Annotated in this window: 63 protein-coding genes (1 of these 63 cut by a window edge); 29 read left to right on the top strand and 34 right to left on the bottom strand. The window is 60.2% G+C overall.

Annotation, left to right across the window (positions count from 1 at the left end):
• Positions 1 to 4 precede the first annotated feature (4 nt).
• The 3 genes from AC3WJW_RS01885 to AC3WJW_RS01875 all read right to left on the bottom strand — a co-directional run bounded on the left by AC3WJW_RS01885 (position 5) and on the right by AC3WJW_RS01875 (position 3,297).
• Complete coding sequence (locus AC3WJW_RS01885) at positions 5 to 1,183, bottom strand: vWA domain-containing protein (RefSeq protein ID WP_007972429.1); 1,179 nt, start codon at positions 1,181 to 1,183, stop codon at positions 5 to 7.
• A gap of 12 nt (positions 1,184 to 1,195) precedes the next feature.
• Positions 1,196 to 2,041 (bottom strand): AAA family ATPase, encoded by an 846-nt coding sequence (locus AC3WJW_RS01880; RefSeq protein WP_007972431.1) that lies wholly within the window; start codon positions 2,039 to 2,041, stop codon positions 1,196 to 1,198.
• Between the two features lie 149 nt (positions 2,042 to 2,190).
• Positions 2,191 to 3,297, bottom strand: a complete 1,107-nt coding sequence (locus AC3WJW_RS01875; protein WP_493724928.1) for a DUF748 domain-containing protein — start codon at positions 3,295 to 3,297, stop codon at positions 2,191 to 2,193.
• Positions 3,298 to 3,397: 100 nt separating this feature from the next.
• On the opposite strand from AC3WJW_RS01875, the gene cysK reads away from it, so the two are divergent.
• From cysK to AC3WJW_RS01860, 3 genes are all read left to right on the top strand, one after another.
• A complete protein-coding gene (cysK, locus tag AC3WJW_RS01870; RefSeq protein WP_493724927.1) occupies positions 3,398 to 4,372 on the top strand; it encodes a cysteine synthase A in 975 nt (324 codons plus the stop codon).
• Positions 4,373 to 4,592: 220 nt separating this feature from the next.
• The gene (locus AC3WJW_RS01865) at positions 4,593 to 5,531 is read left to right on the top strand and encodes an aspartyl/asparaginyl beta-hydroxylase domain-containing protein (protein WP_493724926.1); all 939 of its coding nucleotides are present in this window, start codon (positions 4,593 to 4,595) and stop codon (positions 5,529 to 5,531) included.
• Between the two features lie 374 nt (positions 5,532 to 5,905).
• Positions 5,906 to 6,769: a DMT family transporter gene (locus AC3WJW_RS01860; protein WP_493724925.1), complete on the top strand. Its 864-nt coding sequence runs from the start codon at positions 5,906 to 5,908 to the stop codon at positions 6,767 to 6,769.
• Between the two features lie 69 nt (positions 6,770 to 6,838).
• Here the strand turns inward: AC3WJW_RS01860 and AC3WJW_RS01855 are convergent, their stop codons facing one another.
• The 4 genes from AC3WJW_RS01855 to AC3WJW_RS01840 form a co-directional block, all read right to left on the bottom strand.
• Entirely contained in the window at positions 6,839 to 7,780 is a 942-nt protein-coding gene (locus AC3WJW_RS01855) for a LysR family transcriptional regulator (RefSeq protein WP_007972445.1), read from the bottom strand.
• Between the two features lie 70 nt (positions 7,781 to 7,850).
• A complete protein-coding gene (locus AC3WJW_RS01850) occupies positions 7,851 to 9,380 on the bottom strand; it encodes a tripartite tricarboxylate transporter permease (protein WP_493724924.1) in 1,530 nt (509 codons plus the stop codon).
• A complete protein-coding gene (locus AC3WJW_RS01845) occupies positions 9,377 to 9,910 on the bottom strand; it encodes a tripartite tricarboxylate transporter TctB family protein (protein ID WP_493724923.1) in 534 nt (177 codons plus the stop codon). Before AC3WJW_RS01845 ends, AC3WJW_RS01850 begins: the two co-directional genes overlap by 4 nt.
• 53 nt (positions 9,911 to 9,963) lie before the next feature.
• On the bottom strand, positions 9,964 to 10,980 hold the full coding sequence (locus AC3WJW_RS01840; protein ID WP_007972451.1) for a Bug family tripartite tricarboxylate transporter substrate binding protein: 1,017 nt from the start codon (positions 10,978 to 10,980) through the stop codon (positions 9,964 to 9,966).
• 452 nt (positions 10,981 to 11,432) lie between these two features.
• On the opposite strand from AC3WJW_RS01840, the gene AC3WJW_RS01835 reads away from it, so the two are divergent.
• The 7 genes from AC3WJW_RS01835 (at position 11,433) to AC3WJW_RS01805 (ending at position 20,244) form a co-directional block, all read left to right on the top strand.
• Positions 11,433 to 12,773 carry an MFS transporter gene (locus AC3WJW_RS01835; RefSeq protein ID WP_493724922.1) on the top strand — a complete coding sequence of 447 codons (1,341 nt, stop codon included), beginning with the start codon at positions 11,433 to 11,435 and terminating at the stop codon, positions 12,771 to 12,773.
• Positions 12,766 to 13,725: an amidohydrolase family protein gene (locus AC3WJW_RS01830; protein ID WP_493724921.1), complete on the top strand. Its 960-nt coding sequence runs from the start codon at positions 12,766 to 12,768 to the stop codon at positions 13,723 to 13,725. The genes AC3WJW_RS01835 and AC3WJW_RS01830 overlap by 8 nt, the downstream gene beginning before the upstream one ends.
• Positions 13,722 to 14,726 (top strand): 4-hydroxythreonine-4-phosphate dehydrogenase PdxA, encoded by a 1,005-nt coding sequence (locus AC3WJW_RS01825; protein WP_218477146.1) that lies wholly within the window; start codon positions 13,722 to 13,724, stop codon positions 14,724 to 14,726. Before AC3WJW_RS01830 ends, AC3WJW_RS01825 begins: the two co-directional genes overlap by 4 nt.
• A 319-nt stretch (positions 14,727 to 15,045) precedes the next feature.
• Positions 15,046 to 16,371 (top strand): MFS transporter, encoded by a 1,326-nt coding sequence (locus AC3WJW_RS01820; RefSeq protein ID WP_493724920.1) that lies wholly within the window; start codon positions 15,046 to 15,048, stop codon positions 16,369 to 16,371.
• Positions 16,372 to 16,404: 33 nt separating this feature from the next.
• On the top strand, positions 16,405 to 17,580 hold the full coding sequence (locus AC3WJW_RS01815; protein ID WP_015096352.1) for an L-rhamnonate dehydratase: 1,176 nt from the start codon (positions 16,405 to 16,407) through the stop codon (positions 17,578 to 17,580).
• A gap of 53 nt (positions 17,581 to 17,633) precedes the next feature.
• The gene (araD1, locus tag AC3WJW_RS01810) at positions 17,634 to 18,629 is read left to right on the top strand and encodes an AraD1 family protein (protein ID WP_493724919.1); all 996 of its coding nucleotides are present in this window, start codon (positions 17,634 to 17,636) and stop codon (positions 18,627 to 18,629) included.
• A gap of 34 nt (positions 18,630 to 18,663) precedes the next feature.
• Positions 18,664 to 20,244: an aldehyde dehydrogenase (NADP(+)) gene (locus tag AC3WJW_RS01805; protein ID WP_493724918.1), complete on the top strand. Its 1,581-nt coding sequence runs from the start codon at positions 18,664 to 18,666 to the stop codon at positions 20,242 to 20,244.
• A gap of 132 nt (positions 20,245 to 20,376) precedes the next feature.
• On the opposite strand, the gene AC3WJW_RS01800 is transcribed toward AC3WJW_RS01805, so the two are convergent.
• A complete protein-coding gene (locus AC3WJW_RS01800; protein ID WP_126046903.1) occupies positions 20,377 to 21,285 on the bottom strand; it encodes a DMT family transporter in 909 nt (302 codons plus the stop codon).
• Between the two features lie 181 nt (positions 21,286 to 21,466).
• Between AC3WJW_RS01800 and aceK the strand changes: the two genes are divergently transcribed.
• The 3 genes from aceK to AC3WJW_RS01785 all read left to right on the top strand — a co-directional run bounded on the left by aceK (position 21,467) and on the right by AC3WJW_RS01785 (position 28,751).
• A complete protein-coding gene (gene aceK / locus AC3WJW_RS01795) occupies positions 21,467 to 23,185 on the top strand; it encodes a bifunctional isocitrate dehydrogenase kinase/phosphatase (RefSeq protein ID WP_102698952.1) in 1,719 nt (572 codons plus the stop codon).
• Positions 23,186 to 23,373: 188 nt separating this feature from the next.
• A complete protein-coding gene (hrpA, locus tag AC3WJW_RS01790; RefSeq protein WP_493724917.1) occupies positions 23,374 to 27,285 on the top strand; it encodes an ATP-dependent RNA helicase HrpA in 3,912 nt (1,303 codons plus the stop codon).
• 344 nt (positions 27,286 to 27,629) lie between these two features.
• Positions 27,630 to 28,751, top strand: coding sequence for a beta-ketoacyl-ACP synthase III (locus AC3WJW_RS01785; protein WP_102698950.1), 1,122 nt, complete (start codon positions 27,630 to 27,632; stop codon positions 28,749 to 28,751).
• 230 nt (positions 28,752 to 28,981) lie between these two features.
• Here AC3WJW_RS01785 and AC3WJW_RS01780 read toward each other — a convergent pair whose 3' ends face one another.
• Positions 28,982 to 30,313, bottom strand: a complete 1,332-nt coding sequence (locus tag AC3WJW_RS01780; RefSeq protein ID WP_102698949.1) for a putative porin — start codon at positions 30,311 to 30,313, stop codon at positions 28,982 to 28,984.
• 280 nt (positions 30,314 to 30,593) lie between these two features.
• Here AC3WJW_RS01780 and AC3WJW_RS01775 point away from each other — a divergent pair, with 280 nt between their 5' ends.
• On the top strand, positions 30,594 to 31,718 hold the full coding sequence (locus AC3WJW_RS01775) for a GNAT family N-acetyltransferase (protein ID WP_493724916.1): 1,125 nt from the start codon (positions 30,594 to 30,596) through the stop codon (positions 31,716 to 31,718).
• A gap of 18 nt (positions 31,719 to 31,736) precedes the next feature.
• Here the strand turns inward: AC3WJW_RS01775 and aqpZ are convergent, their stop codons facing one another.
• The 5 genes from aqpZ to AC3WJW_RS01750 all read right to left on the bottom strand — a co-directional run bounded on the left by aqpZ (position 31,737) and on the right by AC3WJW_RS01750 (position 36,961).
• Positions 31,737 to 32,435: an aquaporin Z gene (gene aqpZ, locus AC3WJW_RS01770; RefSeq protein ID WP_218477163.1), complete on the bottom strand. Its 699-nt coding sequence runs from the start codon at positions 32,433 to 32,435 to the stop codon at positions 31,737 to 31,739.
• 296 nt (positions 32,436 to 32,731) lie between these two features.
• Positions 32,732 to 34,564, bottom strand: a complete 1,833-nt coding sequence (locus AC3WJW_RS01765; RefSeq protein ID WP_429395637.1) for an ABC transporter ATP-binding protein — start codon at positions 34,562 to 34,564, stop codon at positions 32,732 to 32,734.
• Positions 34,565 to 34,658: 94 nt separating this feature from the next.
• Positions 34,659 to 35,216, bottom strand: coding sequence for a peptidylprolyl isomerase A (locus AC3WJW_RS01760; RefSeq protein ID WP_007972474.1), 558 nt, complete (start codon positions 35,214 to 35,216; stop codon positions 34,659 to 34,661).
• Positions 35,217 to 35,219: 3 nt separating this feature from the next.
• Positions 35,220 to 36,023: an alpha/beta fold hydrolase gene (locus AC3WJW_RS01755; RefSeq protein WP_493724915.1), complete on the bottom strand. Its 804-nt coding sequence runs from the start codon at positions 36,021 to 36,023 to the stop codon at positions 35,220 to 35,222.
• A 14-nt stretch (positions 36,024 to 36,037) separates the two neighbouring features.
• Complete coding sequence (locus AC3WJW_RS01750) at positions 36,038 to 36,961, bottom strand: PA3225 family LysR-type transcriptional regulator (protein WP_007972479.1); 924 nt, start codon at positions 36,959 to 36,961, stop codon at positions 36,038 to 36,040.
• A gap of 49 nt (positions 36,962 to 37,010) precedes the next feature.
• On the opposite strand from AC3WJW_RS01750, the gene AC3WJW_RS01745 reads away from it, so the two are divergent.
• The 3 genes from AC3WJW_RS01745 (at position 37,011) to AC3WJW_RS01735 (ending at position 39,364) form a co-directional block, all read left to right on the top strand.
• Positions 37,011 to 37,325 carry a hypothetical protein gene (locus AC3WJW_RS01745; RefSeq protein WP_007972481.1) on the top strand — a complete coding sequence of 105 codons (315 nt, stop codon included), beginning with the start codon at positions 37,011 to 37,013 and terminating at the stop codon, positions 37,323 to 37,325.
• 229 nt (positions 37,326 to 37,554) lie between these two features.
• A complete protein-coding gene (locus AC3WJW_RS01740; RefSeq protein WP_116580292.1) occupies positions 37,555 to 38,154 on the top strand; it encodes an FMN-dependent NADH-azoreductase in 600 nt (199 codons plus the stop codon).
• Positions 38,155 to 38,497: 343 nt separating this feature from the next.
• A complete protein-coding gene (locus AC3WJW_RS01735; protein WP_493724914.1) occupies positions 38,498 to 39,364 on the top strand; it encodes a carboxylate/amino acid/amine transporter in 867 nt (288 codons plus the stop codon).
• An 81-nt stretch (positions 39,365 to 39,445) separates the two neighbouring features.
• Here AC3WJW_RS01735 and AC3WJW_RS01730 read toward each other — a convergent pair whose 3' ends face one another.
• Positions 39,446 to 40,744, bottom strand: a complete 1,299-nt coding sequence (locus AC3WJW_RS01730) for a mechanosensitive ion channel family protein (protein ID WP_493724913.1) — start codon at positions 40,742 to 40,744, stop codon at positions 39,446 to 39,448.
• Between the two features lie 191 nt (positions 40,745 to 40,935).
• Between AC3WJW_RS01730 and AC3WJW_RS01725 the strand changes: the two genes are divergently transcribed.
• Entirely contained in the window at positions 40,936 to 42,276 is a 1,341-nt protein-coding gene (locus AC3WJW_RS01725; protein ID WP_007972492.1) for a DEAD/DEAH box helicase, read from the top strand.
• A gap of 63 nt (positions 42,277 to 42,339) precedes the next feature.
• Here the strand turns inward: AC3WJW_RS01725 and AC3WJW_RS01720 are convergent, their stop codons facing one another.
• The gene (locus AC3WJW_RS01720) at positions 42,340 to 42,618 is read right to left on the bottom strand and encodes a hypothetical protein (protein ID WP_493724912.1); all 279 of its coding nucleotides are present in this window, start codon (positions 42,616 to 42,618) and stop codon (positions 42,340 to 42,342) included.
• A 194-nt stretch (positions 42,619 to 42,812) separates the two neighbouring features.
• A complete protein-coding gene (locus tag AC3WJW_RS01715) occupies positions 42,813 to 43,547 on the bottom strand; it encodes a DUF899 domain-containing protein (protein ID WP_493724911.1) in 735 nt (244 codons plus the stop codon).
• A gap of 194 nt (positions 43,548 to 43,741) precedes the next feature.
• Between AC3WJW_RS01715 and AC3WJW_RS01710 the strand changes: the two genes are divergently transcribed.
• Complete coding sequence (locus tag AC3WJW_RS01710; protein WP_493724910.1) at positions 43,742 to 44,134, top strand: transcriptional regulator; 393 nt, start codon at positions 43,742 to 43,744, stop codon at positions 44,132 to 44,134.
• 122 nt (positions 44,135 to 44,256) lie between these two features.
• Here the strand turns inward: AC3WJW_RS01710 and AC3WJW_RS01705 are convergent, their stop codons facing one another.
• The 3 genes from AC3WJW_RS01705 to AC3WJW_RS01695 all read right to left on the bottom strand — a co-directional run bounded on the left by AC3WJW_RS01705 (position 44,257) and on the right by AC3WJW_RS01695 (position 46,322).
• Positions 44,257 to 45,126, bottom strand: coding sequence for a DUF6279 family lipoprotein (locus tag AC3WJW_RS01705; protein WP_493724909.1), 870 nt, complete (start codon positions 45,124 to 45,126; stop codon positions 44,257 to 44,259).
• 78 nt (positions 45,127 to 45,204) lie between these two features.
• A complete protein-coding gene (locus AC3WJW_RS01700) occupies positions 45,205 to 45,927 on the bottom strand; it encodes a TorF family putative porin (protein ID WP_493724908.1) in 723 nt (240 codons plus the stop codon).
• A gap of 206 nt (positions 45,928 to 46,133) precedes the next feature.
• Positions 46,134 to 46,322 carry a PFL_1563 family small protein gene (locus tag AC3WJW_RS01695; protein ID WP_015096330.1) on the bottom strand — a complete coding sequence of 63 codons (189 nt, stop codon included), beginning with the start codon at positions 46,320 to 46,322 and terminating at the stop codon, positions 46,134 to 46,136.
• Positions 46,323 to 46,672: 350 nt separating this feature from the next.
• On the opposite strand from AC3WJW_RS01695, the gene AC3WJW_RS01690 reads away from it, so the two are divergent.
• The gene (locus AC3WJW_RS01690) at positions 46,673 to 47,509 is read left to right on the top strand and encodes a CvfB family protein (protein WP_007972500.1); all 837 of its coding nucleotides are present in this window, start codon (positions 46,673 to 46,675) and stop codon (positions 47,507 to 47,509) included.
• A 180-nt stretch (positions 47,510 to 47,689) separates the two neighbouring features.
• Positions 47,690 to 48,622 (top strand): DMT family transporter, encoded by a 933-nt coding sequence (locus AC3WJW_RS01685; protein WP_493724907.1) that lies wholly within the window; start codon positions 47,690 to 47,692, stop codon positions 48,620 to 48,622.
• Here AC3WJW_RS01685 and AC3WJW_RS01680 read toward each other — a convergent pair.
• Positions 48,567 to 49,748 (bottom strand): MFS transporter, encoded by a 1,182-nt coding sequence (locus AC3WJW_RS01680; protein ID WP_493724906.1) that lies wholly within the window; start codon positions 49,746 to 49,748, stop codon positions 48,567 to 48,569. The two genes, AC3WJW_RS01685 and AC3WJW_RS01680, sit on opposite strands and share 56 nt — an antisense overlap.
• 104 nt (positions 49,749 to 49,852) lie before the next feature.
• On the opposite strand from AC3WJW_RS01680, the gene ptrR reads away from it, so the two are divergent.
• Both ptrR and AC3WJW_RS01670 read left to right on the top strand, forming a co-directional pair.
• Positions 49,853 to 50,746: a putrescine utilization regulator PtrR gene (ptrR, locus tag AC3WJW_RS01675; RefSeq protein ID WP_493724905.1), complete on the top strand. Its 894-nt coding sequence runs from the start codon at positions 49,853 to 49,855 to the stop codon at positions 50,744 to 50,746.
• A gap of 135 nt (positions 50,747 to 50,881) precedes the next feature.
• Positions 50,882 to 51,010, top strand: a complete 129-nt coding sequence (locus AC3WJW_RS01670; protein ID WP_007972508.1) for a PA1414 family protein — start codon at positions 50,882 to 50,884, stop codon at positions 51,008 to 51,010.
• Between the two features lie 178 nt (positions 51,011 to 51,188).
• On the opposite strand, the gene AC3WJW_RS01665 is transcribed toward AC3WJW_RS01670, so the two are convergent.
• From AC3WJW_RS01665 to speB, 6 genes are all read right to left on the bottom strand, one after another.
• A complete protein-coding gene (locus tag AC3WJW_RS01665) occupies positions 51,189 to 51,446 on the bottom strand; it encodes a phosphopantetheine-binding protein (protein ID WP_493724904.1) in 258 nt (85 codons plus the stop codon).
• A 70-nt stretch (positions 51,447 to 51,516) separates the two neighbouring features.
• Positions 51,517 to 52,242: an MBL fold metallo-hydrolase gene (locus tag AC3WJW_RS01660; RefSeq protein WP_493724903.1), complete on the bottom strand. Its 726-nt coding sequence runs from the start codon at positions 52,240 to 52,242 to the stop codon at positions 51,517 to 51,519.
• Between the two features lie 85 nt (positions 52,243 to 52,327).
• Complete coding sequence (locus AC3WJW_RS01655; protein WP_493724902.1) at positions 52,328 to 53,707, bottom strand: sodium:solute symporter family protein; 1,380 nt, start codon at positions 53,705 to 53,707, stop codon at positions 52,328 to 52,330.
• A gap of 163 nt (positions 53,708 to 53,870) precedes the next feature.
• Positions 53,871 to 55,382, bottom strand: coding sequence for a purine-cytosine permease family protein (locus AC3WJW_RS01650; RefSeq protein ID WP_493724901.1), 1,512 nt, complete (start codon positions 55,380 to 55,382; stop codon positions 53,871 to 53,873).
• Between the two features lie 55 nt (positions 55,383 to 55,437).
• Positions 55,438 to 55,860 (bottom strand): YybH family protein, encoded by a 423-nt coding sequence (locus AC3WJW_RS01645; RefSeq protein WP_102698930.1) that lies wholly within the window; start codon positions 55,858 to 55,860, stop codon positions 55,438 to 55,440.
• 9 nt (positions 55,861 to 55,869) lie between these two features.
• Positions 55,870 to 56,820 carry an agmatinase gene (speB, locus tag AC3WJW_RS01640; RefSeq protein WP_007972517.1) on the bottom strand — a complete coding sequence of 317 codons (951 nt, stop codon included), beginning with the start codon at positions 56,818 to 56,820 and terminating at the stop codon, positions 55,870 to 55,872.
• A 334-nt stretch (positions 56,821 to 57,154) separates the two neighbouring features.
• Here speB and AC3WJW_RS01635 point away from each other — a divergent pair, with 334 nt between their 5' ends.
• On the top strand, positions 57,155 to 58,048 hold the full coding sequence (locus AC3WJW_RS01635) for a LysR family transcriptional regulator (protein WP_007972518.1): 894 nt from the start codon (positions 57,155 to 57,157) through the stop codon (positions 58,046 to 58,048).
• Between the two features lie 5 nt (positions 58,049 to 58,053).
• A complete protein-coding gene (locus AC3WJW_RS01630; protein ID WP_493724900.1) occupies positions 58,054 to 58,647 on the top strand; it encodes a tRNA-uridine aminocarboxypropyltransferase in 594 nt (197 codons plus the stop codon).
• Positions 58,648 to 58,730: 83 nt separating this feature from the next.
• On the opposite strand, the gene AC3WJW_RS01625 is transcribed toward AC3WJW_RS01630, so the two are convergent.
• The 3 genes from AC3WJW_RS01625 to AC3WJW_RS01615 form a co-directional block, all read right to left on the bottom strand.
• Complete coding sequence (locus tag AC3WJW_RS01625) at positions 58,731 to 60,095, bottom strand: HlyD family type I secretion periplasmic adaptor subunit (protein ID WP_493724899.1); 1,365 nt, start codon at positions 60,093 to 60,095, stop codon at positions 58,731 to 58,733.
• Between the two features lie 181 nt (positions 60,096 to 60,276).
• The gene (locus AC3WJW_RS01620) at positions 60,277 to 62,436 is read right to left on the bottom strand and encodes a type I secretion system permease/ATPase (protein WP_493724898.1); all 2,160 of its coding nucleotides are present in this window, start codon (positions 62,434 to 62,436) and stop codon (positions 60,277 to 60,279) included.
• Positions 62,437 to 62,585: 149 nt separating this feature from the next.
• Positions 62,586 to 63,944, bottom strand: coding sequence for a TolC family outer membrane protein (locus AC3WJW_RS01615; RefSeq protein ID WP_493724897.1), 1,359 nt, complete (start codon positions 63,942 to 63,944; stop codon positions 62,586 to 62,588).
• Between the two features lie 587 nt (positions 63,945 to 64,531).
• On the opposite strand from AC3WJW_RS01615, the gene AC3WJW_RS01610 reads away from it, so the two are divergent.
• The 3 genes from AC3WJW_RS01610 to AC3WJW_RS01600 all read left to right on the top strand — a co-directional run bounded on the left by AC3WJW_RS01610 (position 64,532) and on the right by AC3WJW_RS01600 (position 80,193).
• Positions 64,532 to 75,439 carry a retention module-containing protein gene (locus AC3WJW_RS01610; protein WP_493724896.1) on the top strand — a complete coding sequence of 3,636 codons (10,908 nt, stop codon included), beginning with the start codon at positions 64,532 to 64,534 and terminating at the stop codon, positions 75,437 to 75,439.
• A gap of 276 nt (positions 75,440 to 75,715) precedes the next feature.
• A complete protein-coding gene (locus AC3WJW_RS01605; RefSeq protein ID WP_493724895.1) occupies positions 75,716 to 77,710 on the top strand; it encodes a hypothetical protein in 1,995 nt (664 codons plus the stop codon).
• A 293-nt stretch (positions 77,711 to 78,003) separates the two neighbouring features.
• A complete protein-coding gene (locus tag AC3WJW_RS01600; protein ID WP_493724894.1) occupies positions 78,004 to 80,193 on the top strand; it encodes an autotransporter outer membrane beta-barrel domain-containing protein in 2,190 nt (729 codons plus the stop codon).
• 88 nt (positions 80,194 to 80,281) lie between these two features.
• Here AC3WJW_RS01600 and AC3WJW_RS01595 read toward each other — a convergent pair whose 3' ends face one another.
• Entirely contained in the window at positions 80,282 to 82,645 is a 2,364-nt protein-coding gene (locus tag AC3WJW_RS01595) for a carboxypeptidase-like regulatory domain-containing protein (RefSeq protein WP_493724893.1), read from the bottom strand.
• A 338-nt stretch (positions 82,646 to 82,983) separates the two neighbouring features.
• Between AC3WJW_RS01595 and AC3WJW_RS01590 the strand changes: the two genes are divergently transcribed.
• Entirely contained in the window at positions 82,984 to 84,036 is a 1,053-nt protein-coding gene (locus AC3WJW_RS01590; RefSeq protein WP_493724892.1) for a hypothetical protein, read from the top strand.
• A 57-nt stretch (positions 84,037 to 84,093) separates the two neighbouring features.
• On the opposite strand, the gene lapD is transcribed toward AC3WJW_RS01590, so the two are convergent.
• From lapD to AC3WJW_RS01575, 3 genes are all read right to left on the bottom strand, one after another.
• Complete coding sequence (gene lapD, locus AC3WJW_RS01585) at positions 84,094 to 86,034, bottom strand: cyclic di-GMP receptor LapD (protein ID WP_493724891.1); 1,941 nt, start codon at positions 86,032 to 86,034, stop codon at positions 84,094 to 84,096.
• A 22-nt stretch (positions 86,035 to 86,056) separates the two neighbouring features.
• A complete protein-coding gene (gene lapG / locus AC3WJW_RS01580; protein WP_493724890.1) occupies positions 86,057 to 86,764 on the bottom strand; it encodes a cysteine protease LapG in 708 nt (235 codons plus the stop codon).
• 223 nt (positions 86,765 to 86,987) lie between these two features.
• Positions 86,988 to 87,125: the 3' portion of a YbaN family protein gene (locus tag AC3WJW_RS01575; protein ID WP_493724889.1), read on the bottom strand. The gene runs 258 nt beyond the window's last position; 138 of the gene's 396 nt are visible here — the last part of the coding sequence; the start codon falls outside the window, past its right edge; its stop codon occupies positions 86,988 to 86,990.

Below are 87,125 nucleotides of genomic sequence, written 5' to 3'. Positions count from 1 at the left end.
AGCTTTATTTGGACAAAAACCGCATCCCTTCCTCCAACCCGCGAAGGGTCAGCGGATACATCTGGTCATCGATCAAGTCCCGCACAATATTGGTCGACGAGGTATAGCTCCAGGTGTCCTTCGGATACGGGTTGATCCAGATGAGCTTCTTGTACTTCTCCTTGAACCGCTGCATCCACACGTAACCGGCTTCTTCGTTCCAGTGCTCGACACTGCCGCCCGGCTGGGTGATTTCATAGGGTGCCATGGCGGCGTCACCGATGAAGATCACTTTGTAGTCGGCACCGTACTTGTGCAGCAGGTCCATGGTCGAGGTGCGCTCGGAGGTGCGGCGCATGTTGTTCTTCCAAACCGACTCATAAATGAAGTTGTGGAAGTAGAAGTACTCCAGGTGCTTGAACTCGGTCTTGCAGGCCGAGAACAATTCCTCGCAAATCTTCACATGGGCGTCCATCGAGCCGCCGATGTCGAACAGCAGCAACAGCTTGACGGTGTTGCGCCGCTCCGGCCGCATCTGGATGTTCAGCAACCCGGCATCCTTGGCGGTGTGGTCGATGGTGCCATCGATGTCCAGCTCTTCCGCCGCGCCCTGACGGGCGAACTTGCGCAAGCGGCGCAGGGCGACCTTGATATTGCGCGTGCCCAATTCCACCGAATCGTCGAGGTTCTTGTATTCGCGCTGGTCCCAGACCTTGGCCGCCTTGCCCTGGCGCTTGCCAGCGTCGCCGACCCGAATGCCTTCCGGGTTGAAACCGCCGGAACCGAACGGGCTGGTGCCGCCGGTACCGATCCATTTATTACCGCCGGCGTGACGTTCCTTCTGCTCCTCGAGGCGTTTCTTGAACTCTTCGATCAGTTTGTCCAGGCCACCGAGGGACTGGATCGCCGCCCGTTCTTCGTCGGTCAGCGAGCGTTCGAATTCCTTGCGCAGCCAGTCTTCGGGGATCAGCGCCTGAAGATGGTCGTCGAGCTTTTCCAGGCCATTGAAGTAGGCACCGAACGCCCGGTCGAACTTGTCGAAATGCTTTTCGTCCTTCACCAGGATCGCCCGGGACAGGTAGTAGAACTCGTCCATGTCGGCGAAGGTCACGCGCTGTTTCAGCGCGTTGATCAGGTCCAGCAGTTCACGCACCGAAACCGGCACCTTGGCTGCGCGCATTTCATTGAACAGGTTGAGCAGCATGGCATCAGCCTCTTAGCGGGTGCCGCGACGGCTCATGAACGCCAGACGCTCAAGCAATTGCACGTCCTGTTCGTTCTTCACCAGGGCACCGGCGAGCGGCGGGATGGCCTTGGTCGGATCACGTTCGCGCAGCACCGCTTCGCCGATGTTGTCGGCCATCAGCAGCTTCAGCCAGTCCACCAGCTCGGAGGTCGAAGGCTTCTTCTTCAGGCCCGGCACCTTGCGCACGTCGAAGAACACGTCCAGCGCTTCGCTGACCAGGTCTTTCTTGATGTCCGGGTAGTGCACGTCAACGATCTTTTGCAGGGTGGTGCGGTCGGGGAAAGCGATGTAGTGGAAGAAGCAGCGGCGCAGGAAGGCGTCCGGCAGTTCCTTTTCGTTGTTGGAGGTAATGATGATGATCGGACGCTTTTTCGCCTTGATGGTCTCGTCGATCTCGTAAACGTAGAACTCCATCTTGTCGAGTTCTTGCAGCAGGTCGTTGGGGAATTCGATGTCGGCCTTGTCGATTTCGTCGATCAGCAGGATGACCCGCTCGTCGGATTCGAAGGCTTCCCAGAGCTTGCCCTTTTTCAGGTAGTTACGAACGTCGTGGACTTTTTCGTTGCCCAGTTGCGAGTCGCGCAGGCGGCTGACCGCATCATACTCGTACAGGCCCTGGTGAGCCTTGGTGGTGGACTTGATGTGCCAGGTGATCAGCTTGGCGCCAAAGGATTCGGCCAGTTGCTCGGCGAGCATGGTCTTGCCGGTGCCCGGTTCGCCCTTGACCAGCAACGGCCGCTCCAGGGTGATGGCGGCGTTGACCGCCAGCTTCAGGTCATCGGTGGCGACGTAGGCCTGGGTGCCTTCGAACTTCATCTGCTAATCCTCGAACGGTAACGCCGACCTGAACGAGGCAGGGCGGTGGGGGCGCAATAAAAGGGTCAGCCCCGACTATAACGCGCTGCCCGGTCGACTGTGAACGCAGACGGCTTATTCAGTCTCTGAATGGGGCGTCACTTAGTGACTTAGCCGGCATCCGGCTTGGGCCGTTCATACCGCGCATTGAACGCCTGGATGAAACCATTGCGTAAAATCTGCAAAAAAGCCTGGAACGCGCTGACATTCTTCTGATGAACGTTGCCGCTGAGTTCGACCTTTGTCGCAAACTGGTTTTTGCCCTGGTTTTTCAGGACCGTCTCGGTTCCACCGACGAGGGCTTCCCATATCGAGCGGAACAGCCCTTTGTCCTTGTTTTCCACGTCCTGCTGCCAGTTGAACACGTCAACATCGCGCATCAGCGGCTTGATATAGCCGGTCAGTCGGCCCTTGTTGGCCTGGGCTTCGATCACCACGTCGCCATGGCCGGCATTGAAGTCGAACTTGCCGTAGGCCGCGGCGAAGTCGTTCAGGCGCTTGAGTTCGATATCCGTGGTGCGCAAGCGAAACTCGAAGTCTTCGAAATCGCTCAAGGGATCGAAAGTGGCCGAGGTTTCCAGTGGCGCGTGCCCCAGCAGCAAGGCTTTGCCTTCAAAGCGTGCGTCGCGTTTGCCTTTGGTGTCGACCACGTTGGTCAGGTTGAAAATACTGGCATCCACCTTTGTGGCGTTCATGTTCACCGGTGGTTTGGAGTTGAAGTTGCGAAAACTGATCTTGCCGTCGCTGATCCGCACTTCGTTCAGGGTAATGGGCAGCAGCTTGCCCAATTGGGCACGCCAGTCGGTGCCCTGGCCGGTCTGGGAATTTCGCTTGTTGGCTCCGCCGTCGACGAAGTTGACCTCGGGCGTGATGAACTGCACTTGGGCCACCACCGCGTGGTCGTGCCACAGTGAGTGCCAACTCACCGAGAGGTCTATCAATGGCGCGTTGACGAAAGGCACTGGAACCTTGCCATCGACCTTGACGATTTTCAGTCCGTTGATCTTGTAGGCGCCGCGCCACAAGGCCAGGTCCACGTCGGTGATCTGGCCCCGGTAGTCGCCCATGTCCGCCAGCCTCTCATTAAGGTAGTCGCGCACCAGATAGGGCAAGGCGATGTGCAACGTTATCAGCAGTGCAACGAGGCCGATGAGGGTCCACAGGGGCCAGCTGTATCGACGTTTCATGGCGGCAAATCTCTGGCGATCTAAAGCCATTGACTGCACTGACAGGCGGACGTTCGACCCGACTGGACGCCTGCGGGCAAGAGGGCTTACCTTGATGCCCTATTTCAATGCTGTCGTTAAGGACCCAGCCATGAGCCGCATTTTCGTTGACAACGCCCACTCCATCGGCAACACGCCGCTGGTGCAGATCAATCGCATTGCGCCGCGTGGTGTGACCATTCTGGCCAAGATCGAAGGGCGCAACCCCGGTTACTCGGTCAAGTGCCGGATCGGCGCAAACATGATCTGGGATGCCGAGAGCACTGGCAAACTCAAACCGGGCATGACCATCGTCGAACCCACCTCCGGCAATACCGGTATCGGCCTGGCGTTCGTGGCCGCCGCCCGTGGCTACAAACTGATGCTGACCATGCCGGCGTCCATGAGCATCGAACGTCGCAAGGTACTCAAGGCACTGGGTGCCGAGCTGGTGTTGACCGAACCGGCCAAAGGCATGAAGGGCGCTATCGAAAAAGCCGGTGAAATTGTTGCCGGCGACCCGTCGAACTTCTTCATGCCGGCGCAATTCGACAACCCGGCCAACCCGGCCATTCACGAAAAAACCACCGGCCCGGAAATCTGGAACGATACCGATGGCGCGGTCGACGTGCTGGTGGCAGGCGTCGGAACCGGTGGAACCATCACCGGGGTTTCACGGTATATCAAGAATACCCAGGGCAAACCGATTCTCTCGGTGGCGGTGGAGCCGGTGGTGTCGCCGGTGATTACCCAGGCCCTGGCCGGTGAAGAAATCAAACCGAGCCCGCACAAGATCCAGGGCATTGGTGCCGGTTTTGTGCCGAAGAACCTCGATTTGTCGATCGTCGACCGGGTAGAACTGGTCAGTGACGAAGAGTCCAAGGCCATGGCCTTGCGCTTGATGCAGGAAGAAGGAATCTTGTGCGGGATCTCCTGCGGCGCTGCCATGGCAGTGGCCGTAAGATTGGCGGAGACCCCGGAGATGCAGGGCAAGACCATCGTCGTGATCCTGCCGGATTCCGGTGAACGTTATCTGTCGAGCATGTTGTTCAGTGATCTGTTTACCGAACAGGAGAATCAGCAGTAAGCGCTGAACATTGGCGGATCGTGGCTGTTGGCGGTTGATGATGGATTCGCATCAGCCGCCGTTCAGGTGCCACATGTTAAGAAATGCTTTGTTGCACATTCGTTAACATTGAATGTTGAAAAATGCAGGTTTTTCACCGGTTCGGTAGTGTTTATCATGCCGCAAACCACGTCGGGCAATGGGCGTGGCGCAAAGTCGCTTATCTTCAAAGGAGTTGTTGATGACCTTTTCGTTTGCCGCGAAAGCCTCGTTGTTGCTGCTGTTTCTCGGCAGCACCCTGTATGTGCACTTACGCGGTAAGGCGCGTCTGCCGGTTTTGCGCCAATTCGTTAACCATTCGGCACTGTTCGCACCCTATAACGCCTTGATGTACCTGTTTTCCGGTGTGCCTTCCAAACCGTATCTGGATCGCAGCAAGTTTCCCGAACTGGATGTGCTCAAGGACAACTGGGAAGTGATTCGCGACGAAGCGATGCATTTGTTCGACGAGGGGTATATCCGCGCGGCGGCAAAGAACAACGACGCCGGTTTTGGCTCGTTCTTCAAGAAGGGCTGGAAGCGTTTCTATCTCAAGTGGTATGACAAACCGCTGCCTTCTGCCGAAGTCCTGTGCCCGAGAACCGTGGCATTGGTCAGTAGCATTCCCAACGTCAAGGGCGCGATGTTTGCGCTGCTGCCGGGCGACAGCCATCTCAACCCGCATCGCGATCCGTTTGGCGGCTCCCTGCGTTATCACCTGGGGCTGTCCACCCCCAATTCCGATGATTGCCGCATCTTTGTCGACGGTCAGGTTTACGTCTGGCGCGATGGTGAAGACGTGATGTTCGACGAGACCTACGTGCACTGGGTCAAGAATGAAACGCAAAAGACCCGGGTCATCCTGTTCTGCGATATCGAACGACCGCTGAGCAATCGCTTCATGACCCGTATCAATCGCAGTATCAGCGCCTGGCTGGGGCGTGCCACCGCCCCTCAGAACCTGGATGACGAACGTGTGGGCGGGATCAACAAGGCCTACGCGTGGAGCAAGAACTCCAGCGATAGATTCAGTGGTGTGGTCAAGCAATGGAAGCGGCGCAATCCCAAGGCTTACCGTGTCCTGCGCCCGGTGCTGGCGTTGGTGGTGCTGGCGTTGCTGGGGTATTGGTTGTTTGGTTGAAGCCGGATACGGCCTTTTGACCAACTCGTTGCAATTCATGTCGAACGCTGGTTATAGTCGGCGCACGGTGAGTTTCTGACTCACTTCCTTATCCCTCGAGCAAAGATCAGCCCAATGCCTGCATCCCTCCTCAACGCGGTAGTCGATTCAGCGGTCAACGCTGGCGTCGTGCCGTGCGGGAATCAGCAGCCCGGGCAGATCAGTCATTACCCCCCACCTGTCAGTAGCACGCCGGTGTGCGCAGTCGTATCACCGCCAGGCGTTGGCATTTCGGGCTGATCAGCTGTCTTCTGCTGTTCCCGCGCCCGCCTGAAAAAACTACTGGATTTCAGCTTTTGCTGAGTTGGCTTTTTGCCTGACTACAGGTGGTATTCATGTTTGTCCTTTCGAAAAAATCCGCGCTCGCGGTGGCGTCCACGAGCCTGTTCGTGCTGTTGTGGAGCAGCGGGGCGATCTTCTCAAAATGGGGGCTGGCCCACGCCTCACCCTTCGCCTTCCTGATGTTTCGTTTCGTCATCGCGCTATGCGGGCTGGTGTTGCTGGTGCCGTTGTTCAAGCTGAAGTTGCCCAAGGGCGGCAAGCCGATGTTGTATGCGATGGCCACTGGCGTGGTGCTGTTGGGGGCCTATCAGATTTTCTATCTGCTGGCCCTCGACCTTAAAGTCACCCCCGGGGTGATGGCGACCATCATGGGCGTGCAGCCGATTCTCACGGTGGTGCTGATGGAGCGTCAGCGTTCCTGGAGCCGGATGTTCGGTCTGGTCCTGGGGCTGACCGGCTTGATCATGGTGGTCTATCAGGGCATCGGCCTGGCCGGAATGTCGCTGGCCGGAATGCTTTTCGGTCTGCTGGCGCTGGCGAGCATGACGTTCGGTTCGATCATGCAGAAGCGCATCACTGAAAATCCCCTCGGCACGCTGCCGGTGCAGTACCTCGCCGGACTGCTGTTGTGCGGGATTTTCGTGCCGTTCCAGCCGTTTCACTTCGAACACGGCAGCGGTTTCATCCTGCCGGTGCTATGGATGGGGCTGGTAGTGTCGGTGCTGGCGACGCTGTTGCTGTACCGCTTGATCGCCCGGGGCAACCTGGTGAACGTCACCAGTCTGTTTTACCTGGTGCCGGCGGTGACGGCGGTAATGGACTATCTGGTCTTCGGCAATCGCCTGGCGCTGTTGAGCCTGTTCGGCATGCTGTTGATCATCGTCGGGCTGGTGTTTGTGTTCCGTAAAACAGCGTAGGCCGCGCAAGAAAATCAAAAGATCGCAGCCGTACCTGTAGGAGCTGCCGCAGGCTGCGATCTTTGCCTGTCATTTGCTCAGCGCATGCTCGGCCCGTACCGAATTCATGAACGCCTGCATCGCCGACGATTGAATGCGATGACGCCGGGTGATCAACCCGTACGGTGGCAGCCGCGCCTCGAACTTGATCGGCAACACCGCCAGCAGATCCCGACCGGGGTAGTCCTCGACCACCGACACCGGCGTGACGCCGAGCATGTCGGTCTGCTGAATCAACGACAGCAAGGTCATGATCGACGTGGTTTCGACGATGCTGCTCGGGATGTCGACCCGCGCGTTGTGGAACACCTGATTGATGATCGCGCGCATCGGGCTGGGCTGCTGTTGCAGCACCCAGGTCATGTTCTGCAGTTCGGCCCAGCTCAACTGCGTGGCTTTGGCCAGTGGATTCTGTGCGCCGGAAATCACGCACAGTGCTTCCTCGCCAAGGCTGTCGAACAGCAACTCCTCTGCCCGGGCACCGGCGGGTATCCGCCCCAATACGATATCCAGCTGATCTTGCAGCAACGCCTGCACCAGCACGTCGCTGGTGTCGACCTGGATGCTCATCGACAAGCGTGGATGGCTTTGTTTCAAGGTGGCGATGGTGCGCGTCAGCAGCCCCGAAGCCAGTGCCGGAATGGCCCCGACCGCGACCCGGCCAAGGTTGCCGGATTCGAGGGCGACCAACTCTTCACGCATGCCGCTGAGTTCGGCGAACACCATGCGTGCGTAATAAATGACCGTTTCCCCGAACGGGGTAGAGCGCATGCCCCGGGGCAGGCGTTCGAACAGTTCGACGCCCAACAGGTCCTCGGCCTCATGCAGCATCTTGGTCGCGGCCGGTTGGGTCATGCCGATGTGATCGGCGGCGCGGCGCAACGAGCCGAATTCCTGCAACGCCAGCATCAGCCGCAGTTGGCGCAGACGCAGTCGGCTGTGGATTACGTTGGCAGCAGGAATTCGGGTCATGGGCCGTGCTCGCAAAAAAGTCCTGCGGCAAGCCTGACAACAAATGCCAGGCGTTGCCAGCTTTGGCGTGTCACAGCACCGATTTTGGCTTGGCGACGTGGGGTTTGCGCAGGCCGATCAGGGTTTGCAGCGCTTTGGAAATCAACGGCCAGAACAGCATCAGCAGCGCCGCCGTGGTCAGGCTGCCCACCAACGGGTTGGACCAGAAAATCCCCAGCTGCCCGTCGGAGAACAGCATCGACTGGCGGAACGCATCTTCTGCCTTGTCGCCCAGCACCGCCGCCAACACCAGCGGCGCAATCGGGTAGCCGAGTTTCTTGAACAGATAACCCAGCGCACCGAAGCCCAGCATCAGCACCACGTCGAAGAACGAGTTGTGCACCGAGTAGGCACCGATGGCGCAGACCATGATGATGATCGGAGCGATGATCGAGAACGGGATGCGCAGGATCGAAGCGAACAGCGGCACGGTGGCCAGCACCACGATCAGACTCACCACGTTGCCCAGGTACATGCTGGCGATCAGGCCCCAGACAAAATCGTGTTGCTCGACGAACAGCGTCGGCCCCGGGTGCAAACCCCAGATCATCAGGCCACCGAGCATCACCGCCGCAGTCGCCGAACCGGGAATGCCCAGGGTCAGCATCGGCAGCAGGGCACTGGTGCCAGCCGCGTGGTCAGCGGTTTCCGGGGCGATCACACCTTCGAGTTCGCCTTTACCGAAGTTGTCGCGGTTTTTCGAGAAACGCCGGGCCAGGCTGTAGCTCATGAACGACGCGGCAGTCGGTCCGCCAGGGGTGATGCCCATCCAGCAGCCGACCAGGGTGCTGCGCACAATCGTCCACCAGTAACGCGGCAATTTCGCCCAGGTGCGCAGGATCACCATCGGCGTGATCCGCGCATGCTCGCCGCGGAACACCAGTCCTTCTTCCACGGTGCAGAGGATTTCGCCGATGCCGAACAGGCCGATTACCGCCACTTCAAAGCTGATGCCGGTCATCAGGATCGGCTGGTCGAAGGTCAGGCGCAGGTTGCCGGACACGGTGTCCATGCCGACGGCGGCCATGGCGAAACCGATCATCATCGCCACCACGGTTTTCAGCGGCGGGTTCTTGCTCATGCCAATGAAGGTGCAGAACGCCAACAGGTACACCGCGAAGAACTCCGGCGAACTGAACGACATGGCGAACGCGGCAATTTTTGTCGAGAGGAAGGTCAGCAACAACACGCCGGCCAACGCACCCAGCAACGCCGAACTGAACGCGGCGGTCAGGGCTTCGGCGGCGCGGCCTTCGCGGGCCATGGGATAACCGTCGAAGGTAGTCGCCACCGATGAGGGCTCACCGGGGATGTTGAACAGGATCGAGGTGATCGAGCCGCCGAACAGCGCGCCCCAGTACATGCACGACAGCAGGATGATCGCCGACACCGGCGACATGGTGAACGTCAGCGGCAGCAGCAACGCCACGCCGTTGGGGGCACCGAGACCGGGCAGTACGCCGACCAGAATGCCCAGCAGCACGCCGATCACCATCAGGCCGATATGGCCCGGCGTGAGGATCAGGTTCATGCCTTGCAGCAGGGAATCGAACTCGCTCATTTGAAATGTCTCCCGGCCAGGGCAATCCAGTCGCCCATTGGGCCGGCATCCAGCGGCACTTTGAACCACAGCGCGAAAATCAGGTAACTGGCCAGCACCGCGCCCAGGGACACGCTGCCGATCATCCATTTGCCGTAAGGCTTGGCGCGGACCTTGTCACGCCACATGAACCAGGCAATGAAGCAGGCCGAAGCGATGTAGATGCCGGTGAACGGCATCGCACCGACGAATAGCGCGATGGGCACGAACACCGACAGCACTTGCCTGAACGCACTGCGGCTGACGAATGAAATGCCCAGGGCTTGCCAGCGCACCAGGGTCAACACCCCGTTGGCCACACTGGCGGCGCTCAACATCAGGCCGATGTAGAAGGGAAAGTAACCCGGCTCGGGGCCGGCATCACCCCAGCCGATACCCTGTTCAACGCTACCGAACATCACCACCGCGCCGATCAGCGTGGTGAAGAGTGCCAGGCCGAGCTCGACCCAGCGTGTACCGACCAGCGCTGGTGAATCCGAAGAATGGGACATGAAAGCACCTCCAGAGGTGACGGCCGTACGCAGGGCGGGCGGCCGTGAGCAACTCAGTTTTTCAGCCAGCCGGCCTCTTTGAACACCGGCGTGACGCGGGCGGTGTCTTTTTCGATGTAGGCGGTCAGCGGCTCGCCCTCGAGGAAGGTTGGCACCAGGGCGTTCTGCTTCACGTAAGCCTTGAACTCATCGGTCTGGGTGACTTTGCGCATCAACTCGACATAGAACGCGCGCTGCTCGGCGGTGACGTCGCCGGGCATGAACACGGTGCGCGGGAAGCGGTACTGATCGATGCCCAGACCTTGTTCGTGACAGGTCGGGACGTCGGCCCAGGATTTGTCGCCGGCGACTTTGTCGGTATAGCCCATGCGCTCCTTACTGAATACGCAGAGCGGCTCGACCTGATCGCCACGCCATTGGCTGATGCTCTCGCTTGGATTGTTGACGTTGGCGGCGATGTGCTTGCCGGCCAGTTGCGTCGCGGCTTCGCTGCCGCTCTTGAACGGGATGTACACCAGTTTGCTGTTGTTGGTCTGGTTCAGCAGCAGGGTCAGGGTCTGGTCGACGTCCTTGGACTGGCTGCCGCCCATGCGCAGGTTCGACGGGTCGGCCTTGACCGCTTCGTAGAAGCTTTTCGCGTCCTTCCACGGCGCGCCCTTGTAGCTCCAGAGAATGAAGTCATCCTCGGCCACGGCGGCAATCGGGGTCAGTTCCTGCCATTCGTAGCCGAGCTTGGACACCAGCGGCAACAGGTAGATGTTGTTGGTGCCGATCACCAGTTTGTCGGCATCGCCCTTGCTCATTTTCAGGTCGAGGAAGGCTTCGGCGCCGTTGCCACCGCCCTTGTTGAGGACGATGGTATTCACGTCGAGCAGCTTGTGCGTGGTGATGATCGACTGGATCAGGCGACCGAGCTGGTCGGTACCGCCACCGGGACCACCGGCGACAACGATTTCGACGTTCTTGTCCGGTTGCCAGGCGGCGTTGGCGAGAGCGGGAAGGGTACCGGCGGCGATCAGTGCGCAACCAAGAAACAGACGGGAAGTACGACGGACGAATGCATTTCGCATGATGGAAGAGCCTCGTATTCATGTTCTTGTAATTGTTATGAGCGGCTTTTTTGCGCGGTAAAGCCGCAAGCCTGGCCCGAGTGTGTGAAGGTGCGGGCACGGCGTCTAGTCAAAACAATACATACACCGATAGCCTGGGGTTATAGCTCGGCAAACGACTGACTACTGACTGCTGTAGGAGCGAGCTTGCTCGCGATGGACTCAAGGGCACCGCTTTAATTCAGGTAACACGCGTTTTCGTTGAAGACCATCGCGAGCAGGCTCGCTCCTACAGAAAAGAATGCGTGCCCACGCTGAAAGGTCGTTGAAAGCAGGGCATGACATAACCCGAGGCTATCGCCTGATTTCAAGTTTTGATTAGACGGTTATCAGCGAGCCTTCGATAGTGCTCACAAATGTCGCCAGGAAGCGGCGCTGCAGTCTCCACAAAAATAATAAAAGAGGTACGCACCATGGCTCGATCCAGTGCATCCCTGAACCTGGCCGGCGCGGATATCCAGCCACAGGCCGCGGCACCCGCGCAGAGCTCCGCCGCCAAAGCCAGCAACGTACGCTGGCGGATCTTCGCGATCATCTTCGCGCTGACCATGGTCAACCTGATCGACCGGGTGTCGCTGTCCATTGCGATGCCGACCATCGCCCATGAGTTTTCCCTGTCACCGAGCCTGCAAGGGCTGATCCTCAGCAGCTTTTTCTGGGCCTACGCACTGTTGCAGATTCCCGGCGGCTGGCTGATCGACCGCTTCGGCCCGCACCGGGTCATCAGTTGGTCCACCGGGTTGTGGGGCACGTTTCAGGTGCTGGCGGCGTTCGCCACCGGCGGCCTGTCGTTGTTGTTTGCCCGGGTTGCACTGGGCGCCGCCGAAGCACCGCTGTTCCCGTCGGGCGGCAAGCTGATTTCCCTGTGGCTGGCCCCGAGCGAGCGCAGTCGCGGCGCGGTATTGATGGACAGCGGCAGCCCGTTGGGCGTGGCCCTTGGCGGGTTGATCATTGCCTGGCTGATTGCCTCGCTGGACTCCTGGCGCCTGGCCTTCGTGATCGCCGGTATCGCCACTCTGGTGCTGGCCTGGCTGGCGCGGCGTTATCTGCGCGATGACCCGGCCGGTCACCCGCAAGTCAATGCGGCGGAGCTTGAGAAAATCAACGCCGGCCGCGCAACGCCCGCCGCCGAAGCGGCCCGAGCGCCGGTCAAGGGGTTGGGTATTGCGCCACGCTCGCTCAGCGGTTTGCTGATCGGCCGGGCGAGTTGGGCGATGGTGTATTTCGGTCTGCTGACCTGGGGCCCGAGTTACCTGGCCCAGGCCCGGGGTTTCGATATCAAGGGGATTGGTGCGGCGACCTTCGTGATTTTTGTCTGCGGTGCACTCGGTTCGTTGACCGGAGGTTTCCTCTGTGATGGCTTGATTCGCAAAGGCGTGAGTCGCGGGGTGGCGGTCAAGAGCCTGCTGGCGTTTTCCGGGCTGGTGGCCCTCGGCGCATTCCTGTTGCTGCCGACCTTGAGCAATCCTTTTGCGGCGGTGGCGCTGTTGGCCATGACCGCATTCTTCCTGATGTGGGGCAGCCTCTACTGGAGCTTTCCGGCGCTGCTGGCGGCGCCGGCGCGGGTCGGTTTGATCGGCGGCGTGATGAACATGGCCGGTAGCTCCGGCGGCATCGCGGTGCCGATCCTGGTGGGCGTGATCCTGCAGGCAACCGGTGGTTTCGCTCCGGTGCTCGGGTTCTTCGCGGCGTGCTCGGCAGTCTTCGTGCTGGCGACGTTGTTCATCAGCCTCGACGAGGTGCGTCATGACTAATGCGTTGTGGAACGGCTCGATCGTCGACGCCCATCATCACTTCTGGGACCCGACCGTCAACGACCACCCATGGCTTGCCCCCGAGGCCAACATACCCTTTCGCTACGGAGACTACAGCGCGATCAAGCGCCGCTATTTTCCCGAGGATTACTTCGCCGATGCAGGTTCCCATAACGTCGTGCAAACGGTGTACGTCGAGACCGAGTGGAACCCGCAGGACCCGATTGGCGAAACCCGTTTCATCGAGCAACTGGCCGCCCGCTACGGCGTGCCCAATGCGGTCGTGGCGCAAGCCTGGCTCGATCATCCGGACGCTATCGATGTGCTCACCGAGCAGGCGCGTTTCAAGCACGTGCGCAGCGTGCGCCACAAACCCGGTGGCCCGAGCGCGCCGGCGCAGGTGGGGCACCTGCGCAGCCTGATGAGTGACGAACACTGGCGCCGCAGTTATGCCGCGCTCGAAGGGCTGGGCCTGCATTTCGACTTGCAGACACCCTGGTGGAACCTGCACGAGGCCGAACGCCTGGCCCGGGATTTTCCCGGCATCACGCTGATTCTCAACCACGCCGGTTTGCCCAATGACCGCAGTGCCGAAGGCCTGGCGGGCTGGCGTCTGGCGATGGCGCGGCTGGCGCAGTGGCCGAACGTGCAGGTGAAGATTTCCGGCCTGGGGCAGGGCGGCCAGCGCTGGCGCGCCAAGGACAACGCCTGGATCGTGCGCGAGGTGATCGCGATGTTTGGCAGCCACCGGGCGATGTTCGCCAGCAACTTCCCCGTGGACAGCCTGTGCGGCTCGTTCGACGACATTTATAGCGGTTTCAAATCCATCGTCGCCGATCTGCCGACAGCCGATCAGGAACGACTTTTCTACAGCAACGCGCAGCGGGTCTATCGCTGCGAGCCTTGCGCCAACGAGCGGGCGCAGCCTGAACCCTTGAGGAGTGAAGCATGAGCAAATCCACCATCGCGATGGTCCTGGGGGACCCGGCGGGCATCGGCCCTGAGCTGATTGCGCGCCTGCTGGGCGAGCCTGAAGTGCGTGCCCAGGCCAATGTGATCCTGATCGCTGACGAAGCGGAGATGCGTCGCGGCATGCGCATTGCCGGGATGGAATTTCCCTATCGTCGCGTCGAGTCCCTGGAGCAGTTGGCATTCGTCGATGACACGCCGCTGTTCTATGACTTTCGCGGTGACACCCTCGGTGAGTTTGCGCGGAGCGAGGCCAGCGTCATCGGTGGTCGCTACAGCCTCGACACCCTGGAAAAAGCCCTGCGCCTGACCGAAGCGGGCATCACCGACGCCGTGTTGTTCGGGCCACTGAACAAGACCTCACTGCACATGGCCGGCATGGCCCACAGCGATGAGCTGCACTGGTTCGCCGAGTTGCTGGATTTCCATGGGCCGTTCTGCGAATTCAATGTACTCGACAATCTCTGGACTTCGCGGGTGACCTCCCATGTGGCCCTGGCCGATGTGCCGGGCCTGCTCAGCCAGCAACGGGTGGTGGAAGCGATTCAACTGATCGACACCGCGCTCAAGCGCAACGGGCTGGAAAAGCCGCGCATCGGCGTCTGCGGGCTGAATCCGCATAACGGTGATAACGGTTCGTTCGGTCGCGAGGAACTGGACATCATCGGCCCGGCGGTGCGTTCGGCGCAGGCACTGGGGATCGCGGCGGACGGGCCGTATCCGGCCGACACGATCTTCCTCAAGGTCCAGGGTGATGCCAGTGCCTTCGACGCGGTGGTGACCATGTACCACGACCAGGGGCAGATCGCGATCAAGTTGATGGGCTTCTCCCGTGGCGTCACGGTGCAGGGCGGACTGCCGATCCCGATCACCACCCCGGCCCATGGCACCGCGTTCGATATCGCCGGGCAGGGCAAGGCGAACGTCGGCGCGATTCGCCAGGCGTTCGAGATCGCGTGCCGGATGGGTGGCAATAGTTACTGATTGTTGAAAGGTCAAAAGATCGCAGCCTTCGGCAGCTCCTACAGGGGATCGCATTCTTCTGTAGGAGCTGCCGAAGGCTGCGATCTTTTTTGCGTCACCCGATAACCCGACATACCCACTAATCAGTTTTTGCTATCACTCCAGGTTATCGCCGGATACGCATAAGTGATTATCCGCAACCCTTTGCGCTGGCTAAAGTCGCTCCATCGAATGAACGCAACCGGGCACTCCCGACCACTGCGATCAAGCGAATGACAACTACAAAAAGCCCGCCTTGTCACTTCCGCAAGGCACGTACCGGCAGCAAAGGAACACTCTTATGACCCGTCCAGATTCTGTCTTGGCGCTGTCCAGCGCTATCTCCAAAAGCCGGCTTCGCCTGCTGCCGTTTCTGATTCTGATGTACATCCTGGCCTTCATCGATCGCTCCAACGTTGGCTTCGCCAAAGCGGCGTTGCAGGCCGATACCGGGTTGGGCGATGCCGCGTTCGCGTTCGGCGCGAGCATCTTCTTCATCGGTTATGCGTTCTTCGAAGTGCCGAGCAACTACATGCTGCACCGCCTCGGCGCCAAGGTCTGGCTGTGCCGGATCATGGTCACTTGGGGCCTGGTGTCGGCGGCGATGATGTTTGCCCACAACGCCCAGACTTTCTACGTACTGCGCTTCCTGCTGGGGGTGGCCGAAGCCGGGTTCTTCCCGGGAATCATCCTGTACCTCACCTATTGGTTCCCGGCGCAGAGCCGCGGTCAGGCGTTGGGCCTGTTCTACTTCGGCCTGCCTCTGGCGCTGGTGCTGGGCAGTCCGTTGTCCGGCTGGTTGCTGGAATTTCACGGTGTGTTCGGTCTGACCAACTGGCAATGGCTGTTCGTCGTCGAAGGCTTGATGGCTTCGGTGGTCGGCATCGCCGCGTACTTCTACCTGGTCAACCGTCCGACCGAGGCGACCTGGCTCAGCGTTGAAGAAAAACAGGCCCTGGAAAAAGCCCTGGCAGACGAAGACGCGCAGAAAAAGCACAGCAGTCCCCACGGCTTCCTCAGTGCCTTGCGCAACCCTCGAGTGCTGCAATTCTGCCTGGCGTATTTCACCATCCAGATGAGCGTATATGGCGTGGTGTTCTACCTGCCGACCCGCATAGCCGGCCTGCTTGATGGCCACGTCGGTTTGAACGTTGGCCTGATCACCGCGATCCCTTGGGTCTGCGCGTTGATCGTGACCCGCCTCGTGACTCGCTATGCCGACCGTACCGGCCAGCACCGTCGCCTCGCCGTGTGCATGCTGACCATGGCCGCCCTCGGTATCGCCGCTTCGGCGTTGGGTTCGAGCATGGCCCCGGTGGTGCTCGCGTTCTGCTTCGCCGCCGCCGGATTCGTCTCGGTGCAGCCGCTGTTCTGGACCATCCCCACCAGCTACCTGAGCGGCGCCGCCGCGGCGGGCGGGATCGCCCTGATCAACTCCATCGGCAACCTGGGTGGCTTCGTCGCGCCGAATCTGAAAACCGTGATGGAAAGCAGTTTTGCAGACCCGCGTGCCGGCATGTTCGCCCTGGCCTTGGTCGGCATTATCGGCGCCGTCCTGCTGTCCCGACTTCGCACCACCCACACCCCTAAATCCCCCTCGCAGCTCACACCGGCTCAGGTTGGCTGATCACTACCCAAGCGTTAGCAAGGAACTGTATTCATGAAAATCAAAGCGATCCGTACCCGCGTTTTCGAGTGGAAAGGCAAGGTCGTGCCACCCCAGGCGCACTTCTGCACCAACGCCAGCGACATCCTGTTCGAGCGCGGCGATGCCATGGGCTCGTTCCGTTTCCACGGCTGGCTTGTGGTGGAAGTCGAGACCGACACCGGCCTCGTCGGCATCGGTAACTGCGCCCTGGCGCCGCGAGTGGCCAAGGAAATCATCGACACCTACCTGGCGCCGATCGCCATTGGCGAAGACCCGTTCGACAACGAATACATCTGGCAGAAAATGTACCGCCAGAGCCACGCCTGGGGGCGCAAGGGCATCGGCATGGCGGCGATATCGGCCATCGACATTGCGATCTGGGACATCATGGGCAAAGCGGTGAACAAGCCGGTGTTCAAACTGCTGGGCGGGCGCACCAAGGAAAAGATCTGGACCTACGCGTCCAAGCTCTACGCCAACGACAACCTCGACCTGTTCCTCGAAGAAGCGCAGGGCTACCTGAGCCAGGGTTTCACCGCGCTGAAGATGCGTTTCGGCTACGGCCCGAAGGATGGTCCGGCGGGCATGCGCCGCAACATCGAACAAGTGCGCGCCCTGCGTGAGCTGGCCGGTCCCGACGTCGACATCATGCTCGAATGCTACATGGGCTGGACTCTCGAGTATGCCCGGCGCATGTTGCCGAAACTCGCCGAGTTCGAGCCGCGCTGGCTCGAAGAGCCGGTGATCGCCGACGACATCGAAGGCTACATCGAGCTGAAGAAGATGGGGATCATGCCGATCTCCGGCGGCGAGCATGAGTTCACCTCCTACGGCTTCAAGGACCTGCTGGAACGCCGCGCCGTCGACGTGATCCAGTACGACACCAACCGCGTCGGCGGCATCACCGCCGCGCGCAAGATCAACGCCATGGCCGAGGCTTGGTCGGTGCCGGTCATCCCCCATGCCGGGCAGATGCACAACTACCACCTGACCATGTCCACCACGGCTTCGCCGATGGCCGAGTTCTTCCCGGTGTTCGACGTCGAAGTCGGCAACGAACTCTTCTACTACGTGTTCAAGGGCGAGCCGCAACCGGTCAACGGCTATATCCAGCTGGATGACAACAAGCCGGGCCTGGGCCTGGAAATCTCCGATGAGTACCTGAGCGATTTCAACATCATCGAGTGACCGTCCGGCGCCGCTCTCTCGCGGCGCCCACCACGACTTTTCGGAGGGCCGACATGCGCCTGATTCAGTTTGAAAACAGCGACGGGCAACGCCAGGTTGGCGTGGTTGAGGGCGCTCGGGTCCAGGTGCTGCGCGATACCCGCAGTACCCGTGAACTGGCCCTGGCCGCCATCCGTGCCCAGCGCAGCCTGCAGGAAGAAATTGCCCGGCGCGGCACCGAACCCGGTCCGGATTACGCGCAGCTGTTGCAGCAACACAAGGTCCTGCCGCCGCTGGACCACGAAGACCCGGCCCATTGCCTGATCAGCGGTACCGGCCTGACCCATCTGGGCAGCGCCGCAACGCGGGACAAAATGCACCAGCACGACGGTGAAGTCGAAGCCGGCATGACCGACACCATGCGCATGTTCAAGTGGGGGTTGGAGGGCGGTAAACCGGCGGCGGAGCTGGTCGGTGCGCAACCGGAGTGGTTCTACAAGGGCGACGGCAGCATCGTCGTGCGTCCCGGTGCGGATTTCCCGGTGCCGCCGTTTGCCGAGGACGCCGGTGAGGAGCCGGAACTGACCGGCCTGTATGTGATTGGCGACGACGGCCAGCCGTACCGTGTCGGTTACGCGCTGGGTAACGAGTTCTCCGACCACGTCATGGAGCGGCGCAACTACCTGTATCTCGCTCATTCGAAACTGCGTTGCTGCTCCTTTGGCCCGGAGCTGCGCGTCGGTGAGTTGCCCAGACATCTGGTCGGCACCAGCCGCATCACGCGCAACGGCCAGACGATCTGGGAAAAAGAGTTTCTCAGCGGCGAAGACAACATGTGCCACAGCCTGGCCAATCTCGAATTTCATCACTTCAAGTACGCGCAGTTTTTGCGTCCCGGCGATGTTCACGTGCACTACTTCGGTACCGCCACGCTGTCGTTTGCCGACGGTGTGAAGACCCAGCCGGGGGATAGCTTCCAGATCAGTCTCGATGAGTTCGGTGCGCCTTTGGTCAACGGCATCGGCGAGAGCGCCCAGCCGCTGGCTATCGGTCAGGTACGCACACTCTGACCCCCGTAGGTCTGCAATCGATCAAGGAATCCACATGAGCCTGTTTCCTGGACACAACTACATCGGCGGTCGCCGCAGCGCCAACGGCACGTTGCAGTTGCAAAGCCTCGACGCTACCACCGGCGAACCCTTGCCCGGAACTTTCTTCCAGGCCAGCGAAGCCGAAGTGGATGCCGCTGCCAAGGCGGCGGCTGCGGCATACCCGACCTACCGCAACCTGAGTGCGGAAAAGCGCGCGCGGTTTCTCGACGCCATCGCCGATGAAATCGACGGGTTGGGCGATGAGTTTGTCGCCACCGTGTGTCGCGAGACAGCGTTGCCGGCCGGGCGTATCCAAGGTGAGCGTGGCCGCACCAGCGGCCAGTTGCGCCTGTTCGCCAAGGTGCTGCGTCGCGGCGACTTCTATGGTGCGCGCATCGACCGTGCCTTGCCGGATCGCCAGCCGCTGCCGCGTCCGGATCTGCGTCAGTACCGCATCGCCCTGGGGCCGGTAGCGGTGTTCGGTGCGAGCAACTTCCCGCTGGCCTTTTCCACCGCCGGTGGCGATACCGCCTCGGCACTGGCCGCCGGTTGCCCGGTGGTGTTCAAGGCCCACAGCGGGCACATGGCAACCGCACAGTGGGTGGCTGACGGGATCATCCGGGCCGCGGAAAAAACCGGTATGCCGGCCGGTGTGTTCAACATGATCTACGGCACCGGTGTCGGTGAAGCGCTGGTCAAGCATCCGGCGATTCAGGCGGTGGGCTTCACCGGTTCACTCAAGGGCGGCAATGCCCTGAGCCACATGGCTGCAAATCGGCCGCAGCCGATCCCGGTGTTCGCCGAGATGTCGAGCATCAATCCGGTGTTCCTGCTACCGCAAGCCCTCGAGGTGCGCGGTGAGCAGATCGCGGCGCAATTGGCAGGTTCCGTGACCCTGGGCTGTGGCCAGTTCTGCACCAATCCGGGATTGGTCATTGGTGTGCGCTCGCCGCAGTTCAGTGCTTTTCTTGAGGCGTTCTGCGCCCACATGAACCAGCAGCCGGCGCAAACCATGCTCAATGCCGGCACGCTGGCCAGCTACAACCGGGGCCTTGGCGAACTGCACGAACATCCGGGCCTGAGCCATCTGGCGGGCCGGCCGCAACAGGGCAATCAGGCGCAGCCGCAGGTGTTCAAGGCCGATGCCGGCCTGTTGCTCAAGGGCGATGAATTGCTGCAGGAGGAAGTGTTCGGGCCCACCACCATCGTCATCGAGGTCGAGGATCGGGCGCAGTTGGCGGCAGCATTGCAGGGTTTGCGCGGGCAATTGACCGCGACCTTGATTGGCGAAGCCGACGAACTGCTGGAGTACCGCTGGCTGGCGGAACTGTTGCAAGAGAAGGTCGGGCGGATCCTGCTCAACGGCTATCCGACCGGGGTCGAAGTCTGCGAGTCGATGGTGCATGGCGGGCCGTATCCGGCGACTTCCGACTCGCGGGGCACTTCGGTTGGCACCCTGGCGATCGATCGCTTCCTGCGGCCGGTGTGCTTCCAGAATTATCCGGACGCGCTGCTGCCGGAGGCGTTGCAGAACGGCAATCCGCTGGGGATTCGGCGGCTGGTGGATGGGGAGGTGAGTGATTCAGCCTTGTAGTGCCTGATCTGCCGCTTTCGCGAGCAGGCTCGCTCCCACAAGGGATCTTCGGTGAACACATGATTTGTGAACCCCCGGATCAAATGTGGGAGCGAGCCTGCTCGCGAAGGCGTCATCCGCAACGCAACCATTCTACCGTTCAGCCACCAAACCCGGCTTCACCGCAGCCGGTTTCAACACCAGCCATAACGCCAGCGCAATCAACACCCCGCCATAGATATGCGCCATCGACAGCGGCTCATCGAGAAACAGCGCTCCCCACAACACGCCAAACAGCGGGATCAGGAAGGTCGTGGTCATCGATTTCACCGGACCGATCGAGCTCAGCAGCCGGAAGTAAATAATGTAGGCAAACGCCGTGCAGCCCAGCCCCAAGCCCAGCAACGACAGCCACACGCTCCAGCCGCCCCAGCTCGCCGGTGGCTGGCTGATCACGCTGTAACCGAACAGCGGCAGCAGGAACAAAGTCGCGCCGAGCATGCTGCCCAGTGCCGACAAACGACTATCGAGACCGCCGGCCTGATCGAGCCAGCGGCGGGCCAGGAATCCGGCAAATCCGTAGCACGTGGTGGCGAGCAGGCAGGCGACGGCCCCCATCAGCAGTGCCATATCGAACGCCACCGGACCGGCACGGGTCAGCACGCCCACGCCGAACAACCCCAGGAACACGCCGCCGAGCTTGGCGCCAGTCAGCCTTTCATGGAAAAACAGGCCGCCGATCAGCACGCCCATCAAGGGGGTCGTGGCATTGAAAATCGACGAATAACCGGCAGGCAGCACCTGCGCGGCAACGGAGTACAGGGTCGCCGGGATGCCGGAGTTGATCACCCCGAGCAGCATCACGGTCTTGAGTTTGCCCTTGAAATCCCAGCTGATGCGCATCAGGCCAAGAATCACCAGCAACCCAACGGCGGCAATCGATACGCGGAAAAACGCGGTGGGCAGGGAGCCGATCACCGGGGCGATGATGCGCATGAACAGAAAACTCGCACCCCAAATGGCCGCCAGGGACAGTAAACGGAAAATATCGACGGGGTTCACAGCGCGGTCCTTCCTTAGGGGAGGGGCGAAAGTGTTGCTGAGTGTGTGATCGATGGCAACCGAAAACCGGGCGTTGAACTCTTCAGGGCGTCGATGACGCGGCGTCTGGAAAATTACGCTTCTCCTGCACCCGGTTCACTGGCTAAGCTCAAGCCTCCCGAATTCCCGCAGAGGTCTCACCATGCCGCAGCAATGGCCAGCCGCCGACATCGCCCGTTTGATCCTCGATGGCTTTGACGATTACCGCGAGCATTTCCGGCAGATCACCGACGGTGCCCGGGCCCGCTTCGAACAGGCCCGGTGGCAAGAGACGCAATCGGCGTCGGCGGCGCGGATCAATCTGTACGAAGATAAAGTCAGTGAAACGGTGGAGCGGCTGCGCACCGCGTTTGATGCCGACACCCTGGACGTCAGCTGCTGGCCACTGGTGAAAAGTGCCTACATCAGCCTGATCGACCTGCGCTTCGACGATGAATTGTCCGAGACCTGGTACAACTCGATCTTCTGCGGGCTGTTCAGCCATGACCTGATCAGCGACGGCTGCATGTTCATCCACACCACCCGGCCGAGCCTGCGCCGGGCAAGGGCCGCGCAAACCCGCACCTACAAGCCGCAAGGCCAACTGTCGGCGATGCTTGCCAGCATCTTCGCCGACTACCGCTTCAGCGAGGATTACGCCGACCTGTCCGGTGACCTGAAACGCCTCGAAGCGCAACTGCGCGAGAACCTGCCGGACTGGGTGTGCAAGGACCCGGAGTTGAGCGTCGAGCTGTTTTCCTCGGTGCTGTACCGCAATAAAGGTGCGTACCTGGTGGGGCGCATCTACACCGCCGACGAGCAATGGCCGCTGGCAATTCCGTTGCTGCACCTCGAAGGTCGCGGCATCCAGATCGATGCGCTGATCACCGACGAAGCGGACGTGTCGATCATTTTCTCCTTCACTCGCTCGTACTTCATGGTGGATGTGCCGGTGCCGGCGGAATTCATCGGCTTCCTGCGGCGCATCCTGCCGGGCAAGCACATCGCCGAGCTGTACACCTCGATCGGCTTCTACAAGCACGGCAAGTCGGAGTTCTACCGGGCGCTGATCAATCACCTGGCCAACACCGACGACCAGTTCATCATGGCCCCCGGCGTGCGCGGCATGGTCATGAGCGTGTTCACCCTGCCGGGGTTCAACACCGTGTTCAAAATCATCAAGGACCGTTTCTCGCCGTCGAAAAACGTCGACCGCGCCACGGTGATCGAAAAGTACCGCCTGGTGAAAAGCGTCGACCGCGTCGGGCGCATGGCCGATACCCAGGAATTCGCCGACTTCCGTTTTCCACTGAGCAAGTTCGACCCGGCGTGCCTGGAGGAATTGCTGGACGTCGCGCCGTCCACGGTGTCGGTGGAAGGCGACACGGTACTGATCCGTCACTGCTGGACCGAACGGCGCATGACCCCGCTTAACCTGTACCTGGAAAACGCCAACGAAGCGCAGGTGCGCGAAGCCCTGGAAGATTACGGCCTGGCGATCAAGCAACTGGCGGCGGCCAACATCTTTCCCGGTGACATGCTGCTCAAGAACTTTGGCGTCACCCGTCACGGTCGGGTGGTGTTCTACGACTACGACGAAATCTGCTTTCTCACCGAGGCCAACTTCCGCCACATCCCACAACCGCGCACGCCGGAAGACGAGATGGCGTCCGAACCCTGGTACTCGATCGGGCCGCTGGATGTGTTCCCGGAAGAATTTCCGCCGTTCCTGTTTGCCGACTCGGGGCAGCGCCGGTTGTTCGATCAGTTGCATGGCGAGCTGTACAACGCCGATTACTGGAAGAGCCTGCAGGAGGCGATTCGCGCGGGGAAGGTGATTGATGTGTTCCCGTATCGGCGCAAAGGCCTCGATAACGAGTAGTTCTCTGCGATTGCTTCGCAATCGATCGCGAGCAAGCTCGCTCCCACATTTGACCGTGGCGTGCCCCGATTTTGTGGTCGCTATAGATCCCATGTGGGAGCGAGCTTGCTCGCGATCGGCCGCGCAGCGGTCGTAAAATCTGCGACAATCGCCACCCTGCGCCACTAGACGACTGAATTGCGTACCCGATGACCGACGAATCGCCCTCCATCGACAAACTGCTGAAAAACCTCGATCACGCCATGCTCGCCGACCGCCACCGGCTGCGGCGGCAGTTGCTTGAGCTGCGCAAGAAACCCGACGAGGCCAAGCTCGGCCAGTGGGTGGCGCGCATGCAGGCGTCCTGTGAGCAGGTGCTGGCGCGTCGCGCCAGCCTGCCGGTGATTCGTTACGACGACAGTTTGCCGATTGCCGCCAAGCGCGACGAAATCAAGAAGGCGCTGGAAAAGCACCAGGTGCTGATCATCGCCGGCGAGACCGGTTCGGGTAAAACCACCCAGTTACCGAAGATCTGCCTGGAGATCGGTCGCGGCCAGCATGGCTTGATCGGTCACACCCAACCACGGCGGATCGCGGCGCGCAGCGTGGCCAGCCGGGTTGCCGAAGAACTCGGTACACCGCTGGGTGCACTGGTCGGCTATCAGGTGCGCTTCGAGGACCAGAGCGATTCCAATACCCTGATCAAACTGATGACCGACGGCATCCTGCTGGCGGAAACCCAGAACGACCGCTATTTGGAACGCTACGACACGATCATCGTCGACGAAGCCCACGAACGCAGCCTCAACATCGACTTCCTGCTCGGCTACCTGAAAACCCTGCTGCCGCGCCGCCCGGACCTGAAGGTCATCATCACCTCGGCGACCATCGACCTGGAGCGTTTCTCCAAACACTTCGACGACGCGCCGATTGTCGAGGTGTCCGGCCGTACTTTCCCGGTGGACACTTGGTATCGCCCGCTGACGCTTGAGCAGGACGAAGAGGGTAACCGCGTCGAGGACGACCTGACGGTGGATCAGGCGATCCTCGCCACCCTCGACGAAATCGCCGCTTATGAGCGCAGTGAGCGCCGCAGTCCCGGTGACGTGCTGGTGTTCCTGCCCGGAGAGCGCGAGATTCGCGACGCCGCCGACATGTTGCGCAAGGCCCAGCTCAAACACACTGAAATCCTGCCGTTGTACGCGCGCCTGTCGCCGGCCGAGCAGCAGCGGATTTTCCAGTCGCACCCAGGGCGACGCGTGGTACTGGCGACCAACGTCGCGGAAACCTCGCTGACCGTACCGGGCATCCGCTACGTGATCGACAGCGGCACCGCGCGCATCAGTCGTTACAGCTACCGGGCCAAAGTCCAGCGCCTGCCGATCGAAGCCGTTTCCCAGGCCAGCGCCAACCAGCGCAAGGGCCGTTGCGGACGGGTCGAGCCGGGCATCTGCGTGCGCTTGTACAGCGAAGAGGATTTCCTCGGTCGCCCGGAATTTACCGATCCGGAAATCCTGCGGACCAACCTCGCGGCGGTCATTTTGCAGATGTTGCACCTGCGCCTTGGCGAGGTCAGCGCATTCCCGTTCATCGAGCCGCCGGATGGCAAGGCCATCAGCGACGGTTACAACCTGCTGCAGGAACTCTCGGCGGTGGATCGCAACAGCCAGTTGACGCCCCTCGGTCGCCAATTGGCGCGGCTGCCGGTGGACCCGCGCATGGGGCGCATGTTGCTGGAAGCGGCGAAGCTCGGCAGCTTGCAGGAAGTGCTGATCGTCGCCAGCGCCATGTCGATCCAGGACCCGCGCGAACGGCCACCGGAGCGTCAGCAAGCGGCGGATCAGGCCCACGCCCAGTGGAAAGACGCAGACTCGGACTTCGCCGGTCTGGTCAACCTGTGGCGCGGATTCGAAGAGCAACGCCAGGCGCTGACCGCCAACCCGCTGCGCAACTGGTGCCGCAAGAATTTCCTGAATTACCTGCGCCTGCGCGAATGGCGCGACTCCCATCGCCAGCTGAGCCTGATCTGTCGCGACATGCAGTTGAGCCTCAATAAAGAGCCCGCGGATTACCCGAAACTGCACAAAGCGGTGCTGGTGGGGTTGCTCAGCCAGATCGGCCAGAAAACCGAAGAGGGCGATTACCTTGGCGCGCGTCAGCGGCGGTTCTGGATTCACCCGTCGTCGGGCATCGGCAAGAAGCGTCCGCAGTGGCTGATGACCGCCGAGCTGGTGGAAACCACCAAGCTCTACGCGCGCATGGTGGCGAAGATCGACGCCGACTGGATCGAACCGCTCGCCGGGCACCTGATCAAGAAAAACCACTTCGAACCGCACTGGGAGAAGAAGCGCGGCCAGGTGGTTGCGTTCGAGCAGATCACCCTGTTCGGGTTGATCGTGGTCGGCCGGCGACCGGTGCATTACGGTCCGGTGGACCCGGTGGTTTCGCGCGAATTGTTTATCCGCGAAGCGCTGGTGCGCGGCGAGATTCAGTCCAAGGCCAAGTGCCTGACGGCCAACAAACAGTTGCTGGAACAACTCGACGAACTGGAAGCCAAGGCCCGCCGTCGCGATATCCTGGCTGATGAAGAAACCCTGTACGCCTTCTACGATGCGCGGTTGCCGGCGGAGATCCATCAGACGGCGACTTTCGACAGCTGGTACCGGATCAACAGCCAGAAAGATCCGCAGCTGCTCATCATGCGCGAAGAAGACGTGCTGGCCCGTGAAGCCAGTGAGGTCACCGCGCAGCATTACCCGGATACGCTGCACATCGGCGATCTGGAGTTGGTCCTCAGCTACCACTTCGAGCCCAACCATCCACGGGACGGCGTGACCCTGCGCGTGCCGGCACCGCTGTTGCCGATGCTGCCGCCGGAACGCCTGGACTGGCTGGTGCCGGGTGTCATCGAAGCCAAGTGCATTGCCCTGGTGCGCAACCTGCCCAAGGCCCTGCGCAAGAATTTCGTGCCGGTGCCGGATTTCGTCAAGGCCGCCTTGCAGCGCATGACCTTTGCCGAGGGCTCGCTGCCCCAGGCCTTGGGTCGCGAGTTGCTGCGCATGACCGGTGCGCGGGTCAGCGATGAAGCCTGGGCCGAGGCGGCGCAGCAGGTCGAAAGCCATCTGCGGATGAACCTGGAAATCGTCGACGGCCAGGGCAAGTTCCTCGGTGAGGGGCGCGATCTGGCCGAACTGACGGCGCGTTTCGCCGAAGCCAGCCAGGCCGCATTGGCGGTGCCGCAAACCGCGAAGAGCCAGCAGCCGGTGGAGCCGAAAGTCTTCGCCGCCGTGGCCGAGAAAACCCAGCAGAAGATCGCCGGACTGTCGATGACGGTTTATCCGGCACTGGTGGAAGAAGCCGGCACGGTCAAGGAAGGGCGTTTCTCGACCCCGGCCGAAGCCGAGTTCCAGCATCGCCGTGCCCTGCAACGCCTGCTGATGCAGCAACTGGCCGAGTCGGCAAAATTCCTCCGTGGCAAGTTGCCGGGCCTGACCGAACTGGGCCTGTTGTACCGCGACATGGGGCGTGTCGATGCGCTGGTGGAAGACATTCTGCTGGCCAGCCTCGACAGCTGCATTCTTGAAGGCGAAGACCCGCTACCACGCGATGGCGCCGGATTGGCGTCCCTGGCCGAACGCAAGCGTGGCGCCTGGACCGAGCACGCCGAGCGTGTGGCGAAGCTGACCCTGGAAATCCTCAAGCTCTGGCATGGTCTGCAAAAACGCTTCAAGGGCAAGATCGACCTGGCGCAGGCCGTGGCCCTGAACGACATCAAGCAGCAGCTCAGTCACCTGGTCTATCCGGGGTTTGTCCGGGAAACACCGATGCAGTGGCTCAAGGAATTGCCGCGTTACCTCAAGGCCATTGAGCAGCGTTTCGAAAAAATCGCTGCCCAGGTGCAGCGCGACCGGGTCTGGAGCGGCGAATTGAGCGGCCTGTGGACGCAATACCAGACCCGCGCCAATAAACATGCCCAGGAAGGCAAGCGCGATCCGCAGCTGGAGTTGTATCGCTGGTGGCTGGAGGAGTACCGGGTTTCGCTGTTTGCGCAACAGCTGGGAACCAAGGTGCCGATTTCCGACAAGCGCCTGAACAAGCAGTGGTCGCAAGTCGAACCGTAGGCTCGAGGCTGGTGCAATACCCTGTGGGAGCGAGCTTGCTCGCGATGGGGGCATCACATTCAACATCTATGTTGCCTGTCAGGACGCAATCGCGAGCAAGCTCGCTCCCACAGTTTTGCATGGCCCGCAGGTAGGGTTCATCCAGCAAAAAGGCGCCAAAACCCAATGTTTATGGCAAACTTCGCGCCTATAAACACCGGCCCCGCGGTTTTGAGCCTTCACGGTTACGGGCAGGTCCGGAATAAAGCGATGCCAGGTTTGCGTCCCCTGGATAGGAATAGACCCTTTGTGTGTTGGTACGACGGTGCCAATGCTTTCTGCCTGAACAGATTAGAGACACGACCATGCATAACGTTGTCATCAGTGGCACCGGCCTGTACACCCCGGCCAACAGCATTTCCAATGAAGAGCTGGTCCAGTCTTTCAATACTTACGTCGCGCAATTCAACGCCGACAACGCCGACGCCATCGCACGCGGTGAAGTTCAGGCATTGACCGAGTCCAGCGCCGCATTCATCGAAAAAGCCTCCGGCATCAAGAGCCGCTTTGTCATGGACAAGGACGGCATTCTCGACCCGCAACGCATGGCCCCGCGCCTGCCGGAGCGTTCCAACGACGAGTGGTCGGTGCTGTGCCAGATGGCAATCGGCGCGGCCGAACAAGCCCTGCAGCGTGCCGGCAAGACTGCAGCGGATATCGACGGCGTGATCGTCGCCTGCTCCAACCTGCAACGTGCCTACCCGGCCATTGCCATCGAAGTCCAGGAAGCGCTGGGCATCCAGGGTTTCGGTTTCGACATGAACGTGGCGTGCTCCTCGGCGACCTTCGGTATCCAGACCGCTGCCAACAGCGTGCAACTGGGCCAGGCCCGCGCGGTCCTGATGGTCAACCCGGAAGTCTGCACCGGCCACCTGAACTTCCGTGACCGCGACAGCCACTTCATCTTCGGCGATGCCGCCACCGCGGTGATCATCGAGCGTGCCGACCTGGCGACGTCCAAGTATCAGTTCGACATCGTCAGCACCAAGCTGCTGACCAAGTTCTCCAACAACATCCGCAACAACTTCGGTTTCCTCAACCGCGCGGCGGAAGAGGGCATCGGCGCCAAGGACAAGCTGTTCGTGCAGGAAGGCCGCAAGGTGTTCAAGGAAGTCTGCCCGATGGTGGCCGAGCTGATCGCTGAGCATCTGCAAGAGAACCAGCTCAATATCAGCGACGTGAAACGCTTCTGGCTGCACCAGGCCAACCTCAGCATGAACCACCTGATCGTCAAGAAACTGCTGGGCCGCGATGCGACCGAACAGGAAGCCCCGGTGATTCTCGACACCTACGCCAACACCAGTTCCGCCGGCTCCGTGATTGCGTTCCACAAGAACCAGGACGATCTGGCCGCCGGTTCGCTGGCGGTGCTCAGCTCGTTCGGCGCCGGTTATTCGATCGGTAGCGTGTTGCTGCGCAAGCGCTGAGTCTGTGGCTTAAAAAGATCGCAGCCTGCGGCAGCTCCTACAGGATTGGGTTTCAACGTGATATTGCGGTGAATCCGGTCCTGTAGGAGCTGCCGCAGGCTGCGATCTTTTTTTGCGGGAGAGAAAACAGTCTCGCGTCGATGCATCGGAGGATGATGGGGACCGATACATCAACGCCAGGCTGTAAAAGGGGCCCGGGCTTCCTTGCCCGAGTCGTGTAGCGGGGTGAATCAGAACTTGGCTTCGGCATCCAGTTGCAGGGTGTTGATGTCCGAATCCTTCTTGTTGATGTTGGCGTTGGTCTGGTCCGAGGTCGCCATGTAGTAGGTCGCGCCCAGGGCAAAGTTCTTGTCCAGGTCGTAGCTCACTTTCAGCTTGCTGCCGCGCGAACCGGTGAAGCCGTTGGCGAAGTCGGAGTCGGTGAAGGCACCCACCACAGCGTTACGCTGCACATCGCGGTAGTTGTAGTCCACGTTGAAGCCGTAGAGCTTGGACTTCACACCGGCCAGCCAGCCAGTGTCCTGGTCGTTGCTGGCATCGGTGTTGTTGACGTACTGACCGTAGATCGACAGTGGAACTGGCAGGTTGCTGAAGTCCAGCTGACCAAAGCCTTCGTACAGTTTGAACTGTTCGCCCGGGCTGTTGCCGTTGACGGCCAGTGCGCATGGCGCAGTAACGGTACCCGAGGTCGGGCAGGCGCTGCTGTCATCGTTGTCGTAGGCGTAGAGACTACCGCCCAAGGTCATTTTCATGCTGTCGGTGATGGCGAAGCGCGCACCCAACTGGCCTGCGTACAGACGCAGGTCGTGCTTGAATTGCACGCCTTCGCCGTCGACGTTGTCCTTGAGGGTGTAGTGACCGGCGCTACCGAACAGCTCGGTGCTGCCGCTCAACGGGTATTTGTAGGTGACGGCCAGGCCTTCCGGGTTGATGTCGCTATCCCAGATGATGTCGCCCATGCTCACCCATTGTTGCGGCATCTTGCCGCCAACCAGGTGCAGGTTCTTGATCGCGTCCGGGTGGTAGTCGATGTAACCCTGGTCCAGCCAGATCTGCTTCTTGTCGAAGTAGTTGTTCAGGTCCTGGTTGGTCGAGCGCGCGTCGTCGTTGCTGCCGGTGGCGATACGGATGCCGGTGTCGACCTGCGGGTTGATTTCGCTGTAGGCACCCAGGCGGGCACGAATGCGCTGACGATCCTGGTCCTTGTTGTTTGGCACGCCATCGTTGTGGACGTTTTCCTGACGGAAGCGCACGTCGCCCTTGAACTGGGTCTTGGCAGCCCATGCAAGCTTCTGGTCGAAGGCGCTCAGTGTGTCGGTTTTCTTCGCGGTGGCCGCGATTTGCTCGTTGGTCTCTTGCTGAGCCTGACGGGCAATCTGCTGTTCTTTCTGATCCCTGGCCAGCTCGGCTTGCAGTTCGCTGTACTGCGCGTTGGTGATCGAGCCGTTAGCCTTGAGCATGTCGAGCAGTTTGGCGTCGACTGCGGCACTGGCCGGAACACTCATGGCCAGCAACAGGCCACCGCACAAGGCCGCCGCAGTTTTCGTGGAAGCAAGACGCATATCAATCTCCGAAGATGAGAGGGGATGACAGAGCCATCCGGGGCACAACCGACCGTAAGGGGCGGAAAACTGTGGCCGGGTATAACCCGGCGCTCTAAAAACAGGCGCCAGTATCGCGATGGTTTATTACAGGGCGGTGGCAATGTGATGTCATGTCCATGACGATACAAAGCTGCCGTGAACCATTGAGTTAGAGCGCTGTCGTCGCTTTGCCCGTGTGCAAAGTGGAGCGATAGGCGATACTCGCGGGGCTTTCACGCCATGAAGAGTGAGGACGGTGATGCCGTTGCAACGCCTGCAAAAACTGTCAGAAATCGCCCCGCAGACCTGGGATGCCATGGTGCCGGAGAGCCAGCCTTTTCTGTGTCACGCTTTTTTGAGCGCACTGGAAGACAGCGGCAGTGTCGGCCCCCATTCCGGCTGGCAGCCGGAGCATCTGCTGCACGTTGAAGGTGAGCGCCTGATTGCCGCGCTGCCTGGTTATCGCAAGTGGCATTCCTACGGCGAGTACGTGTTCGATCACGCCTGGGCCGATGCCTGCGAACGCGCCGGCATCGATTACTACCCCAAACTGTTGAGCGCGGTGCCGTTCAGTCCGGTCAGCGGGCCGCGGCTGTTGGCGGCCACGGTCGAAGACGGTTTCGAACTGTTGAAAAGCCTGCCGGGCTATCTTGAACTCGAAGGGCTTTCCAGCGCCCACATCAACTTCACCGATCCATTCACCGATGCGGCATTGAGCGAACAGCCCGGTTGGCTGCAGCGCGTTGGCTGTCAGTATCACTGGCAGAATCGCGGCTACCGGGATTTCCAGGACTTCCTCGACGTGCTCAGTTCGCGCAAGCGCAAACAGATGCGCAAGGAGCGTGAGCAGGTGGCCGGCCAGGGCTTCGAGTTTGAATGGCTGGAGGGGCGGGAGCTGAGTCAGGCGCAATGGGATTTCGTCTATGCCTGCTACGCCAATACGTACGCGGTGCGCCGGCAAAGGCCGTATCTGACGCGGGAGTTTTTCAGCCTGTTGGCCGAACGCATGCCGGAGTCGATTCGTGTGGTACTGGCCAGGCAGGGTTCACGGCCAGTGGCGATGGCGTTCAGTCTGGTGGGGGGCGACAGCTTTTATGGCCGTTACTGGGGATGCCTGGCGGAGTTCGATCGCCTGCATTTCGAGACCTGTTTCTACCAGGGGATGGACTACGCCATCGCCAACGGTTTCCAGCGTTTCGATGCCGGTGCGCAAGGCGAGCACAAACTGATTCGTGGATTCGAGCCCGTCATCACCCATTCCTGGCACTACCTGCGGCATCCGGGGTTGAAGGCGGCGGTGAAAGACTTTTTGGAGCAGGAGCGGCTGGGAGTGTTGGCTTATGCAGAGGATGCGAAGTCAGCCTTGCCTTATCGACAAGGCTGATCTTCACCGTATGGCGTGTCAGTTGTCTTCCTTGCCCAGCCAGCGATACAGCACGCCGCCGACCACTGCGCCGAGCAGGGGGGCGACCCAGAACATCCACAGTTGTTGAATCGCCCAGCCGCCGACGATCAGCGCCGGGCCGGTGCTGCGCGCGGGATTGACCGAGGTGTTGGTGACCGGGATCGAGATCAGGTGGATCAGCGTCAGCCCCAGGCCGATGGCGATCGGCGCCAGTCCTGCCGGTGCACGTTTATCGGTGGCGCCGAGGATGATCAGGATGAACATCGCGGTCATCACCAGTTCACAGACAAATCCTGCTGCCATCGAATAGCCGCCAGGCGAGTGTTCGCCGTAGCCGTTGGAAGCAAGACCTCCCGCCAGTTCGAAACCGGGTTTGCCGCTGGCAATGAAGTACAGCAGGGCGGCAGCAATCACGCCGCCAATGACCTGGGCAATGATGTAGGCCGGCAACTCCTTGGCCGGAAACCGCCCACCCACCACCAGGCCGAGGGATACCGCAGGATTGAGATGACAGCCGGAAATATGGCCGATGGCGAAGGCCATGGTCAGCACGGTCAGGCCAAACGCGAAGGACACCCCGAGCAAGCCGATCCCCACCTCTGGAAAAGCCGCCGCCAACACCGCACTGCCGCAACCACCCAATACCAGCCAGAACGTACCTACCAACTCAGTCGCCGAACGTTTTAACAGAGACATAAGAGAGTGCCCTTTCGAGATTATGCTGCCTTGAGCCTCCAGCCGATGGACTGCAGAACCACCTCCAGAACGTTGAAGTGAGTACAGCACGGTTTTTTCAGAATTCCAGCAGGCATAAAAAACCGCCAGGCCCCGTTGTTGACGGGGCCTGGCGGTTTTTTCAATCTTCGGTATGACGCTTATCCCTGTGGGAGCGAGCTTGCTCGCGATAGCGGTGGATCAGACGCCATTTCTGTCGACTGACACTCCGTCATCGCGAGCAAGCTCGCTCCCACAGGGGGGTGTTGTTCCGGGACTCAATCGATCCCGACAAACCCACCGGTCTGGTGTTGCCACAACCGCGCATACAAGCCGCCATGGGCGAGCAACTCGGCGTGGGTTCCGGTTTCGGCGATCTTGCCGTTTTCCAGCACCACCAGCCGGTCCATCCGGGCGATGGTCGAGAGCCGGTGAGCGATGGCGATCACGGTCTTGCCCTGCATCAGGGTTTCGAGACTTTCCTGGATCGCCGCTTCGACTTCCGAATCCAACGCCGAGGTGGCTTCGTCCATGATCAGGATCGGCGCGTCCTTGAGCAGCACACGGGCAATGGCGATGCGCTGGCGCTGGCCACCGGAAAGTTTCACCCCGCGCTCACCGACATGGGCATCGAAACCGCTACGGCCTTCGGCGTCCGACAGTGCAGGAATGAATCCGTCAGCCCGGGCCTTGTGCACCGCTTCCCAGAGCTGGGCGTCGGTGGCGTCGGGTTTGCCGTACAGCAGGTTGTCACGGATCGAGCGGTGCAGCAGGGAGGTGTCCTGGGTGATCATGCCGATGCGCTCGCGCAGGCTTTCCTGGCTGACGTCGGCGATGTTCTGGCCGTCGATCAGGATGCGTCCGCCTTCGACGTCGTACAGGCGCAACAGCAGGTTCACCAAGGTCGATTTGCCGGCGCCGGACGGGCCGATCAGGCCGATTTTTTCGCCAGCCTTGATGGTCAGGTTGAGGCCGCCGATGATCCCGCTCTGCTTGCCGTAGTGGAAGTCCACCTGCTCGAAACGCACTTCTCCACGGGCTACCGCCAGGGGTTTGGCCTGGTCGCGGTCGGTGACGCTGACCGGTTGCGAGATGGTCTGCAGGCCATCCTGCACCATGCCGATGTTTTCGAAGATGCCGGTCACCACCCACATGATCCAGCCGGACATGTTGACGATGCGGATCACCAGGCCGGTGGCCAGGGCGATTGCCCCCACGCTGATCAGCGACTGCGTCCACAGCCACAGGGCCAGACCGGTGGTGCAGACGATCAGCAGGCCGTTCATGCTGGTGATGACCACGTCCATGCTGGTGACCACGCGGCCGGCCAGTTGGGCTTTTTCGGTCTGTTCCTTGATCGCTTCGCGGGCGTATTGCTGCTCGAAGTTAGTGTGGGCGAACAGCTTCAGGGTGGTGATGTTGGTGTAGCCGTCGACAATCCGCCCCATGAGTTTGGAGCGCGCATCGGACGCCACCACCGAGCGATCCTTGACCCGTGGCACGAAGTACCAGAGGGCGCCGATGAAGGCGAAGATCCACGTCAGCAGCGGGATCATCAGGCGCCAGTCGGCTTCGGCGAACAGCACCAGCGAACTGATGGCGTAGATCAGCACATGCCACAACGCATCCACCGCTTGCACGGCGGAGTCACGCAGCGAGTTGCCGGTTTGCATGATGCGCTGGGCGATGCGCCCGGCGAAGTCGTTCTGGAAGAAATTCAGGCTCTGCTTGAGCACGTAGCTGTGGTTCTGCCAGCGGATCATGCTGGTCATGCTGGGGCTCAGGGTCTGGTGCACCAGCAGGTCATGCAGGCCCACGAATATGGGGCGCAGCACCAGCGCCACCACCACCATCCAGGTCAGTTCGAGGGCATGTTCCTGGAACAGATTGATGTTCGGCGTACCTTGGGCCAGGTCGATGATGCGGCTCAGGTAGCTGAACAGCGCTACCTCGATCAATGCACCAATCAGGCCGACGATCAGCAGGGCGGCGAAGCTCGGCCAGACCTGCTTGAGGTAATAGGTATAAAAAGGGAAAACCCGGTCCGGCGGAGACGCCGTCGGTGCTTCACGGAAAACATCGATCAGTTTTTCAAAACGGCGATAAAGCATGGGTTGTTCGCCCGCGAGCGGGCTCTCCTTTTAACGTTTTGAGCGTTGCCGGCAAACGCCGGCAACGGCTCGGACATCCTTGTCCAGCTTAGTCTCAGTCGATGCGCTTGGCCGACTTGATGAACACCGGGTCGGCCGGCACGTCCTTCATGCCGCTACGAACGGTGGTTGGCGAATTGACGATGATGTCGACCACGTCCATGCCTTTGACCACTTTGCCGAACACGGCGTAGCCGTCACCCTGGTCAAGGAAGTCGTTGTCCTTGACGTTGATGAAGAACTGGCTGGTGGCCGAGTCAGGCACCGAGGTACGGGCCATGGACAAGGTGCCGCGAACGTTGACCAGGCCGTTGTTGTGTTCGTTCTTGATCGGCGCCTTGGTGTCTTTTTGCTGCATGGCCTGGGTGAAACCACCGCCCTGAACCATGAAGCCGGGGATCACGCGGTGGAAAATCGTGTTGTTGTAGAAGCCGCTGTCGACGTACTCAAGGAAGTTCTTGGTACTGATCGGCGCCTTGACCGGGTCCAGTTCGATTTCGATCTGGCCGTTGGTGGTTTCCAGCAAAACGTGCGGCGCCTTGGCGGGCGTTGCGGCCATCAGGTTGGCGGCAAACAGGACGGTGCCAGCGGCGAGGGCGATTTTTTTCAGCATGGGTCAGTGATCCTGAGTGGTGGTGTCGACTGCAGTCAGAAAATCCAGCAGCGTTTGGTTGAAGTGTTCCGGCTGGTCCAGCGGCGTGGCGTGGCGTGAATCGGCGATCACCACCAGCCGCGCATCGGGCAGCAGTCTTACGTAGTTTTCCTTCAGCGCCACCGGTGTGTAGTCACGGTCGGCACTGACGATCAGGGTTGGACAGGTGACCTTGGAAAGTCGTTCCTGGACCCCCCAGCCAACAATGGCATTGAAGCTGGCGAGATAAGCATGTTTGTCGTTTTTTGCCCAGCGCTCGGCCATTTTTTGTCGCAAGTCGGCCTGCTCGGGCTTCGGGAACAACTTGCTGCCCAATGCCTTGCCGATGGTGCGCAGGCTGAGTGCATGCATCAGGCTCCAGCGCTTGAACCACTGCCAGTAATCGTCGCGGCTGCGCAGTTTGACCTCTGGCGCACTGTTGACGATGCACAGGCTCTTGAGCAGTGTCGGCTGGTCCACACCCAGCTGGAAGCCGATCATGCCGCCCATGGACAAACCGACATAGTGTGCCGGACCGAGATTGAGGTGCTCGATCAGCGCGATCAGGTCAGCGCTGAAACCGGCAATGCTGTAGCGCTCCCGGGGTTTGTCCGAACGGCCGTGACCGCGTACATCCGGGACGATCACCCGGTAGCGGGTGGCCAGTGCCGGGATCTGCTTTTCCCAGTCCAGGGTGCTGGAACCGAGGCCGTGGACCAGCAGCAGCGGCGTGCCGTGGCCATATTCCTCATAGTGCAGGTTGCAACCTTCGTGTTCGAAATAGGCCATGCATACACTCCGTGTCAGGCTTGTTCGGGGGCGGCGAACGGGGCGTCCAGTGGTGCGGTGTCAAAGGTGCGCAGCAGTTCGATGAGAATCTGCGTGGCCGGTCCCAGCGGTTTGTCCTTGTTCGAATACAGGTAGAAGCTCGGGTTGCGGCTACCGCCCTGATCCAACGGTAGCAGCTTGAGCGTACCTTCCTTGAGTTCCCGTTCGATCAGGTGCCGGGGCAACCAGGCAAAACCCAGGCCGCTGCTGACGAAGGTCGCGGCGGTGGCCAGGCTGCCGACGGTCCAGCGCTGTTCGGCTCCGAGCCAGCCGACGTCCCGTGGTTGCTGGCGGCCCGAGTCGCGGATCACCACTTGCATCTGGCTTTCCAGATCCTGGAAGCTCAGTTCGCGGTTGAGGCGGTGCAGGGGATGCTCCGGGTGGGCGACCGCAACGAACTCGACGTCGCTCAATTCCGCGCCCAGGTAACCGGGAATACTGAAGCCCGTGATGGCCAGGTCGGCGACGCCTTCGAGCAGGACTTCCTCCACGCCCGACAGCACTTCCTCACGCAGGCGCACCCGGCAGCCACGGCTTTGCGGCATGAACGCGGTCAAGGCGCGGACGAGGCGGGCGCTTGGGTAAGCGGCATCGACCACCAGGCGCACTTCGGCTTCCCAGCCCTGTTCCATATGATGGGCCAGGTCTTCGAGTTGGCTGGCCTGTTTCACCAGTTGCCGGGAGCGGCGCAACAGCACGCCGCCGGCTTCGGTCAGCACGGCCTTGCGTCCGTCGATGCGCAGCAGCGGCACGCCGAGCTGATCCTGCATGCGTGCCACGGTGTAGCTGACCGATGATTGCGAGCGATGCAGCGCCTCGGCGGCCTGGGCGAAACCACCGTGATCGACCACGGCTTGCAGCGTTCGCCATTGATCAAGGGTCACGCGGGGCGCTTTCATGTTGAGCTCCTCTTGTCCTAAGCTGGCAACCCTTACTGGAGGCTGCTGAATGAAAAAAATCTGTTGTGTGCTGCTGGCGCTGCTGCCGCTGACGGCGATGGCTTACCCGATCGATGTGAAGAAAGACCTGAACGGCATGAAGATCGATTACCAGACCTACGACACGGATAGCGACATCGGCTCCATCCAGGTGGCCAACTACGGCGACGTCGATGCAAGCTGCAAGGCCGTCTTCATCAATGGCCCGGAAGCCCCGCGTACCCGCAAGATCGACGTACCGGCCGGCAAGCACAAAAATGCCACCGCCAAATTCAGCCGCAACATCATCAAGCTGCGTATCGAGCTGAGCTGCACCCCGAAATGACGGCAATCTTCTGTGGGAGCGAGCCTGCTCGCGAAGGCGGTGTGTCATTCAACGTTGATGTCGACTGACGCGGCCTATTCGCGAGCAGGCTCGCTCCCACAGGGTATGTTGAGCTTATAAACGAATTTATTGATGGGTTATAGCAGTTATTTGCGCTTTTTCATCGATATGACTCTGTTTAACCTTCTCTCCATCGACCTACAGCATTCTCAGATGGAGGCTACATCCCATGTCCCGCGTTCTGATCATCGAAAGCAGTGCCCGTCAGCAAGACTCGGTTTCCCGTCAACTGACCCAGACCTTCATCAGCCAGTGGAAAGCCGCTCACCCGAATGACCAGATCACTGTCCGGGACCTGGCCGTCAAGCCGGTGCCGCACCTGGATATCAACCTGCTGGGTGGCTGGATGAAACCCGCCGAGCAGCGCAGCGACATCGAACAGGCGTCCCTGGAACGCTCCAACCAGTTGACCGACGAATTGCTCGCCGCCGATGTACTGGTCATGGCCGCACCCATGTACAACTTTGCGATCCCCAGCACCCTGAAAGCCTGGCTCGACCACGTGCTGCGTGCCGGCGTGACCTTCAAGTACACCGAAACCGGTCCGCAAGGCCTCCTCACAGGCAAGCGCGCCTATGTGTTGACGGCTCGGGGCGGCATCTATGCCGGCAGCACCGCCGATCACCAGGAACCGTACCTGCGTCAGGTCATGGGCTTCATCGGCATCCACGACGTGACGTTCATCCACGCCGAAGGCATGAACCTGGGCGGTGACTTCCAGGAGAAAGGCCTGAACCAGGCGAACGCCAGGCTTGCGCAAGTGGCCTGACCCGTTAATCGCCAGATAATCGCTGGATGGTCTAGTGACCTGGCGCAACCCTTCAAGCCTGTATGCGCATCGAACCTCCCTTCGCACTTTTTGCTCCTGAGTGCTCTGGCCCGATTGAACGCTTTAGCGAGATCGGGCTTTTTTTTGCCTGTGATTTAACAGACACCTGCACAGTCTTCTGTGGGAGCGAGCCTGCTCGCGAAAGCGCCGGCACATCCAACATCAATGTGTCTGACCCGCCTTCTTCGCGAGCAGGCTCGCTCCCACAGGTTTTGTATTAGCTGACTGTTCGCGATCAGTAACAAAACCCGCTATCGTCGCCGCCATTCAAAACGAGGCGAGCATGGGCTATCTACTTTTTGTCACGCTGATCCAGGCGTTTTCCTTCAGTTTGATCGGCGAGTACCTGGCCGGTCATGTCGACAGTTACTTCGCAGTGCTGGTGCGAGTGCTCCTGGCCGGGCTGGTGTTCATTCCACTGACCCGCTGGCGCTCGGTGGAGCCGGCGTTCATGCGCGGCATGCTGCTGATCGGCGCCTTGCAGTTCGGCGTGACCTACGTCTGCCTGTACCTGAGCTTTCGCGTACTGACGGTGCCGGAAGTGCTGCTGTTCACCATCCTCACGCCGCTGCACGTGACCCTGATCGAAGATGCGCTGAATCGTCGCTTCAATCCCTGGGCCCTGGTCGCGGCGCTGGTGGCGGTGGCGGGGGCGGCGGTGATTCGCTTTGACCGGATCAACCCGGACTTCTTCATGGGGTTCCTGTTGCTGCAACTGGCCAACTTCACCTATGCCGCCGGGCAGGTGCTGTACAAACACCTGGTTGCCCGCCACCCGAGCGATCTGCCGCATTACCGACGCTTCGGCTATTTCTATCTCGGCGCACTGGCGGTGGCGTTGCCGGCGTTCCTGCTGTTCGGCAAACAGAACTTCCTGCCCGAAGCGCCTTTGCAATGGGGCGTGCTGTTGTTCCTCGGTCTGATCTCCACTGCGCTGGGTTTGTATTGGTGGAACAAGGGCGCGTGCATGGTGAATGGCGGGACCCTGGCGGTGATGAACAACCTGCACGTGCCCGTGGGCTTGCTGATCAATCTGCTGATCTGGAATCAGCATGAAGAACTGGGGCGATTGTTGCTCGGCGGTTCGGTGATTTTGCTGGCGGTGTGGATCAGTCGGTTGGGCATTAGTAAGGGCGCACAACCTGCGTAGGAGCTGCCGCAGGCTGCGATCTTTTGATTTCAAGATCAAAAGATCGCAGCCTGCGGCAGCTCCTACAGAGGATTTTTGGTGTTACATGACGTGTTTTTCTGGCTCGGGGATGTGGCTGGCGCCCAGCACCGCCGGTAACAACCCGGCTCTCAAATCCGTCCCGCTCGGCTGCTGATACAGGCTCAACCCGAACTCCGGCAGCACCGCCAGCAGGTAGTCGAAAATATCCCCCTGGATCCGCTCGTAGTCGGCCCATGCCGTGGTGCGGGTAAAGCAGTAGATTTCCAGTGGAATACCCTGGGCGGTGGTCTGCATCTGGCGAACCATGCAGGTCATGTTCGGCTGGATCCCCGGATGACTCTTCAGGTAGGCCAGCGCATAGGCGCGCAAAGTACCGATGTTGGTCATCCGCCGGCGGTTGGCCGACATGGCTGCGACGTTGCCCTGGGCCTCGTTCCAGGCCTTGAGTTCGGCCTGCTTGCGGGTCATGTAGTCGGTGAGCAAGTGCACCTGGGACAGCTTCTGCTCCTCGTCGTCGCGCAGGAAGCGCACGCCGCTGGCATCGATGAACAAGCTGCGCTTGATCCGGCGGCCACCGGAAGCCTGCATGCCGCGCCAGTTCTTGAACGACTCGGACATCAGGCGCCAGGTCGGGATCGAGACGATGGTCTTGTCGAAGTTCTGCACCTTGACCGTGTGCAAGGTGATGTCCACCACATCGCCGTCGGCGCCCACCTGGGGCATTTCGATCCAGTCGCCGACCCGCAGCATGTCGTTGCTGGTCAATTGCACGCTGGCGACGAACGACAGCAGCGTGTCCTTGTAGACCAACAGAATCACTGCCGACATCGCACCCAGGCCCGAGAGCAGCAACAGCGGCGAGCGGTCGATCAAGGTCGCGACGATGACGATCGCGCCAAACACGTACAACACCATTTTCGCCAGTTGCACATAGCCCTTGATCGAGCGGGTACGGGCGTGTTCGGTGCGGGCGTAGATGTCCAGCAGGGCATTGAGCAGGGCGCTGACCGCCAGCAGCAGAAACAGGAAGGTGAAGGACAGCGCGACGTTGCCGAGGAAATTCAGACTGGTCTTGCTCAGGTTCGGCACCAGATTGAGACCGAACTGGATCACCAGCGAAGGCGTGATCTGCGCCAGGCGATGGAACACCTTGTTCTGCAGAAAATCATTGACCCAGTGCAAGGCCGGCTGGCGGCTGAGCATTTTGGCCGCGTGCAGGATGAGGTAGCGCGCCACCCGTCCGAGGAACAGCGCAAGGGCCAGCAACAGCAGCAGCGCCAGGCTGGAATGTACGAGCGGGTGCTGGTCGAGGCCCCCCCAAAGGTCCAGGACGTTGATCCAGAGCTGTTTGATATCCATGGTCAAAACGATTCTTCTGTAGGGCGCGAGAGGCGATTAGAGCATTTAAGACGCTTTGTATTGCGTTTTGGGAAAAACAAGGCAACAAAAAACCAACTGTTTACCGCCATTTGCATAAAGAAACTCGGCCTGAGCGCTCGAAACCGTTACCCTATGCAGCTGTTTTTTTGCATTTCTTCGAGGTAGCACCCGTGTTTTCCCAATTCGCCCTGCACGAACGCCTGCTCAAAGCCGTGGCCGAGCTGAAATTTGTCGAGCCAACGCCTGTGCAAGCCGCGGCCATTCCGCTCGCGCTCCAAGGGCGTGACCTGCGGGTGACGGCGCAAACCGGTAGCGGCAAAACCGCTGCATTCGTTTTGCCGATCCTCAACCGTCTGATCGGCCCGGCGAAAATCCGCGTCAGCATCAAGACCCTGATCCTGCTGCCGACCCGCGAACTGGCCCAGCAGACGCTGAAGGAAGTTGAACGCTTCTCGCAGTTCACCTTCATCAAGTCCGGCCTGATCACCGGCGGCGAAGATTTCAAGGTCCAGGCCGCGATGCTGCGCAAGGTGCCGGACATCCTGATTGGTACGCCGGGCCGGATGATCGAGCAACTGAACGCCGGCAACCTCGACCTCAAGGAAGTCGAAGTCCTGGTGCTCGACGAAGCCGACCGCATGCTCGACATGGGCTTTGCCGAAGACGTGCAACGCCTTGTGGACGAATGCACCAACCGTCAGCAGACCATGCTGTTCTCCGCCACCACCGGTGGTTCGGGCTTGCGCGAGATGATCGCCAAGGTCCTGAACAACCCTGAGCACCTGCAGCTCAACGCGGTCAGTCAGCTGAACGACACCACCCGCCAGCAAATCATTACCGCTGACCACAACCAGCACAAAGAACAGATCGTCAACTGGCTGTTGGCCAACGAGACGTACCAGAAGGCTATCGTCTTCACCAACACCCGGGCCATGGCCGACCGTATCTACGGCCGCCTGGTGGCGCAGGAATACAAAGCGTTCGTGCTGCACGGCGAGAAAGACCAGAAGGATCGCAAACTGGCGATCGATCGCCTGAAGCAGGGCGGCGTGAAAATCCTCGTGGCCACCGACGTCGCCGCTCGCGGCCTGGACGTGGACGGCCTGGACCTGGTGATCAACTTCGACATGCCGCGCAGTGGCGACGAATACGTGCACCGTATCGGTCGTACCGGCCGCGCCGGTAACGATGGCCTGGCCATCTCGCTGATCTGCCACGGCGACTGGAACCTGATGTCGAGCATCGAGCGCTACCTCAAGCAGAGCTTCGAGCGCCGCACCATCAAGGAAGTCAAAGGCACCTACGGCGGACCGAAGAAGGTCAAGGCCTCGGGCAAGGCTGTCGGCGTGAAGAAGAAAAAGACCGACGCCAAGGGCGACAAGAAGAAAACTGCCGCCAAGACCCCGACCAAGCGCAAGAGCGCCAACCGGCCGAAGAGCGACTCCCTGGTCAGCAAGGACGGCATGGCGCCGCTCAAGCGCCGCAAGCCGGAAGCGCCAGCGGCTGAGTAAGCCACTGTAATCGACCCAGGAAAAACCCGGACAGTGTCCGGGTTTTTTTATGCCTGGCGTCTATCAGCTTTCGGCTTTCTTCTCGGCAGCGCCCAGCTCCTTCAAGCGCTGGTCGATCAACTGGCACTTGTCTGGCAAGTCTTTCGAGGCAGTGCCCAGATCCATTTTTTGCAACTCGTCATTGATCTCTTTGGCCTTGGTCGGGTTCTGCTCGGTGAGCTTGGCCACTTCCCGGGCCAGTTGTTCGCGTTTGGCGGTGGCTTCCTCGGGAGTGCAGGCCCAGGCGGGCAGGGCACAAGCGAGGGCAGCGGCGAGAGTGAGCTTCTTCAGCAGTGGTTTCATGGGGGCGGGCCTCAGTTCCGGTCAAGGCGGGTTATCCGGTTGAGCGCTGGCCCTTGGGGAAAGTTCAGTCTGTGAAATTAGCGTGGGTTGTCAGGGCCCCTTCGCGGGCAAGCCCGCTCCCACTGGTTTTGTGAGCAACACGGAAAACTGTGGGAGCGGGCTTGCCCGCGAAGGCCGCGCCTCGGTGCCTGGGGCTAACCACTGTGGCAGCAACTCGACTTCGCCTGTTCCTCATATTTGTCATGGTGGCGCACCCACTCCATGATCTCCTCCTCGTTGCGGCCCTTGGGCGTCAGGTCGAGGTAGTTGTAGGCGCCGACCAGCATGTCCAGACCACGGGCATAGGTGGAGTAGGTGTGGAATATTTCGCCGGCTTCATTGCGATAAAACACGCTGAGACCGGGGAGTTCTTCCTCGACGCCGTCGGTTTTTTCGTAGTTGTACGTAGCCTTTCCTGCGGCGACCTCTTCGGCCCGGGCACAGACGCCAAAGTCGTAGTTGAAGTCGCATCCTTCCGACGACACCCAGTCGAACTTCCAGCCCATGCGCCGCTTGAACGCCTGGAATTCAGCGAAGGGTGCGTGGGAAACCGCCACCACGGCAATGTCGTGGTGGGCCAGGTGCTGGTTGGCGCCGTCGATGTGATCGCTGAGGTACGAGCAACCGGGGCAGCCCTCGTCCCAGCCTTCGGCGAACATGAAGTGGTAGATGACCAACTGACTGCGGCCGCCGAACAGGTCCGCCAGTTTCAGTTCGCCATTGGGCCCCTGGAAATGGTAGTCCTTGTCGATTTTCACCCAGGGCAGGGCGCGGCGTTCGGCGCTGAGTTTGTCCCGTTCCCGGGTGAAGGCTTTCTCGTGGATCAGGTGCTGTTTGCGGGCGGCGAGCCATTCTTCCCGCGACACGACGGGGTGATTCTGGATGTTCATGTTGTGTTCTCCTGCGTGGGGCTGGGAGGTGACGTACACAGCCTAGTCGTTTGGCTCGGGTGGAATTCGACATACCGCCGGTCGGTCATCGGTGAAAGGCCGTCTGAACGGCTGTCGGGCGTACCGGTCACAACCTGTAAGGCCCGTTCAATTGCTCGGGCATCCATCGAACGGACACCGGAGGTTGAATCAGGATGACGACTTACAACTGGGACTTGATTGAGCGCTTGCTGCATGAAGTGCAAAACAGCGCGGGCCACAACTTCACGCCGCGGCCTTATGCCGAACAGCATGCGGCGCAGAAGGCCGCGGAAGGCGAGTCGATTGAAAATCTTGATCACTTGAAAACGGTGGCTGGCGAGTACGAAAAGCTGCTGCTGTTGCGTGGCTATATCGAGCCACGGCCGGAGGACGAAGGGGGGACGGGCGCCAATTACATTCTGACGGCGCGGGGATCGCGTTTGTTGAGCCTGATCGACAGCAGTATTCCCGGTAATGATCACCCGCGGCAGGTGCTCGATGAGCAGGAGGATGCGCTGGATGAAGCGACATTCGATGAGGTGGCGTCGAAGGCGCAGATTGCCTGATGCGGCGTACACCCCGTGGGAGCGAGCTTGCTCGCGATGAGGCCATCACATTCAAGATTGATTTTGAAGGTGAGACCGCTATCGCGAGCAGGCTCGCTCCCACAGGGGGATTTGTGTTGCACTTAGTCTTGTTTCGCCGCTTTCAGGCACTTCAAGTCGCTGAAGTCCTTTCTCACACCTTCGATTTTCTTCAGTAATCGCTCACGCTGGCTCGGTGTGCTTGCCGCCATGAGATCCACGAACAGCGAACGTGCCTGGGCCTCGGTGTTGGCAAAGGCCTGACGATAGGCGGGTGTCCACAAACTCTCGCGATTGATCAGAAGTGTCTCGATTCGTTGTGGGAATTGTGGACTGTGGCGTTGCGCAACGGCCGCGCTGAACTGTTTCTGCCAATGGACACGATTGGCCAGCCACTGCGTATTCTGATCACCCAAGGCCTGGGACCATGCGGCGACCCGCTGTTGCTGGGTGTTGTTCAGTGGGCCGAGCCAGTCGTTCAGGCGCTTCTCCATGCGTGCGCTGCGCTCCTTGATCTGCTGGTCGAGGGTGGGCTTGAGGTATTCCTCCTGGCGTTTGCGCCGGTCCCTGGCGAAGGCATCGTTCATTTCGGCGACTTGCTTGTCATCCAGCCCTTGCAGCAACTCGATGGCCGACGGGGTGATTTCCCGCGCGGTCTCGGCGATCGCCTGTTCGGCTTCGTGGGCACGGGCCTTCAAGGCGGCATCGGTGACCTGGTTGGTCGCGATCATGGTTTGCAAGCGGTCCAGCCAGTCGAGGTAGCCGGGCAACTGGGTGGTGCAGTGCCAGCTCAGGTGTTCCTTCAGGCGTTCGTCCAGCCAGCTTTTCTGCTCGCCGTTCATGTCCAGGTAGTCGCTGAGCGTCCACGGGATGATCACATCGAGATTGCGGTAGGCCAGGCCCACGCGGCTGCACGCGCCGAGGGCGAGGGCAACGGTCAACACAACGGCGATATGTTTGAACCAGCGGGACATGGACGAATCCTTGCGAAGACCAGTCTTCGGGGGGCTGATTCTCTTGTGAACCCATGAGGGGGCCGGCAGTTCAGCCAATCAATAGAACGCGTGTTCGGCCTTGAGCGTCACCAGCCCGTCGCATTGGCTGTTGTGCCCGGCATAGGCCGAGCAACCGCTGCCGCTCAGGCTGGAGTCACTGTAGATCAGGTCGAGGTCGATGCCCATGAACGGGCGGGACAATTTCAGTGACCAATCGGTAAAACTGCCTACATACCCGCCATCCACCGCCACTGGCGTATTGAATTGGTGGGTGGTGTATTTCAGGCTGATGCCGACACCGAACGGTTGATTGCCGCTCAAGTCAGCGAACAGCGTGTTGTTCTGTTTGTCCGGGTCATTGCTGAAGGCGATGCCGAAACGGCTGCCGAGCAAGGTCAGGCCGCCGAACAGTTCCTGGCTGTCAGGGGTGGTGACTTCGGGGTAGCTGTAGCGGATCAGGCCCACTTCGTAGCCGAGGGTTTGGTCGAAGGGTTGTTTAAAGCCCGCGTAGGAGTCGATCTCGAGGTCTTTCCCCGGGCTGATGCCCATGCTGGGTGACCATTGGCCCACGTAGAAACCGCTGTCGTGGCTCAGGTCCAGGCCTCCGTGGAACGAACCGACGGCCGAGGGTTTGACCAGGCCTTGGGCCATGCTGCGGGTGGGGGTGGTGCCGAGCTTGAGGTCGAAGGCACCCAGTTCACGCTGAAAGATTTGTGCGTGTGCTGCGGAGCAAACCAACAGACCGCCGAGCAATGCCGATAAACAGGAAGGTTTGAACATGCGTCACTCCATGAACAGCGAGGGCAGGCTGGCGAGCCCGCTGAAACGCTTGATCCAGACGCGTGCAAGGATACCGGCGAATGATCGGCAGCGAAGGCCGTTCGTCGATTTCCATGGAATTGAAGGGGGGCTGGAGGGAGTGAAGAGGGTTCCAGTCCAAGCGCTTCGAGGCTCAAAGCGCTTTGGGACCAGGTGACGCGAGGGGGTTACTTTTTGCCCAGGGTGATCTGCTTGGACGGGCCGAACGTCTGGCCGCTGACGCCTTTGGCAATTTGCTGGATTTCACCGCCGGACTTGAGGAACGCTGCGATCTGGCTGTTGATCGACTCGCTGGTTTCAACGGCTGGAGCTGGCTTTGCTTTGCTGGTGGATGCTTTTACGCGCATGGCGGCCATTAACCTGTAGAAAATTAACTTGGCCAGGCATCGTACAGGAATTACCTGATAATTGCTTGGCAAATATCCCCTCGCAATACGCGTGAGGTCGGGGTAATCAGTCCTCGGACAATATTCGAAATATACGTCTAAGCCGCTGTTTTAAATAAGAACATGCCTTGAAAAATACCGCGTTACGCTTGTCTGGGCATGGCGTAAATGCCCGGATCGGTCTGACGAGCGGCCAGGCATGCGATGAAAGCCCGTGAAAATCAAGGCCTTCAGAGGATTTTCTCGTGCCACCGGGCCGGGGGCCAAACGAAGCGCTTAAAACCGGGTAGAATGCCGCCCACGCAATGAGGGTATTGGACATGGCTTTAGTCGGGCGTTACAACAGTTTACAAGTGGTTAAACACACTAACTTCGGTTTATATCTGGACGGTGGCGCGGATGGCGAAATCCTTCTGCCAAATCGTTATATTCCAAAAGATATTCCTAGCGAAGATGAAGACTGGCTCAACGTTTTTATATATCTGGACAGCGATGACAAACTCATCGCCACTACTGAAAAGCCGAAAGTTCAAGTGGGTGAATTCGCCAGTTTGAAAGTTGTTGAAGTCAACAGCATCGGCGTATTCCTGGACTGGGGCTTGCCCAAGGACCTGTTGCTGCCGTTCTCCGAAGAGAAGCGTCAGATGACGGCGGGCGAGTATGTGGTGGTACACGTCTACCTCGACAAGCACACCCGCCGCATCACCGCGACCGCGCGCCTGGACCGCTACCTGGACAAGACCCCGGCCAACTACACGGCTGGCCAGGAAGTGGACTTGCTGGTGGCCGAAGCCACGGACATGGGCTTCAAGGCCATCATCAACAACAAGCATTGGGGCCTGATCCACAAGAACGAAATCTTCAAGTTCATGCGTGCCGGCAAAGAAGAAAAGGGGTTCATCAAGGAAGTTCGCGCCGACGGCAAGATCAGCCTGAGCCTGCAGCCGGTCGGTCAGGAAGCGGCCACCAGCCTGAACTCGAAGATCCTCGCCAAGTTGCGTGAAAACAACGGCACCCTGGCCGTGAGCGACAAGAGCGATCCGGCGTTGATCAGCAGTCTGTTCGGTGTCAGCAAGGGCAACTTCAAGAAGGCCATTGGCGCGTTGTACAAGAATGGCCAGATTGTCATTCATGCCGATCGCATTGATCTCAGTTGATCCCACTCTGCCCCTGTAGGAGCTGCCGAAGGCTGCGATCTTGATTTTAAGGATCAAAAGATCGCAGCCTTCGGCAGCTCCTACAAGGGCATTTTCCGGCCTTCTGGTTGATAATCGACAGCCGGGGTCTTGCTTTTACTGCCGAGTCTTTGCCATGGATTGTGTCTTCGAGGTGTTCCGGTGAGCGCCACCCGGCGCAGTACCGACGGGTTTGCCCTGCAAGTGATGGTCGGGCTGTGCCTGGTCTGGGGCGTTCAGCAGGTGATGATCAAGTGGGCGGCGGCCGATATCGCACCGGTGATGCAGGCGGCCGGACGTTCCGGCATGTCGGCGTTGCTGGTCGGGCTGCTGATCTGCTGGAAGGGCGGCTGGAACCAGGTGAGCACGACCTGGCGCGGCGGTCTGCTGGCCGGTGCCTTGTTCGGCCTGGAGTTCTTCTTCATTTCCGAAGGCCTGCAACTGACCACGGCGGCGCACATGTCGGTGTTCCTCTACACCGCGCCGATCTTCACGGCATTGGGTGTGCACTGGTTATTGCCCAGTGAGCGCTTGCGACCCCTGCAATGGCTGGGGATTGTCCTGGCCTTTATCGGGATTGCCATCGCGTTTGCCGGCGGGGTGTCCTGGGACAACCTTGATTACCGCATGTTGATGGGCGATGCCTTGGGGGTGCTGGCGGGGGCCGCCTGGGGCGCGACCACGGTGGTGGTGCGCGCCTCGCGCCTGTCGGAAGCGCCGGTGACCCTGACGCTGTTCTATCAGTTGATTGTCGGTTTCTTCGGTTTGCTGTTGATCGCGCTGCTCAGCGGCCAGATCACCCATGTCAGCCTGACCACCGTGGCGGTCACCAGTGTGCTGTTTCAGGGCGTGGTGGTGTCGTTCTTCAGTTACCTGGTCTGGTTCTGGCTGTTGCGCCGTTACCTGGCGGCGAACCTCGCGGTGTTTTCGTTCATGACGCCGTTGTTTGGCGTCACCTTTGGTGTCGTGCTGCTGGGCGAGGAGCTGAGCCTGAACTTCATCCTCGGTGCCGTGCTGGTGTTGGCGGGCATCACCTTTGTCAGCGCCGAGCAGTGGCTGCGCCGTCGTTTGCGCAAAGCTCTGGGGCAGCACTGACCGGCGCGAGCAACAGACCGCCGGCGACCAGCAAGCCGCAGCCGGCGACCACCAGTGCCGGCTGCAAGCCGCCACTGAAATGACTGCTGAGCGCCGCCAGCAATGGCCCGCTGAGCTGGCCCACGGCAAAGCAGGCCGTCAGCAGGCCGGCATTGCGTTGGGTGGCATGTGGAGCCAGTTCCCGGGAACGCTGGATCACCAGTTGCATGCAGGCCAGGAACGGCGTGCCACACAGGATCACACCCAATGCCAGCCCCGGTCCGTTGGCCAGCAGGCAGGCGAACACGCCCGCAGCTTGCAGCCATAACGTTGCCATCAACCAGCGCCGCGTTGCGCCCGCTTTTTGGCGACACATACTCACCAGCACCACCCCCGTAGCCGCCGCAAGTCCGAAGCACGGCCAGAACAGGTCGGCCTGCCATTGACCATGGAATTGCGCATTGGCCATTTGCGACAGGAAGGTCGCCGGGATGATGTAGCCCAACCCGTACAAGCCGTAGATCACGCCCAGGCGAGCGATGCCTTGAGTGCCCGATGCGCCGGCGCCGGGCGCAGCGGTCGCGGTTGCGCTCGCTTGCGGCAGGAACGGCAGAATCCCCAGCAGCATCGCCAGCCCGGCGGCGGCGTACACCAGCCACAAGGTGGCGGAAGTCTGGCCCAGCAGATTGGAGCCCAGGGCCAACAAACCTGTGAGAAAAATCCCCAGGCCCGGTCCGGCGAAGACCAGAGCGCCGAGCCGGGGACGACCGGCCGCTGCCGCGAGCGGCTGGCTCAGTGCGGTGATCATCACCAACACCCAGGCGCTGGCCACACCGGTGCCGAAGCGCAGCAGCAGGTGCGACCAGAACCCGTTGGCCCAGAACGACGCCAGGGTCAGCAGCACGCAGAGCCACAACCCGCCCAGCAAGCGCCGGCGCACTTGCGCGGGACGCCGGGAAAACATGGCGTCCACTGCGCCGATGAAGTAACCGAGGTAGTTGGCGGCGGCAATCAGCCCGGCGGCGGTCAGGTCGATCTGACCTTCGCTGAGCAGGTGTGGCAGTTGCGGCGTCAGGGCAAAACGGCCGATGCCCATGGCCATCATCAGGGCAACGAAACTGGCGGATAAGCGAATCAGGGGAGACATGGTCTGGATACCGTTCAGAGGATCGATGACCGTCAGGCTAGGGCTGATTGACTTTCTTTAAAAATGAATAATAGTGAGTAACTTGTTCTTTTTTGGAGAATCTCGTGGAGTTCAGCCAATTACGCATCTTCCAGGCGGTGGCGGAAGAAGGGTCCATCACCCGGGCCGCCGAACGGCTACATCGAGTGCCGTCGAACCTGTCCACCCGGCTCAAGCAGCTGGAAGAGCAACTGGGTGTAGAGCTGTTCCTGCGCGAGCGTCAGCGCTTGCAGCTGTCGCCTGCGGGAAAAGTCCTGCTGGACTACACCGCCAAGCTGTTTGCGCTGCGTGACGAAGCCAGCGCGGCGGTGCAGGGCGGGCAACCGGCGGGCGACTTCGTGCTCGGCACCATGTACAGCACGGCGGCTATTCACCTTCCAGGGCTGTTGGCGCGCTATCACCGCTTGTATCCGGCGGTGAACCTGCAAGTGCAATCCGGTCCCAGCGGTGAATTGCTCGAAGGCCTGCTCACCGGTCGACTCGACGCGGCGCTGGTGGATGGCCCTATGGAGCTGGCCGGGCTCGACGGTGTGCCCTTGTGCGAGGAGCGCCTGGTGCTGATCAGCGAGGCCGATCATCCGCCCGTGCGCAACGCGCTGGATGTGGAAGGTCGCGCGGTGTTCACCTTTCGCCAGGGCTGCTCCTACCGCATGCGCCTGGAGGCCTGGTTCGCCCATGACCATGCGGCGATGGGCCGGGCGATGGAGATCGAGTCCTATCCGGGAATGCTTGCGTGTGTGATTGCCGGTTCCGGTGTGGCGCTGATGTCGGAGTCGATGCTCGCCAGCCTGCCGGGCCGCGAGAGTGTGGCCGTGCATCCGTTGGCCGAGCCGTTTGCCAGCGCGACCACCTGGCTGATGTGGCGCAAGGGCATGGTCGGGGCCAACCTGAATGCCTGGATCGAGCAGCAGCAGGCGGTTTTTCCGCAGGCGCCGGTGCAGGCGCGGGAAATTGCCTGAACGCTGGCTGATTGTGATGGATTCAGTAACAGATCATTGCGACTTTGCACGAGCATTGCGTAGGACTTCGGACTATTATCAGTGCGAAGGGGCTACAGAATTTTGGCCGCTCGGCACTACCCTGAAGGGGGCACCATGAAAGAGAAAATCCAAAACTGGCTGCATGACCTGGGCGTGGCGCTCGGCTTGATCGAACCGCCTCTGCAACCCGTGCCTGTTCGTACTGACGACGAGCAACGTCGGCGCCAGCAGCGACGCCGGTAATGGCTCCGGATCGCTAGTGAGAGGGGCTTGCTGTGGCGAGGGAGCTTGCTCCCGCTGGGCTGCGAAGCAGCCCCAAATAGTCACTGAGTTTTAGCAGGTCATTGGATTGCAGGTTTTGCGACTGCTGCGCAATCGAGCGGGAGCAAGCTCCCTCGCCACAAAGTGCAATGCTCGCAACTCAGCCTCCATCCCGCCCGATCTCCAGCAAAAACCGGCTCAAATCATTCACCGTCCTGGCGGTCTTGAGCATCCGGTCTTCTTCCACGGTAAACGCCGTCACACCCAACTCATCTTCCAGATGGAAGATCAGTTCTTCGATATCTTTTCTGTCCAATCCCAACTGCGCCAGGCTGGCGTTGTCGTCGAAGTCATCCCGGCCTTCCAGCAGGCGGCTGATGTAGCGATGTACGACAGCACGAAGGGCGGCTTCTTTCATGATCGTTCTTCGAGGAGGTGGGTGCAGTTCTCCCTGCCGGTACAGTCCCTGCCGTTGAGTACAGCAGGCTTTAGCCGTGTGAGCGCTGCCATTCGTCAATCATGCTGCGCAAATGCTCTCCGGAAAAACTGCCGAAATGCCCGCCATGCACCGTGCGGATCGGCAGCGCATGCAGGCGTTGCAGGCTGCGTGCGTAGTCCTCGAGGTTGGAATGGTAGGCGTCTTCGATCAGCGGCCCGTCGTAGATGATGTCGCCGCTGAACAAGGTCTCGGTGGCGGCTTCGTACAGGCAGATGCCACCCGGCGAGTGTCCCGGTGTGTGCACGACCTGCAACACGCGGTTGCCCAGGTCCAGCACATCCCCATCTTCGATAAACCCCGTGGCCGGCGCGGCCTTGACCCGGTATTCGGCGTAGCACAGCGGGCAATCGGGGTGCGCTTCGAACATGTCGTCGCCGACAAAGGCTTTGCTCAAGTCGTTGTCGCCATTCGGCGCGGCCAGGATGTCCGCCTCGGCCGGATGCACCAGGCGCTCGGCGAATTCGTGATGACCGGCGATGTGATCGAAATGGCAGTGGCTGGCCACGGCCACCAGCGGCCGCTCGGTGATCCATGGCAGTTGCTCGCGCAGGCTGACCAGGCCCGAGCCGCTGTCCAGCAGCAGGTCCTTGTCACGGCCCTGGATGTGCCAGAGGTTGCAGCGGTAGAAAGGCCGGATGTACGGCTCGTGAATCAAGCGGATGCCGTCGCTGAGATGTTTGACTTCGAACCACTGATCGCGGCTGACGATCTTCATGAGCAGTTTCCTTCAGACGAAAAAAAACGGGTGTGGCAACCGACGCCACACCCGTCGAAGAAAGCATCAAGTCGTTATGTTCAGCTTAGGCAGCGCTGGCCACTGCTGCCGTGCGGCGGGACATCAAGCTCACCACCACGAAGCTCACCAGGCCTACACCGAGGCTGTAGTAGATCGGGGTGTTGGCGTCCAGGCCGTCCTTGAACATGAACAGCAGCGCGGTGGCGAAGCCCATGCCCATGCTGGCGATGGCGCCGGCGGTGGTGGCGCGTTTCCAGAAGATCGCGCCCATCAGCGGGATCAGCATGCCGCCCACCAACAGGTTGTAGGCCAGGGTCAGGGCGCTGATCACGTCGTTGACCACCAGGGCGATACCCAGCACCACAATACCGGTCAGCATGGTGACCAGGCGGTTGAGGCTCAGGCTCGACTGTTTGCCGCCGCGCAGTTTCGGCAGCAGGTCTTCGGTCAGGGTGGTGGCAGCGGCCAGCAGGCCGGCGCTGGCGGTGGACATCATGGCGGCCAGTGCGGCAGCGATCACCAGGCCACGGATACCGTCTGGCAGGGACAGTTTGACGATGGCGGCGAAGGCGTTGTTGACGTTGTCCAGATCCGGGATCAGTACGTGTGCAGCCATGCCGATCAGGGCGCAGGCCAGACCGTAGAGGATGCAGTAGATACCGGCAGCGGTACCGGCAACCTGAGCCACTTTGGCAGTCTTGACGGTGAACACCCGTTGCCAGATGTCCTGACCGATCAGGATGCCGAAGAAGTAGATCATGAAGTAGGTGATGATGGTGTCCCAGCCGATGGTGGTGAAGCTGAAGCTCGCCGCCGGCAGTTTCATTACCAGCTCATCCCAGCCGCCGACGCGGTACATGCAGATTGGCAGCAGGATGAACATCAGGCCCACGGTCTTGATCACGAACTGGACGATATCGGTCAGGGTCAGGGACCACATGCCGCCAATGGCCGAGTAGATCACCACGACGCCACCGCCGAGCAGTACCGAGATCCAGAACGGCAGGCCGAACAGCACTTGCAGAACGGTGCCGATCGCCAGGATCGAGGTCACGCCGATCATCAGCGCGTAGGCCAGCATGATCACCGCGCTCGCGGAGCGGGCCATCGGGTTGTAGCGTTTTTCCAGCACCTGGGTAACGGTGTAGATCTTCAGTTTCAGCAGCGGTTTGGCGAGGAACAGGTTCAGCGCCACGATCCCGCAACCCAGCGCGGCACACAGCCAGAAGCCGGAGATGCCATGCACGTAACCCAGACGCACGGTGCCCACGGTGGATGCGCCGCCCAGAACGGTGGCAGCCATGGTGCCCATGTACAGGCTTGGGCCGAGGTTACGACCGGCGACCAAAAAGTCTTCGTTGGTCTTGGCCTTGCGCATGCCGTAATAGCCGAGCAGCAGCATCGCGGCGGCGTAGATGAGTACAACGAATAAATCCAAAGCCATTATGGCGTGTCTCCGATTGTCTTTTTTATGCGAAACAAAGGCGTTTCTGTGGGGCTGCTTTTTGTGGGAGCGAGCCTGCTCGCGAAGGCGTTCGGTCAGTCACATCGATGTTGAATGTGCCGCCGTCTTCGCGAGCAGGCTCGCTCCCACAAGTGGATCTGTGTCAGGCGGGCTGACGTATTTCAGGTTTTGCAACGGCGCTGGCACCACGGCTACGAACATCATTCGGGCCGAACACTTCCCGCGATTCCGGGAACAGGCTCAGCAGCGCCAGGTACACCAGCGAGGCCAGGCCCAAGGTCACAGGCAGGCTGATGTCGATGCCACCGGCTATTTCGCCCAGTGGCCCGACAAACTGACCCGGCAGGTTCACGAAGCACAGGCCGACGGCCGCGCTCGGGATCCAGGCACCCAGGCCACGCCAGTTCCAGCCGTGGGTGAACCAGTAACGGCCACCTTTCTCGCCGCGGGTGAACACTTGCAGGTCATCGGGGCAATAGAAGCCGCGACGCACCAGCAGGCCGATGATCATGATCACCATCCAGGGAGTGGTGCAGGTGATGATCAGCACGGCGAAGGTCGACACGCTCTGCACCAGGTTGGCCGCGAAGCGCCCGATGAAGATGAAGGCAATTGACATCACACCGATCAGCAGCGTGGCCTTGACCCGCGACAGTACCCGTGGGAATACGCTGGACATGTCCAGGCCGGTGCCGTACAGCGAAGTGGTGCCGGTGGACATGCCGCCGATCACCGCAATCAGGCACACCGGCAGGAAGAACCAGCTCGGCGAGACTGCCAGCAGGCCGCCGACATAGTTGTTGGCCGCGATGTAGTCCGGTGCCTTGATCGCTACGATGGTGGCGGTGGTCAGGCCGAACAGGAACGGGATGAACGTTGCGATCTGCGAAATCACCACCGCCGCCATGATGCGGCGCTTGGAGGTGTCACGCGGAATGTAGCGCGACCAGTCGCCGAGGAACGCACCGAAGGAAATCGGGTTGCTCATGGCCACCAGTGCCGCACCGATGAAGGCGGCCCAGAAACCGGGTTGGCCCATGTTGACGCTACCGGCGTAGTTCGCATCGAAGGGACCTGCGAAGGCGAAGATGCCCAGCAGGAACAGCAGGCTGGCACTCCATACCGCGATCTTGTTGACCCACAGCAGGAAGCGGAAGCCATAGATGCACACGGTCAGCACCAGGATCGCGAACAGACCGTAGGCCAGGCCCAGGGTCAGGTCGGTTTCCGGCAGGCCGATCAGGCGTTTGGCGCCACCGATCAGCGCATCACCCGAACTCCACACCGAGAGCGAGAAGAAGGCGATGGCGGTCAACAACGACAGGAACGAACCGACGATCCGCCCGTGCACGCCGAAGTGCGCACCGGAAGACACGGCGTTGTTGGTGCCATTGATCGGGCCGAACAGGCCCATTGGCGCGAGGATCAGCGAACCCAGCAACACGCCCAGCACAATCGCCCAGACGCCCGCCTGGAAAGACAGGCCGAACAGGACCGGGAAACTGCCGAGTACGGCAGTTGCAAAGGTGTTGGAACCACCGAAGATCATCCGGAACAAGTCCGTCGGGCCTGCGGTGCGTTCGTTGTCAGGGATTTGTTCGACCCCGTAGGTTTCAATTTGCGTAAGGCTTTGGTCTTTGTTGTTGTTATTCATGATCAGCTCCGATCATAAAGGCGCGCTCATCGTGCGTGAGCGTCACCTGTGTTGGCTAAGGGGGTGGCAGCCCTTCCGGCATCGCGGACAAATGTTCGTGGCAGGCCAGCCATAGGCCTTGTTGTTCTTGGCCAGACGCTTGTTTCTTGAAAACAATCGTCTCGCGCTCCTGGCTAAAGTGCTGCTCCCCTTGCATGCGCAGCTCGGTGGCTACGTCATGGATGAAAATCGCCACGTCACCCTGCAGGCTGACGAAAGCGTTGCTCGAGGTGCACGAGAGCACCTCGAAGCCATCCTCGGCGCGCCAGCCGTCCCACATCGCCTGGTAGGCGTCGCGCGACAGCAGGGGCTTTTCGAGGGTGTAGAAGACGAAGCTGGCATCGGCGCTGAAAGCGCCGAAGTAGGCTTCGCGATCGTTACGGGCAAAAGCGGACACCAGATCGGCGGCGGCTTTCAGAACCTGATCGCGTTCGTTCATGAATCATCCTCAGCGGTGGACTACGCCAGGCAGTACGCAGAGCATTTCGTACAGCAGGTTGGCGGCCAGCAGCGAGGTGTTGCCGGTGGTGTCATAAGCGGGCGAGACTTCTACCAGATCGCAACCGACCAGGTCGAGGCCTTGGCAGCCGCGAACGATCTCGATCGCCTGAATGGTCGTCAGACCGCCGATTTCCGGGGTGCCGGTGCCTGGTGCCCAGGCCGGGTCGATACCGTCGATGTCGAAGCTCAGGTAGACAGGACCGCCACCGACTTTCTCGCGGACTTCAGCCATCAACGGCTCCAGCGATTTGTGCCAGCACTCTTCGGCCTGAACCACGCGGAAGCCCTGGTTGCGGCTCCAGTTGAAGTCGTCAGCGGTGTAGCCCTGGGCGCGCAGGCCGATCTGCACCACGCGGTCCGGGTCAATCAGGCCTTCTTCAACGGCGCGACGGAACGTGGTGCCGTGGGCGATTTTCTCGCCGAACATGTGATCGTTCACGTCAGCGTGAGCGTCGATGTGCACCAGGCCGACCTTGCCGTGCTTTTTATGGATGGCACGCAGGATCGGCAGGGTGATGGTGTGGTCGCCGCCCAGGGTCAGGGGGATCACGTCGTGTTCGAGGATGTTGTCGTAGGACTCTTCGATGATCCGCACGGCATCCAGCAGGTTGAAGGTGTTGATCGCGATGTCGCCGATGTCGGCAACCGACAGCGAGTCGAACGGCGCAGCGCCAGTGGCCATGTTGTACGGGCGGATCATCACCGATTCAGCGCGGATTTCGCGAGGCCCGAAACGGGTGCCAGGGCGCAGCGAGGTACCGATGTCCAGCGGCACGCCTACGAAGGCAGCGTCCAGGCCGGCAGCGGTATTCAAGTGGGGGAGTCGCATCATGGTGGCGATGCCGCCGAAGCGCGGCATTTCGTTGCCGCCCAGTGGTTGGTGAAGAATCTTGTCCACGGGTAGGGCCTCATCGTCGTTGTTTTATTTATAGGGTTGCGCCGTTCACGGAAGGTACGGGCACCGTTGTGGGCCGATTCTGCGAAATGTAGTGGCCGGGAAGAATCGCTACGGGCAAATACTTAGTTCAGATTTTTCTAAACTAATGGCCAGGGCGGCGGTAGACTTCACCACTCGTTAAACAGCTGATGGCTAACCCTGTAGGAGCTGCCGAAGGCTGCGATCTTTTGATCTTTGTTCTTGGCGACCATGAAATCGCCGAAAATCAAAAGATCGCAGCCTTCGGCAGCTCCTACAGGAGACAGCTGGAAATCAAATGGTGTCAGGAGTATCCATGGCCAACGCTTTACCCGACCTGAAACTGTTGCGCATCTTCGTCAGCGTGGTGCGTCATCAGGGCTTCGCCAACGCCCAGCAGGAGCTCAACCTCTCGACGTCGGCCATCAGCACCTACATGAGCCAGCTCGAAGCGGCCCTCGGCCTGGTGCTCTGCCATCGCGGTCGTGGCGGGTTCAGCCTGACCAGCAAGGGTGAGTTGTTCCATCAGGAAACCCTGCGTCTGTTGGGCGAGCTCGAAGGCTTCGAGCAGTACGCCGCCGCCCTCAAGGGCGAGTTGCGCGGCACCTTGAACCTCGGGGTGATCGACTCCACGGTCAGCGACAAGGCCCTGCCGTTCGCCGAAGCCATCGGCGCCTACAGCCAGGAACATCCGGCCGTGCACTTGCACCTGTCGGTGATGAGCCCTTACGAACTGCAGCTCGGCGTGCAGGACAACCGTCTCGACCTGGCCATCGGTGCATTCTCCACGCGCATGAGCGGTCTGGTGTATATGCCGCTGTACCGTGAGCAACACTGGTTGTATTGCAGCACGCGGCATCCGCTGTTCAACGAGCGGCGCATTCCCGAGCAGGTCATCACCCAGCAGCGCATGGTCGGCCGTGGCTACTGGAGCCAGGCCGAGCTGGCGCGTCACGGCTTCAAGCACAGCGCCGCGACCGTGGAAAGTATGGAGGCCCAGCTGATTCTGGTGCTGTCGGGCGCCTACATCGGCTACCTGCCGGAGCACTACGCCCAAGCCTGGGCCGACAAGGGCGACTTGCGGGTGTTGCTGCCGGCGACCTTTGGTTATCAGGCGCCGTTCTCGATGATCGTGCGCCGGGGCCGTAGCCGCGAGCCACTGATCCAGACGTTCCGTGATTTGCTTAAAGCCCAACTGAATCAGGCGTGAAGAAGATGTCCAGAATCCAGTGCCCGCGCTGCCTGCGTCCGCAATCTCACTGCCTGTGCCCGTTAATCCCGCGCCTCGACAGCCGCACCCGGGTGTTGCTGTTGCAGCATCCGAGCGAAGTGAACCATGCGCTGAATACGGCGCGGTTGGCGGCGTTGGGCTTGAACAATGCCGAGTTGATCGTGGGCGAGGTGTTCGAGGATTTGCCGGTGTTGTTGAATCAGCCTGGATATACGGCGCGGTTGTTGTTTCCGGGCGAAGACGCGCAGCCGATGAAAGCCTATGGCTCCTCTGATGAATCGATGTTGCTGGTCGTCCCGGATGGCACCTGGCGCAAGGCACGCAAGATGCTGCACCTCAATCCGCTGCTGGCGGCGTTGCCGAGGGTGACGCTGGCCGAAGGCGGTGTGTCCCGTTATCGGCTGCGCAAGGCACCGGGACCTGGGGCGTTGTCGACAGTGGAGGCGATTGTGCAGGCGCTGGAAACCCTCGAAGCACCGACTTCGTTTGTGCCGTTGTTGAAGCCGTTCGAAGCGTTGATCGAGGGGCAGATTGCGGCGATGGGGGAGGAGGTTTACCAGCGTAATCATGGAGGGTGAATCAAAGGATCGCAGCCTTCGGCAGCTCCTACAGGAGATTGAGTACCCCTGTAGGAGCTGCCGAAGGCTGCGATCTTTTGCTCTTATCTTTCTCGCATTGCCTCGGTCCGCGCTTTCAACACCGGCTTAAGCAGATAATCCAGCACCGTTTTCTCCCCGGTAATAATGTCCACCGTCGCCACCATCCCCGGGATGATCAGCAGCGGTTTCACATCCCCGCCCAGATGGTTTTTGTCGGTGCGCACCTGAATCAGATAGAAGCTGTTGCCCTTGTCGTCGGTGATGGTGTCGGCGCCGATCAGCTCCAACTTGGCGCTCAGGCCGCCGTAAATCGTGTAGTCGTAGGCACTGAACTTGACCATGGCTTTCTGGCCGGGATGCAGGAATGCAACGTCCTGCGGGCGGACCTTGGCTTCGATCAGCAGGTTGTCTTCCAGCGGCACGATTTCCACCATGTCACTGCCGGGCTGAACCACACCACCGATGGTGTTGACCTTCAGCACCTTGATGATGCCGTGCACCGGCGAGACCACGGTGGTGCGGGTCACGCGATCGTCGATGGCGATGCTCGATGCCGTGATTTTCGACAGGTCGGTGCGTTTCTCGTTCAGTTCTTTGGCGGCCTCCGAGCGGAAGGTCTGTTCCGATTCGTCGATCTTGCTTTTGATCTCGTTGATCGCCGATTCCGCCCGGGGGATCGCCAGGGTGGTGGCGTTCAGCGAGCCGCGAATTTCCACGGCACTGCGTTTGAGGCGCAGGATTTCCACCGGTGACACGGCACCGGTGCCCACCAGCGGCGTGGACATGTTCATCTCTTGCTGCAACAACGCCAGGCTAGAACTGAATTGACCCTGTTTCGAGCGGAACTCTGCCAGTTCCTGGGTTTTTTGCCGAAGTTGTTCGGACAGTGTGCGCTGTTCGCTTGCGAGTCGCCGTTGCCGTTGCTCGTACAGCGAGCGCTCGTCTTCGGCCACTTGCGGAGCCTTGGCGATCACTTCTTCTGACAGCTTGAACGGCCGGCCTTCGGCTTCGGCCGAGAGCCGTTCGACCTGCGCGGTCAAGGCGTAGCGATCGGCTTCGCTTTCGCCCTTGTTCGACAGGTAGCGCGTGTCATCCAGGCGCAGCAAGGTGTCGCCCTTGTTCACCATCTGCCCTTCGCGCACAAAGATCTCGGTGACGATGCCGCCCTCGAGGTTCTGGATCACCTGGACCTTGCTCGACGGAATCGCCTTGCCTTCGCCCATGGTGACTTCCTGCAACACGGCGAATTTGGCCCAGAACAGCGCGCTGATCAGCAACGCCGCCGCCAGCCACACGGTGATCCGCGACCAGCGCGGTGAGTCCTGCAATGAGGCGCCGGCGGTTTCCGGCATGAATTCGACTTCGGCGCTTTTGCCGAAGCTGTTGAAGTAGCCTCGGGGCGCTGAATCTGGCGTTTGAGCAGACATGGGCGATACCCGTCAGTTAAGAGAAATAGTGCCGAACACAACCCTGTGGCGAGGGAGCTTGCTCCCGTCCGGCGGCGAAGCCGTCGTAAAAACTGCTGGCGCGATCCAGATGACACAACGAGGGGGTTGCTTCGCAACCCAGCGGGAGCAAGCTCCCTCGCCACAGGTTGTGTATTCGCATCTAAACAGCCGCAGAGCCGACACGGCCCTTGCGCAGTGCATCGATGACTGCTTCTTTCGGTCCGTCGGCGACGATCCGTCCGTTGTCCAGCACCACCAGCCGATCCACCAGGCTCAGCATCGAGGTGCGGTGAGTCACCAGCAGCACGGTTTTGCCCTGGACCCAGCCGTGGAGTTTTTGCCGCAGGACGTCTTCACTGCTGTTGTCCATGGCGCTGGTCGGTTCGTCGAGCAGCAGGATCGGCGGATCGAGCAACAAGGCCCGGGCCAGCAAAACCGCCTGGCGCTGACCACCGGACAGCAACTGTCCGCGCTCGCCCACGGGCCGGTCGAAGCCTTGCGGGTGTTGCCGGGCCAGTTCGGTGACGCCGGTGAGTTCGGCCACTTCGAGCATGCGTGAGTCACTGATGTAGCGCGCGCCGAGGGTCAGGTTATCGCGCAGGCTGCCGGCCAGCAGCGGCAGGTCATGAGCGACGTAACCGATCTGATGGCGCAGGTCGGCGACGTCCAGCTGTCGCAAGTCCAGGCCATCGAGCAATAGCTGGCCTTCTTCCGGTTCGTAGAAACCCATCACCAGCCGCGCCAGGGTGCTTTTGCCCGAGCCGCTGCGACCGATCACGCCGATTCGCTCACCGGGTTTCACGCTGAAACTGACGTTGGCCAGCGCCGGGGTATTCTGGCCGTTGTAGTGGAAGGTCACGCCGACGACATCCAGCGCCCCTTGCAGTTGCGTGCGCTCCAGTGGCCGTTGTTTGGCGTCGCGCTCCTGGGGCAGGCCCATCAGCGCGTCGGTGCTTTTCATGGTCAGTTGCGCTTGCTGGTAGCGGGTGATCAGGCCGGCGATCTGTCCCAGTGGCGCCAGCACCCGACTGCCGAGCATGTAGCTGGCCACCAGGGCACCGACACTGAGGTTGCCGGCGATGATGCTGTAGACCCCGGCGACGATGGTCGCCATGCCGGACATCTGCTGGATGAACAGCGTGCCGTTGGTGGCCAGGGCCGAGAGGTTGCGCGCATGGCTGTCGAGGCGGGTGAGGGCGCCGTGGGTGCTTTCCCATTTGTGCTGGCGTTCGCTTTCGGCGCTGCAGGCCTTGAGGGTTTCCAGGCCGCTGAGGGTTTCGATCAGCAACGCCTGGCGTTCGGCACCGAGGCTGAGGCTTTTCTGTACGGTGTCGCGCAGACGTACCTGGATCACCATGGCGAAAATGATGGTGATAGGAAACGCCAGAATCGGAATCACCACCAGCCAGCCACCGAGCAGGCCGATCACCAGCAGCATCAGCAGGCAGAAGGGCAGGTCGATCAGGCTGGTGAGGGTCACGGCGGTGAGAAACTCCCGCAGGCCCTGGAAGTCATGAATGCTTTGGGCAAAACCCCCGATGGTCGCCGGCCGCGCTTTCATCGCCATGCCGGTGATGCGCTCGAACAGGGTGGCCGACAGGATCACGTCGGTTTTCTTGCCGGCGGTATCCAGCAGGTGCGCGCGAACGACCCGCAGCACCAGTTCGAAAGCGGTGCCGATCAGCAGACCGATCGCCAGTACCCACAAGGTCGAAGTGGCCTGGTTCGGCACCACCCGGTCATAGGTCTGCATCACGAACAGCGGCACCATCAGCCCCAGCAGGTTGATCAGGAAACTCGCCAGGATCGCGTCGCTGTACAGCCATTTCGACAGCTTCAGCGTATCGCGGAACCAGGCCTGGACCCGAGGCACCAGCGGCGAGCGCAAGTCTTCGAGTTCGTGGCGTGGCCGGGCAAACAGCGCCTGGCCACTGTAGTGTTCGGCCAGCTCTTCAGGGCTGAGCCATTGTTCGCCGCCATCGGCTTCGCTGGGCAGGATCAGCACCTTGCCGTCCTCGCCATAACGACGCAGGACCGCCGTGCGGCCGTTGTTGAGCAACAGCAGCACGGGCAGGTTGAGCGGCGAGATGTCCTTGAGGTCACGGCGCAGCAGGCGCGCCTGCAAACCGGCCCGGGCCGCTGCACGGGGCAGCAGGTCCAGGCTCAGGCGTTGGTGTGCCATGGGAAGCCCGGCACTGAGGCTGGCGCGACTGACCGTCGCACCGTGGAGTTTGCAGAGGATCAGCAGACCGTCCAGAAGCGGGTCATCGAAGCTCAGGCGCGGATCGACACCAGTGTTGCCGGGTTCCATGCTGGTCAAATTGATTGCTCCCGTTGCACTACGGCAATTGACAGATATCTGCATATCTCACTGTAGGCGCTGCCGCAGGCTGCGATCTTTTGACTTTGCTTTTCAGCAAACACGATCAAAAGATCTCAGACTGCGGTAGCGCCTGCACGGGTACTTCGTTATTTCATTTCAGGCAGACGAGCTTCGTTTTTCACTTCGGTCTGGGCGATCGCGTCGGCGGGCAGGACGACCCGTTGTTTGCTCAACAACTGACCCATGTTCGCCAGGATGCGGTACATCGAAAATTCTTCGGTGTAGCGCACTTCGGTGTAGCGACGGTTGGCGTTGTAGAGTTCGTTTTCGCTGTCGAGCAGGTCAAGCAGGGTCCGCTGGCCGAGGCCGAACTGATCCTGATAGGCAATGCGTACGCGCTTGCTGGTGTCGGCGTATTCACGGGCGGTCGGGGTTTGTTTCTTGGCATTGACCATGGCGTTCCAGGCCAGGTGAATATTCTCGTTGAGCTGGCGCAGGGCATTGTTGCGGATGTCCATGGCCTGGTTGATCTTGTGCGCGTCGGAGGCCAGGCGCGCCTTGTCGCTGCCGCCACGGAACAGGTTGTAATTCATCACCACGCCGACCCGCCACTCGTTGTCGTGGCCTTCGTCACCTTGCACGTTGTTGTTCGCGCCCACTGCCGCCTCGGCATCAAGGCGTGGGTAGAAGGGCGACTTGGCAACTTCGTACTGGCTTTCGGCCGATTGCACGTCGGCCTGGGCGGATTTCAGGTAAGGGTTGTTTTCCACCATGCTCTGCTGGGCTTCGGGCAGGGAGGTTGGGACTTCACCGCGAATCGACGGCGGGGTTTCGAGTTCATCGGGCATGCGCCCGACAACGGCGTAAAAGTTCGACTCGGCGTCAGCCAGATTGACTTCGGCGGTGTCGAGGTTGTTTTCTGCCAGTGCCCGGCGAGCGCTGGACTGGTCGGCATCGGCGTTGCTCCCCACGCCACGCTGGGTGCGCAGGCCGATCTGGTCGTTGACCCGCAAGTGCGCTTGCAAGTTGTTCTTGGCCAGGGTCACCAGTTCGCGGTGCTTGAGCACTTCGAGGTAGACCTCGGTGGTGCGCAGGGCCAGATCCTGAGCCGTACCCTGAGCGTAATAGGCTCGCGAGTTGACCACGCCTTTGGTGCGATCGACTTCATTGGCGGTGTTGAACCCGTCAAAAAGCATTTGCCGCAGGCGCAATTCCGACTGGGTGTAGTTGAGGGTTTCGGTGTGGTGATTGCCGAGTGCCCGGGTATTGGTGTTATCGCTGTACCCGCGCCCGTAAGCGGCGTTCAGATCTACCGATGGATAAAAGCCCCCTTTGGCGACCTTCACGTCTTCGTCAGCCGACAGACGGCTGTCCACCCGGGATGCCAGTTCCGGGTGCGTCGCGATGGTGCTCTGGATCGCTTCGGTCAGCGTCATGGCCTGAGCCTGGGACGAGCAGGCCATGGCCAAAAGAACCGCGCTGCAGAGGGGGGTTAATAGGCGCATGTACATCTCCCTGATTCCTGATGGTGCTTATCAGTCGCCAATTATTTGACGACATTTATAGGTAAAGTTGTTTCATGTCTTTAACAAAAGAGCTAAGAACATTCTGGAGCGTAGCTAAGAAATTTTTTTCATAACGGTTATGCCAAAAAAAACTTATGCGCTCTGCGAAATCCAGCACATTGTTCAATTCGAAAGCCCTTGTTTTATGAGCTCTGGGGCGCTCGTCGGGGTTTGAGGAAAGTTCCAATCCACTTATCGACATAGAGCGGAGAAGTGCTGGAGGGGAGGGACGCTAGCGATCTGAAGGTGACGGTTTTTTGTCACTTGAGTGATTCAAGATCGTTACGCATCGTTCACAGGCAAGGTTGTTGCGCACAGGGATCCGATGCCATTGATTGCAGAGGAGTTTTCCCCAGGCCGTAAACATTGCCGTGAGCGAATGGCTGGGCGAGATCGTTGCCGGGGCCTCGGCTTACTCAAGTAAACCGGGACCCGGAACACGATCCGCCAGACAACCCGCTTGAGCCATGAGCACGTTCTTCGCACAAACAAGGTGCCGACAGCGGTTGGCAGCGGAGGAAGTGCACATGGCTACGCTCATCGGAATCGTCAGTAAGGTCATCGGTCAGGTGTTCGCGGTTGCGAGCGACGGCACCCGGCGCGCGCTGGTCGAGGGGGACAAACTGTTCGCCGGCGACCAACTGAGCACCGGCGCCGAAGGCGCGGTAGCGGTGCATCTGCAAAATGGCCAGGAACTGACCCTCGGGCGCGGCAGCAGCATGCAGATGACCCCGCAATTGCTCGCCAATCAGATTCCCCACGTGGACTCGTCCGAGGCGGTGACGCCGAGCCAGACGCAGCTGACGGATGTCGAACAGCTGCAAAAAGCCATTGCGGCGGGCGACGACCCGACCCAGACCGCTGAAGCCACCGCTGCCGGGCCTACCACGACTGCCGGTGTACCGGGTGGCATCGCGGGCAGCGGCCATAGTTTCGTCATGCTCGAAGAAGTGGGCGGGCGAGTCGACCCCATCATCGGTTTCCCCACTGCCGGTTTCAACGGCATTCCCGAATTTCCCGAAGAACGCCTGAACGCTAATCCGGACAATAACGCTGTAGCGGCCGATACCCCTGTGGTGCCGCCAGTGACGCCTGAGGTGCCGAACAATCCGGTCGCCCTTGATGGCCTGTCGGTGGAGAATGGCGAACTGACCGTCAATGAGGCCAACCTGGCCGACGGCTCGGCGAGGAACCCTGGTGCGCTGACCCAAAGCGGCACCTTCACCGTCAATGCACCCGACGGGCTTACCAGCCTCAGCATCGGCGGCATCAACGTGATCAGCGGCGGCGTGGCGGCAGGCTTTCCGCAGTCAATCACCACCCCGCTGGGCAGCACCCTGACCGTCACCGGCTATAACCCGGCCACGGGCGTGGTCAGTTACAGCTACACCCTCAACGGTGCCGAAACCCATGCAAGCGGTGAGGAGGGCAATACGCTCGGCGAACACTTCGCCGTGGTGGCCGGCGACAGCAATGGCGATAGCGCCAGCGGTTCGCTGGATATCAACATCGCCGACGACGTGCCCCAAGCGGTCGACGACAGCAATGGCATCGCTTCGGAAACCTTGCTGACGCTGAACGGCAACGTGCTGACCAACGATGTGCAAGGCGCTGACCGTGTGCCGGTCGGCGAAAACAGCGGGCCGATCATCCCCGGCACCTTCATCGGTACCTACGGCACTTTGCTACTCAATGCCAACGGCACCTACACCTACACCCTCAACACCAGCGATGCCGATTTCAAAGCGTTGCACGGCGGTGGCGACGGCACCGAAAGCTTCACCTATACGCTGACGGACGCCGATGGCGACAGCAGTACGGCGACCCTGGTGCTGCAGATCCACAACAACGATGACCCGGACACGATTGGCGGATTGAATGTCGGGGGCGGCGAGTTGACCGTCTTCGAGAAAAACCTCGGCGATGGCAGTGCACCGGATGCCACGGCGCTGACTCAGAACGGCACCTTCACCGTCACCGCACTGGATGGCGTCACCACCCTGACTGTGGGCGGCATTGCCGTGGTCACCGCGGGTGTGGCGGCGGGCTTCCCGCAATCGATCACCACACCGCTGGGCAGCACCCTGACCATCACCGGCTTCAACGCCGCGACCGGTGTCGTGAGCTACAGCTACACCCTCAACGACAACGAAGCGCACCCGACCGCCAACGGCGCCAACACCTTGCCAGAACAGTTCGCCGTGACCCTGGTCGATGACAACGGCACCACCGCGACCGGTTCACTGGACGTGAACATCGTCGATGATCTGCCGCAAGGCGTGAACGACAGCAACGCTTCAACCGCTTCGGAAACCCTGCTGACCCTGAACGGCAACGTATTGAGCAACGATGTGCAAGGCGCCGACCAGGTGACGATTGGTGAAGGTACTGGCCCGATCACCCCCGGCACCTTCACCGGTACCTACGGCACTTTGGTACTCAATGCCAACGGCACCTACACCTACACGCTGAATACCAGCGATGCGGATTTCAAAGCCTTGCACGGCGGTGGCGACGGCACTGACACCTTCACCTACACCATCACCGATGCGGACGGCGACAGCAGCACCGCCAACCTGGTACTGCAGATCCACAACAACGACGATCCGGTGACGATTGGCGATTTGAACGTCGAGGGCGGCGAACTCACCGTCTTCGAGAAAAACCTCAGTGACGGCAGCAACCCCAGCGGACCAGCCCTGACCCAAAGCGGCACGTTCACCGTCACCGCACTGGATGGCGTAACCACCTTGACCGTGGGCGGCATCGCCGTGGTCACGGGAGGCGTAGCGGCGGGCTTCCCGCAATCGATCACCACGCCATTGGGCAGCACGCTGACCATCACCGGGTTCAACGCGGCCACCGGTGTGGTGAGCTACAGCTACACCCTCAACGACAACGAAGCGCACCCGACGGCCAACGGCGCCAACACATTGCCTGAGCAGTTTGCCGTGACCCTGGTCGATGACAACGGCACCACCGCGACCGGTTCACTGGACGTGAACATCGTCGATGATCTGCCGCAAGGCGTGAACGACAGCAACGCTTCAACCGCTTCGGAAACCCTGCTGACCCTGAACGGCAACGTATTGAGCAACGACGTGCAAGGCGCCGACCGGGTGACGATTGGTGAAGGCACTGGCCCAATCACCCCCGGCACCTTCACCGGTACCTACGGCACTTTGGTACTGAACGCCAACGGCACCTACACCTACACCCTCAACACCAGCGATGCCGATTTCAAAGCGTTGCACGGGGGTGGCGACGGCACCGACACCTTCACCTACACCATCACCGACGCGGACGGCGACAGCAGCACCGCCAACCTGGTGCTGCAGATCCACAACAACGATGATCCGGTGACGATTGGCGGTTTGAACGTCGAGGGCGGCGAGTTGACCGTCTCCGAGAAAAACCTCAGCGACGGCAGTGCTCCGGACACCACGGCGCTGACCCAGAACGGCACCTTCACCGTCACTGCACTGGATGGCGTCACGACCCTGACCGTCGGCGGCATCGCCGTGGTCACGGGAGGCGTCGCGGCGGGCTTCCCGCAATCGATCACCACGCCATTGGGCAGCACGCTGACCATCACCGGGTTCAACGCGGCGACCGGTGTGGTGAATTACAGCTACACCCTCAACGACAACGAAGCGCACCCAACCGCCAACGGCGCCAACACATTGCCTGAGCAGTTTGCCGTGACCCTGGTCGATGACAACGGCACCACCGCGACCGGTTCACTGGACGTGAACATCGTCGACGACTTGCCACAAGGCGTGAACGACAGCAACGGCACCGCCTCGGAAACCCAACTGACGCTGAACGGCAACGTATTGACCAACGATGTGCAAGGCGCCGACCGTGTGACAGTCGGGGAAAACGCCGGCCCAATCACCCCTGGCACCTTCACCGGCACCTACGGCACTTTGGTACTGAACGCCAACGGCACCTACACCTACACCCTCAACACCAGCGATGCCGACTTCAAGGCCTTGCACGGCGGTGGCGACGGCACGGACACCTTCACCTACACCATCACCGATGCGGACGGCGACAGCAGCACCGCCAACCTGGTGCTGCAGATCCACAACAACGACGATCCGGTGACGATTGGCGATTTGAACGTCGAGGGCGGCGAGTTGACCGTCTTCGAGAAAAACCTCGGCGACGGCAGTGCTCCGGATGCCACGTCGCTGACCCAGAACGGCACCTTCACCGTCACCGCACTGGATGGCGTCACGACCCTGACCGTCGGCGGCATCGCCGTGGTCACGGGAGGCGTAGCGGCGGGCTTCCCGCAATCGATCACCACGCCATTGGGCAGCACGCTGACCATCACCGGCTTCAATGCCGCCACCGGTGTCGTGAGTTACAGCTACACCCTCAACGACAACGAAGCGCACCCGACGGCCAACGGCGCCAACACCTTGCCCGAACAGTTCACCGTGACCGCGGTCGACGACAACGGCACTACCGCCACCGGTTCACTGGACGTCAACATCGTCGACGATCTGCCGAAGGGCGTGAATGACAGCAATGGCACTGCCTCGGAAACCCTGCTGACCCTCAACGGCAACGTGCTGAGCAACGACGTGCAAGGCGCTGACCGCGTGACAGTCGGTGAAGGCACTGGCCCGATCACCCCCGGCACCTTCACCGGCACCTACGGCACTTTGGTACTCAATGCCAATGGCACCTACACCTACACGCTGAACACCAGCGACGCCGACTTCAAGGCGTTGCACGGCGGTGGCGACGGTACCGACACTTTCACCTACACCATCACCGACGCGGACGGCGACAGCAGCACTGCGAAACTGGTGCTGCAGATCCACAACAACGACGATCCGGTGGTCCTCAACGGCCTCAACGTGTACGGCGGCGAGCTGACGGTTTACGAGAAAAACCTCAGTGACGGCAGCAACCCCAACGCACCAGCCTTGACCCAGAACGGCACCTTCACCGTTACCGCACTGGACGGCGTGACCACCTTGACTGTCGGCGGCATCGCCGTGGTCACCGGAGGTGTGGCAGCGGGCTTCCCACAATCGATCACCACGCCACTGGGCAGCACGCTGACCATCACCGGCTTCAACGCCGCCACCGGCGTGGTGAGCTACAGCTACACCCTCAACGACAACGAAGCGCACCCAACCGCCAACGGCGCCAACACCTTGCCTGAACAGTTCACCGTGACTGCGGTCGACGACAACGGCACCACGGCGACTGGTTCACTGGACGTGAACATTGTCGACGATCTGCCAAAAGGCGTGAACGATAGCAATGGCACCGCCTCGGAAACCCAACTGACCCTCAACGGCAACGTGCTGACCAACGACGTGCAAGGCGCCGACCGGGTTACCATCGGTGAAGGCACTGGCCCGATCACCCCCGGCACCTTCACCGGCACCTACGGTACCCTGGTGCTCAATGCCAACGGCACTTACACCTACACCCTCAACACCAGCGATGCCGACTTCAAAGCCCTGTACGGCGGTGGCGATGGCACCGACACCTTCACCTACACCATCACCGATGCGGACGGCGACAGCAGCACTGCGAAACTGGTGCTGCAGATCCACAACAACGACGATCCGGTGGTCCTCAACGGACTCAACGTGTATGGCGGTGAGCTGACGGTCTACGAGAAAAACCTCAGTGACGGCAGCAACCCCAGCGGACCAGCCCTGACCCAAAGCGGCACGTTCACCGTCACCGCACTGGATGGCGTAACCACCTTGACCGTGGGCGGCATCGCCGTGGTCACGGGAGGCGTAGCGGCGGGCTTCCCGCAATCGATCACCACGCCATTGGGCAGCACGCTGACCATCACCGGCTTCAACGCCGCCACCGGTGTGGTGAGCTACAGCTACACCCTCAACGACAACGAAGCGCATCCGACGGCCAACGGCGCCAACACCTTGCCCGAACAGTTCACCGTGACCGCGGTCGACGACAACGGCACCACCGCGACTGGTTCACTGGACGTCAACATCGTCGACGACCTGCCGAAGGGTGTGAACGACAGCAATGGCACCGCCTCGGAAACCCAACTGACCCTCAACGGCAACGTATTGACCAACGACGTGCAAGGCGCTGACCGCGTGACAGTCGGTGAAAACGCCGGCCCGATCACCCCCGGCACCTTCACCGGTACCTACGGCACCCTGGTGCTGAACGCCAACGGTACCTACACCTACACGCTGAATACCAGCGACGCCGACTTCAAGGCCTTGCACGGCGGTGGCAACGGCACGGACACCTTCACCTACACCATCACCGACGCGGACGGCGACAGCAGCACCGCCAACCTGGTGCTGCAGATCCACAACAACGACAATCCGGTGACCCTCAACGACCTCGATGTGTATGGTGGCGAGCTGACGGTCTACGAGAAAAACCTCAGTGACGGCACCGACCCCAACACACCGGCCCTGACCCAGGACGGCACCTTCACGGTCACCGCCCTCGATGGCCTGCAAACCCTGACCGTGGGCGGTATCACTGTCGTCAGCGGAGGCGTGGCCGCCGGCTTCCCGCAATCGATCACCACGCCATTGGGCAGCACGCTGACCATCACCGGCTTCAACGCCGCCACCGGTGTGGTGAGCTACAGCTACACCCTGAACGACAACGAAGCCCATCCAACCGCCAACGGCGCCAACAGCCTCACCGAGAACTTCGACGTCGTCGCTACCGACACCGATGGCGACATCGCGAACGGGCAGATCAACGTCAACATCATCGACGACCTGCCGACCGCCAAAGCCGATGCGGACTCGGTGCAGGAGGGCGGCACCGTCAGCGGCAATGTGCTGGACAACGACATCGCTGGAGCCGATGGCCCGGATGTCGCTGGCGCCGTGGTCGGCGTGCGCGCGGGCAGCGATACATCAACCTCGGTAATCGGTGGGCTGGGCAATCAGATCAACGGTACCTACGGTTACCTGACCCTCGATGCCAACGGCAACGCCGTGTATCACAGCACGCCTAACGCGGTGAGCAGCCCCGGCGCGGTGGATGTGTTCACCTATACCGTGCGCGATTCCGACGGTGACGAAAGCACCACCACCATCACCATCGATGTCTACAACAGTTGCCTGAAAGCGGTCAGCGACAACGATGTAACGGTCTACGAAAAAGCCCTCGACCTGAGTCAGGGCGGCCAGGATCTGGCCGCCGGTACGGTCGTCGGCAGCGATCCGACCAACACGGGCGAAACCGCTTCCGGCACACTGGTGGGCTCGGTCACTCACGCCGTCGGCGCGATCACCTACGCCCTGGTCGGCAGCAATGTGGGGACATACGGACAGATTCAGCTCAACGCCAACGGCACCTACACCTACACCCTGACGACCCCGCCGAGCACCACACCGAACGCCAATGACGGCCCGAACGTGATGCACGAGACCTTCAACTATCAGGCTACCGACTCGCTGGGCAATATCGTCACCAGCACCATTGTGGTGGACATTGTCGATGACATGCCCAAAGCGCTGAACGACAGCAACGCCGGCACCGCCTCGGAGACGGTGGTCAGCCTCAGCGGCAATGTGTTCAACAACGACGTGATCGGCGCCGATAAAGTCGTCATCGGCCTGAATGCCGGCCCGGTGACCCCGGGTACCTTCACCGGCACCTACGGCACCCTGGTGTTGAACGCCAACGGCACCTACACCTATACGCTGAACCCCGGCGACACGGACTTCAAAGCCCTGCACGGCGGTGGCAGCGGCACCGAAACCTTCACCTACACCCTCACTGACGCCGACGGCGACATCAGCACGGCGAACCTGGTGCTGAATGTCCACAACAATGACGACCCGGTAACCCTTGGCGGTCTCGACGTATATGGCGGCGAGCTGACGGTCTACGAGAAAAACCTCAGTGATGGCACCACCCCCAACTCGCCGGCCCTGACCCAGAGCGGCACCTTCACGGTCACCGCCCTCGATGGCCTGCAAACCCTGACCGTGGGCGGCATCACTGTCGTCAGCGGAGGTGTGGCCGCCGGCTTCCCGCAAACCGCCGTCACGCCACTGGGCAGCACCCTGACCATTACCGGCTACAACCCGGCCACCGGCGTGATCAGCTACAGCTACACCCTGAACGACAACGAAGCCCATCCAACTGCCAACGGCATCAACAGCCTCACCGAGAACTTCAACGTCGTCGCTACCGACACCGATGGCGACATCGCGAACGGGCAGATCAATGTCAACATCGTCGACGACTTGCCGAGCGCCAAACCTGACTCGTCGTCGGTAACTGAGGGCGGCACGGTCAATATCAGTGTGCTGGGCAATGACATCAGCGGTGCCGATGGTCCGGCGACGGTCGTCGGCGTGCGCGCCGGCAGCAATACCGCGACCTCGGCCGTCGGAGGGCTGGGCAACCCGATCAACGGCGCCTACGGTTACCTGACGCTCGATGCCAACGGCAATGCGGTGTATCACAGCAACCCGAATTCGGTCGGCGCTGCCGGGGCCACGGATACGTTCACCTACACCGTGCGCGACGCCGATGGCGATGAAAGCACCACCACCATCACCATCGATGTGGCCAACAGCATTATCAAGGCCAACCCCGACAGCGACGTGACGGTCTACGAAAAAGCCCTCGACCTGAACCAGGGCGGCCAGGACCTGGCCGCCGGTACGGTCACCGGCAGCGACCCGGGCAATACCGGCGAAACCGCGTCCGGGACCCTGGTCGGATCTGTCTCGGGTGCCAGCGGCGCGCTCACCTACACCCTGGTCGGCAGCGCCACCGGCACCTACGGGCAGATCCTGCTCAACCCCGACGGCAGCTACACCTACACCCTGACCTCGGCGCCAAAAAACTCGCCGAATGCCAACGACGGCCCGAACAGCCTGAGTGAAAGCTTCACCTACAAGGCCACCGATGCGTCGGGCAACAGCAGCACCAGCACCATCGTGGTCAACATTGTCGATGACGTGCCCAAGGCGGTGGCATCGGATCGCTCGGTGGCAGCGGTGGAGATCGATTCCAACCTGCTGATCGTGCTCGACGTCTCCGGCAGTATGGTCGACCCTTCCGGCGTACCGGGCCTGTCACGGCTGGAACTGGCCAAGCAGGCCATCAGTGCCTTGCTGGATAAATACGACGACCTGGGCGATGTGAAAGTGCAACTCGTCACCTTCAGCAGCAGCGCCACCGACAGGACTTCGGTGTGGGTCGATGTTGCGACCGCCAAGACACTGCTGGCCGGTCTTACCGCGAACGGTGGCACCAACTACGACGCGGCCGTGGCGACCATGCAGACCGCGTTCAACACCTCGGGCAAACTGACCGGTGCGCAAAACGTCGGCTACTTCTTCTCCGACGGCAAGCCCACCACCGGCCAGGAAATCGGCACCGCCGACGAAACCGCGCTGAAAGCCTTCCTTGATGCCAACAACATCAAGAACTACGCGATCGGCCTGGGCAGCGGTGTGAGCAACGCCAACCTCGATCCGCTGGCCTACGACGGCATCAGCCACACCAACACCAATGCGGTGGTGGTCACCGACCTCAATCAACTCAACTCGGTGCTGTCTGGTACCGTGGTCGGCGCACCGGTCACCGGTTCGTTGCTGGGCGAGGGCGGCACGTTCGGCGCTGATGGCGGCTTCATCAAATCCATCGTGATCGACGGCACCACCTACACCTACGATCCGAAAGCCCTCAGCGGCCAGGGTTCGTTGACGCCAAGCGGCGGCACCAACCACGGCACGTTCAACACCGTGGACAACACACTGAGCATCGCCACCAACAACGGCGGCACGTTGGTGATCAACCTCGACACTGGCGATTACAACTACACCTCGCAGAAAACCACGACGGTGTTGATCACCGAGAACATCGGTTTCACCGTCAGCGATAACGACGGCGATCTCACCAGCTCGACGCTGACGGTGAAAGTGATCCCCAACGCGCCTCCGGTGGCGGTGGACGACCACGTCATCACCAACGTGCTGTCGGGCAACATTGTGGTGCCGGGCGAACTGTTGCTGGCCAACGACACCGACCCCAACGGCGATACGCTCAACGCGACGCCGACTACCTTCAACACCGGCTGGGCCGCAAAAGGCGCGGATTTCACCGGTACCGGCGCGATCGGCTTCGCCGGCGAAAACAACACCCCTGCCAACCAGAGTCTGGCCAACGTGCGCAACGCCTTTGCGGCCAACGCGGCAACCATGACGGCGGTGCTGGTGGTCAGTGGCTATCTCGGCGCAGCGAACAACTCCAATGGCAACAATGAGGACTTCATCACGGTCAAACTGAATCAGGGTGAGACGCTCAACCTCAATCACAATCTGGGTGCCGGGCACATCACGATGGAGTATTCGCTCAATGGTGGGGCGTTCGTAAGCATCGCCGATGGTGGCACCATCACCGCAGGCGCGGATGGCACTTACCAGATCCACGTGACCAACATCGCCAACACCAGTGGCGGCAATAAAAATGGGGCAGAAAACTACGACCTGACCATGACGGTCAATTACGCCGGAGCACACGAAGTCACCACGGACTACCACGGCACCTACACCGCCAACGACAACCACGGCGGCAGCGACTCGGCCAACCTGACCATCAGCTATCAAGACGGTCACACCCTCACCGGCACCAGCGGGGATGACGTCCTGGTGGCGGGCACGGGCAGCAACATCATCAATGCCGGTGACGGCAACGATGTGCTCACCGCCGGCTCCGGCAACAACGAACTGCATGGCGGCGCTGGCAATGATCTGCTCTTCAGCGGACTGGGCAATGACACCCTGGAGGGCGGCACGGGCATCGACACGGCCAGCTATGCCCACGCCAACGCCGGGGTCACGGTCGACCTCAGCCTGCTCGCTGCGCAGAACACCCTCGGCGCAGGCACGGACACCCTGACCGCTATCGAAAACCTCACCGGGTCTAACTTCAATGACACCCTGACCGGCAATAACGCCAACAACGTGATCAACGGCGGCCTGGGCAACGACATCCTCAATGGCGGGGGCGGCGATGACTTGCTGATCGGCGGCCTGGGCAACAACACCCTCAGCGGCGGGGCAGGGGCCGATACCTTCCAGTGGCTGAAGGACAACAGCGGCCATGACGTGATCACCGACTTCACGCCCGGCACCGACAAGCTCGACCTGTCGCAACTGCTGCAAGGGGAAAACGGCACCACGGCTTCGCTGGACGACTACCTGCACTTCACCGTCACCGGCAGCGGAGCGTCGACGGTGACCAGCATCGACGTCAGCGCCATGGCCGGCGCCGCACCGAACCAGACCATCGACCTGGCCGGCGTCAACCTCGCCAGTCAATACGGCGTCACGCCAGGAGCGGGTGGCGTGGTCGCGAGCGGGCATGACACGGCGACCATCATCAACGGCATGCTCAACGATCATTCGTTGAAGGTGGATACCGTGTGACCTGAAAACCTGAACGAAAAAACCCGTCATCCCTGTGCAAGGGATGGCGGGTTTTTTGTTGCCCGAGACAAAGACGAATCTCCGACCAGTGGTAGCAAAACCTGTAATTTCTGACAGTAGCCAGCCATTTGTAACTGCCTTTTAATCGAGTCAACGATCAGTCGAATCGAGAGTTCATTCTCCTCTGTACTGCGCTTCGAACAGGCGCCGATCACTCTGGATTGGGCGTTGAGTCGCTACGTGGGCTAAAGGCCCAACACTGAAAGGAGCTTTGAAATGACCGTCCCTGAAAAGCTGTCCACCAAAGAAAATAGACTGCTCAGTTACAGGAAAAAAACGCGTAATGGGCCTCTGGAGGATTTGGGAACGCCCGAACTGGAAACGATCGTATTGCTACCAGCAACGGCCGATGACCCGGGTAATCAACTTCATTCCAGGGATCAAGGTCTTGAGATGAAGCTGAGGTTCCCACGGTTTCCAGTATCATTCTATCCGGACGGCTCATTAGTCACCGTACAAGCACTGTTTAATGGCGACCTGATAGGGAACACACTGAGCGGGATTACGCCGTTAGATGACGCGTGGTTCGAACAAACATTGACGGTGCCGGCAGGCAAGACGAACACCGAGGGTGCGCACACAGTGGGGTATCGTGCTTTCTATCGAGGAAACTGGGACGATTCGATACCGCTGCTGGACATCCGGGTGGACACTACTCCCCCTGCTCCTGCCACCTTGGTCGTTGTTCCTGACAGGATCAAAAACGAGGGCATTACGGCCGAGTACTTTGACGAGGAAAACGTCGACCACGTGCTGTTGGGATACTTGCCAACCTACTCGATTGCAAAAATCGGAGACGTCGTTGAGTTCATGGTCAAGGAAGCCGGGAAGCCGGACGATCAGGCGACGCTCATCGAGCGCATCGAGCGCCTGAACCTTTCGGAGCCGTTGAACACAAAAAAACTGACCAAATCCTTGATCGGGATTGATGAAGGTAAAATAGTATTATTTGTTTACGTTACAGATCGTAAAGGAAACAAAAGCCTTGCTTCACCGCCTCTGGAAGTTGATGTTTCTCTTTTTCCAGCACCGGATGGAGAGTCTGATACCGTTCCGCTGCATGATGATGACAACATCATTTTGTTCGAGGATGCACGCCAGCCGGTGCGGGCCATTCTCGACTATATGAATTTCAAGCAAAATGATAAATGGCGGTTGGTGGTTGATCACCAAACACCGCCATTGGAACCTGATGTGAGTGTTGTTCCGTTTCCCCATACATTGACTTATCGGTACCTTTACAATGATAACGATGGTCCGAAGGATGTTGATTTTGAATGGCAAATAAGGCGCGGCAACAAGCTTTATCCGACTGTACCCCATAGTCGGAAACTGACGATCGACCTGAGAAAACCGGGCGAACAGCCCGACCCCGATAATCCTGGTACACCGGGTTCGCCTGATCCGAAGTTGCCGCTGATAACGGTTCAGGGCGTAGATGTGTTACGGCCAAACTACCTGAGCAAGCTGGATGCCGATCGGGGCGCGGACGCATTCGTGAATATCTATAAAGGGCACAAGAAAGGCGATGTTATACAGCTTATGTATAGCGGAGTTGAAGTCGAAGAAGCCGATGGTGGCGTTATTGAACTGGATGGCACTGAAACCGACGATACGATTCTGGAATTTAGAATCCCCGCTGCTTATATCAAGAACAGCCGAAACAATAAGCAAACGCGTGTCGAATACGTTGTCAGTCATGATCAAAACTCCACAGTGGCGTGGTCGAATGTGCGAGACGTCGAGGTTTATGTTAACGAGGCTCCTCTGCCACAGCCTGATTTTGTCGAGCTTATTGAGTTTGATGATGGCCCGGAGTTGTATTGCGGATCTTTAAAATACAACGCGGATCTGGGCACGATGGCCGTTGAAGTCAAATTTCCGCCAAAGGCAGATCTAAAAGACACCCAAGTTATCTTTCAAGTTATCGGGTACGAAAATACACAGGATGATACTGGCAAGAATGTGCCGGGTCTGAAGTTGCCAGAAGCTGAGGATGTCGTGACAAAAACGCCGAACGCGGAACAGGCCGCTGCAGGTTTTAGCGTATTTTTCACTTATCACGTCTTCGAAAAAATCAAGAACGGTTGGTGTGAGATCTTTTGCCATGCCGTTCAGGAGGGGCATGAAACAACGTCCGATGCTCGGTGGTTCCGGGTGGCCATGGAGCGCCCGGGGGGAGATTTCTGCCGTATCACTCCCACTCCATGATCGAAAAAACGAGAGGCGCTTAGGCGCCTCTCGTTTTTCATTACGTTATCCGCTGTGTTGAAAATCAGTGTGGGTAATGAGGACTCTTCAAATTCGATTGGAGATTAATCCTACATTTTTTTATAGGAAGTGACGCTATCTTGCGCCGCCTTCATAGTCCTCCAGTTGGTTTTATTCGGTGAGGACGGATTGATCAACAGGACATGAGCATGACAACTGACAACGTAACGATACGCCCACCTTTTATTTCAGCTTCCAACGGGATGCTGGCATTAGTGCCGGCATTTTTTTTGATGAGTTCGACAGCGTTCGCTGCCGTGACCGTCGACAATGGATCTACCCTGGATATCGATTCAACGGCTGCACCTGACAGCTATTCGGTGAGAAACAACAGCACGCTGAACATGACCGATGCGACCACCCGAAATATCACTGTCCAGACCGGTTCTACCCTGAACATCAATGGCGCGACCGTCACCGGCAATCCGGGTCAGACGGGGATAACCATCAACACCAGCCGCGCAACCATTGATCGGACGACGGTCAGCAGCGACGCCATTGCGTTGCTGGTCAATCGCACGTCACGAGGAACATCAGGCTCGACCGTGACCGCGGCCAACAGCGTATTCAGTGGTGGCTTTGCCGGTGCCATGGTGACAGGTTTCAGTACCCTCGCGCTGATCAACTCCGAAGTCACCGGAACGGGCGCAGGCAGCTTTGGCCTGGTCGTGGCGGGAGGCTCCGTCAACGCATCCGGCAATACGCAAATCAGCGGTGAAGCCGCAGGTGTGCGAATTGAAACGGATCCACTCGTGAGCACTGCGTCGCTGGTGCTGGACGGATCAAGCGTTGTGGGCCGCAATGGGCCGGCGATTCAAGTGGACGACGGTGTCGACGCCAGTATCGAAGTGTTGAACGGTTCCACGTTGGCGGGCAGTAACGGCACCCTGCTGGAAGTGCTGGGTGCATCGACGGCCGCCATGAGAGTCGCCGGCAGTGCGTTGCAAGGCAACGTGCAAGTCACTGACGCCAGCACCGCCAACCTGACGTTTGATCGAGGCCAGATGATTGGCGACGTGGTGGTCGAAGACGGTTCTACCGCCAATGTCACCCTGCAAAACGGCTCGCAGTTCACCGGTCGCCTGGATAACGTCACGGCTGTCACTCTCAGCCAGTCGAACTGGACCATGACCGGCAATGACACCATCGGCAGCCTGGGTATGGATGGCGGCCGGGTGGATTTCGGTGATGCCGGGGGGGCATTTCGTCAACTGAACGTTGGAACCCTCGATGGCACCGGCACCTTTGCCATGAAGGGCGATTTCTCTACCGGTGCCGGTGATTTTCTCAATGTGACCGGCGCAGCCAATGGTCAATTCGGCCTGGAGGTCGCGGCTTCGGGCACGGATGCGGTGGCCACGCAACCATTGGCGCTGGTGCGCACCGCCAATGGCACTGCGCAGTTTTCGTTGGTCGGCGGGCGGGTGGATCTGGGCACCTGGTCCTACGATCTGGCGAGTGCCACCGATGGCAGCGGCGGTACCGAGTGGTTCCTCGACCCCGCCACCAAAACGGTCAGCTCCGGTGCCCAGACAGCGATGGCGCTGTTCCGCACCGCGACGACCATTTCCTATGGCGAGCTGAAATCCCTGGAAAACCGCATGGGTGACTTGCAATCGGACGGCAAGTTGCATGGCGTTTGGGTACGACCTTACGGCAACAAGTACAACGTTGGCGAGGGCGCGGGCGTGGCCTATCAACAGCGGCAACAGGGCGTTTCCCTGGGCGCCGATACACGTCTGGGCGATGGTCCGTGGAGCGTCGGGGTGCTGGCCGGTTACAGCCAGTCGGACATTGATCTAAAAGGCGGAAGCAGCGCAACGGTCGATAGCTTTTACGCCGGTCCATACGTTGGCTGGCAGGCTCCGGACACCGGCTACTACGTCGAAGGCGCGCTGAAATTCAACCATTTCCGCAACGACTCGAAAGTCCGCTTGAGCGACGGAACCCGCGCCAAAGGCGACTACAGCAACTCGGCGGTCAGCGCCCTGGTGGAAGTCGGCCGCAACATTCGGTTGGCGGATGATTGGCTGGTCAAACCTTCCGCCCAGTTGTCGGCCGCCGTCATCGAAGGTGCGAGCTATGACCTCGACAACGGCATGGACGCCGACGGCGACCGGACGCGTTCGTTGCGCGCCAAACTGGGTGTCGCTGCCGGTCGTGACTTCAAAATGGGTGGCGGCACCGTCGTGCAGCCATACGGGCGTGTCGCGATGGTTCATGAGTTTGCCAACAATGACAACGTGCATGTCAACGGCAACGAACTCAACAGTGATTTGTCGGGCAGTGGTTTTGAGGTGGGTGGTGGAGTGGCCGTTTCCCTGGCGTCGAATGTACGGGTGAGTGCGGACCTCGACTACGGCAAAGGAGACAATTACGAACAGCCATGGTCGGTGACGCTGGGGGTGAGCTACGGGTTTTGATGGCTTGGTATGAAGGAATGAAAAAAACCGCGTTAAGCGGTTTTTTTCGTTTGTCAGTTAAACCAGGTTTTACGAGTTCATGGCATTCTTACTGTATACGAATGGACCAGACTTGCGAACTCTGGCCATCCAGACTCTTTAGCTGGAATCTGTAGAACTCAGTTCTGGGGGAGTGTGAGCCAGTGTTTACGTGAAACCGCCCTTGCGCATCAGCCTCTCTTCTACCTGCCCAATTGTCTCCACCATGATACAGAGTGACTATCTGGTTTGGCGGGGCACCGTAGCCGTTGAAAGTAAACACATCATCGGGGCGCACACTTCCGAAATTCGGAATGGAGTTTCCTGCGCGGTTGGTGACGTTAACTATGGTCAACGTGAGGCTCTCGACCACAGTGAGCTTCCGGGGCGGGTGTGAAACATCGTCCTTGACCTTGGCGGTAATGCAATAGCTTTTATAGGACAAACCGACACTGACGCTCCAGTCTCCTTTTGAATCAGCGGTTGAAAAATCGATGTACTCGTCACCATCCCACAGTTCGACTCGCTGTCCAGCAGTGGCCTGACCACGAAAGGTCAGGTTTTTGTCTGCTGTATACCCATCATCGAGGACGGGCTCACCATGGGAGTCATGAACGCTGTCGATGACTGGATTGATGTGCGGTGCCACGGGAGTAAACGTCCATGAATCAGACTCGGCATTGTCACCATAGTCTGCCACCGCGCTGACCTTATACGTGGTTCCGTAGATCCGATTATTAAGAAATCTGGCCCATTTGCCCCTTTGGTTGGTCGGTTCCGGTGTCTCGTCGGTGACTCCATTGATCTTTAGCTTTATCGCCGCTAGCGGTGCCGCATCCCCCCTGACAACGACATAGTTGTATGGGGTTGTACCGTTGTCATCGATCAGGCCATCCGAATCGAATACACGGGTGTTGTACGGCTTGATGATGGATTCCACCTTGAAGGTGCGGGGCGGGGCGGTGATTTCCCCGTCGCCATAGTTCGCCTCAGCGGTCAGGCTGTAGTCACCGTCTGTCACATCGAGCGGAAATTTCCAGATGCCATCGACGGGATCGGCAGTTGCGGTGGCATCTTTTATCGGGGTGCCGAAATTGAGTAGCTGAATGCTCTCACCGGGCTGGGCATGTCCCTTGATGATCAACTGATGCTTGTCGGTGGTCTCACCTTCAGGGACCGAGGGGCCGTCTTCGGACTCGAGGACGTCATCCAGGCTCAGCGTGGCTTCCAACGCCACGATAAAGGTGCGGGGCGGGGTGGAAATCTCGCCATTGCCATAAAGCGCCTCGACGGTAAGGCTGTATCTGTCCGGGGTCACATCAAGTTCGATTTCCCAGTATCCGTCCTCCTCATCGGTGGGTGTGATTGTTTCGCCGATCGGCACGTCATGATTGCGCAATTGCACACGTCTCTCGGGCCTGGCATGGCCGCTGACCGTTACCTTTTTATCGTAGGTGGTGTCGCCCTCACGGACCGACCCCTTGGAGTCGACGACGTCATCCAGGCTCAGCTTGACGTCCTCCACCACGGAAAAGAGATAGGGCGGCTCGGAAATTTCACCCTCGTCATAAAGCGCCTTGGCTCTAAGGCTGTACGAATTGGGGGCGGACACCTCAAGTTCGATTTCCCAGAGTCCGTCCTCCTCTCGGGCGGTCCCTGTTGCTTCGTCGACAAGGGTGTCGTAATTGAGCAGTTGCACCTCTTTGCCTGGCCTGGCAAAACCGCGGGCCGTAACCTTTTCATCGTAGGTGAAGTCGTTTTCAGGGATCACCCTCAGGGAATCGGAGACCTCAGTAAGGACCAGTTTTACATCCAGTCCGACGCGGAACTTGAACTCGCTGGACTCTTTGCCATTGGCTGCCTTGATCTTGATGTTGTAGGTGCCAGCGGTGAGTCCGTCGAAGGTGAGTTTGAACAGGCCGTCACCATCGACAGTGGCTTTCTTGCCCGTGGGGGTGTCGCCGTTGAGCGCTTCAACTTCCATACCGGGAGGTGCGTAGCCGGAGAACTCCAGCGAGTCGCCGTCGTAGGGATCGCCATCGTCAATCGGGCCATCCTTGCCGATGACTTTGGCGATGATCGGCGTTTCGCTCGCCAGGACAATATCGTACGTTGGACGGGAGTAGTCAAAAGGCAGTTGTAGCTCCGAAGCGAAAAGCGCGTAGCGCTTGAAGTCCGACAGTGTGTGCGGTTTGCTCCAGTGTCCTGAACTTCCGCTGGTCACCACCGTAAGTTGATCCATTTTGTGGCGAATCTCGAGATTCGTGTCTGGGCCGGCCGTACCCTTGAAGGTCAGGGTTTTGGAATAAGTTACGGCGTCTCTGCCAACGGTTTCACCTTTTTCGTCCAGGACTGCATCGAAGGTTACTGCCGCTGTTGTTTCACTCTGTGTGTCTGACGTAAGTGTTGAAGTGTTCGGTGGTTTAGCAGTCATGATGATGACTCCGGGCATGAAAAGTGAATGTGCCCGAGTGATTTAAAACCTGGTCCGAAAGCTTGCCTACTGTCATAAATAACAGGTGTGAGGTGGTTTCCGATCAATGGTCGGAGATGCGTTGGTTACATTGGTCGTTGGAATCGCGAATTTCATCGAAAGTTACAGGCGTCGCTTTAATTGATGTGTCCGGGATAGCTTGAGGTAGTTGTTGTTTTTGGAGGGAGTGGCGTTACTGGCGTGAGAAGAGGTTTTCTTATTGCGTTTTATTCTGATGTAACTGGTATTTTTGACAGTGGCGCTTGTGAGTATGTCTTTTTAGAGTGGTGCTTCTTCTTTTGAATGTATTAATTTTAAAAGGTGGCATCATGACGGCAGCAGCGGGTTTTTCAGAACCTAAGGTTGATTCCTGGGATCAGGCAAGTTTTTTCATAAATGGTGAGCAAGTGCCGTGGAACTCGCCAGGTATCGGACTTCGTCGCGGGCAGTCAAATGAATTGACAGTCAAGGCGCCCTGGCTGAAGGGAACTCAAATCAATCTGGGATTGGTGAGTGACCAAGGACTGGTCATCGGAGCCTCGCCTGAATTCGGTGAATGGGTGCCGAAAGAAGAGGGCGATGAAGCAAGTTGGACACTGACACCGGAGAATTTAAGTGGGCGTGTCAAGTTAGTGTTTTTGAGCCGGGAGATTGAGCAGTTTCTTGAGTTTCCGTGTTGGGTACTGTCGCCCAACTTGTCCGATGAAGGGTACGCTACATTGGGGAGTACCACTACACCAATACCTGCAGACGCGAAAAAGTTTTGGCCGGGCATAGGCAGAACCCTCAATTTTCGGGCTAAACCCGGTAGCCCCATCGCAGGCTTTCCACTGATGTTGAAGGTGCAAGCCAAACAGCCTGGGGCCGATCCGGTGACCAGCATCCCCCTCGTGATGACGCCAACCACGAATCAGCAGTGGTCTCTGACCGCAGTAACGGAAGCCCGAGAGGTAGCTTTTGATCTCATCATTTCGGGTCAAGGGATGACGCCGCTTACAGTATCGGACTGCTTCAGGTTCTCCTCAAACCTTCTGGACTACGCCACGATCAAGCTGAATGGAGTGGATGTTCCTGCTGACGGAGCGCGGTTCAAGGGCGATACACCGGGAACGCTGAGTGTCGTTGCTAAGCCGGGCGGCCCATCACTGGATTCAATGTATTTATACTGGGAAAAAGGCGGTGGACAGCTCAATGGACATTACTTCAAGAGCAATCCTGGTTTCACTTTTCCAAACGGCAGTATGACTTGGGATATTACCTGCCCTGCACTAACGCGTGGTGAGTTTGCATTGAGGGTTAAAATGGTTTTTGGTGCCACACAGACCAGCTTCCGTTGTTTACTGGAGCCATAATCCATGTGGTTGATGCGTTTGGGGATGGCTCCGTTGCTTGGGGCATCCCCAAATACTTCACATCGGCTGCGGCGGTCCGATCAAACGCCCCATGACGCCAAATACCCCCAGTGCCCTGATCTCCTCCAACTCCCCTTGGGTTTCTACCTGCTCCGCAATCAGCGGCAAATCAATACTGTGGGTCGCGCGAAAGATCGCGTCGATGAACAGCCGTTTGTCAGGCTGCTCGTCAATGCCGCGAATGTAGGCTCCATCGATTTTCAGGTACGCCAAACCCAACTGGGTGAGGTTGCCGATCTGGCTGAAGCGCCCGCCGAAGTGTTGCAGGCCGATGCGATAACCGGTGTTCAGCAGGCTGTGGCTCAAACGCTGCAGTTCTTCAGGGGAGGGCAACTGGCGCTCGTCGATTTCCAGAGTCAACAGCGGTGCCAGCTCCGGAAGGGAGTCGAGCAGGTCGAGGATTGTTCGCCATTGCACCGGATCGCGCAGGGTGCTTGCGTACAGGCTCAGTGCCAAGGGCCTGCGGTTGACCACCAGGTCGTCCAGCGTGGCTTCGAGCATGGCCAGGTCGAAGCGTGCCGACCAGCCGAGACGCTCGATCCATGGCAGGAAATGCCCGGCGGCAATCGCTTCGCCCTGTGGGTCGAGCAGGCGTGCGAGCACTTTGTGATGCAGCACCTGGCGGGTGTCGGCGCATTGCACGACGGGCTGGAAGTACAACTGCATCTTGCCTTCGGTCAAGGCATCGTCGATCCAGGTGCGCCAGTCGTGCTGGGTGTGATTCGGCGCGGTGTCATGGTGGCCCAGATACACCCAGGGTCGCTCGGGACGCTGCCGGGATTCGGTCAATGCCTGATCAAGGCGCAGGAGTACGTTGCCGATCGGCTCTCCGGGGCGATAGGCGACAACGCCCAGATGGGCGACGGGCATGCAATCGCTGGCGCCGGTCAGGCGCAGGTTTTCCAGGCTGATGCTGACATCGGCGGCCAGGCGCGCGGCGCTTTCGGCGTCCAGACCCGGGGTCAGCAGGCTGAATTCGCCACCGCGATTGCGCGCCGCCAGCCAGGTGCGACGTTCCGGCAATTGAGTCAGGCGTCTGAGCAGTTCGCCGGCGGCGCTGATCAGTGCGTCCGTTCGTTGGCCGCCCAGTCGCTGGTTGAGCCCGTTCAGGTCGTTGATCCGCAACATCAGCAGATGGCCATCGCGGCTCTGTTCGCAGACTCTCAAGTGGTCGGCCAGTTGTTCGTCGAGCAGGCGCCGGTTGGCCAGGCCGGTAAGGCTGTCCAGATAGGATTCGGCCCGCAGCTTTTCGCTGCGCTCAGCTTCTTCGACGAACAGCGCCTTGAGCTTTTCGACCATCTGGTTCATGGCCAGCACCACCCGTTTCAGTTCCGGTGTGCGTGGCAGGTTGGGCAGGCTGAGAAACTCGCGTTTACTGATGGCTTCGGCCTGTCGGACCATGCTGTCGAGTGGGCGGAACTGCCTGCGCAACATCCATCCTCCAATCACCGCACTGAACAGCCCGCACAACAGCAGCCAGATCAGGCTGCCGAGGGTGCTGTCCCAGAGCTTGGCCAGGGCGAATTGCGGATTGCTCAGCACTTCGACCCGTGCCAGCTGTTCCCAGCCGCGCATGACCAAGGCGTCGCCACCTTCCGGGCGCAGGTTGACCAGGTTGACGAACCAGTCAGGCACACCGTCGACTTCTGTCGGAGTGCTGCGCTCCACCAGGGTTTGCTGATCCTTGAGCCGGATGACACGGATGCTGCTGAAATAGCCGCTGTCGAAAATCGAACTGACCATCAGCTCCATCATTGCCGGGTCATCGACCTGTGCCGTCAGCGACAGCCCCAGCGCGGTGGCCGCGTCCTGAGCGTGGGCACGCAGCTGACTGAGCGTTTGCTCGCGGGAGCTTTCGAGGCTGGAAAAAAAACTGCCGCTGAATGCCACCAGCAGGAACAGGCAGATGGCCAGGAACAACTGTTTACGCAGTGTCATGTCTCGCTCCTTGCCATGGCGGTTAGCCGTCGCCGATGTCGAACCCTTCGCTCTGCATCTTTTTCAGCACGTCCTGCCAGCGCGACAGCTTCTTCGAGTCGCTGCTGCGTTGGCCGCCGTTCTTGCCCGGCAGGTACAGGCCTTCGGCGTTGAAGGCGTACACCGGCAGCAAGTCTTTGCGTTGGGAGGCGGGGCGGATATCGCCGATCAGGTTGTCCAGCACCAGTGGATCGGCCGTGGGGGTGCTGTAGAACGTCAGCACCATGTGCGCCTGGTTCTGGCTCAGGGCCTTGACGTAGGTGATGCGCAGTTTTTCGCTGGGAAACCCGAGTCGGCGCAGGCTGAAATACTTCGCCAGCGCGTAGTCCTCGCAATCGGCAGCACCCTTGATCAGGGCTTCGACGGGCGTGGCCCAGTAATCGGTCTGTTGCCAGATGCGCGTGTCGTCCTGGAAATTCAACTGCTGATTGAAGAAGCGGTTCACCGCGTTGAGCTGCTCACGTTCGGGCGCGCCGCGTGCACTTTGCAGCATCTGACTCCACGCCTCGATCCGGTTCCGTGCCGGTCCCAGCGGGCCGTAGCGCTTTTCCACGGTTTGCAGGATCTGCGCAAAATCCCAGTCGGCCCGCACGCCGTTGAAAACGGTCAGTAGCAAAGCGGCCAGCAGCAACCCGCCGCCGAGCCGAAGTCGGAGCGCTGGCCATCCTGGACTACGCAGACTGCGGGCCATGTCTGGCTGCTCGAGTGTAGGTTCGTGGAGTTTAGGTGGAGATTGTGCAGGGGGAGGGCAGGTCGTCGGGTTGCCTACAGCACCTGTGGCGAGGGAGCTTGCTCCCGCTCGGCTGCGCAGCAGTCGCAGAACAGGTGAGCGCGGTGTACCAGGGGAACCTGGATCGAATGGTTTGGGGGTCGCTTCGCAACCCAGCGGGAGCAAGCTCCCTCGCCACAAGACTTCAGGATTTGCGCAGGGTTTTTTGCCTGAGGATATAGATCGTCACCAGCACCGCACTGGTCAGCATGAACCCCCGTGCCCAAGGCAGCGGCACCAGGTAGCAGGAGAACAGGATGCTCGCCCACATCAGGCCGATGGC

This window comes from Pseudomonas sp. GW821-FHT07G06 (genome assembly GCF_058986625.1).
Note: the sequence above shows the minus strand (reverse complement) of the source record. Positions and strands in the feature narration are given on the sequence as shown.

What these genes read in the sequence shown, in the direction of transcription:
- AC3WJW_RS01885 (WP_007972429.1), bottom strand. Translation starts at nt 1,183, where the DNA reads ATGCTGCTCAACCTGTTCAATGAAATGCGCGCAGCCAAGGTGCCGGTT.
- AC3WJW_RS01715 (WP_493724911.1), bottom strand. Translation starts at nt 43,547, where the DNA reads ATGAACATCCAGAATCACCCCGTCGTGTCGCGGGAAGAATGGCTCGCC.
- AC3WJW_RS01695 (WP_015096330.1), bottom strand. Translation starts at nt 46,322, where the DNA reads ATGGCCGCCATGCGCGTAAAAGCATCCACCAGCAAAGCAAAGCCAGCT.
- AC3WJW_RS01820 (WP_493724920.1), top strand. Translation starts at nt 15,046, where the DNA reads ATGACCCGTCCAGATTCTGTCTTGGCGCTGTCCAGCGCTATCTCCAAA.
- AC3WJW_RS01645 (WP_102698930.1), bottom strand. Translation starts at nt 55,860, where the DNA reads ATGAACGAACGCGATCAGGTTCTGAAAGCCGCCGCCGATCTGGTGTCC.
- lapG (WP_493724890.1), bottom strand. Translation starts at nt 86,764, where the DNA reads ATGGCCCGCAGTCTGCGTAGTCCAGGATGGCCAGCGCTCCGACTTCGG.
- AC3WJW_RS01595 (WP_493724893.1), bottom strand. Translation starts at nt 82,645, where the DNA reads ATGACTGCTAAACCACCGAACACTTCAACACTTACGTCAGACACACAG.
- AC3WJW_RS01650 (WP_493724901.1), bottom strand. Translation starts at nt 55,382, where the DNA reads ATGAATAACAACAACAAAGACCAAAGCCTTACGCAAATTGAAACCTAC.
- AC3WJW_RS01745 (WP_007972481.1), top strand. Translation starts at nt 37,011, where the DNA reads ATGAAAAAAATCTGTTGTGTGCTGCTGGCGCTGCTGCCGCTGACGGCG.
- AC3WJW_RS01880 (WP_007972431.1), bottom strand. Translation starts at nt 2,041, where the DNA reads ATGAAGTTCGAAGGCACCCAGGCCTACGTCGCCACCGATGACCTGAAG.
- AC3WJW_RS01705 (WP_493724909.1), bottom strand. Translation starts at nt 45,126, where the DNA reads ATGTCCCGCTGGTTCAAACATATCGCCGTTGTGTTGACCGTTGCCCTC.
- AC3WJW_RS01805 (WP_493724918.1), top strand. Translation starts at nt 18,664, where the DNA reads ATGAGCCTGTTTCCTGGACACAACTACATCGGCGGTCGCCGCAGCGCC.
- AC3WJW_RS01865 (WP_493724926.1), top strand. Translation starts at nt 4,593, where the DNA reads ATGACCTTTTCGTTTGCCGCGAAAGCCTCGTTGTTGCTGCTGTTTCTC.
- AC3WJW_RS01760 (WP_007972474.1), bottom strand. Translation starts at nt 35,216, where the DNA reads ATGCTGAAAAAAATCGCCCTCGCCGCTGGCACCGTCCTGTTTGCCGCC.
- AC3WJW_RS01710 (WP_493724910.1), top strand. Translation starts at nt 43,742, where the DNA reads ATGACGACTTACAACTGGGACTTGATTGAGCGCTTGCTGCATGAAGTG.
- AC3WJW_RS01720 (WP_493724912.1), bottom strand. Translation starts at nt 42,618, where the DNA reads ATGAAACCACTGCTGAAGAAGCTCACTCTCGCCGCTGCCCTCGCTTGT.
- AC3WJW_RS01875 (WP_493724928.1), bottom strand. Translation starts at nt 3,297, where the DNA reads ATGGCTTTAGATCGCCAGAGATTTGCCGCCATGAAACGTCGATACAGC.
- aqpZ (WP_218477163.1), bottom strand. Translation starts at nt 32,435, where the DNA reads ATGTCTCTGTTAAAACGTTCGGCGACTGAGTTGGTAGGTACGTTCTGG.
- AC3WJW_RS01690 (WP_007972500.1), top strand. Translation starts at nt 46,673, where the DNA reads ATGGCTTTAGTCGGGCGTTACAACAGTTTACAAGTGGTTAAACACACT.
- AC3WJW_RS01635 (WP_007972518.1), top strand. Translation starts at nt 57,155, where the DNA reads ATGGCCAACGCTTTACCCGACCTGAAACTGTTGCGCATCTTCGTCAGC.
- AC3WJW_RS01730 (WP_493724913.1), bottom strand. Translation starts at nt 40,744, where the DNA reads ATGGATATCAAACAGCTCTGGATCAACGTCCTGGACCTTTGGGGGGGC.
- AC3WJW_RS01605 (WP_493724895.1), top strand. Translation starts at nt 75,716, where the DNA reads ATGACCGTCCCTGAAAAGCTGTCCACCAAAGAAAATAGACTGCTCAGT.
- AC3WJW_RS01825 (WP_218477146.1), top strand. Translation starts at nt 13,722, where the DNA reads ATGAGCAAATCCACCATCGCGATGGTCCTGGGGGACCCGGCGGGCATC.
- lapD (WP_493724891.1), bottom strand. Translation starts at nt 86,034, where the DNA reads ATGACACTGCGTAAACAGTTGTTCCTGGCCATCTGCCTGTTCCTGCTG.
- AC3WJW_RS01630 (WP_493724900.1), top strand. Translation starts at nt 58,054, where the DNA reads ATGTCCAGAATCCAGTGCCCGCGCTGCCTGCGTCCGCAATCTCACTGC.
- AC3WJW_RS01665 (WP_493724904.1), bottom strand. Translation starts at nt 51,446, where the DNA reads ATGAAAGAAGCCGCCCTTCGTGCTGTCGTACATCGCTACATCAGCCGC.
- aceK (WP_102698952.1), top strand. Translation starts at nt 21,467, where the DNA reads ATGCCGCAGCAATGGCCAGCCGCCGACATCGCCCGTTTGATCCTCGAT.
- AC3WJW_RS01815 (WP_015096352.1), top strand. Translation starts at nt 16,405, where the DNA reads ATGAAAATCAAAGCGATCCGTACCCGCGTTTTCGAGTGGAAAGGCAAG.
- AC3WJW_RS01850 (WP_493724924.1), bottom strand. Translation starts at nt 9,380, where the DNA reads ATGAGCGAGTTCGATTCCCTGCTGCAAGGCATGAACCTGATCCTCACG.
- cysK (WP_493724927.1), top strand. Translation starts at nt 3,398, where the DNA reads ATGAGCCGCATTTTCGTTGACAACGCCCACTCCATCGGCAACACGCCG.
- AC3WJW_RS01625 (WP_493724899.1), bottom strand. Translation starts at nt 60,095, where the DNA reads ATGTCTGCTCAAACGCCAGATTCAGCGCCCCGAGGCTACTTCAACAGC.
- AC3WJW_RS01785 (WP_102698950.1), top strand. Translation starts at nt 27,630, where the DNA reads ATGCATAACGTTGTCATCAGTGGCACCGGCCTGTACACCCCGGCCAAC.
- AC3WJW_RS01600 (WP_493724894.1), top strand. Translation starts at nt 78,004, where the DNA reads ATGAGTTCGACAGCGTTCGCTGCCGTGACCGTCGACAATGGATCTACC.
- AC3WJW_RS01680 (WP_493724906.1), bottom strand. Translation starts at nt 49,748, where the DNA reads ATGTCTCCCCTGATTCGCTTATCCGCCAGTTTCGTTGCCCTGATGATG.
- AC3WJW_RS01655 (WP_493724902.1), bottom strand. Translation starts at nt 53,707, where the DNA reads ATGGCTTTGGATTTATTCGTTGTACTCATCTACGCCGCCGCGATGCTG.
- AC3WJW_RS01700 (WP_493724908.1), bottom strand. Translation starts at nt 45,927, where the DNA reads ATGTTCAAACCTTCCTGTTTATCGGCATTGCTCGGCGGTCTGTTGGTT.
- AC3WJW_RS01735 (WP_493724914.1), top strand. Translation starts at nt 38,498, where the DNA reads ATGGGCTATCTACTTTTTGTCACGCTGATCCAGGCGTTTTCCTTCAGT.
- AC3WJW_RS01750 (WP_007972479.1), bottom strand. Translation starts at nt 36,961, where the DNA reads ATGAAAGCGCCCCGCGTGACCCTTGATCAATGGCGAACGCTGCAAGCC.
- AC3WJW_RS01835 (WP_493724922.1), top strand. Translation starts at nt 11,433, where the DNA reads ATGGCTCGATCCAGTGCATCCCTGAACCTGGCCGGCGCGGATATCCAG.
- AC3WJW_RS01755 (WP_493724915.1), bottom strand. Translation starts at nt 36,023, where the DNA reads ATGGCCTATTTCGAACACGAAGGTTGCAACCTGCACTATGAGGAATAT.
- AC3WJW_RS01610 (WP_493724896.1), top strand. Translation starts at nt 64,532, where the DNA reads ATGGCTACGCTCATCGGAATCGTCAGTAAGGTCATCGGTCAGGTGTTC.
- AC3WJW_RS01765 (WP_429395637.1), bottom strand. Translation starts at nt 34,564, where the DNA reads ATGCTTTATCGCCGTTTTGAAAAACTGATCGATGTTTTCCGTGAAGCA.
- hrpA (WP_493724917.1), top strand. Translation starts at nt 23,374, where the DNA reads ATGACCGACGAATCGCCCTCCATCGACAAACTGCTGAAAAACCTCGAT.
- AC3WJW_RS01830 (WP_493724921.1), top strand. Translation starts at nt 12,766, where the DNA reads ATGACTAATGCGTTGTGGAACGGCTCGATCGTCGACGCCCATCATCAC.
- AC3WJW_RS01840 (WP_007972451.1), bottom strand. Translation starts at nt 10,980, where the DNA reads ATGCGAAATGCATTCGTCCGTCGTACTTCCCGTCTGTTTCTTGGTTGC.
- AC3WJW_RS01670 (WP_007972508.1), top strand. Translation starts at nt 50,882, where the DNA reads ATGAAAGAGAAAATCCAAAACTGGCTGCATGACCTGGGCGTGGCGCTC.
- AC3WJW_RS01615 (WP_493724897.1), bottom strand. Translation starts at nt 63,944, where the DNA reads ATGCGCCTATTAACCCCCCTCTGCAGCGCGGTTCTTTTGGCCATGGCC.
- araD1 (WP_493724919.1), top strand. Translation starts at nt 17,634, where the DNA reads ATGCGCCTGATTCAGTTTGAAAACAGCGACGGGCAACGCCAGGTTGGC.
- AC3WJW_RS01740 (WP_116580292.1), top strand. Translation starts at nt 37,555, where the DNA reads ATGTCCCGCGTTCTGATCATCGAAAGCAGTGCCCGTCAGCAAGACTCG.
- AC3WJW_RS01860 (WP_493724925.1), top strand. Translation starts at nt 5,906, where the DNA reads ATGTTTGTCCTTTCGAAAAAATCCGCGCTCGCGGTGGCGTCCACGAGC.
- AC3WJW_RS01855 (WP_007972445.1), bottom strand. Translation starts at nt 7,780, where the DNA reads ATGACCCGAATTCCTGCTGCCAACGTAATCCACAGCCGACTGCGTCTG.
- AC3WJW_RS01780 (WP_102698949.1), bottom strand. Translation starts at nt 30,313, where the DNA reads ATGCGTCTTGCTTCCACGAAAACTGCGGCGGCCTTGTGCGGTGGCCTG.
- AC3WJW_RS01845 (WP_493724923.1), bottom strand. Translation starts at nt 9,910, where the DNA reads ATGTCCCATTCTTCGGATTCACCAGCGCTGGTCGGTACACGCTGGGTC.
- AC3WJW_RS01660 (WP_493724903.1), bottom strand. Translation starts at nt 52,242, where the DNA reads ATGAAGATCGTCAGCCGCGATCAGTGGTTCGAAGTCAAACATCTCAGC.
- AC3WJW_RS01775 (WP_493724916.1), top strand. Translation starts at nt 30,594, where the DNA reads ATGCCGTTGCAACGCCTGCAAAAACTGTCAGAAATCGCCCCGCAGACC.